Genomic DNA, 115,343 nt, shown 5'->3' on the forward strand with positions numbered 1-115,343 from the left:
TAGCGTTACATAAAAACGATTTAATGCCACGTGAATTGGCGTTAACAAAAATATGGAGAGACGATAACTATTTCACCTCTCGTAGTATGGATGTTTACATTGCAAAGCTTCGTAAATACCTAAGTAAAGATGATGGTGTAGAAATTATCAATATCCACGGAGAAGGCTTCCGTTTGGTGGTAAAAGACGAAGTGGATAACTAAATTAAGAAATTAATTAAGTGTATATAAAACGCCCTATTATAGGGCGTTTTTTTCTTTTATAAAGGAAATTATTTCTGAAGAATCGGTCGTGTAATCAAACCAATTAATTTGTTTGTTGTTCCGAAACCAAGTTCCTTGCCTTTTAGCAAATCTTCGCGTGTTCTTTTTAATTTCTTCAATAGCTTCTTGCTGGGTTAGTGTTCCTTCAAAGTAATGAAACAGTTCTCTGTACCCTACGGTTTGTAGTGCGTTTAAAGTTTTGTGTGGGAGTAATGCTTCCGCTTCGGCTACTAAGCCCTCAGCGACCATGATTTCTACGCGTTGGTTAATGCGTTGGTACACCATTTCCCGTTCTGCCGAAAGTCCAATATACAGCGTATTAAAAGGTCTGTTTACGGTCCCTTTTTTTAAGAATGATGAATATGGTTTTTCAGTACTTCTGCAGATTTCTAAGGCACGTATTACGCGATGTGGATTGTGTATGTCTACCTTCTGAAAATAGGTAGGATCTTTTTCTTTTAATTCTTTCTGAAGGGATTCGATGCCTTTTTCTTGAAGCTCTTCATTTAACTTTTCACGTACTTCTGAAGGGACATCAGGAAATACATCTAAGCCGTTTACAACAGCATCTACGTAAAGTCCAGATCCGCCAACCATCACAACTACCGAGTGTTTTTGAAACAATTGATCTAGCTTCAGTAATGCGTCACGCTCAAAGTCGCCCACACTATAGGCTTCAAAAATGCTTCTATTCTGAATAAAATGATGTGGCGCAGCAGCTAATTCTTCCGAAGAAGGAACCGCAGTTCCTAAGGTCATTTCTTTGTAAAACTGTCGAGAATCTGCAGAGAGTATTTCCGTAGCAAAAGCGTTTGCAATTTTAATGGATAAAGCAGTTTTGCCTATTGCTGTAGGTCCAACAATGCAAATAAGTAATGTTTTTTTTGTTGCAGACATTATCCTGAAGTTTCGTCATCTCCCTCATAATCTGCCAAATTAGTTCCACATCTGTGGCAATATTCGGCATCATCTCTATGTTTTGAAACACCGCAGTTATGACACGCTTGTGTGTTTACATGTACATAATTAGGATCATCTTGTTGTGGAGTGTCACTTTTTCCTGCTTTTGTGTATTCGGCACTGACAATTCCGGTAGGAACGGCGATAATTCCGTACCCCATAATCATAATGACTGCCGCTAAAAGTTGTCCGACTGGGGTTACTGGTGCAATATCTCCAAAACCAACAGTTGTAAGTGTTACAATACACCAATAAACGCTTACAGGGATGCTATTAAAACCACTTTCTTCTCCTTCAATCAGGTACATAAGTGTTCCTGAAATAATAGCAATAATTAACACCGCAAAAAGGAATACAAAAATCTTGGCGCGACTGTCTTTTAGTGCTTTGGCTAATTTATTAGATTCACCAATGTAACGTGTTACTTTTAAAATTCGGAACACACGCAATAAACGAAGTGCTCGAACGGTAAGTAGTACATTACTTCCTACTAAAATGAACGATAAGTAGAGTGGGATGGTCGATAGAAAATCGATAATTCCGTAAAAACTAAAAATATAACTCGAGGGTTTTTTAACAGTAACGATACGGGCAATATACTCTAGTGTGAAAAAGATGGTGATAATCCATTCGCCTACATTTAAAAAGGTATGGTATTTTAAGTCTATACCTTTCACACTTTCTAACATCACCAATACAATACTTACTAGAATAAGAATAAGAAGTATGATATCGAAAAGTTTCCCCATAGGGGTATCTGCTTCATAAATAATTTCATGAAGTCTAGTACGCCAAGTATGCTTTTTTGTGGTTGTCAAGCTAAAATTGATTACGTTTTATAAATGTAGGTAAGTTTCTTTAATTTACAGTGTTTGCGTCTAAATTAACAATTTTAAGTACCTTGTTTTTCCGAAGATACCCTTGAATAATATGTTGTGCATCTCGATTGTTTTGCATCGGATTGATAATCGTTTTTAAGATTTCAACGTTATTAATCTGGTGGTTCAAATTGTAAAAACCGTATCCTTTGTATTGGCCATTTTCAATTAAAATCACCGAATGCTCATCAATCTCTCTGCCTTTGTCTATAATAAGCATGTGCTTGTGTAGGTAACTGTATTTTTCAATGAGTTTTTGTACACGTTGATTGTAAATTTCGGGAGCTTCCTCCTGAATACAGGCACCCTTGCACTCTTTGATGGTGTGTAAAAAACAATTCGTTTCTGTATCGTATAGTCCTGTTAGTTTCTGGCAAAGCTGAAACTCTTCCGTAATACGAAATAGAGACGATTTTGCTTGTTGGTAATTGGTAAATGTAATAATGGCTTTTTTACGTCCGTCCGCTTTTTCAATAGAAAGATTGATATAGCCGTTTTCATCAACAAAAGAGGAAAGCTGGTAATTAAAAAGTGTTTTTCGCAAGGCACGATTGTAAATAGGCTTGCTTTGTTTTATCTCTTCGCTTTCTTTTAGCTGTGCAATTAAATCATTTCCAGTTACTTCATACGTAACCGAGGTCACATCCAATTGAATGCGTTTCGATTTCCGATTATCGTTGGTAAAATGCTGTGTTAATCGCTTTTTTATATTCTTGCTTTTTCCAATATAGATGATTTTTCCATCTTTTCGATGCATGTAATACACACCCGTACTGGTAGGAGCGTCTTTAATAATATCGATTAATTTAGGTTCTAATTGTCGTTTCGGATCTTTTCCTGTTAGCGATTGAATAATCTCTTTGGAAGTGTCTTTAGTTAGCAACAATTTGAATAACGCAACTGTTGCTTTGGCATCTCCTTGCGCTCTATGTCTGTCGCTTAACGGAATTCCAAGCGTTCGAACCAACTTTCCTAAACTATAAGAAGGAAGATCCGGAATTAATTTTTTTGAAAGTTCAACCGTACAAAGTGTATTCATACTAAAATCGTAGCCTAATCTGTCAAACTCGGTGGTTAAAATTCGGTTGTCAAACTTAGCATTGTGCGCTACAATAGTGCAACCATCGGTAATTTCTATAATGCGTTTGGCAACTTCATAAAATTTCGGAGCATTCCGAAGCATGTCATTGTTAATCCCTGTAAGATTCACTACAAACGGCTGAATGCTACGTTCAGGATTTACCAAACTACAAAACTGGTCTACAATTTTATGGCCGTCAAATCGGTAAATAGCAATCTCAGTAATACCTTCTTCATTGTATTTACCACCTGTGGTTTCAATATCTAAAATTGCGTACAAATTGTGTATTTAAGTTTATTAGTATCAATTATAAAGTTACCCATTATAATTTCGTTCCCCAAAGATTTTACTTCCCACTCTTACCATGTTGCTGCCATTTTCGATAGCAAGTTGGTAATCTCCGCTCATTCCCATTGAAAGTGTGGTTAGGTTATGAGGCGTTTTAAGAGCGTCGTATTGTTTTTTTAACTTCTGAAACTCAGTTGCAACTTGAACAGTGTCTTCGGTAAACGTTGACATTCCCATTAACCCAACAATCTGCACATTTTGAAAGTCTTTCACCTCTTCTGAAGCTAATAAAGGAGCGACTGAAGCTGCTTCCATTCCGAACTTTGTATCTTCTTCAGCAATCTTCACCTGAAGCAAACACTGAATAATACGATCGTTTTTTTTCGCTTGTTTGTTTATTTCTTTCAGTAATTTTAGGCTGTCAACCGCATGAATTAAATGTACAAAAGGCGCCATGTATTTCACCTTATTGGTTTGTACATGACCAATCATATGCCACTGAATGTCTTTGGGTAGTGCTTCCCATTTCGACTCCATTTCTTGGATCTTATTTTCACCAAAAATGCGTTGTCCAGCATCGTAGGCTTCTTGAAGGTTTTCAATAGGTTTGGTTTTAGAAACGGCAACAAGTGTTACTGTTTCTGGAAGTGTTGCCTTTAGTTGTTGTATGTTTTCTGAAATACTCATACGCTACTTGCTCTTCTTTTTAAAATTCATAAATCGTAACGCCACTTCGAAGTTTAGGCTCAATATAAGTGCTTTTAGGAGGCATTTTCAGGCCTTCATCTGCAATTTGTTTCATCTCTTGCGTGGTAACGGCTAACAAACCGAAACCGACAGTGAAGTCACCTTTATCCACCATCGTTTGTACGTACGCCAAATCATTTTTACCATGCGAATATTCAATGCGTGTATCGTTTCGTAAATCTTCAATTCCTAAAATAGGCTTCAAGATGGTTTTGTATAAAATCTGCGCATCCAATCCATCCAACGCATTTGAAATGGTGTAGCTGTTTTTCCGAAGTGATAACGAATAAAACTCACCGTCTAAGTACATGCTAAAATGATGTTTTCGCAACGGTTTGTAGTATTCTTGATTTCTGTTTTCTATACGGAATACAGTATCTAACTGAATTAAAAATTCCTCTTTGCTTAACCCGTTCAGTCCTTTTACCAATCGATTGAATTCGTAAATTTTTAAATCACTTTCTGGAATTAAATAAGACATAAAATAATTATACGCTTCCTTTCCTGTATGATTTTCATTTTCAGCTTTTAAATGCTTTGCTAACAAGCACGAAGAAGCAGATCTGTGATGTCCGTCGGCAATATAGAGCGTTTCCATGCCTTCGTAAATACTCTGAATAGTGTTAATTGTAGTTTCATCATCAACCTTCCACAAATAATGTGTGTCGCGATAGGTTGTGGTAAACTCGTACTCGGCACGATCGTGCATCACCGTTTCAATAATGGTTGCTAATTCATCATTGTCGGGGTAGGTGAGGAGCACGGGCTCGGCATTGAATCCTACTGTTTTTAAGTAATTTTCGAAAATGACTTCTTTATACTCTAGGGTGTCTTCGTGTTTTTTTATGACGTCGTTTTCATAGTCTTGAGCGCTTGCTGCAGCAACAATTCCATTAAACTCCAAGCCGTCTCTATTTACAATTTTATAGATATAAAAACTTGGTTTTTCGTCTTGAGTAAAAATTTCATCCTCTTTAAACTCCTGATACCGGTTGCGAACCAAACTGTATCTTTCTTCACCGCTAATTTCCTTTTTGTATTTATAGCCAGGATTTACAATGTGTAAAAAAGAGAACGGGTTGTCCCGAAGTCTCGATTCAACTTGTTCTGGCGTATAACTATCGTACGACCGCGCTGCAAGCAAACTCACTTTGTCTCGTGTAGGGCGTACTGCTTTAAAAGGAATTATTTTTGCCAATTTTTCGTATTTGGATTCTTTTACTGAAACATTTTTGCTACAGCTTCAGCTTTTCTGTTTTCACTGTAATCGTAGAAACCTTCGCCACTTTTTGCGCCTAACTTTCCAGCCATTACCATATTCACTAATAACGGACAAGGTGCATATTTCGGGTTTTTAAATCCGTCGTACATCACATTCAGAATAGACAAACAAACGTCCAATCCTATAAAATCAGCCAACGCTAATGGTCCCATAGGGTGGGCCATTCCTAACATCATTACTGTGTCAATTTCTTTCACACCAGCCACACCATTGTAAAGTGTTTCGATGGCTTCGTTAATCATTGGCATTAAAATACGATTGGCAACAAAACCAGGGTAATCGTTCACTTCCACAGGAACTTTGTGGAGTTTTTCTGAAAGTTCTTTAACTATCGTGTAGGTTTCTTGGCTTGTACTATATCCTTTAATAATTTCAACCAGTTTCATAATCGGCACTGGATTCATAAAATGCATTCCGATTACCAATTCTGGGCGTGAGGTAACGGAAGCAATTTTTGTAATAGAAATGGAAGAAGTATTACTTGCTAAAATGGTGTCGGCTGCACAAAAAGTGTCTAAATCTTTAAAGATTTTAAGTTTTAAATCTAAGTTTTCGGTAGCAGCTTCTACCACCAAACCTACCGATGCAACTCCTTCTTCTAAATTGGTGTAGGTGGTGATATTGTTTAAAGTATTTTGTTTGTCGGCTTCCGAAATTTTTTCTTTGGCCACCATTCGGTCTAAATTTTTTGATATTGTTGCCATCCCTCTGTCTAGAGAAGCTTGCGAGATATCAATAAGGTTCACTTTATAATTGCTTTGAGCAAATGTATGGGCAATTCCATTTCCCATGGTTCCTGCTCCAATAACAGCTACGTTTTTCATTGGTATGTATTTTATAGAGATTTTGAACGGTACGTTTTTTAAACCGTTTTAAAATTTTCAATTATTTTCATGGCAACACGCAAAGCTTCAGCTCCTTGTTTTAAGCTTACTACAGGTGTTGTGTCTGTATGTATGGCATTTGCAAAAGACTCTAATTCGTCTAAAATTGCATTGTTGCTATTTACATCTGGGTTGTCAAAATAAATCTGCTTTTTAACGCCTTCCGCATTGGTAAGTATCATAGCGAAATCGTCTGGATTTTCAGGGGCGTCTTTCATTTTAACCACTTCACATTTCTTGTCTAAGAAATCGACAGAGATGTACGCGTCTTTCTGAAAAAACCGTGCTTTACGCATGCTTTTCATAGAAATTCTACTCGCTGTTAAATTGGCAACACAACCGTTTTCAAACTCGATACGCGCATTAGCGATATCGGGCGTTTCACTAATAACGGCAACACCACCTGCATGAATGTTTTTTACTTCAGAATGCACCACACTTAAAATCGCATCAATATCATGAATCATAAGGTCAAGTACCACAGAAACATCGGTTCCTCTAGGATTGAACTCTGCCAAACGATGCGCTTCAATAAACATCGGATTCTTTATTTTATGACTAACCGCCATAAATGCAGGGTTAAAACGTTCTACTTGTCCTACTTGTCCGCGAACTCCATTTTTCTTGGCTAAATCTCGAATGATATTTGCTTCTTCTACGGTGTGCGTAATAGGTTTTTCAATAAACAAATGTTTCCCCGCTTCGAGTACTTTTTTAGCGCATTCAAAATGATAAATTGTTGGGGTAACAACATCTACCATATCACAAGCATCTATAAGCGCTTCCATTGAAGGAAAACTTTTATATCCAAATTCTTTTTCTATGGCTTCGGAAGCTGCTGCGTTAGAATCGTAAAAGCCGACTAATTCATATTGGTCGGACTGTTGCAGCAATTTTAAATGAATTTTACCTAAGTGTCCTGCACCTAAGACTCCAGCTTTTAACATCAGTGTGGGTTTTCTACAAATGTAAGGAGATTTAAAAGAAAGTTCAAGGTTTCAGGATTCAAGTTTTAAACCAAATAGAAGATGGGATAAACGCATTTTTAAGTTGTTTCGATAGTTGCAATTTCTTATTTTGCACCTTCAAACCCCCAAGCCGTGAAAGACACTTTTACCCATCAAGGAATGCGAAAAAGATTAGTGGAAGTCCTTCAGAAAAAAGGAATTACCAACACTGATGTTTTAAACGCAATTAATAAAATTCCGAGACATTTATTTATGGATTCTGGCTTTATAGACCACGCCTATGTAGATAAGGCATTTCCTATCGCAGCCGATCAAACTATTTCACAACCTTATACTGTTGCACGCCAAACGGAATTGTTGAATGTGAAAAGAGGGTCTAAAATCCTTGAAATAGGGACGGGTAGTGGCTATCAAACGGCTGTATTACTTGAAATAGGTGCGTTGGTGTATTCTATTGAGCGCCAAAATGAACTGTTCAAAAAAACAAAATTGTTTTTACCAAAATTAGGCTACCGACCCAAACGCCTCATTTTTGGTGATGGCTATATCGGACTCGAATCAGAAGCGCCATTTGACGGGATTATCGTAACAGCAGGCGCACCGTATGTTCCCAAGCCTTTGTTGGCACAGCTTAAAATTGGTGGGAAACTTGTGATTCCTGTAGGCGATTCAGTGCAAATTATGACTGTTTTTACACGGACTTCTAAAGTTGGGTTCGACAAAGAAGAATTTGGCGAGTTTCGTTTTGTTCCGTTATTGGAAGATAAAAATTAGAAACGCTTTCAACCAATTTTAGGAAAGCAGCTTTTTTTCAAAACTAAGATAGATTTGAGCTAAGATCGCTTCGATTTCATTTCGTAATTAATCTTTATTTGTCCATTAATAATTAATCGAATGTAGTACACATCGTCTGTGTAGGCATTTGTATCAAACTCATACGATAAAAAATGTTCACCAGGTTTTGTCTCAGGGTTGTTGTATAATTCTTTCACCACAATGTCCTGATCGTTAAACATTCCAATGGTAACTGCCGATGTTTTTGAAAATTTATACTTGAACTTACCGCCAACTTTCCTTTTTACAAGATATCGATTGTCATAATTAGAATCTTCCTCATTGTTATCGATAGCGTCATACTCATTAAATGGATCTTGTTCTAAGGAAACACCTAATAAATTGGCTGTAAACGATTGAAAATGCAAGGCTTCTTCTTGGTCAAAACCATCTATCGCATAGAGGTTGTCAGGATCGTCTAACGACCAAATTGCATATTGAGCATTAATTGTAAAGGCTTCTTTGGTTTGAATTTCTTGAGTAAGCTTCGCTAAATGCCCTGTGGCTAGGCCTCCTAATTTGTAGGCTTCTTTAGAACTTGGTGCTGAGTTGTGTTGCTGAATGCACATTCCTAACAAGGGTTTTGTAATCGTTTTTTCTTCGGAAAGCGCAATCAATTCTTCTTGTGTCGTAATTACATCTTGAATGTCTGGCGATACAGATTCAAATTTTTGACCGTTTGGAATTCGTATCTGAAGCGCAGCGTTGCTTTTATTTTTAAGGGTAATACGAATCGGTTCGTAATAGTGCGGACTTTCAGAATTACCAGTCACATTGTATTCAACTAGTTTCTGTTCAATAGCAGTAGCGAGATCGTAGGTTTTGACTTCTTTTTTTGGTTGATAATTTGTAAACGGAAAAAAGGCAATAAGCAGAATAAGAACACTTTTCATGCGTAGAAAAATAAAATGGTTAGTTTTTCAAAAACGCACCTTTTCAGATTTTAGTATGTATTATACACTTCCGAAGAAAAACAAAACGAAATAATCTATTCGATCATATTTGTAATTTTTTCCCACATCGTGTTATGAAAATTGACAGGGACTAAATCACCGTCGGGCGCTTCCCCCATTCTAATTACAACAAGGTTTTTACTCGGAACAACATCAATAAACTGTCCGTTTTTACCCATAGCTGCATACAAATCTGATGGAGCATTAGGCGCAAGGGAAATAGGATAATTGCTAGTATCACTAGGGAAAACAATAGAAGACTTTCCGTTCAGCCAGCACAAATATCCATACGATGGATTTAAAGTTTGTGAGCTGTTGGTCATTGCATTAAAATAGGAAGCATCAGACAGCACAGGCGTGGTATTCCAAGTTCCTTTGTTGAGAAGTAACAATCCGAAGCGAGCCGCATCTCGAGCGGTACTCCAATACACATTATTGTCGCCTAATGGAAGCCAGGTTCCATCCATTCCTGTTTGCAACTCTATGTTTTGATCTGTGAAGTCATTATAGCTAACACCCGCAGCATTGCTAACTACCGATTCTAAAAGGGTATATGGTGCATTGTGGTAGTACCATTGTGTGCCTGCATCTGCTAAATATTGAAGACATTCAGGGTCTGTACAATCTGGAGAAGAGACTGTGTAATCTAACCCCGTAGTCATAGTTAGTTGGTGCTTTAGAGTAATTAAATCTTCTTTTTCAGAAGGTAAACTTGTCCAATTCGCACCCAAGTATGTTGAGGTTTTGTTGTTAATATCTAGCAATCCCTCTTGTTGAGCAATCCCGACCAAACATGCCGTCAGTGTTTTTCCGGCGGAGGCCCAATACCAATTTGAGGTTTCATTAAATAAAGAATTTCCTTGAATAGTAGTTCCCCAGTATTTTTCGATTACAATTTTACCGTCTTCTAGTACGATAAACGCTCTCGTGCCATTGTCTGATAAATAGGTGTATAAGTCTTCTGCAGCGGTCGTGTTCCATTGCAAACTCTCGATCGTTTTGGTGTCCCAAACGTTGGAGTTAGTTGGCGGAAAGTACATTTCTTCGTCCACAATTTGTACTTCCGGAATGGTATCGTCTCCTTTGCAATTACATAAAATAAGCAGACATAAAAGAGGTAGGTAGCGCATCATTTTTATTTGACTTCTATTCATTCAAAAAGTTTAATCTCTCTTTGAATTAATAATTTACATATACAAAACCTGTAAAAGGGTTTGGATATTGTGCGTCATTTAAAAATAATACATAATAATACGTTCCTGTGGGAACAACTGTTTCTTTGTACAATAAACCTGTATTCGGAATGCCATCCCAAAAGCCTTCTTCGTTGTCTCCTTTGTAAATTAAATTGCCTTCACGGCTGTAAATATGAAGTTCAAAATCATTGTAAACATCTATCAATCCCGTAATTTCAAATACATCATTTATCCCGTCATTGTTAGGTGATATTCCCTGCGGAATCTCAGGCTTGCAATTTTGAGTGGTTAGCTGAAATGAAGCCGAGGTAAAACAAATTTCATTTTCTAAACGCACATAGATGGTTTGTGGATCGCTTGTATTCTGAAAGTTTTCCGTATTTACGATAGGATTGGTGTTCGCAATGGCATCGTCTAAAGAGTTATAGTAATGAATTTGATCATCGGTCGCTTCTGAAATTAAATCGTCTTGTACGGTTAAGTCGAAAATCGCAGTATTGTTTCCAATATCGCATAGTAACAAATCGGGAAGCATTGTAATTGGAGGAATGGAGCCAAACTCAACCGTTATCTCGAACGTATTATTGGTGTCGTTCAGTTCAAAAACAATTCCAGTTCCTGTTCCGAGGTCGTCAACACTTCCTACAATGGTAAATGTATTGGGAACGGAGTCTGGTAACATTACTGTGACAGATCCAGGTTCGCTACCTCCAATTGGTAGTACAAATTCGGTTTCCGATTGTCCAATGAGTAGTCCTGAAATATAAAATGCAATAGGAGTAGCTGCGGGTAAAGGCGCTGTTCCTTCAGTATTGAAAACTGTATAATCTATAATTAAATCTCGCTGTCTACAGGCAAAGAGGTTGTCTTCTATTTCTATGGTCGCATCTGGTAACGGACATACAATTACTTCAATAGTAAAGCTGCCGATGACGAAACAATCTGGATTGGCGACACGAACCCAAATGGTTTCGGGATTTGAGGTATTTTCGTATGCTTCCGTTGTTGTTATAGGATTATCTTCATTTTGTGCGTCGGTTTCCGTAGTATAAAAAACAATATTATTTTGTGGATTTATTAGTGCGGTCGCTTCCGTTAGGTTGAAGGTTTCCGTTCCAAAAACATCACAAACCTCTAAATTACGAAGTCTAGAAATATCAGGAAAGACAAGCAAGTGAATTTCTTCGGAAGCTTCATTGTTATCTTCATTAGACTCGCGAACGACTCCGTTTCCGAAGCCATCATCATCTACCATAGCACGCAATGTAAAATCGGCAGGAATTGCATCTGGAATCACGACACTAATGCTTCCGCTTTCTGAACCGCCAATAGGTAAAATGGTTGTGGTTTCTGCTTGCCCGATAAGCGAATTGTTTGCGTAAAAAGCGATAGGCGTGTTGGCGGGAAGCTCGTCTGTGGAGTCAATGTTGTACACGGTATATTCCAGTTCAAAATCTTTATCGCCACAAGTGGTTCCACCTACAATAGAATCTAAAACGATGGTTGCGTCGGGTAATTCGGTGTTTAATACGGTTATAATATTGTTAATAATTACAAAATCTTGTCCAGAAGTGAGGCTTATGGTTGCGGTTTCATCTCCAGGATTGATATTGTTTTCAATGTTGTAAACATCCATGTCCATATTGTACAACTCGGTCGAGTTTGTAAAACTGTTGGTTCCATTAAAAGCGTTGTTTTCAGGATTTAACGGTGGATTGCTAAGAGTTGCACCATTAATTTTAAGGGTTTCGTTTATCGCAATATTAGAATCTCCTTCCCAGGCAAGGAATCCAATCTTTGCGCCAAGGTTGTCAAGAACATTTAAATTTTCAAGGGTAATGGTAAGGTCTTCATTGGTTGCTGAAACATATTCAAAACCATCAAATAGATTTACCTGATTTAAAGTTAACGAGGCATCTTCATAAATCACATTGACAGCCCAACCCGCAAAATTGGTAGTTCCCACACAGTAATTGGGAATTACCTCGGTAAGATCTAATTCTGAAAGCGTATAGGTTGCATTTCCAGTAGCAGTAATAATAGGCGTAACGTCAGCATAGGCCGAAAAATACATTCGAACACCATTGTCTATTAAGAAAGTGCGTTCGGGAGTAATGGCAGTACCGTTAAATAATACGTCAAAATCGCCAGGACCAACACCTGCCCAATACAGATAGGCAGCTACAATTGTCTGTCCAGGTTCTAATGAAAAATCGGCGCTACTCTCTGTTAGAATCACACATCCTTGTGTTCCTCCTGTATTCTCTTCTACATTTAAAGTGTTTCCGAAGGCAAGGTAGTCGTATCGGCCATTAAATTGCTGAAATAACTCAATCTCCTGCGCTAGTAGTAGCATAGGAAACACTAGAAAAATAAAGAAGAAGATTTTTTTTATGAAATTCATCGCTAGTGATTGACTGTTAAATATAAGGAATATCTAACAGTATTATAGCTTCCTAACGAAGAATAAAGTCTTGTTTTATAAATCTCTACGCTTTAAAATTGCATACGATCCATAAATAAACAATACTGTCCAACCCATAGTGATAAGTACTGTTGACCATTGAACGTCGTAATTCTGGTTAAAATTTTCTCCCAATTGATTTGCAGCCGACTGCACAGCACCTAATCTTGAAAAAGGTTCGGTGATGAGGTCAGACATTGCGTTTAAGGGTAGAAAGTTATAAACTGAGTCGAATAAATTGACATCTGTTTTCACTTTTATAAACTGAAATAAAATAGCGATTAGCCCTTCTATGACTTGCCATAATCCTAAAAATCCTAAGGCGAAAGCTGAGCGTTTTACCCAAAAAGCCAAGAACATACAAAAGCTAAAGAAGCAAATTAGCTTTAAGAAATATGCAAACAGATATTCTAAGTCACTAAATATGATTGAAAACTCGGTGTAATCTGAAAATATCAATCCCAAAGTTAGAGAAACGATAAATAGAAAAACAGTAGAAACTATTGAAAACAATACAACGGTAAGCACTTTTGAAATGATAAATTCCTTTTTACTAAGTCCGTCAATAAGGTTTTGTTTCAGCGTTCGGTAGCTGTATTCATTGGCGACAATGGAAACAATTACAATGGCTAAAAATATTTTAAGCCATGCAGCCATCCACGAGTTAAAATGCCAAATAAATGGAAAATTAAAAATACCTTGATCGGCTACTCTAAAGTTGATTCCACCAAAATTAAACTCGATAGAAACAATAAAAGCAATGAAGCAGATAAGTGAAAAATAGACGATAGAAATAATCTTAGCCGCCTTGTTATACTTTATTTTTTGAAGTTCAATGTTAAGTAATCGTAGCATGTGGCTTAGTTTTGTTTGGTAAGTTCTAGGAATTGTTCTTCAAGACTTTCTTTGCGTTTTACAAGATGTGAAAGTGTGATGCCTTGATTAAAAAGGAATTTGTTTACTTCGGAAGCTTCCATCGGTTCGTTCAAGTAGGCGATAAGATGATCACCTTCCGTTTTAATAGTTCCGAAGGCGTTGTGTCCTTCCAAAGCGGCTTGTAATAGTACTAAGTCATTACTTTTTAAAGTGAAGAAGCCGTGACTGGCATTCATTCCATCGACAGTACCTGTGTATAAACTTTTTCCTTTCCGAAGAATTACAACATGAGAACACACTTTTTCTACTTCATCTAATAAATGCGACGCCAATAAAATTGTGGTTCCTTCTGAAGCAATCTTTTTTATTATTTCACGTATTTGATGAATACCCTGCGGATCTAATCCATTGGTAGGTTCATCAAGAATGAGAATTTCAGGATCGTTTAATAGGGCAGAAGCAATCGCTAAGCGTTGTTTCATTCCGAGTGAAAAAGAACTAAACTTACTGTTTTTACGCTCTAAAAGGCCAACAATTTCAAGCTTTTCTTCAATTTTAGTCGAAGACACTTCTTTTATTTTGCAAACCAATTCAAGATTTTGAACGGCTGTCATATACGGATAGAAATTAGGATGCTCGATAATTGCCCCAACTTTTTTTAACGCTTCGTGCGTGGTTCCGCTCCCGTCAAACCAATGAAACTCACCTTTGGTTCTGTTTACAACGTTTAGTACAATTCCGAGAGTGGTCGATTTTCCACTTCCGTTCGGACCTAGAATTCCGTAAACGTTTCCTTTTTCTATGGTAAAAGAAAGATCATCTACGGCAGTAAGTGATCCAAATTTTTTAGTAAGGTTACGAATCGTGAGGATGGCATTTCCTTGCATTGTTTTTTGGTGTTTAGTTATTGGTATGACGAGCGAGCTTCAAATTTGTTACAAGATAACCAAAAGGGATGTACAGAAAAATCCTAGATTCAGTAACTAGAACCTAGGATTTATATTGTTTTGTAGTTTCGTTTGTAACGACTTACGATTTTTCTTCTTTGTTGAAATACACCAAATAATAATACATTTGTTTTTCTTCATCCCATCCTTTTTCTACAAAACGATCGGCACTTTCAGCATTGATAAAATCTAACTTAATCTGAATGTTTGTATCTAGATTAATTACATTTTTAATTTTCTTTCTAGCTGCTGTTACTGCTGTATTTGCAATAGGAAACGATGTTAAGTCTTGAATGCTATATTTAGGAGCTTTCTCGTTTTTATAGTTGTTAAACTCAGGTATTAAATCAGGATTGTCTATCACGTCATTCATGAATGCAGACTCCTCAAAACTATCATTTTTCGCAAAATGATTCACAGCACGATTCATGAATAAAACCTCTTGTTTTTTATCTTCTGCAGGAAGCACAACTTCCTTAGCAAAGTCTTGACAAAATTTTAAGTACTTTTTTGTTTTGAAGTTATCGTCTTCACAAGGGTCAACCCCTAAAAAGCTCTCTAACCAATAACGCGCATCGTAGCGATTGCTATCTACAGAAAGTACTTTATAACCTTCTTCTTTTTTGACATTAAAAATAAGACAGCCTTTGTCTAATTTGTTGAGATTTACTCCTTGTTGTAGGTTGGCTTCTAATTGGTTTTGGGTTTCAGAAAATTGAAGAAAATCTTGTTTTAGCTCCGATTTGAATATTCCAATTCCGTTTACCTTTTCGTTGTCAATCTGTAAACCTTCAAAAAAGGCGATGTAGACTTCTCCACTTTTAATGTGTGGGTGCATCGATTGATCGTAAAGGTGTTGGGTAATTTTTTTACTGGCTTGGTGAATCGTACTTGGATCTGCAAACACTTCCGAAGCAATAGAAAATATTTCGTGAAATTCTAAGTCGGTATCGTGGGCAAATTGAAAGTAATTTTCTTCTTTTTCTCGAAAAGGTTTCAGAAAAAACTCTTTTAATAAAGGAGTAATTTCGTCGTCTGTTTGGTAAACTTCTTCGGAAAGTAATATAGGCTCATTTTTACTTTTATTCCCAACTCTATGAATAGATAAGGAAGCAATATGCGCAGAATATAAGTTGATCATTTTGAATCTTTAGAATTAAATTAGGTAAGCGTAGTAAGGAAGATTAATTCCAGTTTTCGTCAAAGTCGAGGGTGTCGTAATCTTCAGGGTCCAGATCGAATTCGTCGTCGTCGTAAAAATCATCTACATCATCGTCCTCGTCGTCTTCTCCTTTTCCAACGTATTTTTTATGCGGGGCATCATCTGGAATTTCACCGTGTGCGAACATTAGGTTTGGATACATCATACCGGCTTCAGGTTCAGCAATTTCAGCGAGCTCAACTAAAAAAGTCCACATGGTTAAAAAGTCGTATACGTAGATTAATTTGGTGCTATTTTCAGAAACTACATTTTGCAGAAGGGTTTCGCTCATGACACGTAAAGCACCAGGGACTTCGCTCATATCAAACAATGGAATTTCTTCTTCTTGTTCCCACTCGTCATTACTTGTATAAAAAGAAGCCATCTCTTGCCCTTCAAAACCATAGGCTTGTGTGATGACATTATGAAAGTCTTCTAAGGTTGCGGTTTCTTCAATTTCAATATCACGAATCACATCTTCTTTTGCGTCGAGAATTATTCTAAAACGGTAAATCATATCAAAAATTTAAGATTGCAAAGATATTGTTTTTGCTTCATAAGGAACGACTATTTTTTGATGTAAAAGGAAAAATTACGCATATTACATCTAAGATCATTTTATGAATTCCAAATGATTTTAAACTTAATATTTAAGTTTTTATTTACTATACCTATGCAGTGTAAAAGTCATTGCCGCAAGTAGAAAAAATGCGACTACTTGATGCAATACTCCTAAAACGACAGGAACTTGTAAAATTAAAGTAAACACTCCAAGTATAAATTGAACTAGCACGAGTGCAACAAGGACGTGTACTCCTTTTTTCTGCGGAATTGTAGCTGTAACTTTTCGTGTTTTGTACCAGATAAGACCAATTAAGAATACCACTACATACGCCATATAACGATGTACAAACTGAACGCCACTTTTTCCTTCTACAAAATTTTTCCAAACAGGAGTTTGTTCAATAGTAACAGTTTCATGAATTAATTTGCCATCGTTCATCAAGGGCCAGTGATTGTGAATCCAGCCAGCATCAAGTCCTGCAACAAATGCGCCCCAAATAATTTGAAGGATTAAAACTCCCATTCCAATACGAATAAGGTTTCTCAATGTTATATCAATTTCTTTTTTCTTCGGAAACCAAAGATCTAAAGCGACCCATAATGTATAAGCGAACGTAATAAATGCAGTAGTTAAATGCATTGCCAAACGGAAATGGCTCACATCTGGATTATCTACCAAGCCACTTTTTACCATATACCAACCTAGAAACCCTTGAAATCCTCCAAGAAAAAGTATTAAGAGGCATTTTTTTACTGTTTTTTTTGAAAGCTGCTTTTTCAGCAGAAAATAAAGAAAAGGAATTAGAAATACCATTCCAATAAATCGGCCAATAACACGGTGTAGCCATTCCCAAAAGAAGATATCTTTAAAATCTTCTAACGAAAAGTGATTGTTTAGTTTTTGATATTCAGGATATTGTTTGTACAACTCGAAGGCCTCATTCCATTCCACCTCATTCATGGGAGGAAGCGTACCCGAAATAAGTTTGTAATTTGAAATTGAAAGTCCGGAATGTGTTAATCGTGTGATGCCGCCCACTACTACCATTACAAATATGAGAGCACATCCTGTTAAAAGCCAGTAGATTACTTTTTTGTTTTGTTGCATATTCAATGTCTGGTCGAGCGCAGCCGAGACCTACTTGTTTTAGTACTATTGACCTCTCGACTGCGCTCGAGGGGACAGATTTACTTCTTTTTAAATCAGCTTCAATCCAAGTTCTTTTCCTTTTTTCAGCATAAATTGGCGCGCCGCTTCGTATTCATTTGGAATGTCACCTTCTAAAATAGCTTCTTTAATCGCATCTTTTATAAGTCCGATTTCGCGAGAAGGTTTCAGTCCAAATGTGGTCATGATTTCTTCTCCGCTAACGGGAGGTTGAAAGTTTCGAATATGATCGCGTTCTTCTACTTCTACAATCTTATCGCGAACCAACTTAAAATTTTGATGGTATTTTTTGAATTTCTTCGGATTTTTAGTCGTGATATCTGCTTCGCAAAGGGTCATTAAATCTTCCACATGTTCGCCAGCGTCAAAAACCAATCTACGTACAGCGCTATCGGTTACTTCTGAAGCCAATACAATGGGGCGGGAGCTCATCAATACCATTTTCTGAACAAACTTCATCTTCTCGTTCAGTGGCATTTTGAGACGTTTAAAGAGTTTGTAGACCATTTTTGAACCTACAAATTCGTGTGCGTGAAACGTCCAACCTATTTTTTTGTCAAAGCGTTTGGTTGGTGCTTTTCCGATGTCGTGTAATAAAGCCGCCCATCGCAACCAAAGGTCGTCTGTGGCTTGCGCAATATTATCTACTACTTCTAAGGTGTGCCAAAAGTTATCTTTGTGGCGTTGACCTTCTTTTTCATCAATTCCTTGTAGTGCGACTAATTCTGGTAATATAAAAGGGAGTAATCCTGTTTTATGCAACAAGCTAAATCCTTTTGAAGGCACTTCCGAAGCAATTATTTTATGTAATTCGTCAACAATACGCTCGTTAGAGATAATTTTGATCCGACTTGCATTTTTTGTGATGGCGTCTAGTGATTTTTTTTCAATGGTAAAGTCTAACTGAGAGGCAAATCGAATAGCGCGCATCATTCGTAACGGGTCGTCGCTGTAAGTAATGTCTGGATCTAAAGGTGTTTTAATCGTTCTGTACTCTAAATCTTGTAACCCATTAAAAGGATCGAGTAACGCACCGTATGAATCTTGATTAACGCTAATTGCCATGGCGTTAATGGTAAAATCGCGCCTGTTTTGATCGTCTTCTAGGGTACCATTTTCAACTTCTGGATTTCTGCTTTCTTCGGAATAGGACTCTTTTCGAGCACCTACAAATTCAAGTTCAATACCGCCTGATTTTAACATTGCAGTACCGTAATTTTTGAAGACTGAAACGTTTGGTTTTCCAGGTAATAATTTAGAAACTTCTTTGGCAAGCTCAATACCACTTCCTACAGCCACAATATCAATGTCTTTAGCAGTACCTCTTTTTAAGATGTAATCCCGAACAAATCCGCCAATTACATAACATTCTAGGTTAAGGTTAGAAGCTGCTTTCGCAATTGTATTAAATACAGGGTTTTGTAAAGCGGTTTTTAAATTTTGGGATGTTTGCATTTTTTATTTTCTGAGCACTGTAACCGTTCCGTCATTTTTAATTTTGATAATAGTGGACGGTTTTCCAGCCTTTTTATCACGCTGCAAATTTACGACATAGTCAACGCCATCCAAAATCTCCTGACTTATTTCTTGAAAGTTTAACGGTGTTTTTTCGCCACTAATATTTGCCGAAGTAGAAACAATTGGACGCTTCAGTTTTCGGATTAGTTTTTGACAAAATTCATTGTCTACAATACGATAGGCAAGCGAATCGTCTGCTGCAATTAAAGTTTCAGAAACACGTATTGGATTGTCGTAAACAATGGTTGTGGGATCTACCGAAAACTTTAAAACATCGTAAGCGCCTTTTGGAATTTGCTCTACAAATTGTTCGAGCATTCGCAAGTCACTTACCAAGCAAATTAACGATTTGTCGTTGGCGCGTTTTTTAAGTTCGTAAATACGCTCAATCGCTTTTGGATGTGTCGAATCGCAACCAATTCCCCAAACGGTATCGGTTGGATATAAAATAAGGCCCCCTTTTTTTAAGACAGCGAGTGCATTTTCAAGTTCAGTTTTCATCGAAAGTTCGAGGTGTTTGTTTGTGTTTTAAAGATGCTTTTGAAGGATTTAGCTTCAGAAGTACCGATAATAAATACCATTTTTTAGGTTTCAGTAAGATGGCCGCAACCAAATATTTTCGGATGGTTACATATTTTATGAATCCGAAGTTTTTCCGAAGCACATATAAATAAGAGATATACGCCTCTTTGTCAATTTCAGGGGAGCTTCCGATGCTCACGCCTTGGTAGTGTAAAATTTTAGCTTCAGGCACTAGCATACTGCTATACCCTAATTTTTTAAGTCGGTAGCAAATATCCATTTCTTCCCAATACAGAAAAATGTTAGGATCAAATCCGCCAGCTTCTTCAAATGCCTTTGCGTTAAAAAATAGAAAGGCACCATTTACCCAATCCACTTTTATAGGCTGGGTGTATTTTTTTTTGCGTTTCGGGTAGCGTTTCGGATTCATTTTCTCCAAAAAACCTCTTCCGAAGAGCAAGCGACGGAGTCCTTTATTATGATCGAACGAAGGAACAAGGTTGTTGTGTTCGTCGTAATTTTGTGCAGTGCAAACGCCTACGGGCGGATTGTGTTCCATGTAGCGATACAAAATGCTAAGGCAGTCATTTTGCAGCATGGCATCATTGTTCAAGAACAATACATACTTGGCGTTAGCATGTTGGTAACCATACATATTTCCTCCTCCAAATCCGGTGTTGAGGTCGCTTCTAAAAAGCTGAATGTATTCTTTCTTCGGAAAGTTTTGTTTCAGATGTTTATAATCTGCAAGTTCCGAATTGTTATCTACCACAATAATCTGATACGACACAGCTTCCGAAGTTAAACCCACGACTGCTTCAATACATTTTAAGGTGTACTTTGAGGTGTTGTAATTAATAAGAATGACTGCAATGTCTTTCATACAGCGTTATAGATTTAGCAATTTTTTATATACCTCGACATACTGTTGTGCGGTGGTTTCCCAACTGAAGCTTTTAGCACGATTTACATACCAATTTTCGTAAAACTCTTGCGCATTGTGAAACCGTGCCATTCCTAGTTGAAGGGTTTCGGCCATGTATTGCGGATCGTAATGATCCCAGTAAAAACTATGTTCACCCCCAATTTCAGGCAACGATGTATTGTTTGATATAAAAACAGGTTTTCCGAAGCGCATGGCTTCAATGGGAGGAATACCGAAACCTTCTCGCAACGATGGAAATACAAACGCATCGCAATGTTGCAAGTAGTATTGCTTTTGAAGGTCTTCTATTTTTCCAGTCTGAAACACCCGATTTTCAAAACCGTATTCTTTCACTAAAGCGGTAAGCTTGTCGGCGTAAATAGAGGTGTTATTTCCAGATAGAATTAAGTTGTACTCTGGCAAAAACTGAAGCATTTCTACCAAAGTGATAAAGTTTTTACGCTCGCTAAAGTCACCAATAGAAAACAAAAACGGTCGTTCTGAAGTGATTTCGGGCTTGTAGCCTTCAGGAATAGAAATATCGGTAATGGTATTTCCGTTGTAAATTACATATTCCGGAATGTTTGGCACGTTAAAATGGTGGTGGGTATCTTTTTTAGCAAATTCAGAAATATACACAATTCCATTAGCGCGTTTCAACTTCTCGTTAAATTTCGCTTTCAGTTTTGCTTGTAATAGAGAAGAACCTTCTTCCACAAAATGCACATCATGTACCGTTAATAAATAAGGAATATTAAAAAAGGGTTCCACTTTAATATTCTGATTTAAGCAATGCCAAAGGTTGTATTTTTTCTTTATTCTGAAAGGTTTGTGACGCGTGATGGAGCGGTATTTCTTGTATTTAAAAGTAGAACCAAACTCAGCTTTTAATTCCTTCACATTTTTAGCGTGCAAGGTAATTTTGAAGCCTTTCAGCGGTGTTTTAGCAAGTGCTTTTATAAGATGGTAATTAAACTGACCGAAGCCCGAATATTTATTCTTAAGGTTGTGAGATTCCAAAAAAACTTTTTTCATGACTTAGTCTATTTTACGATACAGCATCCATAAATTTACATATCTCTTAAAGGTAGCAAAAGCGCTTGTATATGCTAAAATAAAACCTTCTTTTCCATCCAAAATTCCTAATCTAATAAAATACTGGTGGTTAAAACGCCACCACGGACGCACAAAAAAGTGATACCAATTGGCTTGCTTTTTCTTTTTGTACAACATTTTGGCTTGCAGCGCACTGTAAGCGTGTAGCTTTTGCGTGTACGCATCAAACGATTTGTAGGTATAATGTGGAAGTCTATTTTTTAAATGGGCAGTTTCTCCTTCTACTTCCAGCGTTTCATGTACCAAATTCGCATTGTAATGACAGAACTGTTTGTTAAAGACACGGATTACAAAATCATTTTGCATGCCACTGTATTTAATGCGCCGATTCATAAAGTAAAAATCACGTTTTACAAAATACGCATTGGCTTTCGGGTGTTGTAAAGTTTCTACTATTTCTTCGGAAAGTGCTTTGGTAATTTCTTCATCTAGGTCGAAAAATACAATCCAATCGTTCGTAGCTTTCGAAAGTGCGAAGTTTTTTTGCGCTGAAAAATTGTCGAACTTTCGTTGAAAGACTGTTACCTTTTCGTGTTTTGTAGCAATGGCAACGGTTTCATCTGTGCTAAACGAATCGACAATAATAATTTCGTCGGCAAAATCAAGGCTTTTTAAGAACCCCTCCATGGCTTTCGCTTCGTTAAGCGTAATGGCAATTGCACTAATTTTTAAGGAGTTTTCCAATAGTAGCTTGTAGTTTACGCAAAAGTAATAATTTTGCAGTGATTAAACTTAAAACTTCTGTGCGCAAACTACCTATTTTAATGTACCATGATGTGTCTCCTACAACCAGTAAGGAGCTTACCATTTCGGTAGAAAAGCTTGAAAAACAATTTGCCTATTTAGCGAAGAACGGTTATAAAAGCTATCATTTTAAAGATTTGATGGATCTTGAAAAGCTATCTTCTAAAAAAAATGTAGTCATTACGTTTGACGATGGCTATGTAAGTCAGTTGGATTACGTGCTTCCATTGTTAGAAAAATATGACCTAAAAGCGACGTTTTTTGTGCCGTTGGCCTATTTAGGGAAAACAGATGAGTGGAATACAGCTACATTGCCTATTATGACTGCTGAGCAATTACGGTCATTACCAGCTACGCGTATTGAACTTGGGTATCATTCCTATTTTCACAAACGGTATAACGAATTGTCGAAAGCTGAAATTAAAGAAGACACAGAGCTTTGTTTTCGGGCAGCTTCAGAAAATGAATTGCCTTTTTCAGCTGTTGTTGCGTATCCGTATGGGAAGTATCCGAGAGAAGTTTCAGAAAAGAAAAAATTTATCAAGCAATTACAATCCAATCAATTTGTATTTGGAACGCGCATTGGAAATCGTGTAAATCGTTTTCCGTTTAAAAAACCTTTCGAAATACAACGTATCGATGTGAAAGGAGAATATACAATGGCAACCTTTGCTTGGAAATTGAGATTTGGAAAGTTATTTTAATAGTTATTTCATTCCTTTTTGCAAAAGAATCAATTTTACATAGCGAGAAAAAACACCGTACGAATCTACAGCTGCTAACACCAATCCTGGAACCCCGTTTCGGAAGCCTCCTTTTTTAATAAACGAATCGAAAAAACGATACGAAGGTTTGAAAAATAAGTGGAAATATGTGGTTTTCTTATTCTTTTCAAAGCGTTGTTGCGCCTGAAACCATGCGTATTTTTCTTTTTTAGTAATGTAATGATGCAGTCCTTTATAGGTGTAGTGAATCATTTTTTGCTTCAGTTTCCCAACACTACCATTGCAATGTAGTTTTTCGTGAACCAAACCTGTAAAATGTGCCCCTTTTCGTTGTACCAAACGCAATACGTCGTTGCTTTGGAAATATAAGAAACGCGTCATGAAAAAATGCGGAAAATTTATTTTGTAACCACTGTGTTTCGGATTTTCGAGCGTACATTTAATCTCAGCTTCTAACGATCTTGTAACACGTTCGTCGGCATCGATAAATAAAACCCAATCGCCGGTTGCGTGCTCTAATGCTGCGTTTTTTTGAGCCGAAAAGTTATCGAATTTTCGAGATATAAAATTGGATGCCAACGGTTTTGCGATTTCTACCGTAGCATCGGTGCTAAACGAATCGACTACAATAATTTGATCGGCAAACGCAACCGATTGCAACGCATCTTTTATATAGTCGGCTTCATTGTACGTAGGTATAATTACTGTTAGTGTTGGCATGGTGCAAACTTAATAAATAACTTTATCTTTGATGCTTTAATAGGAAAATCTACCCATGTCAAATAAATGTCGCGTTTGCGGAAATTCAGAAGGAAATACAACTTATACGGCGCGTGAAATGATGTACGGACTGAGAGAAGAGTTTGATTATTTTCAATGTGCTGTCTGTAAGTGTTTGCAAATGGTTCGTTTTCCTGAAGATATGTCAAAGTATTACCCTTCAGATTACTACAGTTTTGATCAATATGACGGGAAGAAATTTAAAGGGTTCAAGGGGGCAGTTAAAGTAGAGCAATACCGAGCTGCAGCTTTGGGAGGACCTGTTTATAAAAATACCTTCGGAAAGATTTTCGGAAAAAAAGAATATAAAATATTTAATGGATTAAACGTAACAAAAGAAACACGTCTGTTAGATGTTGGCTGCGGAAACGGACGAAATTTTTTATATCCATTGGCGGAAGTAGGTTTTAAAAATGTACTTGGATGTGATCCTTATTTGAAGGAAACAATTACTTATGATAATGGATTGACCATAAAAAACGAATGGGTGTATACCATGAAAGGCCCTTTCGATATAATTACGTACCACCACGCATTTGAACATCTTCCAGATCCTTTTGAAAACTTAGAAAAGGTAAAGGAATTGTTAGCAGACAATGGTGTATGTATTCTCCGAATTCCAACGGTTTCATCCTATGCTTGGGAGCACTATAAAACGGATTGGGTGCAATTGGATGCGCCGAGACATTTCTTTTTACATTCTAAAGAGAGTATGGATATCCTTGCCGAAAAAACAGGGTTTGAGGTTTATAAAGTAGCGTATGATGCAAATCACTTTCAGTTTGAAGGTAGCGAAAAATATTTGAAAGACATTCCATTATCCGATCCAAAACCTAAAGGCTTTTCAGTCTCGATGAAACGAAAGCTTAAAAATTTCAAGTACAAACAAAAAGCAAAAAAACTTAATAAAGAGGAGATGGGAGATCAAGCAGCCTTTTATTTACGTAAGAAATAAAAATACCTTTGCCGCAATGAAATTAGACACTTCTATTATAATTAGTACCTATAACTCTCCTGCTTGGTTGGAAAAGGTTTTGTATGGCTTCAACAATCAGACTTATCGTATGTTTGAAGTTGTAATTGCCGATGATGGTTCTACCCAAGAAACGGCCGATGTGTTAGTGCGCCTTCAGAAGGAAGTATTCTTTCCTATTGTACATGTTTGGCACGAAGATGATGGGTTTCAGAAGACAAAAATTTTAAATAAAGCGGTTGAAAAGTGTAGCACACCTTATATTATCATGACCGATGGTGATTGCATTCCACGGAAAGATTTTGTGGAAGTACATGTAAAATACCGTGTTGAAGGTCACTTTTTGTCAGGTGGATACTTTAAACTACCTATGAATATTTCTGAAGCAATTACGAAAGAAGATATTTATACCGAACGTTGTTTTGATATAAAGTGGTTAAAAAAGCATGGACTAAAATCTTCATTCAAAAATAGCAAACTTACAGCAGGACCTATTAAGGCGGGAATTCTGAATGCTATTACAACTACAACGGCTACTTGGAACGGTCATAATGCGTCTGGGTGGAAAGATGAAATCGTCGCGGTAAACGGTTTTGATGAACGTATGCAATACGGAGGGGAAGATAGAGAACTCGGCGAACGAATGATGAACAATGGCATAAAAGGACTTCAGATTCGATACAGTGCGATTACCGTGCATTTAGATCACCCTAGAGGCTATGTGAAAGAAGAAATGCTAGTGAAAAACAGAGCGATTCGAGATGCTGTTAAAGCAAATAATAGTATTTGGACCGACAACGGGATTGTGAAAAATAAGAAGTAAGTAGTAAGACGAAAAGAGGGTTTTACACTTTTTTATAAGCACCTATTTTCCAATACTGAAGGGCTTCGTCTGTAGTAACTGTTGTAAAATCTAATTCTTTTAATTTTGGGTTCTCTTTAAAAAACTCCCAACAACCTGTACCTTCTCTGTAAATAGAAGTGATAATAACTCCGTTAGGGTTCAATTTTGCGAGTATTCGATTCAGTACATTTTCTTTTTCTGAATCGTGGATGTAGTAAAAAGCTTCGTTAAAAACAATCACATCAAAAGAGTTTGTAGGTGTAAAAGTGTGTGCGTCTGCAGCTATAAATTCTGCCTTCGGAAAGTTTTTAGCCTTGGCTTGTTGTATAGAGACTTCAGAAAAATCAACTCCTAAAAAAGAAGAGAAAGCAACATCTTGCATGCGTTGGTTAAGCACACCATCGCCACAGCCAATGTCTAAGATTGCTGGGTTTTCTACGCCATAAGTTTTTAAATAATCTATAATTTGGTAATAGCGTTTCGCTTCTTTCTCACTTTTCAAATTATTCCATAGCCCTTTTTTATACTGCTTGTCCCAACGTTTTTTACGTCTCCAATTATGAAATTTGTCCAGGATATTCATATTACTTTTTTGCTTCTTTTAAATGATGCTCTAAAAAGGGTTTTAGCTTACTAAGAATCATTTCTGGGGTTAATTCTCGGTACAGTTGCTCAGGGTTTTCTTCAATGATCTTTCGAGATTCTCTTGTAAACTCTTCAAATAATTGAGGCTTTTCTTCTAATAAATGCACAGAATCGTGCATAATTCCATCTTCAAAACTATTCCAATCACCTTTTTCAATGTAGGGCGAATAAATGGTAAACGTTGGTTTGTCCAAAGCTTTAGTAATGTGAACAGTTCCGCCTTCATTTGCAATTAAAACATCACACTGATTCATTAACTTAATGAAACCACGAATGGAATCTTCATACACATCAAGGTTTATTTGTTCCTTGTTTTTGCAAAGGGCGTAGATTTTTAACGCGTCTTCTTTTTGGGTAGGCCCGTAATTAAATAGAATAGTAGCGTTGTACGTTGCTGTGATGTAATCGATAAGTGTTGCGACATAGTCAAAAGGCATCGATTTTGGGAGTGTGCTTCCCAGTACCGTAAACATTACCACTGGCTTCTTTATATGTGCAATGCTATTGTAATTTTTTTCAGCTTCCGTTAAATAAATCTTCGGACGATCATCCGGATCTTTCAGCGGGAAAACAGAATTAACGATGTTTAGTCTGTCCTCTATGGCTTTTCCGCAGAACTGCGTTTTATCATCCAAGAAATTAATAGGGTGGGTGTAAAATGGAATTTTTAAGGTTTTGTGCGCCCTTTTAAATCCGATTCTATATTTAGCACCCGAAAAAAGGCATAACAACCTGCTTTGAAACTTCGCATACGAGTCGAAAATGATATCGTATTCTTCTTTTTTAACCGCAGCAATGGTTTTTAATAACTTCGGAAACTTTTTTAGTTCTTTATCATTTGCCGTAATAATACGATCAATATTTGGGTTGTTTTCTAGGACACCCGTTGTGTAATCGTACACAAAATAAGTAACTTGGCTATCGGGAAAAACCTTTTTAATATTATTAGCGATGACCGAACTTATGAGTACGTCCCCAATTCTTTTGTTCTGTATTACGAGTATTTTAGTCATAAAGATTACCTTCGCAAAGTACTTAATTTTTGAAGTTAATAAAATAAAAAATGCATTCAACTTTTGTTGTCCATAAAAATTACGAATCTTTAAAACCACTTTTGAAAGATGCTATTAAACATTTTTCAGAAATGGGCGAGTATGTAACACAGGGAGAACGGAATGTCATTAAAAAAGTGACTATTGAAGGTGAGACGTTCAATATTAAAAAATTTAAGACGCCTAATGTATTTCAAGGTTTTGTGTATCAGTTTCTTCGGAAAAGTAAGGCAAAACGGTCTTTTGAGTATGCTACAAAATTGATTGATTGCAACATCAAAACTCCTTTTCCTGTAGGCTATTCTGAAACTTTTTCAGCTGGGTTGAAGGAGAGCTACTACATTAGTAAGCATGTAGCTTACGATTTCGACTTTCGCGATTTAATTCACCAGCCTAGGTTTCCAGACCGAAAAGAAATTTTAAAACAATTTGCAGCCTTCAGTTATCAGTTGCACGAGAATAACATCAATTTTTTAGATCATTCACCAGGAAATACGTTGATTAAAAAAACAGAAGACGGAACGTATGAGTTTTACTTGATCGATCTAAATAGGATGACTTTTGAACCGTTAAACTTGGATAAAAGGATGCATAATTTACGCAGACTTTGGTTGTCTAAAACGATGATACGTATTTTGGCAGAGGCGTATTCAATATTGTATGGAAGTTCGTACGATGAAACTCATACGTTATTGGTAAGACATAGTCGTCACTTTCAGCATAAAGTAAACTCCAAAAAACTAAGAAGACGGAAGCGTTAACCTCCGTCTTATCTATACTCTTTCAGTTTATAATTACATTAAACCGCTACATCGTATTCTCTAAGCGCATCGTTTAATGACGTCTTTTTGTTTGTGCTTTCTTTTCGAGTTCCAATAATTAAAGCACAAGGCACATTAAATTCGCCCGCAGCAAACTTTTTAGTATAGCTACCAGGAATCACAACAGAACGTGCAGGAACCAATCCTTTTCGTTCTACAGGAGTGTCGCCGGTAACGTCGATAATTTTTGTAGAGGCTGTAAGTACAACATTTGCACCTAAAACAGCTTCCGTTTCAACACGAACGCCTTCTACTACAATGCAACGAGAACCTATAAAGCAATTGTCTTCAATAATAACGGGAGCTGCCTGTAACGGCTCTAGCACTCCACCAATACCTACACCGCCACTAAGGTGTACGTTTTTACCGATTTGTGCACAGCTTCCAACGGTTGCCCATGTATCGACCATGGTGCCTTCATCTACATACGCGCCAATATTTACATAACTAGGCATTAAAATAACTCCTTTAGAAATATAAGCTCCATGACGTGCAACAGCGTTTGGTACTACGCGAATTCCTTTGGCTTCGTATCCTCTTTTTAATGGAATTTTATCGTGGTATTCAAAAATACCTGCTTCTAATGTTTCCATTTTCTGAATAGGGAAATACAAAACAATTCCTTTCTTTACCCATTCATTTACCTGCCAACCGTTTGCTGTTGGTTGTGCACAGCGAAGTGTACCTTCATCACAAAGACGAACAACTTCTCTAATAGCAGCGATTGTTTCAGGGTCTGTTAATAGGGAGCGATCGTCCCAAGCTTTTTCTATACGTTCTTGTAAGTGTGTCATGTTTCAGTAAAAATTTATACAAATATAAAACCTCACTTTCAATAAAGTGTCCATTTTTAGCATAGTATTTAGTAATGCTGTATTTTTGCAGCGAAAATGGGACGAATTTTAGCAATTGATTACGGTACAAAACGAACAGGAATAGCTACTACTGACGAATTACAGCTTATAGCTTCAGGTTTAACAACGGTTGAGACTAAGACATTAATTGCTTTTTTGAAGCAATATATTGCTTCGGAAAAAGTTGAATTAGTATTGGTAGGCGAGCCCAAACAGAAAGATGGGAGTCCGTCCGATGTTGAGGTTGAAATTCAGAAATTTTTAAAACAGTTTGCCAACGCATTTCCAACAATGGAAATGAAAAGGGTAGACGAACGTTACACCAGTAAGATGGCGTTTCAAACAATGATTGATAGCGGACTTAAAAAGAAGCAACGTAGAAATAAAGCGTTGATTGATGAAATAAGTGCTACGATCATTTTACAAGAATATTTATACAACAAATAGCATACACGAATGATTTTACCAATTGTCGCTTACGGCGATCCAGTTTTACGAAAAAAAGGAACAATTATAGATAAGGACTATCCAAAATTGGATGCGCTCATAGAAAATATGTTTGATACGATGTATGCCTCAAGTGGTATTGGTATTGCTGCGCCTCAGGTTGGAGTTCCTATCCGATTATTTATAGTAGATGCGTCTCCTTTTGCTGATGATGAAGATTTAACTGAAGAAGAATGTAAAGAACTTGAAACTTTCAAAAAAGTGTTTATAAACGCTACTATCCTTGAGGAAAAAGGGGAAGAGTGGGCGTTTAATGAAGGTTGTTTAAGTATTCCAGACGTTCGGGAAGATGTATTTAGACAACCTGATATTGTGATTGAATATGAAGATGAAAACTTCAAAAAGCATACAGATACTTTTTCAGGGATGGCAGCTAGAATTATTCAACATGAGTACGATCATATTGAAGGAATTTTGTTTACCGATAAACTATCGCCACTTAAAAAACGTTTGATAAAAGGAAAGCTAAGTAACATTTCAAAAGGAAAAGTAGGTGTCGATTATCGCATGCGTTTTCCAAATGCTAAAAAGAAACGTTAACACGTTTGGTAATTTCAATCAAACCAAAGATATTTGCGACCAACTAAAAAAACACAGCGTTGTTTTTGGTCAATAAAAAATTATAATAGAATTTCATTATATGAGTTTAGAAAAAATATTATCTATTTCGGGAAAACCAGGATTGTACAAGTTAACAACACAAACTAGATCTGGTTTTTTAGCAGAATCATTACTTGATGGTAAAAAGATTAGCGTAGGAGGAAGACACAATGTAAGTTTACTTTCTGAAATTGCAATCTACACACTTACTGAAGAATTGCCTTTACGTGAGGTTTTCTTGAAGATTTCTGAAAAAGAAAACGGAAAAGAAGCTATAAACCATAAAGTTTCAAAAGACGAACTAGAAGAATATTTCTTTTCAGTATTGCCAGATTACGACGAAGACAGAGTATATGCTAGTGATATCAAGAAAGTAGTGCAATGGTACAATTTACTTGTAAAAAATGGTGTGACTGATTTTTCTGAAAAAGAAGAAGTTGCTGAAGAAACTAAAAAAGAAAAGGCAGATCCTAAAAAAGGAGGCGCAGCTAAAACGGTAGCTCCAAAAAGTACATCGCCTAAAGCATCCTCTTCTAAAAAAGGAGCTGCAGCTAAAAGTACAGCGGCTAGAAAGAAATAATTTGTAACTGTAAAGCAAATACGGTTTAGCGAACAATATTCAATAATTGTAAGAGAATTTAATGTAGTGCTGCTTTTGCGCAGTAGTCAAGTTCTTTTAATTATCATAAAAAAGGTAGGAGTGTATACTCCTACCTTTTTTCTTTTTAAGGGATTTTTGTAAATCATTTTCGTTCTCCGTTCCTTTAAAATAAAGAATTCTTGTAGCTTTGTTTTTAGCACCGATACCCAATTACTATGAATTCTAGAGAAAACCAACTGAAGGCGTTTGACCGTTTGTTAACCATTATGGATGAGTTGCGTGAGCAATGTCCTTGGGATAAAAAACAAACCATGGAAACGCTCCGACACTTAACCATTGAAGAGACGTATGAGTTGGGAGATGCTATTTTAGAAAAAGATCTAGAAGAGGTCAAAAAGGAATTAGGTGATGTATTATTACATATTGTTTTTTACGCAAAAATAGGAAGTGAAACCAACGATTTTGATATTGCCGATGTGTGTAATGAAATATGCGAAAAGCTTATTTCTAGACATCCCCATATTTATGGAGACGTAGTTGTTGAAAATGAAGAGGATGTGAAAAAGAACTGGGAAAATTTAAAACTAAAAGAAGGAAAAACAAGCGTTTTAGAGGGTGTTCCAAAATCGCTTCCAGCATTGGTAAAAGCAAATAGAATTCAAGATAAAGTTGCGGGAGTAGGGTTTGATTGGGAAGAACCACAACAAGTTTTTGAAAAATTACAAGAAGAATTAGAAGAGTTGCAATATGAGGTTTCTGAAAACAACAAGGAGGCCATAGAAGCTGAGTTTGGTGATGTTTTATTCTCTATGATTAACTACGCACGTTTTCTTAAAGTAGACCCTGAAAACGCCTTAGAACGCACAAACAAGAAGTTTATCAAGCGTTTTCAATACCTAGAAGGCAAAGCAAAAGAATTGGGTAAATCGATGGACGAAATGACTCTTGCCGAAATGGATGTATATTGGGAAGAAGCGAAAAAAATCTAGCGACTTACTGTTTAAATACAACTACATTCCCTTCCACCGTTAGGGAAGAAAAATCCATGTGTTCTTTTATCCAGGTTAAGTTTCTTTCCGAATAAAAAACTACATGTGTGCTGTCATTTTTGTAATACCAGTTTCCAAAATTCTCTTTCTTCGGAAGTAATTGCGTCATACAATATAATTTTCCGTTAGGTTTTAAAAGGTTCCGAAGCAATTTAAATTCTTTATTGGGCGAACTAAAATGTTCCATTACTTCACTACATATTATAAAATCATAGGTAGCATGCAAAGACTCTTTTTCAGGGTAGAAAAAAGGGTCGTATAGCGTAATTGAATAGCCTTTGTCTTTTAATAGTTTTGCGATAACTGGTCCTGGGCCTGCACCAAAATCTAATCCGATAGCTGTTTGGGGCTGCTGCTGAAAAATACGAGTTACAATCGGTGCTACAAAGTCTTGGTAGTTGGTGTCGTTTACATCGTTTTGATGCTGTAAATACCTTTTTTTCTCGGCTTCGGTTGAAGGGAAGTGCGACGAGTGTTTAAACACCAAATCACACATGCTGCATTGTAGAAATAAAATACCCCCACTGTTACAAAACTCTTTTATAGAAGTATCGTGACAGAGAGGGCACATTGTTTTTGTTTAATATTATTGGCGTGCAGCTCTAATCTTAGAAAGTTTTGCTTTCCAAACTTCCAATTGCTCTTTGTGACGCGCAATATTTGTATGTACGTCTTTTACCAATGGATTATTAGAATCTACATTTTGAAAGAAACCTAAGTTATTTTCTAACTGACGAATTTCATTTTTACTTTCTTCAATTTTCTTAGAGATGAAAAATTGCTCGTTTTGAAGTTTTCGATCGTCTTCTTGCGAAACCATCGAATTGAGTTTATTTTCAAATTTAATAAGCTCAGATTCTTTTTTGCCTAAATCTAATTTACCAAAAAGACCGTCTAATGCTTTATTGAAATCTTGCTCGATACTTTTCTTGTTATACGGTACACGACCCAATTCTTTCCATTCTGAAATTTTCCCTTTAATATTGGTAATATCAGTTTTATGGTCACCGGTTAATTCGAAACTAGAAAGATTTTCTAAAAAGGCTTTTTTGGTGTCATAATTAGCCATTTCCTCTTTATTAGCTTCATTTTTTTGAGCATTAATTCTGTCAAAATAATGATTACAAGAGGCTTTAAATTTTTTCCAAATCTTGTCGCTATCTTTTCTAGGAACGTGACCAATTTTTCTCCAATCGTTCTGGATTTTCTTCATTAACGGAGTCACTGTTTCAAAATCGTCACTGTCTTTATTTTCTTCAGCGATTTTAATAAGCTCTCGTTTCTTTTCTAGATTGGTGTATTGTTCTTTCTTTTGGTTTTTATAGAAGCTGTTTTTCTCGTGATTAAAAAGCCTGGTTGCTTCTTTAAATTCGTTCCAAATTTCTTTATTCTTAGCACGAGGGACTTTTCCAGTTTCAAAATAAGCGTCACGTAATTCTTGTACTTTTTTAATTGCGTTTTGCCAACCTTGATGACTTGGTTTTGTAGTAGAAACCACCTCTTTTATTTTAGCGATTAGTTCCTTTTTAGCTTCGTAATTTTTATCGTAGGATGCCTCTTCTTCTTTTAATAGTTCAAATCGTTTGTCGTGAATTACTTTTGTAGCTTCACTAAACTTGTCCCAAACATCATCACGATACTCTTTAGCAACAGGTCCAATGTCTTCTTTCCACATTTTATGCAACATTTGTAATTCGCGGAAAGCTTTATTAACATCGGCTTCTTGAGCTAATTCGTTGGCACGAACAATAAGCTTTAACTTTTGCTCAAGATTGTGTTTAAAGTCTAAATCTCTAAACTCTCTGTTTAAATGTAAAAAGTCATAAAAATTCTCAACATGATGATGGTAGGTATTCCAAACAATATTGTATTTGTCTCTCGGAATTGCACCAGCAACATGCCATTTTTCTTGAATTTCTTTAAAATGCTTGTAGGTTGTATTTATATTTTCTTCTGCATTTAGCAAACCTTTCAATTCTTCAATAAGCTCATTTCTTTTGTCAAGATTCGCCTGTAAATCCATTTTAAGATTTTTATAATGGCTATTGCGCTTTTCTTTGTAATCGAAATAAAGAGAATTGAATGTTTTTTTATCGGGTGTAGAGTAGTGGAAGTCTATAATATTTCCTCCTTCGGCTAAAAACTCTTCTTTTTTATGCTCTAATTCATCCTGAAACTTAGCGTTAAACTCGGTACGAATTTCTTCAACGTCATGTTTCAGTTCCTGAATGGATTTTGTTTTTAGGAGTGTCTCTAATTCTGTAATGAGTTGCTTTGGAGTAAGTGTATGGTAATCCTTTTGTGCTTTTTCTTCAATGTCATCATCACTTTCTTCATCGTCTGAGGAGGCAACTTCTTCTTCGTCTTCTATCGTTTCTTCGGAAGTATCTGTAACTTCTGTAGTTGCTGTATCAGTTTCAGAAGGATCGACAGCCTCTTTTGGAGTTTCTTCTTTTTTTTCTGAAGCTGTTATTGGTGCTTCAGAAGGTGTTGCTTCTACTTCGGTTTCAGAAGGTGTTTCAGTAACCAAATTTTCAGCTTTTTTGTTTTCTTCTGAAGTTTTTTCTATTTCTTCAGCTTTGTTTGAGTTCTCGTCAGACATTTATTTCAATGTTAAAGTTCTTATATCTTAGATGGTCAAGATACTAACAACTCTGCAAACAACAAAGTTCACAGCGATTTTTAGAGGATATTTATACAAATTTTAAGATTTCCAGATGGACCAGGACTTTTTAGCCTGATGTTCAAGCATTTTGAACCCGTTTGTAACACGTGCCCCTTTGGCATATCCCATTTTTAAAAATTCTGTTTCTCTCGGATTGTAAATTAAATCGAAGAGTACATGATCTTTGGTGAGGTATTGATATGGAATGTTTGGTAATTCGTGAGTATTAGGGAAAGTACCTAATGGTGTGCAATTAATAATGAGATAATGACTTACCATTACATTGCGATCTAAATTTGAATAGGTTAAATTTTCATTTGTTTTTTTTCTCGATACAAAACGGTACGTAAACCCCATTGTTTCTAACACGTAAGCAATTGCTTTTGAAGCACCTCCAGTACCTAATATTAGGGCTGTTTTTTCTTTAATGGGTAAGAAATCTGCTAGAGCTTTGGCAAATCCATAATTATCGGTGTTATAGCCTATTAGTTTTCCGTCTCGATTAATTTTAATAGTGTTGACGGCCCCTATTTTTTTAGCTTCTTTGTCAATTCTATCTAATAATGGAATGACAGCTTCTTTGTATGGTATGGTAACATTTAAACCTTTGAGGTCTTCGTTTTTTGTGATAATATCACATAAGTTTGAAATGGACCCTACATCGAAGTTTACGTAGGAGTCTGTTCTTTTTTCGTGTTCAAATTTTGCAGTGAAGAAGGTTTTTGAAAAGGAGTATCCAATATCTTTTCCAATAAGTCCGTATTTAGCCATTTTGGTGAGATCTTAGTTTTTGGTACCAGTCTAAGCTGAGTACTATGATTATACCAGCGAAAATAAATAAAATCGCAAGAATTGTCTCGTAAGATAATTCCGATGGGAAATAGCGATCATACCCATAGATTATTTCTCTTCCGTTCGCGTCAAATAGTTGGTTTCCATTTGAATCGTACTTGAGTATTTTCAGTTTCCAAGGCCAAACAACACCTAGCGATCCCGCTATAAAGCCAATAATAACAGCATTGGTGGCTTTCTTGAATTTTTTTAAAACGTAGCCTAAAACATGCGATAAAAAAACCAATCCAGTTAAAGAACCAAGAGAGAAAACAACTAAAACTTTTAATAATTCAACTCGTTCAGGGTTGTTTACAAAACTAAAGTCTGCGAGTATTATATCTGAAAAGGTATCTGATAAAGCATTTACGGCGTCTACTAATAAGAGTACGTAATTTCCAAGAAGTATGAGGATAAAGGACCCTGACAATCCTGGGAGCGTCATTCCGGAGACGCCTATTATTCCGCAGAAAAACACAAAAATAAGGTTGCTATTTTCTTTAGCGGGTTCTAAAAAACTAATACTTACGCCTACAATAATTCCGCAGAGTAAATAGGCGATGTACTTTCGGCTCCATTCGCCAAAATCTTTTGCGATAAAATAAATCGAGCCTATAATCATTCCGAAGAAAGCACTCCAAACATACTGCTCGTAATGAACAATTAAGTAATCTAGTATTTTAGAAACACTGAAGTAACTAATCACCATTCCTAGTAGTAGCAAGCCTAAAAATCGCCCGTTTATGTATTTCGAAAAACTTTTAAAACGTCCATTGATAAGTAGCGCAAAGGCTTTTTTGTTTATTTTCTGAAGGGAATAAATAAATTCTTCATAAAAACCTGCTACATAAGCAACCACACCACCAGACACGCCAGGAACTTTATTTGCAGCTCCCATTGCCAATCCTTTGAGCACTAGCCATACCTTATCTGAAAATGAACGGTTTTCGTACATTAAGGTTCTTTTTTAGCTACAGCGAGTTTTTCCAGTATAAAAATACTTAGAAAGCCTAATACCATGAATATAATAGCATAAAGTATTAAGGGCTCTTCAGCATAATTGGAAGGTAAAACACTTCGTTCTAAAAATGGAACTTTCTCACCTGAATGACTTATTCTGTATTCTAATACCTCTTTCCAAGGCCATATTTTATTTAGTGCACCAATCATAAAACCTGTTAATACGGCTAATATTAAATTTTTATGATGGGCAAACATCCAGTTTAAAACGCGAGAGAAGACCTTTAAGCCAACAATAGCTCCTATTCCGAAGATTGCTATTTTTAATAATGCTGATGAGAATAACTCCCAGTTTAATTTTGAAATTCCGTCTCCTAATTGGGTAATAGTACCTATAATGGACTTGTAAGCACCGAGTAATAGAAGGATAAAAGCCCCTGAGATTCCAGGTAAAATCATGGCGATAATAGCAATGAAACCTGCAAAAAATAAAAACCAAGTGCTATTGGTGTCTCCAATGGGTTTGGCGAGTGTAATGGCATACGATAATGCTGTTGCGATGAGCAATGCTGCACTTACTTTTAAGTTCCATTTTGTGATTTGTTTTCCAACGTATAAAATACTAGCCAGTACAAGTCCGAAGAAAAAAGACCAAACTATAATTGGGTGATTGTGTAGTAACCAGGTAATTACTTTTGCTAAAGAAAGAATACTAATAGCCACACCGCTAAATAAAGCGAGTAGAAAACTTAAATTATAGCTTTTCCATGCGGTAGAAAATCCGTCCGATTTCCACATTTTCAAAAAGCCCATGTCTAATTTGTGTATGGTTTCTATGAGTTCTTCATAGATGCCAGAAATAAATGCGATGGTTCCGCCAGAGACACCAGGAACAACATCTGCTGCTCCCATTGCGAGTCCTTTTGCGGTTATGGTAAGGTATTGTAATAAGTTTCGGGATGGCATAAAATAAATGTCTATCCCTCAAAAATACGTAAATTAAAGGGAAGGATTTTCGTGTTTTTTAATAATTTCTTTAACCGATCGCATGTCGTAAACCGAAGGAAATAATTCTTCAAGAATCATTGCGAATTCTGGTTCAAATTTCAGCCCGTTTTTAAGGTGATATTCGCCTTTTGTTTCTTCTGCTAAATAATAATATACACCTGCCAATCGGTATTCAATTTCGGCAGATTCTGGGTAAAATTCGGCAGCTTGAAAAAGGTTGTTTGTAGCTGCTTCAAATTCGCCAAGTTTTATTAAAATATCACAGCGTGTAAGCCAAGTTTCAATTTCATAATTCCCTAATTCTAACGCTTTTCTAAAACCTACTTCAGCTTCTTCAAAAAGGCTTAAGTTGTTGTTTATTTTAGCATAACGCTTCCAATACATCACATTTTCACTATCAATACTAAGCGCTTTATCAATATAGTATAGGGCTTTATTGTAGTTTTTAATTTTGCAATAGTGATCTGTAATCGCAATCCAGCCTTTGTCTAATAAAGCGTCTTCTTCCACACATTTTGTGAAAAATTGCAATGCAAGATCGCCGTTTCCAAGTTTTTCATGACATTTTCCAATTCGCAATAATGCGAAAGAGGTAGGGTCGTCTAATCCTAAAGTGATGGTGTAACTTTCTATCGCATCGTTATAGCGTTTAAGTTTTTCCAAGACCTTTCCTTTTTCAAGGTAGGCTCCTATAAACTTATCATCGCTAATAATAGCGAAATCAAAAGCAGCTAATGCTTTTTTATAATCTTTTAAGATAACATACTGCTTTCCTACTTGGTGCCAAGCAACTTCACAGTACGGGCTTTTATTTAAAAAGTCATTTAAATAGTCGATGGCCTCAACATTCTGTTCTAAAAATTCGAAGCAATAAATCACATTGTAAAGCGCCGAATAGTCACTGTCGTCCGCTTCAATGCATTTCATGAAGTAACTTTTAGCATTTTCAAAATCTTCTAAAAACAAATATTCCATTCCGATAAGGGAAAGTACATCCGATTCGTCATTGGTTAATTCAAGTGCTTTTTCTAAAAGTTGAATGGCTTTTTTATGCTCGTCTTTACGTGAAAATATATTGGCTTTCTGAATGTAAATTTCTTCGTTCGATTGCTCTAAAAGGTACAAATCGTCTAATAGCTTCTCAGCTACTTCTAACTGATTCTCAAAAATGTACATTTCAATTTGAAACAATTTCAGATTTGTAGCGGAAGGATGCTGTTCTAGTCCTAGCTTTGTTGCCTTTTTTGCCAAAGACATTTTTCCATTTTCAAGGTAATGGTGAATAATTTCTTCAAATTCTTCTGAGTCGAAAAAAAGCACGCTATTTGTTTTAAGCATGGATTCAAAACGTGAAAGAGAGAAATTGTTATGCTCGTTAGGGGTCAATTGCATACGCAGCGGTTTAACTGTTTCTTCTATTATTAAAGATACTAATGATTGCTAAAGTTCAATAGTTATGCCGTTATTGTTGTTAACACGGTTATTAACAGGCTTTTACATGTCTAAATCACTGTTAGTCAGTTGGTTTAGAGGTGTGTATTTTTAGATACTTCTTCAAATACTTCCGTCAATATGGCACAACCTTCTGCAATTTCTTCTTCTGAAATGGTTAAAGGAGGCGTGATACGAATGGCACGACCTTCAAAAAGGAGCCAAAATAAGATCAATCCTCTTTCTTTGCATTGTAGTATTACTTCTGAAGCAATTTCCGCAGAATCCATAATGAGTGCCAGCATCAATCCTTTTCCGCGGATTTCTTTAATTAGTGGGTGTGTTAGTTTTTTTCTGAAGTATTGTTCTTTCTGAAGCGTTTGCAGAATCAAATCAGTTTCGGTAATTTCTTGCAAGGTTGTGAGTGCTGCGGCAGCAATCACTGGATTTCCGCCAAAAGTGGTAATGTGCCCTAATTTTGGATTGTCTTGTAACAATGTCATAAGTCCTTCTGAAGCTGTAAAAGCACCAATCGGCATGCCGCCTCCCATTCCTTTTCCCATCACCAATATGTCGGGAACTATGTCAAAATGTTGAAATCCGAAGAGTTTTCCGGTACGACCAAATCCTGGCTGAATTTCATCTAAAATAAGCAAAGCGCCTACCGACTCACATTTTTCTTTTACCTTTTTCAAATAATCATTCTCAGGAAAAATAAATCCCGCGCCTCCTTGAATGGTTTCTAAAATAACACCCGCCGTTTTAGTAGTGATCTTGTCTAAATCTTCTACCGAATTAAACTGAATAGGGTGGCACTCTGGAACCAAAGGTTTGAAAGCATTTTTACGTTCTTCAAAGCCCATCACGCTCATCGATCCCATGGTGTTTCCGTGGTATGCGTGATTTGCATACAATAACTCCGTTCTTCCTGTCGCTCTTCGCGCTAACTTTAAAGCGCCTTCAATGGCTTCAGTACCACTATTAACTAGGTAGGTAGTTTGTAAACTTTCGGGTAATTTACTTGCGAGCAATTTTGTTAAAGCAACTGCGGGTCCTTGAATGTATTCACCATAGACCATCACGTGCAAATACGAGTCTAATTGCGCTTTGGTAGCGTTTACAACTCGTGGATGACAATGTCCTAAAGTGCAAGCTGAAACGCCAGCCACAAAATCTAAGTGTTTTTTTCCGTCTGTGGTATAAATATAACTCCCTTTGGCGTGCGATACTTCGAGCGCTAAAGGATGCGGACTGGTTTGTGTTTGGTATTTGAAAAAATCATCTTTCATACAATTAGAAAGGGATTAGGTGTTTAGTTTTCTTTTTCTTCGGAATTTTCTTTCTTCGGAAGTATGCCGTCGCTGTTTTCGTCTGAATCGCGCGTTAATGGCTTGGGGTCGTCAGGGTTGTTCTGAAAGTTTTTCGGACCTAATTTTGAAGCTTCAGGAATGTTTAGTTCATCTTCAGGAATGTCTTCAAAAAATTCACCTTCATCTTCAGGTAATTGAATTCCTTGTATCTTCGGAAGTATTGGCGCAGGTTTTCCTTTAAATAAATCCTCTTTCCGAAGCAAACGTTCGTCACCTCTCCATTGAAAACCTGTTAGTTTCCGAGCATTTTCAGGAAACTTTGAAGGGGGATAGACTTTTCCGTCAGCTTGTTTTATAAATCGAATTCCAGAAATTTTCTGTTGCTCCAAATACATTTGAATGGAACTAGATGTTGTGTTATTTATGCCTACCAATTCGTTTTCCTCGTTTCGTGAATAGTAAATGACTTCTGCATTTTTATTGATATTCACGGTGTCTAACTCGTTATTGGTAAACAAACCGATAAGACGTTCTCCTTTTACTTGATTGTAGCCTAAACTGTCTTTCTGAACCAAAAAAGCATTGTTGAATACTTTTAAAGTATCTAGTTTTTCAGTTTTTGTATCTGATAAAATATGAATGGTATCACCTGTCATTTGGTTTTCACCAGCCCAAAGTACAGGTTCTCGAAGTAGTTTCGTAATCCCAGATTTTTGATACACATAAATAGAATCACATTTTCCACTTGTAGGCTCTTCACCTGGAGCTCCTTGCTTGAATAAACGCGCTCTGTGAAACCCTTTTATCACTCTATTTTCAGGTTTTCCTGTTACTTGTAGCGTATCTGCGTGTACGTAAATGGAGTCGTTGTCTCTTAATGTAATTGCCACTGCTCGTTTGGTGATAAAAAGAGAATCTTTGGCTCTAAACACTTCCGCGTAATGGCCTTTGATCAAACTTTTGTTTACCGTATCTAACACTCTAATGTTATTGGTAGCGGAGGCAAAGCTTCGATTTCGATCAAAATAAATACTGTCTCCGTATAAAATTCTGTTGTTGTAATCTACTCGTGAATTTTTTACAAAATAACCGTTGTCGTTTCTAGTGTCGTAATACCCACGCTCGCAATATACCGTGCTAGTTTCGCTTACAATGGTCGATTCTCCGTATAAATAAGCAGCACCCGTTTCAGAATAAAAATCTAATTGCTCTGAATTTACGGTATATTTTGGGTTTTTAATGACCACTTTAGATAAGAACTGGTACTTTTTACTATTTGCGTAGTAGCGTCCAATTCGGCTAGTTAAAGTACTAGCCGTATCGCGAACTGTCCCGCCGGTTCGGTAATAGGCTTGTTGTTTGATACGATCAAAATAAAGGGTGTCTGTTTTTAGCGTGGTTTGCGGATTCTTCATTACAACTTCACCACTGGCAAAAGCAAATTGTGTGTTTCCGTTGTATTCGGCGTACTTGCTATTCATTTGAACGGTATCTCCTTGTGCAATGCGAACGCTTCCGTAGGCTTTTACAAAGTTGTCTTTGAGATACACGTAGGCTTGATCGCACCACATTTCAACCCCTTCATGAACAATGTATACCTGTCCATCAGCATCTTTGGTATAGATAATCGCGTCTGGTAATTCGGGTTTAATTTCTAGGTATCCAGATTTGATGTCCACTTTTTGCTTCAGCGTATCTTGCTGTGCATGAAGAACACTTCCGAAGAGAATAAAAAAAAGAAGCACAGACTTAGTCGTTAAGACATTGCTTAACATCCTACGAAAGGTGCTTCTGTTTTTATATAGTTTCAAAAAATATGTTGTTTACCTATGTATCGTCTGTTTTCTGTCTGGTCCAACAGAAACAACTTTGATAGGAATTTCCAATTCTTTTTCTAAAAATGCGATGTATTCGTTTAGTTCCTTTGGAAACTGACTTGGATCGGTCATTTTAGTTAAATCTTCTTTCCAACATTTGAAAGACGTGTAGATAGGAGTTACATTTTCCGGTTCAATATTGTACGGTAAATGCTTGATAGTTTCTCCTTTGTATTTGTAAGCTGTACAAACCTCAAGACTGTCGAATCCAGAAAGAACATCGCCTTTCATCATCATAAGTTGTGTGACTCCATTTACTTCGCACGTATATTTTAAAGCAACAAGATCTAACCAACCGCAACGTCTCGGACGTCCGGTTACAGCTCCAAATTCACGTCCTACGTTCGCCATTTCCAAACCTACTTCATCAAAAAGTTCAGTAGGGAAGGGGCCAGAACCCACGCGTGTTGTGTATGCTTTAAAGATTCCGAATACGTCTTTTACTTTGTTCGGAGCGATTCCTAAACCTGTACAAGCACCAGCGGCAGTTGTATTTGAAGAGGTTACAAATGGATACGTTCCAAAGTCGATATCTAATAAAGATCCTTGTGCACCTTCCGCTAAAATAGTTTTACCTGCTTTAATGGCTTGGTTTAAGTATTCTTCACTGTCTATAAAAGTTAATTCTTTCAGTGTTTTTACCGCTTCAAAGAATTCAACTTCCATTTCTTCTAAATCGTACTGCACGTCAACATTGTAAAAAGCAATCATCGCTTCATGCTTGTTGGCTAAGCTTCTGTATTTTTCTTTCCAGTTTGGAAGTTCTAAATCACCAACACGAATACCATTTCGACCGGTTTTGTCCATGTATGTTGGGCCAATTCCTTTTAACGTAGAACCAATTTTGGCTTTTCCTTTGGAAGCTTCCGAAGCAGCATCAAGAAGTCTGTGCGTAGGTAAAATTAAATGAGCCTTTCTAGAAATAATAAGTTTGGCTTTGTAGTCAATTTTAAATTGCTCTAAACCTTCTAATTCTTTTACAAAAACAACAGGATCTATTACCACACCATTACCAATTACATTGATTGATTTTTCGTGAAATATTCCAGAAGGGATTGTTCTTAAAACGTGTTTTATTCCGTCAAATTCAAGTGTATGACCAGCATTTGGTCCGCCTTGAAAACGCGCGATTATATCATAGTTTTTTGTTAGAACATCGACGATTTTTCCTTTTCCTTCGTCGCCCCATTGTAATCCAAGTAGTAAGTCTACTGCCATAGTATGTTAAGAGTTTTCCTGATTAGTTTCAGGCGTTTTTTTATTTCCGTAGAAATATAAAGAATGGTTTGTAATTTCTATATCGAAAACTTCTTCGATTGTTTTTTTGATTGTTTGAATACGAGGATCACAGAATTCAATAACTTCTCCATTGGAGAGAATGACGTGATCGTGTTGTTTATCGAAATATGACTTTTCGTAATGTGCCTGACTTTGCCCAAACTGATGTTTGCGAACCAAACGGCATTCGAGTAGTAATTCGATAGTATTGTAAAGAGTAGCACGACTTACGCGGTAGTTTTTGTTCTTCATATTGGTATACAAAGACTCAATGTCGAAATGATCGTCGTGATCGTATATTTCTTGAAGTATAGCGTAGCGTTCAGGTGTTTTACGGTGTCCTTTTTCTTCTAAGAATCCCGTAAATACATTCTTTACAATTGCCTGATTATTTATGTTTGTTTTTGAACTCATAGTAAAGGGCCAAAGTTACTCAATTTATATTCTTGTAACTTTATCAATTCCGTTTATTTTTTTAATGTTTTGAACCAAGTTATCAAGAATCCCTTTATTTTTTACAACCACAATAATTTTTCCTGTAAAAACGCCGTCGTTACTGTCAAAATGAACGCTCTTCATATCAATATTTAAATTGCTCGAAATAACTTTTGTAACTCCGTTTACCAATCCTATTTTGTCAATTCCAGAAATGCGTAATTCTGCTTTAAACTCTCGTTGTGTAGAATCTATCCATTTTGCAGGCATGATTCGATAGCTGTAATTGCTTTGTAATTGGATGGCATTAGGACAGTTTTGTTTGTGTACTTTAATACCTTCATTTACGGTAATAAACCCGAAAACATCATCCCCAGGAATAGGGTTACAGCAGTTCGCCATTTTATAGTCTAGCTTTTCCTCTTCCTTTCCAAAGACTAATTGATCATACTTTTCGGTAATCTCATCTCTATTTACCTCCTCTTGATTGGCAGGTTTTCGGATTCGATTTTTAAAGAACGTCATCAAAGCATTGCTTCTCGAGGCAGCAAATTCTTTTAACTTCGGATTGTCAATAATTCCTGCACCGACACGATAAAATAAATCCAAACTGGTTTTTACTTTAAAAAAGACCACCAATTGATTCACCGTTTTTTCGTCCAGTGCAATTTTTAAGGATTTTAATTTCCGCGTTAAAATTACTTTTCCTTCTTCTGCAATTTGCTTCTTTTCATCTTTTAACGATGATTTTATTTTAGAACGGGCTCTAGCAGAATTGGCATAATCTAACCAGTTAGCAGAAGGTTTGGCTTTGTCTGAGGTAATAACCTCTACCTGGTCACCACTTTTCAGCTCATTGCTTAGTGGAACTAATTTTCCATTTACTTTGGTGCCTCGCGTATGTAGTCCAATTTCGGTATGAATATGAAACGCAAAATCTAAAGCAGTAGAACCCTTTGGAAGGGAGTACAAATCTCCTTTTGGCGTAAATATAAAAATCTCTTTGGCGTAGAGATTGAGTTTAAACTCTTCTACAAAATCGATGGCGCTAATGTCCGAGTTTTCTAGGGTGTCTTGAAGCTTGTTCAGCCACGATTCTAAGCCACCATCGTCTGTGTCTTTTTCTTTGTTTTTATATTTGTAGTGCGCTGCAAATCCTTTTTCAGCGATTTCGTTCATGCGTTCACTTCGTATTTGTACTTCAACCCAGCGACCTTTTGGTCCCATAACGGTGATGTGTAACGCTTCATACCCTGTCGATTTTGGTGACGAAATCCAGTCGCGCAATCGAATGGGGTTAGGCCGAAAGTGATCGGTTACAATCGAATAGATTTTCCAAGCAATAAATTTCTCGTTTTCGCGATCACTCTTGTAGATGATTCGAACGGCAAATTTGTCGTATACTTCGTCAAACGTAACGGTTTGAGCCAACATTTTTCGTCGAATAGAAAAAATAGATTTCGGACGTCCTTTTATTTCATAGTTTAGTTTTTCCTCGTCTAAAGTGTCTCTTATTGTTTTCGAAAAGGCTTCAATATAGGCGTCTTGCTCTTCTTTACTTTCTTTTATTTTGCTTAAAATATCATCGTAAATTTCAGGTTCTGTATATTTTAACCCTAAGTCTTCTAATTGTGTTTTAATGTTGTACAGACCAATTCGGTGTGCTAAAGGGGCATAGATGTACAATGTTTCCGAAGCAATTTTAACCTGCTTATAGGCGGGCATCGAGTCCATTGTTTGCATATTATGCAGACGGTCTGCAATTTTGATGATAATTACCCGAACATCTTCATTCAGCGTAAGTAGCATTTTTCGGAAGTTTTCTGCTTGTAACGAAACTTCGCCGTCGTACGGCATGTTTTCAATCTTGGTTAATCCGTCAACAATTCGAGCAACGGTCTCTCCAAACATACGTTCAATGTCGTTGAGGGTATAAGAGGTGTCTTCCACCACATCGTGTAGTAGGGCAGCAGCAATAGAAGTTGCGTCCAAGCCAATTTCTGAAGCGACTATTTTCGCTACAGCAATGGGATGAAATATGTATGCCTCACCAGATTTTCGGCGTTGCTCTTTGTGTGCATCTACCGCAACGTCGAAAGCACTTCGGATTAGTTTTTTGTCATCTGCAGAAAGCGTACGATAACTAATCTTTAGTAGCTCTTTGTATTGCTTGGTGATTTGCTTGTTCTCTTTTTCTAGGGCTTCCTCTGTCATAACTCTAAAGTACTACTTCAATATATAAGATGCAACAATATTTACACCTATTACAAACTAAAATAGCAGGTGAGTTATTTGACCGTATTTCGTTCTAAGTTTTGAAAGCGCTGCAACAGCGTAGGATGTGAGTAGTGCGCAAAAACGTATGCTGGGTGTGGCGTAAGATTACTCAAGCTGTTTTTTGAGAGTTTTTTTAATGCTGAAACTAACGGCGCTCCACTAAATGTGGTTTTGGCATAATTATCTGCTTGGTATTCAAACTTGCGAGAAAGGTAATTCATGATGAGGCTTGTAATCTCAGAAATAGGACTAAACAACACGCCAAATGCGATTAAACCAATGTGAAATGAAGGTTGTGATACGTTTAATGCTTCGGAAAGTGCCGAATTACCCACAAACTGGGAAAGAATCCAGAATGTGAAACCAGTAGTGACGATAGAAGCTGCCAAGTTTATTAGGATATGGTTCTTTTTGTAGTGTCCTACTTCATGTGCTAATACGGCTACAATTTCATCTTCTTCCAAGTCGTTGATAAGGGTGTCGTATAAAGTCACTCTTTTTTCACTTCCGAAGCCAGAAAAATACGCATTTGCCTTTGTGCTTCGTTTGGAACCATCAATGACAAAAATCTTATCAAGCGTAAAACCTACTTTTGAAGCATAGGTTTCAATTTTAGAACGCAAGGCGCCTTCTTCTAATGGGGATTGTTTGTTAAATAATGGAACTAGTAAACGCGCGTAAAATAAATTCATAAATAAGGTAAAGACAGTTACTAAGCCCCAAGCATAAAGCCAAAAGTTAGTTCCTGCAGTTTCGTAAAACCAAACAATAACACTTAGCAGTAATCCGCCAATTACAATAAGCATTAGCCAACCCTTCAGTTTATCTATTATGAAGGTTTTTTTTGAAGTTTTATTGAAACCGTATTTTTCTTCAATGACAAAAGTGTGGTAAAAACTAAAAGGGGTACTTAAAATGTCGCTCGCCAGCATAATAATTCCGAAGAAAAGCAGGGCAACAACAATCGAATTTTCAGAAAAAGAACGCGCCAACGTGTCTACAAAAGCAAAGCCATCTAAAAAGAAAAACGCCAGCGTAGCAACCAACGATATGGTTGATGTAAAGAAGGTAAAACGGTAATTTTCTTTTTTGTATTGTTGCGATTTTGTGTATTCCTCTTTGTTAAAAACATCTTTTAAAGCCTCCGGAATAGGGTCGTTATAGTGTTTTGCGTTTAAGAAATCGAGCAGTTTGTCAATTAAAAAACTGATGACTAGAATACCAATGATGCTATAAAAAATGGTTTGTGGACTCATATAAATAATTAGTAATTGTTAATTTTTAGGTTCTACTTCTTGGAGAATTTTAGAATTGAACTAAATCTTAATTAAAATCCCGTTGTCGTTTCGCTTCGAAGATAAGGATTCCTGCAGCTACAGAAACGTTCATGGAATCTATTTCGCCTTGCATCGGTATGTGTATGTTTTGAGTCGCCGCATCGCGCCACTCTTGCGATAAACCTGTAGACTCGGTTCCTACTATAATAGCGGTTGCTGTGGTGTAATCTAAAGTATGATAGGGTACAGATTCTTGTAAAATAGCACTGTAAATATTGATATTGCGTTCTTTTAAAAATGCAATGATTTCTGTGGTGGTTCCTGTTGCTAACTGATTGGTAAAAAGACAACCCACACTGCTTCGGATGATGTTCGGATTATAGAAATCTGTTTTCGGATTGGCAATGATAACAGCATCAACATGCGCGGCATCTGCCGTACGTAATATGGCACCAATATTTCCTGGCTTTTCAGGGGCTTCAGCAATAAGAATAAGCGCTGTTTCTGAAGGCAATTCTAACTCTTGTAATGATAATTCTTTCGTTTCAGCAATGGCTAAAAAACCTTCCGTAGTGGTTCGGTAGGCTACTTTTTGATAGACTTCCGAAGAAATTTCAATAAAATCGGCTTCAGAATTTGCTTGCTCTTTTAAACGAAACAAACTCTCTTCGGCAATAATATCCGAACAAAATAAAACTGTTTTTAGAAAGTAACCGCCTTTAAGTGCGAGTTCAATTTCACGTTGTCCTTCAATAACAAATAAACCACTTTTTTTTCGCTCTCTAGATTTCTCTTGAAGCTGAAGTAATTGTTTTACCAATGGGTTTTGAAGGCTTGAAATTTGTTTGTGCATTTGGCAAAATTAATGAATTAGTGGTTACTTATTTCGTTTACAGAGCGATTTGTTCCTCAAATAATTGAAAAAAGCAATTGAATTTAATACCTTACCAAAAATACATAATCATGAAAAAAATACTACTCTTACTGTTTGTCTTCGTGGCACTTATGGCAAAAGCGCAGGTAGCAAATCCACCTTCCGATCTTAGTGTATGTGATGATGATAATGATGGATTTGCCCAATTTGATTTAACAGTTACGGCACCGGAAATTCTAGGATCTCAAAATCCTTCCGATTTTATAATCACCTATCATGAATCTCAAGCAGATGTCACAACGGGTGAAAATGCAATTCTGAATACTACAAGCTATACCAATAGTGGGAATCCGCAAATAATCTTTGTGCGAGTAGAGGAAGTCTCTACTGGGAGTTTCGCCATCACGAATTTTTACTTGACTGTAACGAATTCGCCTTCTCTAGTAACACCCACACCGCTTGTAATTTGTGACGATGACAATGATGGTTTTTCAGTATTTGATTTAACTATTAAAGATGCGGAGATTCTCGATGGTGCGGTAGGTATCACGTTAGGGTATTACGAAACAGAACTAGACGCGCTTGCGGGTATGAATCAATTAGCAAGTCCTTATGCAAATATAACTCCCTATTCACAAATTGTATTTGCGAGAGCGACAAATGATGCGACAGGATGCTTTGCTATTGTAGAGTTAGAACTCATTGTGTTAGACGGTTGTCCAATAATTACGCAGCCCCCAGCACCTATTTATATTAATGATGGAGATGCTAATGGGATGGCTATTTTTGACCTTAGAACGAATGAGACGATGATGTTAGGTTCACAAGATCCCTCTGTGTATTTGTTTTCGTATCACATCACTTTTGACGATTCTGATAGCGGAATGAATGCGATTACCAATCCAGAGGCGTATCAAAATGTCGCGAATCCGCAGACCATTTATGCGCGATTAACCAATAGTAACAATCAAAGCTATGCGTTAACCGATTTTGAAATAGAAGCCGATGGCGTTTTGGGAGTGGATGCGAATGTGTTTTCAGACATGTCAATATTTCCAAATCCTACTTCGGAAAGAATAACAATACAATCACAGTTTTTAGCTTCGGAAAGTAACGTTTCTATTTACACACTTCAAGGGCGTCAAGTGTTTTCAGAAATATTACAACCAGAGAACGGAAAAATAACAATTCCTGTTTCTGAAATCTCCTCAGGGATATACTTATTGAAGCTTACTTCTGAAGGTTACTCGATAACGAAGAAGCTTTTAAAACAGTAATACATATAATATATAACAAAAAGAAGAGGCTCCCATTGGGAGCCTCTTTACTTTTAAAAATTGAAGCGTACTTTTATAAAACTCTTACGTTTACCGCGTTTAATCCTTTTTTTCCTTCTTTAAGCTCGAATTCAACTTCGTCGCCTTCGCGAATTTCGTCAATTAAGCCTGAGATGTGTACAAAATGTTCGTTGTTTGAACCTTCTTCTGTGATAAAACCAAAACCTTTGGTGTCGTTGAAGAATTTTACTGTTCCTTTATTCATTATTAAAAATTTAAATTAATTACTAGTTTGATTTCAAAGATAATGCCACAAATGTTAACAGGGAATTAATTATTTGTATCCTTTGTGGTTTTTATTTGATAGAACGAAGGTATAAACGTTCTACTTTATCCCGAGCCCACGGGGTTTTACGTAAAAAAGTAAGACTAGACTTAATAGAAGGGTCGCTGGTAAAGCATCTAATATTAATTTTACTACCTAAGGTTTCCCATCCATAAGTTTTAACAAGATGTTCTAAAATGTCTGCCAATTTTACACCGTGCAACGGATTGTTTACCTGCGCTTCTTTTTGAAGTGATTCTTTCTTCTTATCGTTCATACTGCCTTATTTTACAGTGTGAAGGTACATATTTACAACAAATTGTGAAACGTATAAAATCAAGTCTTTTATTTAATTTGAGAAATATTCGTTAAAAAGTGATTTTGATGTTTTTCAAGATGAAAATATGTTATAGCTTTGTCCCATCAGTATGAAACAAAATAATATGTATATCATTTGTAAAAAGTCTAGGAATTTTTCCGAAGGGTAGCGTATATAATATAATCAATATTTAAAACGCTCTACCTTCATACGTAGAGCGTTTTTTGTTTAAATAATAAAAATGAAAGAGTATAATTCGATTTGTAGTTTGAATAAGCGTATGTGTAAACATGCCAATTTAACCGTATATCATAGGGAGTGAATTCATATTTCACAATAGTCACAATCCCTTTGGTTTTATTTATAATCAAAGGGATTTTTTTTTAATACAATTATGAAAAATATAGTAACAATCAATTTAAGTAGAGAAAGAGTAATAGCCGAATTAATAAGCTATGGCTGGGTGTTTTTTGGATCATTCATCTTATCCATTGCATATGTTCTGTTTATCATTCCTCATTCTTTGGTTCCAGGAGGTATTTTAGGGTTGAGTATTGTAACAAACGAACTTACTTCCTTGTCCATTGGTATGGTGGCCTTAGCGGTTAATATTCCATTGTTATTATGGGGAACAAAGGTTTTGGGTAGAAAAGTAGGAATTAAAACGGCTTTTTCTATGATACTAGTTTCTTTGTTTATTGACTTATTTTCTATAGTCACAAATGGAAAAATCTATATTGATGATGTATTAGTTTCATCCTTGTTTGGGGGTGTTATTATTGGTGTGGCAGTTGCTATTGTCATGAATGCAGGGGCAACTACAGGAGGAAACGATATTTTGGTTCGAATCATCGCAACTAAGATCAAGTTGCCTTACAGTCAGTTAATTTTAGTTATTGACGGAGCAGTAATTCTATTGGGAATCTTTGTTTTTGAAGACTTTACCATGGCGGCTTATAGTATTATTGCCATTATTGCCATAAGTAAAACAATTGATTATTATATCAAGAAATCGGTTCAAAACCGTACTGTGTTTGTATTTTCAAGTAAAAACTTATTAATTCAAGAAGCTTTGTTGATGAATGAAAATAGTACCGATAGTATCTTAAAATTAATTCATCACGACTCTAATGACAAATTAATATTGATTACAAAAAACAATAAGAAAATAGCTCCTTTAGAGGGGTTAATCTATAGTATAGACCCGCATGCTACGATCACCGTGTTGGAGTCTAACAGTAATTAACAAAAATGTAACACGACTTTTGGAATGAGCATTCCAAAAGTCGTATATTTGTATTGTGAATAAAAAAGAAACCATATTAGTTAAAGCATTAGAACTTCTCACTGAAAAAGGTGTTCATAACACACCTATGTCAGCCATAGCAAAAGCTGCTGGAACGGGAATGGGAACTATTTATAATTACTTTCCAAACAAAGAAGCTTTAATTAATGATATTTATGTAAGTATTAAAGAACAAGAGAAGTCTGTTTTTTTAGACTTTGATTCTGATGCAGCTATAAAACCACAATTTGAAAATTATTTCACTTCTATTATTGAGTTTTTTATAGCAAACCCTACTTATTTTAAATTTATGGAGCAATTACAAGCTTCTCCTATTATCACAAATGAAAGTAGGGACCTGGGGCAACAATCTGTCGTTCCTGTATTTCAACTAATAGAGAAAGGAAAAAAAGATCAAATTATTAAAAACATCGAAATTGATGAGTTATTAATGTTTACTGGAGGCGCTATTTTATCCTACTTACGATGGTATTTCAACAATCTAGAAGCAGGAAAGGCATCACTTACAAATCAAATTAATATGGTTTGGGATGCTTTAAAGGAGTAAAAAAATTTATGTACAAATTGGAATGAACGTTCGTTCCAAAATATAATTATGATGAAAAAAAATATATTAATTACAGGAACTTCAACAGGAGTTGGCTTTGAAAGTGCTATTCTTTTCGCACAGAACAATTATAAAGTGTACGCTACAATGCGTAATCTTAAAAAAGCCGACAATCTTAGAAAGAGAATTGAAGAAGATAATTTAGACATCGAGTTGCTTCCGCTTGATGTAACAAATGTAGAATCCATTCAATCTGCAGTGTCTACTATTATTCAAAAAGATGGGAAGATAGATGTACTATTCAATAATGCAGGAGCAGGGTTTGCTAAAACAACCGAACAGTCTACTGAAGCAGAAATTAGATGGGTTACAGAAGTTAATTATCACGGAGTTGTTTTTTGTACGCAAGCGGTATTACCTTATATGCGCAAGCAAAAGTCAGGTCAAATAATTAGTATTACATCGGTTGGTGGACTGGTAGGACAGCCTTTTAATGAGTTGTATTGTGGTGCAAAATTCGCAGTTGAAGGGTACATGGAAGCACTTTCTACCTATGTTAGTGATGCTTTTAATATTAAAATTTCTTGTGTAGAGCCCGGCGGAATTTCAACAGAATTTATGACCTCTGCCATCGAAAAGACAGCTGTGGAAGGATCATTAGCAACTGGAGAATACTTGCCAATTTTTGAAAAATACTTAGCAGGAAACCAAAAAAGAGCGAATGAAAGTAAAGATCAAGTATATCAAACTGGATTAGAAGTAGCCTCTGTAGTTTTAAAAGTAGCTCAAAATGACAATCCACCGTTGCGAATTCGTACTTCTAAATGGGCGGAAGATTTTTGTATGCTAAAAACACAAGCCGATCCAGACGGTAGTAAGTTGGTAAATCAAATAAAAAGCAGTTTTCTATAGTAGTTAAGGGAAGTAAAAATAATACTGAACTGATATGTCATGTCGAGCGGAGTCGAAACCCACTTTAAAAAATAACTTTAAAGTTCTCGATTCCGCTCGACATGACATTTTTTAAATTTTGCTATCTGCTATATTTTTCCATTTTTAAATTTTGCTATCTGCTATATTTTTCCATGTAGCGTTTCCACAGTTCTGTTTGATGTGTTTCTAACGAGAGTTCTCTTCCGTCAATAAACGCATGAGTTAATACGTTAGTGCGCATATCTAAGGCATCGCCTTCAGAAATAAATAGCGTAGCACTTTTACCAATTTCTAAAGTTCCGTAGGAAGCATCGATTCCTAAAATTTTTGCTGTATTTCCCGTAATTAATTGCAAGGCTGTTTCTTTTTCCATCCCTTGAGCCACTAATTGTCCTGCGTAAAAAGGAAGGTTTCGCGTCTGAAAGTTAGAAGTACTACTGTTTTCTAAAGCAACTAACAATCCGCCATCTACTAATAACTTCGGAAGCTTATACGGCAAATCATAATCGTCGTCTGCTTTTTTAGGAAGACTATGTGTGTGCTGTACCAAAACTGAAATATTGTATTTTTTAAGAAACGGAATAATTTTATACGCTTCATAACCGCCTACTAACACCACTTCTTTAACACCGCTTTCTTTGGCAGAAGTCACCGCGTCAATGATTTCTTTTTCACCATTGGCATACACATATAATTTTTGCGAACCATCAAACAACCCTTTCATAGCGTTAAATGCTTCATTTTTGGTTTCAGTACGGCTCTTTCCGTAGGCTTTTGAATTGTTATAAAAAGCAGTTACCTCGTCTACATCTTTGGTATAATCTTTATTTGGTAAAAAGCCTCTTGGTTCACCTTGCCACCAACGTCCTCTTCTAAACGTGCTAGGCCAGTGTAAATGGATTCCGTCGTCCACTTTAACGGCTGCATCTTCCCAATTCCATGCATCGAACTGAACAATAGAAGACGTCCCTGAAATTCGTCCGCCTTGTGGTGCAATTTGTCCAAGCAGCACTCCGTTTGGGCGCATCGATTCTACCACTTTACTTTCAGCATTATAGGCGATTAAACTTCGAATGTTAGGAATAAAATCTCCAATTTCGTCATCGTCATTACTCGCTCTAACCGCATCCACTTCGACAAGTCCTAATGGTTTGGCAGGAGCAATAAAGCCAGGATAGACATGTTTCCCTTTCGCGTCGATAATACGCCCTTTGGCAGGTGTGGTTTGGTTTCCGATAGCAGTAATTTTGCCATTTTCAAAAACAAGCGTGCTGTTTTCTAAAATAGTGCCGTTCCCTATGTGTGCGGTTGCACCTGTAATCGTAATCGTTCCTGTTTGTTTTGTTGCAGGAGTTTGTTGCGCTATGGCATGAATTCCGAAAAGGAAAGCGACTCCAACTAATATTTGTTTTAAATTTTTCATCGTTCGCTTAGTTTAAGGTTTCACATTCAAAGTGTTTGTTTTCTTTTCGCTTGGGAGGTTTTGTTTTACCGCCCTTTTCCTTCTCTTGAAGCATCATTTTTTGTAACTTATTTCTTTCCAAATGAATGGCCATTCGCTTTTGTGCATCTTGCTGTAAGTCGAAATAAACGACCCCTTCTATAATTGTTTTTTCAGCTTTCGCATAGACTGATAGTGGGTGATCGGTCCACAAAACAACGTCTGCGTCTTTTCCTTCCTTAATACTTCCTACACGTTTGTCTAGATGTAATAATTTTGCAGGATTTATGGTCACCGTTTTCCACGCTTCTTCTTCGGTCATTCCACCGTATTTCACTGTTTTTGCAGCTTCTTGATTAAGTCGACGTGACATTTCAGCATCATCGCTATTAATCGCTACCGTAAGACCTTGACTTGCCATAATCGCAGCATTGTAAGGGATGGCGTCATTAACTTCAAACTTATACGCCCACCAATCGCTAAAGGTGGAAGCTCCTACGCCGTGTTCTTTCATTTTGTCGGCGACTTTATACCCTTCTAAAATATGTGTAAAGGTGTTGACGCGGAAATTAAATTTTTCTGCAACCTTCATCAACATATTAATTTCACTTTGCACGTACGAATGACAACTAATAAAACGCTCTCCATTTAAAATTTGAGCCAATACTTCCATCTCTTCATCGTAACGGAAGGGTTGTCCGCTTTTCTTTTTGGTGTCGTATTCTTTGGCACGATTAAAATAGTTGATGTACAATTGCTCAACACCCATACGCGTCTGAGGAAAACGTTTAAAACTTTGCCAATTCGATTGTTTTACGTTTTCTCCAAGGGCAAATTTTATAAATTTCGGACTCTCAGAATACAGCAATCCATCGGCGTTTTCTCCCCATTTCAGTTTGATAATAGCCGATTGTCCGCCAATTGGATTGGCCGATCCGTGTAAAATTTGAATCGATGTAACTCCTCCAGCCAAATCACGGTAAATAGCGACATCTTCAGGGTCTATCACATCAGCAATCGATACTTCGGCAGACGAATTGTGACCTCCTTCATTAATAGATAAGGCCGCGATATGTGAGTGTTCGTCAATAATTCCAGCAGTGAGGTGCTTTCCTGTAGCATCAATCATTTTGGCGCTTCCTGCGTTGAGGTTTTTGCCAATCTTAGTTATTTTTCCGTTCTTGATTAATACGTCAGTTTCAGTTAAAATTCCAGCAGTTTCACTGGTCCAAACGGTTGCATTTCTAAATAAGAGGTCTTGTTGTTTAGGTTTTTCTGAAAAACCATACCCTACATTTGGATACGTGATAGGAACAATTTCTACCGTGTCATTTTTCTCTTCGGAAGCTGTGTCTTCTTCGGAAAAATCTTTGGTGCGAGTCGCTGTAAAAGTGGTTTCAACACCATTTGGAAGAATTATCTTTCCTGAAAAGTAAGTTCCTTCCTTCTGAATAATCGCCGTTGCCGTATGTGTCTCTTTTGAAGCTTCATCCGTAAATGAAAACGTGATCCAGTTTTCTGTGTATTCAATTTTTGAAGCATATTTAACGCTATCAAGTTTCACTTCCAATTTAAGTTTGTCTGCTGTACCGCTTATGGTAGCGTCGTATTTCTTTCCGCCAGCAGCAAAAGCATATTCTCCTCGAATGTCTTTTTGATCTTTCGAATGAATTACATTTTTAACGCCTTGCACCCAATTTTCATAAAGAGTTGTTTCTTTATCAAAAACAGGTCCGGAGGTAATTAAAAAATTAGCATAACGCCCTGTTTGTAGGGAACCAATTTTATCACTTTTTCCTAATAATTCAGCAGGAACCGTAGTTAATGCTTCCAAGGCTTTTGTTTTATCAAAACCATAGGTAAATGCCTTTTGCAATTGTTCTGAAAATTCAGAAGGCTTTTTTAAATCGTGCGTTGTGAGTGAAAACGTCACGCCGTTCTCCGATAATACCTTCGGATTTAAAGGCGCTTGATTCCAAGTCCGCATGTCTTCCAGCGAAATATAATCGGCTAAATACGGATTGCTTACATCGTAGGCTTCAGGAAAGTTAATGGGAATGATATACTTGGCGTTGGTTGCTTTAATACTTTCGATGGCTTCATATTCATCACCACCTCCCACAATTACATAGTTGATGTTAAAAAGATCTCCAATTTTATCGGCTCTTAGGTCGTTTCCTTTATCACCTGCTTCAAAGAAAGAGGTAATTCCTTTATTGGTAATTAAGGCTTCCAATGAACGGTCTTTAGTTGCAACTTTTCCTTTGGCATACCAATCGGCATCGTAATACATTTGACGAAGCAATGCCATGGCGCCCATTAACGAACCAGGGTACGACTGTTTGCTCTTTACGCTTTTGGAGAACGAAAAGTACTGTCCGGAAGCATCTTCAATAATACGTTCGGCATCGCCATTTTCATCATTCAATGCCACTAAAACACCTGTTCCTCTTGCAATACCGTCCATTAAATGTGTATTTACAACCCCAAACCCAACTTTCCGAAGTGCTTCTGCATCTTTTTTAGCATAAGTGAATGAATCGATTCCATTTTGCTCTGGCATGATGTGGTCGTTCCAATAAAAGCCATCGCGAGACGCTTCATATTGAGGCGAACGTCCTTGTCCGGGTTTCCGTTTTGGGGTTTCAATTCCGAAGTTGGTATACGGATCGATAAAAGAAGGGTAGATGTGTTTTCCTTCAAGGTTGATGTGAACAGCGTTCTGCGGAATAGTAATCGAAGTCCCTACATTGACAACTTTACCATTTTGAATGAGTAAGGTTCCGTTGGTAATAACTTGAGTGGGGGTTACGTAAATGGTAGCGTTTGTAAATGCTGTGTAGTTGTTGTTGTCTTCTTTTAGGCCTTCGTTTTTAGGAAAGTATTCCTGAGCGTTTGAAACGAACATACCGAAACAAAAGAAAATGAATAATACTGCTTTTCTCATACAATGGTTGGTTTAGTTGAATATGATTTCTAAAGATAGGAACCCTAACCCATTTTTCAATAAAACAGAACGGTTTTAACAAGTGCTGAAAGAGCGCTACATTTTAGTATGTTCAAAGTGATTGACCACCAATGCAACCATATAGTTGTAACTCATAATTCCTTTAGATTGGTTGTTGGCTTTTAAAAAATGATCCCAAAAGCTTTTAGAAATTTCTTCAAAAGGGTTTTCGTATGAAGCCCAAAAATCACGCATTTCTTTATAACTCGCTAAAATTCCAGGGTTGATGGTTTCTACAATTTCATGGTATTTGTCAAGATCTCTTCGTGCAATTTCGTTCACACAATAGCGAAGAGCAAAAATATAGCCTGTATATTGAATATAGGGATCGTCGTTATAGAGTGTTGCAAGCATCGCAATAAAATTAGCTTCGTTTTCGGCTGCATAGCCTAATTGATGGGCTTGTTCATGGCAAGTTACCACAGGATATTTATGTATTTTAATCAACCTATTCACTTGGGCTTCTCCCGAAAATGGATTGTAATACCCACTATAGCCCATATACGTTAACCCCAAACTCCAACTACTACTTTTAATGCTTTTTGGCTGATAAGCGAGGTATGGATATTCACTTTCTAGGTTGTGATAGCCGTTTACAGATTTTTCGTACACTTGCTTGTGTGTGTATGGAATATCGACCATAATGCTGTCCTTATAGCCAAGTTTACGGTGCATTTCGTTCGACTTTGAAATAAGTCCGTTTGTGGTTTCTATGAGTTGTTCTAGAGTGTATTCAGTTTTTAAATCAAGCGACTTGTGTAAGGGTACTCTGTAGTAATTAAGTCCCCAAAGCACATTAAAAACAAAATAAACAATAGAGAGTGTTGCAACAATGTCGGTGAAAAAACGAATAGGCTCGTACGTGAGGCGCAAGATGTTTTTATAGATCCATCGAATGGCAAGTACACCAATGAGAAGGTAGAAAATATCCCCCATCGAAAAAGGAATCCATCCAAATAAATAACGCGAAATTTTTGAAATAATAAGGTAGAGGCCTTGACTGTAATACTGTTCAATAAAGGTTGGGTAGTTTTTTAAAATTTGTAATACGATAACTTGAAAAGGAAGTAAAAGTGCTACAATTATTTTAGTCTTATTTCGCATAACCCAAACATACAAATAAATCTTTTACGACTTTGTTTTTATAGCCACTCTAAAGCTGTAATTTTGTAGAAAAGGCTACGGAAGTATTCCCTTTTTCAATACTATTTTAATAACTATAAATATACTGTATTCACAGACAAAACATTATGAACGAAGCAATAAGAAACTTAGAGCCCAAAGCACTTTGGAATAAATTCGCAGATTTAAACGCGGTACCACGACCTTCAAAAAAAGAAGAGCGCGTTATTGCATTTATGAAAGCTTTTGGAGAAAATTTGGGTCTTGAAACATTGGTAGATGAAGTAGGAAACGTAATAGTTCGCAAGCCTGCAACGAAAGGAATGGAAGACCGTAAGGCAATTGTGATGCAGTCGCATTTGGATATGGTACACCAAAAAAATAACGATACCGAGTTTGATTTTGACACACAAGGAATTGAGATGTATGTCGATGGTGACTGGGTTCGTGCCAAAGGAACGACCCTTGGAGCCGATAACGGACTAGGAGTGGCTACGATTATGGCTATTTTAGAAAGTACTACTATTGAACATCCTGCATTGGAAGCTTTGTTTACTATTGATGAAGAAACTGGAATGACAGGGGCAATGGGACTTAAAGGAGGAATTCTTCAAGGAGATATATTACTAAATTTAGACACGGAAGAGGACGATGAAATTGGCGTAGGTTGTGCTGGGGGTGTAGATGTCACTGCAACACGAAAGTACACTGAAACCGAAGCACCTTCTGAAGGGCAAACATATACGATCGTTGTAAAAGGATTGCAAGGCGGTCATAGCGGAATGGATATTATCAAAGGATTGGGAAATGCCAATAAAATGATGAATCGCGTGTTGTATGCTGTTTCTGAAGTGGCGCATCTTTCAGAATTACAAGGAGGAAGTCTTCGGAATGCATTACCTAGAGAAAGTAAAGCGACGGTTGTAGTACCTAAAGCGAATGAAAACACGTTTCTTTCCGAAGTGAAAAACATCACTGAAGCGATTACTACCGAATACCAATCGTTAGAAAAAGATCTTGTAATTACAGTTGAAAAAGCTGCGGAACCTTCTAAAAAAGTAATGGCAGAAGCTGATCAAAAAGTATTTTTACAAGCGATGTCTGCTGCTCATAATGGGGTGTATCGAATGAGTCCTGCGATTGAAGACTTGGTAGAAACGTCTAACAATATTGCGAAAGTAACTTTGAAAGAAGGAGCTATAAAAGTAGAATGTTTATCACGATCGTCAGTAAAATCATCGATCGATAATTTGGTAAATGCGTTGACTTCAACCTTTGAGTTGGCAGGGTTTGCTGTAACTGCAACAGGCGAATATCCAGGTTGGGCACCCAATATGGACAGTGCTATCTTGAAAGTTTTAGATTTATTATATGAAAAAATGAACGGGCAAAAAGCAAATGTAGCTGCTTGTCACGCTGGATTGGAATGTGGGATTTTAGGACAGAATTATCCTGAAATGGATATGATTTCTTTCGGGCCAACAATTAAAGGAGCGCACTCTCCAGATGAAAGAGCTTGTATTTCTTCAACGCAAAAATATTGGGAGTTTGTATTAGCTATTCTAAAAGAGATTCCGAAGAAATAAAAAAGCGGAATAGTTTTTGGTTTAAATCTATTATATTGTTTAACACTAATTTTAAAAACTAAAAAAACATGGGATTATTTTCATTTATTAAAGATGCTGGAGCAAAAGTTTTTGGTATCGGCAAAACAACTGCAGAAGAAAAAGCAGAAGCAGCAATGGAGGCAGCAGAAAAAGTTGCAGCAAACAACGAAAGAGCGTCGCAACAACTTACAAAGGTTATTGGTGACCTAGGACTAGAAGTAGAAGACTTATGTGTTTCTATTGATGGTGAAACAGCGACCATTAACGGTACTGCTAAAAATCAAGAAACAAGAGAGAAAGTTATTTTAGTAGTTGGGAACAGCGCTGGGATTTCTGGTGTTGAAGACGAAATGTCAGTGGCTGTTGAAGAGCCAGTAGCCATTTTCCACACAGTTCAAAAAGGAGATACATTAAGTAAAATAGCTAAAACAGTTTACGGAAATGCAATGAAGTATCCTGTTATTTTTGAAGCTAACAAACCAATGCTTACACACCCTGACAAAATTTACCCAGGACAAGTGTTACGTATTCCTGCGTTAGACTAAGTATTTAAAAAATACAACATAAAAAAAGCCCGCTCATAATTTGAGCGGGCTTTTTTATTTATTGGTTTAAGGGCTTATTGACCATCTGCCAATCCAACTAATTCTAATTCAAAAACTAAGTCAGAGTTTGGTGGAATAACGCCTCCAGCACCTTGTTCTCCGTATCCTAATTGAGATGGGATAAAGATGGTTGCTTTGTCGCCAATGCTCATTGATAATAATCCTTCTTTAAATCCAGGGATTAATGCAGCATCTTTACTGTAGTCAGAAACCATAGGAACGTATCCGTTTTTAGCAACTTTCGTCGCATTTAGCATGTCGTATTTTTCTTCAACCTCACGAATGTTAGAATCGAATAAAGTTCCATCAGCAAGATACCCAGCGTAGTTAATTTTTACTTTAGCGCCTTCATTTGGTTGTACACCTTCACCTTTAGCAGTAAAATGAACTTTTACACCAGAAGGTAATTCGTCAGCTTTCGCTTTTAATTCATTCAAAGCAACAGCAGTTTCGCTAGCAACTTTCTTCATTTTTTCAGCTTTCGCTTTTTTCTCTAATTCAATTTTTTCCATTTCAGCACTAAACATTGGTATTTTTTGACCAGAAGTGTTGATAATGTTTACAGTTTGAATCGTAACAGGCTCTACAGGTTTGTCGCCTGGTTTTGTTGTAGGTAGCGATCCAATAGAATCTACTACTTCTTGTCCTAAAACAACTTCACCAAAAACAGTGTGTCTTCCATTTAACCAAGGTGTTTCTTTAAGCGTTACAAAAAACTGGCTTCCGTTGGTTCCAGGTCCAGAGTTAGCCATCGATAAAACTCCTTTTTTGTCGTGTCTTAATTCTGGATCTAACTCGTCAGGAAAACGGTATCCTGGGTTTCCAGAACCATCTCCTTTAGGATCACCACCTTGAATCATGAAATCTTTGATAATTCGGTGAAACGATAAACCATCGTAAAACTTTTTCCCTTTGTAAAGAGAATCAACCATATCGTTAGTTCCTTCAGATAGACCAACGAAATTAGCAACAGTAAGTGGCGTTTTGTCGTTGTATAATTTAGCTACAAAAGTTCCTTTGTTTGTTACAAATTCAGCATAAACACCTTTTTCTAAATCAGGGTATTTATTTTGACAAGAGGCAAATGTCAAGGTTAGGAGTACTAATAAAAATGTTGCTTTTTTCATAAATAAATAGTTATTGGTTTTGTTCAATTGATTTTAAGGTTATTTTACTTTGTACAGGGATGTTTGTCCCTAGTTTATTTTCGATACCGTAGTAGCCATAGGCTTTATACGAAGGGAAAAGAAACGTAACAGTTTCTCCTACTTTCATTAATTTAACACCATCTCGAATCCCTGAGATTAAATCTTGGTTGGTTTGATCTACTTTGTAATGTTGTAATCCGTTTTCTTCTTCGGAAAGAATTGTAGTGCCATTCAAATCTTTTACATTATAAGTAAAGGAAATAACATCGCCAAACTCAGGCATTACAGCCGCTATAGAATCTTGTTTGGTGTTATAATAATACCAAAACCCGCTGTCGGAAGCAAGATAGGTATGTGCTGAATCTGCATCTATAATATCTTGAATCGCTGCTTTTTCATTTTCATAAATCTTTTTATTGCGTTCGGCAGATTCTTTTATGAAAGAACCAGAAGCAGCTTGTACAGGGCGTCTAGCTTCAGGACTTTTACAAGATAAAACTCCTAAACTACATACAATAAGGACTAAAAGTGAGCGAACCATCATTGGTTGAGTGCATTTTTATAAGAGGGCAAGATACTAATAAATTCAGTAATAGTTTTGTTAAGAGAATGTGAACTTCTTCCGCCAGCAGCGTTAATGTGGCCGCCACCATTGTAGTGGGTTCTTGCAACCTCGTTAACAGAAAAGTCGCCTTTGCTTCGAAGGGACATTTTTACAATATTTTCTTGTTTATTCTCTATGAATATTACTGCAAAAATAACTCCTTCAATAGAAAGCGCATAGTTCACAAAACCTTCAGTATCTCCTTTTTTAAAGTTGTTAGAATCTAGCTCTTGTTGTGTTAACGTGATGTATGCTGTTCTATATTCTGGGAGAATGGTAAGGTTGTTTAGTGCAATTCCCAAAAGTTTCATTCGGTCTGGACTATTGGTATCGTATATGTTTTGATGAATTTCGGCATTGTTTGCTCCCGCATCCATTAACTGCGCAATGACGCGATGTGTTTCAGCAGTGGTAGATGGAAATCGGAACGATCCTGTATCGGTCATGATACCTGTGTACAAATTGGTTGCGATTTCAGGATTTAACTTTTCTAAGCCACCTAACGCTTTTATAAAATGATATACCATTTCGGCAGTCGAACTCATCGAGGTGTCACTATAAGTAGCCACCGCATACGTATCGGGTTGCTGGTGGTGATCGATCATTACAAATTGAGCATTGCTAGTCTCTAACGGTTGTTGCAAATCGCCAACTCTACTTAAATGGTTGAAATCTAAGGTGAAAATAAGTTCCGCTTCATCAATTAGTGAATTTCCTGCTTTCTGATCTTTTTCATACAACTGAATAGTTTCACAACCTGGCATCCATTTTAAGAAACTAGGAAAATCATTCGGCATTAACACGGTAGGTGCATGTCCGAGTTCTTTCAGAAAGAAATAAAGACCTAAGCAAGAGCCGACCGCATCTCCATCGGGATTTTTATGGCCAATAATTACAATTTTTTTAGGCGTATTGAGTAGGTTTTTAACCGTAGTTGTTGTTTCAGAATTCATAGGGCGAAGATACAATTAATTAGTATTTAGGTAATGTTTGATTTCTTACTTTTGAAGGATCTAAAAATATATTCAAAATGAGAATTTTAACTTTATGTATTATCGGTGCCGTGTTAGTTTCATGCAAGCAACCTAAAAAAGAAGCTACAACTGAAGGTGTCACAACTGAAAAACCTTCCGAAGAAAAAGAAAATTTCACCATTGTTTTTGCAAGTTGCAACGATCAAAATAGAGAACAACCTCTGTGGAAACCTATTCTAGAAAACAAACCAGATGTATTTATTTGGGGAGGCGATAATGTATATGCCGATACTGCCGATATGGTTAAAATGAAAGCTGATTATGATAAAGTGCTTGCAAATTCAGACTATAAAAAGTTAACTGAGGCAACGACAGTTATTGGTACGTGGGACGATCATGATTATGGTAAAAATGATGCGGGTGTAGAATGGGAGAAGAAAGCAGAAGCGCAACAAGTATTGCTAGATTTCTTGAATGTGCCTCAAAATGATTCACTTCGGAAGCAAGAAGGAGTATATTATACGCAGAAGTATGAAACGGCTAAAGGAAACGTAAAAGTGATTTTATTAGATACCCGTACGTTTCGAGATTCGTTAAAGAAAAGTACAGTTGAAGGCTGGCGTTTTGAACCTTGGAAAGAAGGAGAGGGCGGAACGGTTTTAGGCGACACTCAATGGGCATGGCTAGAAGCACAATTAAATGATACAGATGCAGATTTTACATTAATCGTAAGTAGTATTCAGTTTTTGGCGTACGAACACGGCTGGGAAAAATGGGGGAACTTCCCATTAGAAGTAAAGCGAATGGAAAAAGTGTTGGCCAATGCAAAAGCGAAAAATATTTTAATGGTTAGTGGCGATCGTCATTTGGGTGAGTTTTCGGTTAAAAATATTCCGGGACTCTCCTATCCGTTAGTCGATTTTACAACGAGCGGATTAACGCATACCTATCCTGAAAGTCCAGATACCCCTAATGAATATAGACAAGGAAAGATTATAAAAGACCTTAATTTTGGGGTACTTCAATTTGACTTTAATGCGAATAAAGTAACGATGGAGCTTAGAGGAAAAGAAAATACAATATTAGAATCTTTAGTACAGCAATATTAAACTATGGTTAATAGCTTGTGTATGATACTTAAAAGTTTATTTTTGCACAAAATTTATAAAAAGTAATGAGAACAGACAGAACGTTTACAATGTTAAAGCCCGATAGTGTTGAAAAAGGACACATTGGAGCAATTCTTGAAAAAATAAATGCTTCAGGTTTTAGAATCGTAGCATTGAAATTAACGCAAATGACTACTGCCGATGCACAAGCATTTTACGCAGTTCATAGCGAAAGACCTTTCTATGGTGAATTAGTAGAATATATGACTCGTGGTCCTATTGTTGCTGCTATTCTTGAAAAAGACAATGCTGTAGAAGATTTCCGTACGTTAATTGGAGCTACAAACCCTGCTGATGCTGCCGAAGGTACTATCAGAAAGATGTATGCTGCTTCTATCGGTGAAAACGCTGTTCACGGAAGTGATAGTGACGAAAACGCTGCTATTGAAGGTGCTTTCCATTTCTCAGGAAGAGATATGTTTTAAGCAACATCATAATACGAATACGAAGAGCGTCATCCTTGTCAAGTGGATGGCGCTTTTTTTTGCGCTATAATTAGCTTATCGCAATACGAGTTTTGTAATAAGTTGTTTTCCGAGTTCCTCGTTTAGAATGCGAATTATCTTTTCTTTGCCGTAGCTTAATTCTTCACGCAGTACAGATGAGCTTAATTGTACAAAAAGCGTGTCTCGTTCTAATACAATATTGGTGGTGTAGTTTGAAATCGCAGGTCCTAAAACATTGCTCCACGCAGCTTTTACATCCACTTTGTCCAATCCAGTTTCTAGATTGTTTTTCTGAATAAAATCTTTTAAAACGTCGCTAATACTGGTGTTTTCTGCTTTTCTTTTTGCCAATTTGATGTATGTTTTCTAGTTGTCAAAGGTAAACTTTACAAACTTTTTATAGGCGTATATTTTGCCTTCTTTGTTTTTAATTTTAAGGATGCTGTCGGTTGCTACAAGTACGGTTTCTTTCCACGTATCGAAAGGCGTTGAGTAATAGAGTCGCAAGCTGTCGTCTTCAATTTTAGTGGTGAAGTTTTCAGAAGCGCCGTTGTTTTGAAAGGTTCCATCTAATTTTGGAGCTACTTTTGTGCGCATTCCTTTTTCTTCGGAAAGTGATATGTAATCGAGTGTGGCGCTAAAGGAAAAGTCTTTTTTCGTTCCGTCAGGAAGTTCAACAGTTTCAATTTGCCAATAACCGCTCAGTTTTTCTTTTTGTGCTGAAGGATCCATCTTTCCGCAGGAAATGAATACTAGTAAACTTGCAGCAACTATACAATTTCTTAGTACTATATATAGTGTATTTAGTTTCATTGGTATGTTTTATAATTTAAACATTTTATACGACTGTCCAACCTTCTTAATTACATTTTCGGTGCGATCGGCATGTGTGTCGCTTATAAATAATTGTCCGAAGTTTTCGTCGTGCACCAAATTAATAATTTGTTCTACGCGTTGTTCGTCCAATTTGTCAAAAATATCATCTAACAATAAGATAGGGTTTACCTTGCTTTGTTGCTTTATGAAATCAAACTGTGCTAATTTTAAAGCGATTAAATACGATTTTTGTTGTCCTTGCGAGCCAAACTTTTTAATAGGATGTTCGTCAATTTCAAAACTAAGGTCGTCTTTATGAATTCCGAAGTTGGTGTATTGCGACAGTTTGTCCTTTAATGCGTTCTCTTGTAGTAGTAACAAAAGGTCTTTTTCTTTCAACTGACTGCTATAGGCTAGCGAAACGGTTTCAGAACCGCTACTAATCGCTCTGTATCTATTGAGGAAAATAGGCGTGAAGTCTTCTAGAAACTGATTTCTTTTATTGAAGATTTCTGTACCGTATTGGTGTAGCTGTTCGTTGTATATATCTACCGTATCTTGATTGTGGGTGTTGTTAGCTGCGAAATACTTTAATAAAGAGTTGCGTTGTGCAAGCACCTTGTTGTAGTTTAATAAGGTATGTAGGTATTTAGAGTCTCCTTGTGAAATAACACCATCAATAAATTTTCTACGAGTGTCGCTTCCTTCGGTAATTAAATCACGATCGGAAGGGGAGATAATAACCAAAGGTAGAAAACCAATGTGCTCACTAAATTTTTCGTAGGCTTTGGCGTTTCGTTTTATAATTTTTTTCTGTCCTCTTTTCGCACTGACGAGTATTTTTTCGGAGCCTGTTTCTTTTTCATATTCGCCTTCTACTACAAAAAAATCTTCTCCGTGTTTTATGTTTTGACTCGTTATTGGATTGAAATAACTCTTTCCGAAGGATAAATGGTAAATAGCATCCAAAACATTCGTCTTTCCTACGCCGTTATGTCCTACAAAACAATTGATTTTAGGGTCGAACGAAAAAGTTTCCGTTTCAAAATTTTTATAGTTTAGTAGTGATAATTTGTTTAAAAGCATAGTAGTTAATAAGTTACCGTTTTGTTTTAGAGATAATTTCTTTCAGAAAAGCACTAAAAACAGGACTGCAAATTATTGAAAAATAAGAAATCTTTTCCCTTTTAAATTCTAATAAATATTTTATTTTTGCGCTTCAACAAACAAAACTATGGCAACGTACAAGAAACGTGGTGGTAAACCAAGAACTAAAGTCGAAAAGGAGTTAGATATTGAAGAAGGAAGTACTACGGCTGAGGTATTTAATACATTAGATGAAGGTGCGTCTAAAACGGAGGCGTGGGTAGAGAAAAACCAAAAATACATCTTAGGATTTATTGGTGTAATCGCTATCTGTGTGTTGGGTTATTTGGCATTCGAACAGTTTGTTCAAAAACCTAAAGAAGTAGAAGCAACCAATGAAATGTTTCAAGCGCAAACTTATTTTGAGCAAGCGTTAACAGCTGAGGCTAAAGATTCATTATTCAATTTATCACTTACAGGTGGTGAAGGGAAATACGGATTTTTAGATATCATCGATAACTACGGTGGTACTAAAGCAGGAAACCTTTCTAAGTATTACGCTGGAATGGCATACTTAAATACGAACAACTACAAAGAAGCTATCAGTTACTTAGATGACTTTAGTAGTGATGATGCTGTTTTAGGTCCTTTGGCAAAAGGAGCTATTGGTGATGCATTTGTTCAATTAGGACAAGATGATAAAGCATTAAGTTATTACGAAACTGCGGCTAAGATGAATGTAAACGAATTTACTACACCTAGATTTTTATTGAAAGCTGGAACTACAGCATTAAAATTAGGTAATGCATCTAAAGCAGTTAGCTTTTTCTCTGAAATTACAGAAACATATCCAACATCTACTGAAGCTACTAAAGCAACAGCAGGTTTAGGGAGAGCTGAAGCAATGAACTAGAAATGGCTACAGAAAATAATAATTTATCCATTTACGATAAAGCAACAATCCCAAACGCGAAAAATTTTCGGTTTGGGATTGTTGTTTCTGAATGGAATCCAGAAATAACCGAAGGCATGTTTCAAGGTGCTTTTGACGCTTTGTTAGATTGTGGTGCTATTAGTGAAAACATTGTACGATGGAACGTTCCAGGAAGTTTCGAATTGGTGTATGGTAGCAAGCGTATGATTCAGAGTTATGACATGCTAGATGCAGTGATCGCTATTGGAAATGTGATACAAGGGGAGACCAAGCATTTCGATTATGTGTGTGAAGCCGTATCGCAGGGAATTAAAGACCTAAATGTACAGTATGATATTCCTGTTCTGTTCTGTGTACTTACCGATAACAACAAGCAGCAATCTATTGATAGAAGCGGCGGGAAGCATGGAAACAAAGGAACCGAGGCAGCCATTGCAGCTATAAAAATGGCGCAACTACGTAAGGACGCAAAGTTCTAAATCTTCTTTTCTGATTTTATTCTGAATAATTGAGCGGTACTTCGGTATGGTAATTGTGTAAAATTTACCGCAGTTTGAAGTAAAAAAACTGTCATATTTTAAGTAACTTTGAAACACGACAATTATGGGAGTTTTAAATAGACGCAAGAATAAAAAATTTGATTATACCCCTCGTTATTTTGACGATAAAGGGGAGGGTAATCCATTTCAGATTGAACATAAATTTGATAAATTTCGTAAAACGGTAGGTGAAAATACATCACTTAAAGGGAAGTTTATAAATGTTTGGGATGATATTCAAGATAAATCAAATCGGAATTCCAACCGAATAATTTTACTGATTGTAACGCTTTTCATTTTCATCTTCCTATTTATTATTGATTTCGATTTGTCGATATTCTCGTTAAAATAATGACAGACATTATTCAACTTTTACCGGACCATGTAGCGAATCAAATTGCTGCAGGGGAAGTCGTTCAACGCCCAGCTTCAGTAGTGAAGGAATTACTAGAAAATGCCATCGATGCTGGTGCTTCTACAATTACCTTAGTTATTAAAGATGCGGGTAAAACGCTTGTGCAAGTTATTGACGATGGTGCAGGAATGAGCACGACTGATGCTCGCTTGTGTTTTGAGCGTCATGCAACTTCAAAAATTAAATCGGCAGAAGATCTCTTCAGTTTAAATACAAAAGGCTTTCGAGGAGAAGCATTAGCCTCGATTGCTGCAATCGCACACGTCGAGTTAAAAACAAAAACAGAAGCTTCCGAAGTAGGAACAAAAATAGTTATTGAAGGAAGTCAGGTGGTTTCTCAAGACGCGGTGGTAACTGCAAAGGGAACCACGATTTCAGTAAAAAATCTTTTTTATAACATTCCAGCACGACGTAACTTTTTAAAAAGTAACACCGTAGAAATGCGTCATATTATTGATGAGTTTCATCGCGTAGCATTAGCACATCCTCAGGTTGGCTTTACTATGATGAACAATGGAAGCGATGTGTTTCAATTGCCGCAAAGTAATTCGAGACAGCGTATTGTTAGCATTTTTGGTGCGAAAACCAATGAAAAGTTAGTTCCTGTAACCGAAGAAACCGAAATTCTGAAAATTAGCGGATTCGTCATTAAACCAGATTTTGCGAGAAAGAGCCGGGGAGAGCAGTTTTTCTTTGTCAACGACCGTTTTATAAAAAGTTCATATTTGCATCATGCAGTGCTTGCTGCTTTTGAAGGCTTGATTAAGGACGGTATGAATCCAGGGTATTTCTTGTTTCTAGATGTAGATCCGAAATCGATTGATATCAATATCCATCCCACCAAAACTGAAATTAAATTTGACGATGAGCACGCAATGTATGCGATGCTTCGTTCTACCATAAAACACAGTCTAGGTCAGTTTAGTATTGCGCCTGTATTAGATTTTAATAGAGATGCAGGTTTTGATACGCCTTATGAGTACAGTAAAAAATCGCCTGTAACACCCACTATAGAAGTAGATCGCTCATTCAATCCTTTTAAAAAAGAGCCTTCTCAAGCAAATATTAAGTTTCCATACCAACGCGAAAAGACAAGTTCTTGGGAATCGTTATATGTTGGACTTAAAGATGACGATAGTGAGCTTCAATCTGGTTTTCAAAATATAGAATTTGAAAGCGAAGAGGTAACCGGAAAGCTTTTTGAAAAAGAAACAGAAGAGGTTGGACAAACCACTTTTCAATTACATAATAAGTATATTGTTAGTCCTATTAAAACAGGAATGATGATTATTCATCAGCATTTGGCGCATCAACGTGTCTTGTATGAAGAATTACTGAAAAATATAACCGTACAAGAAGCTGTAAGTCAGCAATTGTTGTTTCCTTTACAGTTTCATTTTTCAAAGCCTGATATTGAAATTCTGAAGAAAATTCAGGAGCAATTAGAGCAAACAGGATTTGTATTTTCAAGCTTGAAAGAAGAAGCTTTTGAAATTAGTGGAATTCCAGTTTCAATTGTAGAAAGCAGCGTAGGAACTGTTTTAGAGCAATTGATAAAAGATATTAAAGAAGAAGTTCCCGATGCTGGCTTTAGTCAGAACGACTTACTGGCAAAGAGCATGGCAAAGAGTATGGCGGTTAAAACGGGGGTACCTTTAAACAGAGAAGAACGGGAACATTTAGTAAATCAGTTATTTGCTTGTAAGGAACCGAGTGTGGCTCCGAATAATAAGACAGTTTTAATAACGATGAATGTGAATGACTTTGATAAAAAATTTAGTTAGATGGGGAATGTAACAGATACTGTAAAAGCGCTAATTATTGTAAATGTCCTTTTTTTTGTAGGAACAATGGTTACTGGCGACGTAGCTTATAAATTATTTTCATTATACTATTTTGATAGTCCGAATTTTAAAATTTGGCAACCCATTACGCATATGTTTATGCATGGAAGTATCATGCATATTTTGTTTAATATGTATGGGCTTTGGGCTTTCGGTTCGCCCTTAGAACAACGTTGGGGACGAAATAAATTTTTATTTTTTTATTTTTCAGCAGGAATAGGAGCAGCATTAATACATACCTTGGTTAATTACTATCAAGTAGAAAGTGTAACTACAGCTTTACTTGAAGCTGGTTGGAGTCAAAGTAATGTAACTGACTTTTTAACGACGGGAACTGGAGGAAGTAATCGTGTTTTAGAAACGGTCTCTCAAGATAAAATTAATACCATGTTCTCTGCCTTTAATACTCCTGCAGTAGGGGCCTCTGGAGCGATTTACGGAGTTTTAGTTGCATTTGGTCTTATGTTTCCTAATGTAGCTTTAATGCTCATGTTTATTCCTGTGCCTATTAAAGCGAAGTATTTTATTCCGTTGATTATATTGGGAGATTTAATTTTCGGAATCACAGGTTCTCCTTTCGGAATTGCACATTGGGCGCACATTGGAGGAGCATTATTTGGTTTTGTAATGGCATATTACTGGAAGAAAAACAGTTTTAACGACCGTCGTTGGGATTAACACATTATGGCAAATAATCTAACATATCAATTTAAAACGGCAAACATAATTGTAAAAATTATAGCGATTAACGCTGTTATATTTTTAACGGTTTATTTGGCTTCCTTCTTTTTTGGAACCACACAAGGAAACTTAGTGAAATGGTTTGTTTTGCCAGAAAATTTAAGTGAATTAATACTGCAACCTTGGTCTTTGTTTACCTATAGTTTCTTGCATTTTGGCTTATGGCATGTACTCTTTAATATGCTGTGGTTGTACTGGTTCGGAACCATTATTTTAAATCTTTTCACTCCCAAACGACTGCTAACAATTTATTTGTTAGGTGGTTTCTTTGGCGGATTGTTATATGTAATCGCGTATAATATCTTTCCAGTTTTTACTACAACTACAGGAAGTTTGATAGGTGCATCGGGAGCTGTGATGGCTATTATGGTATTTATCGCAACTTATACACCAAATACAGAAATGCGCATATTTATGTTCAACATTAAATTGTGGCATATTGCAGTGTTTTTTTTGCTGTTAGATCTTGTTCAGATTCCAACTTCTGGTAACGCTGGCGGACTTATAGCACACTTAGGGGGTGCTTTGTTTGGATATGTATACGCAGTACAATTAGGAAAAGGAAAAGACATCGGAATTTGGTTTGAAAATGCGATGGATTGGGTTACAGATTTGTTTAAACCAAGAACTAAAAAACCTTTCAAGAAAGTACACAGAACACAACAACCTAAATCATCTAGCGTTACACAAAAAGGCAACACTTCTGAAAACCAAAAGAAGATAGATGCGATATTAGATAAGATTGGAAAAAGTGGGTATGAAAGCTTAACCAAAGCCGAAAAAGATTTCCTTTTTAAAGCAGGTAAAGAATAACATTAAAAATTTTTATTGAAAAAAATAGGACTTTTTGGAAATACCATCTACTTGCTAAATAGCATCGCTGCTTTCTTGCTAGTACTTTTTTTTGTCTTACCCTACATCCCTCCCAAATCTTTTCCAACGCTTTCATTGCTTACGTTAACCATTTCACCTTTATTAGTGGTTAATGCACTTTTTGCAGTGTATTGGTTACTTCGTAGAAAACGAAAAGCACTCTTGTCTATCATTGTTTTGGTGCTTTCTTTTTTTATGTTTCATTCCTTTTTTGAGTTTTCTTCAGAAAGCCATCCAAATAATTCAGAGAAAACGCTGAATGTTTTATCGTATAATGTTCGTTTGTTTAATAACTATCAAAAGTTTCCGACGAAAAATGTACCCAATATTATTTCAGAATTAATTGAAGACGAAAAACCCGACGTACTATTTATTCAAGAGTTTTATAGAGATAGTACCATTCATTTTTCAGGATATCCTTATCAATACATTCATTTCAGAAAAAATAAAAACAAAAAAGGAGAACTAAAAGAGAATGCGCTCGGACATGCTATTTTGTCTAAATATCCCCTTGTAAATACGGGAGCTTTCGACTTTAAAAACACCTACAACAATACCATTTACGCCGACGTGGTAAAAGGAACAGACACGATTCGTTTGTACAATTTGCATTTGCGTTCGATGGGCGTTTTACCTTCTGTAGCTTATTTGCAAGAAGGAGATAAGGCAAAATTGCGAAAACGTATGGCGACTAGTTTTATGGAGCAACAAGATCAGGTAGAAAAAATTCTAGCCCACAAAGCAAAAACGAAGCATCCTGTATTGTTGTGTGGCGATTTTAATAATACCGCATTTTCATACATCTACAATCAAATTTCTGAAGACATGAAAGACGCTTTTGTTGAAAAAGGAACGGGTATTGGCACTACGTATCTCTTCGATTTTTATCCCATGCGAATTGATTTTATTTTTACTTCGGAAAATTTTGAGGTGCTGAAGTATAAGTCTATTAAAGAAACCTTTTCAGATCACTTTCCTGTGAGTGCAACCGTTGGTTGGAATAGTTCTTCGGAAGCTTCAGAAGAGTAATAGACTGTATTGTTAAGTAATTGAAGCTTTACTTGATAAACTGTATCTGTTGCGACTCCAAGTAGTTTAATGTATTCGGACCTTCATTAAAAAGTAAATCTAACACTGAAAGATTGGGTAAAAAACCGTGATGTGCTTGCAAAACTTGTGTGTAAGTATCTAGTGTATATCCCTTGTTTTTTTTAATATCAATTAAGAACCGTAAATCGGTAGCTTCGGGTGTTTTATCATAGGTTTCCGAAGTAGATCTTTCCGCAGTAATTCCAATAAGGTCACATAAAAGATCAAATATTTGAAGGTTGAGTTCTAATAATGAATTCGCAGGCGTTTCAAATAAAGGCGCTAATTCGTCTTCATAATATTCAAAAAAAGGAGAGGTTCTATAGGCTGTTTTCATAGATTTCCAATGGTGTGATTGCCAAGGAAAATCATTTTCAATTTGAACCGCTTGCATCTGTTGACGCACGCCTTTTTTAAGATGTTTTATAGGAATGTTTAATAGTAACTCACCGTTATTATGCGCGGTATAGGTGCGATTTCGATAGGTTTGCTTTTGGTAGTTATCGTGTATTTCTAACACAATATGTTCAGCCTGCGCGACTGCCACCATTTGTAAGATTGGTGGAAAATACGCAGGATGTATTATGATTTTCTTCATAAACGATACTACTTAAAACGTTTATTTATTTGCTTTTTTCTTTTTTCTGAAAAAGTCAAATACAAACCAACCTGCGAGTAAAATTAAAAAGTACTTAAAATAAGAAACAGGAGCTCCGCTACCGCCAACGGTAGTAAACAAACGTTCCCATCTTATTTTATTCATAATACCTTTTGCGTTGCTATCCCAACTCATCCAAACAAAAACAGGTTTTCCAACTACATGAGTAAAGGGTACAAATCCCCAACTACGCGCATCTTGCGAATTGTTTCTATTGTCTCCCATCATCCAGTAATGATCCATTTTAAAGGTATATTCTGTAAGCGGTTCGTTGTTTAGGAGTACTTGATTTCCAGACTGTGAAATTTTATTTTCAATCCCAATTTCACTTCCTTCATACACTTCAATAATACGTTTGTACAATGGTAATGTTTCAGGAGTAATCGCTACAGTAGCGCCTTCTTTCGGAATATACATCGGTCCGAAGTGATCGGTATTCCAAGCGTAATTCGGGCTGTGAGGAAATGTTCTATTATCACGTTCGCCTGCTTTAGCAGTTGTTTTAAAGATGGTATCTAAGTCTGGGTACTTCTTAAACTTCTCATACGCTTCGTCCGTCATATAAGCTCTAAACACTCTATAACTTGGCGGATTGTCCATAGGGTAGAGGTCGGTGATGTCAAATCGTTCCGCCGCATAACTTGGATTTAGTTGCTGTTTAGTTCTAAATGCATACCCAAATTGCAATTTAGCTCTGTCTGGTAATTCGTTTTGTTTCCCATTAATATACACATATCCATCTCTCACTTCGATAGAATCGCCAGGCATCCCAACACAACGTTTTACATAATTCGACTTCTTATCAAGCGGCTTTATGTCTACTTTCGAATACGGATTGGTAATGTTTGTTAGGGTATCCGGTGGCCAGCTAAATACTACAATATCGTTTTGTTTTATTTTCTGAAAGCCAGGAAATCTGAAATAAGGTATCTGAGGTTCTTTTAAATACGACTTGTTTTTTACAAACGGAAGCGTATCGTGAACCATAGGAAAGGAAATCGGCGTCATAGGTGTACGAGCTCCATAATGAAACTTACTTACAAAAAGAAAATCTCCCACCAATAATGTTTTTTCTAGTGATGAAGTTGGGATGGTAAACGGCTGCATTACATACGTATGCACAATTGTTGCTGCAACAACAGCAAAGAGAATAGAACTCACCCATTCTCCAGTCGAAGTGCGTGGTTTTAAACTTCTGTCCTTGATGTATGTAACGTCTTGAGTGTAGTTGATGTAGTAAATGTATAATCCGCAGGTAAGGACTCCTAATAGCGTATCTGTTGTGCTATTTCTCCCAAAACTACGCAGTGTTTCTACCCAAACCACAGGAAACATAATTAGGTTTACAATTGGAATAAACAGTAAGATGGTCCACCACCAAGGGCGATTGATAATCTTCATTAATACCACAGCATTGTAAACGGGTACAGCGGCTTCCCAAGCTTGTCTTCCTGCTTTAACGTATAATTTCCAAGTTCCTAAAAAGTGTATTACTTGAATAACTAGGATAAATAGTAACCAACCTGTCCAACTCATTTTTTTTATGTTTTAATCTGAAAGTTTTATTTCAGAGTAATTTATATTCTTTACTTAATATTTAGAACGTCTTTCATGGTAAAGATACCTTTTTTACCAACAAGCCATTCTGAAGCAACGATTGCACCAATGGCAAATCCGTCACGAGAATGTGCTTCATGTGAAATTGAAATGGTATCAACTTCTGAAGCATACGAAACAACATGAGTACCTTTTACATCGTCGATGCGCTTGGCAGTAATTTTGATTTCATCGGTGGTTGCTTCGTCTAAAGTCCAGCTTTTCTTTTCTGAATGTTTAACAATACCTTCAGCAATAGAAATAGCGGTTCCACTAGGGGCGTCCTTTTTTTCTGTATGATGAATCTCTTCTATAGAAACATTATAATCTTTCCACGGTTCCATCAATGTTGCTAATTGTTCATTTAATGAAAAGAACAAATTAACGCCAACACTAAAGTTGGACGCATAGATGAAGCTTCCGTTACGTTGTTCACATAACTTTATGATTTCATCGTATTGATTCAACCAACCTGTAGTTCCTGAAACAACGGGAATACCAGCCTCTAAACAACGTTGAATATTGTTAACAGCCGCTTCAGGAGAAGAAAACTCAATGGCAGCATCTGCCTCTGTGATATTCCCTTCCGAAGAATTACTCGTGCTTTTATATACAATAGAATGTCCCTTTTGTAAGGCTAATTTTTCAATGGTTTTACCCATTTTTCCATATCCGAGGAGTGCTATTTTCATTTTATACGATAGGTAAAAGACAAGCCGTAATTTGCTTGTGTATGTATAGGATTAAAATCTAAATTAGGTTGTATAGACAAATCGTCGCTGACGTTAAATTGCCTAAAATGGGCGTCTACATTGGCGTCTACAATATTTAAAAGGTAAAAAGCCACGGTGACAATTATACTAATGTCTTTGTTTTTTTGTGCATCAATTTGTGCATCTACCAATCGATAGGTCGATATTGTTGGGGTAGTGCCAGTTCCATAAAACTCATCATCGGTAAAACCGGCAAGTCTTCTTTTGTACGCATCTCTGAAACGATCGTAATCCTTGTCATTTCTAAGGTAGAAATAAACACCGGCACCCATTCCTGCGTACACCAACGGTATTTTCCAGTATTTTTTATTGTATGCTTGTCCTAATCCTGGTACCACAGCCGAATAAAACGCAGCTCTTGCTGGGGCTAGAGGGTCGTATGTTTCTTTAAAAATCAAGGTATCTTGAATTACCAAACCAGAAATCTCTTTTACTTTTAGAGAATCTGCTTTTTGGGCAAAAAGAGACGTTGCCAATAAAAAGAATAGGATATATAGTGCCCTATTTCTCACCTTTAATAAGCTTCAGAATACGTTGGAAATCTTCTTTATTTTTGAAAGGAACTACTAATTGTCCTTTACCAGAAGTGGTAACTTTAACATCAACTTTACTATCAAAAAGGGTAGAAAGTTCTGTTTTTCCTTCTTTTGCGAATGAAGGGATTGATTTTTTAGCAGGTGAAGCCGCTTTACCGGTGTCAGCTTTGTAGTTTCTTACAATAGCTTCAGTATCACGAACCGAAAGGTTGTTGGTAACAATTTTTTCGTAAATATCTAACTGATCGGTGGGGTCGTCTACGTTGATTAAAGCCCTTCCGTGACCCATCGATATAAAGCCATCGCGCATTCCAGTTTGGATAATCGGATCTAGTTTTAAAAGACGGAGGTAATTGGCAATTGTAGAACGGTTTTTACCTACACGATCGCTCAATTCTTCTTGAGTAACTTGAATTTCTTCAATAAGACGTTGGTAGGATAGCGCAATTTCGATAGGATCTAAGTCTTGACGTTGAATGTTTTCCACCAAAGCCATTTCTAACGATTCTTGATCGTTTGCAATTCGAATATAGGCTGGAATGGTTTCCAAACCTATTAATTTGGAGGCTCGGAAACGACGTTCACCACTTACCAGTTGGTAGGTGTTGAAATTTAATTTACGAACAGTTATAGGTTGTATTACTCCTAATTCACGAATAGAAGATGCTAATTCGCGAAGCGATTCTTCATTAAAACTTGTTCTTGGCTGAAAAGGATTTACTTCAATCGAACTGAGATCTAGCTCAACAATACTTCCTACTACCTTGTCTGCATTCTTGTCGTCTACAGATTTTATATCATTGGAAGGATCTTTCAATAATGCTGAAAGACCACGACCTAAAGCTTGTTTTTTTGTCGCTTTCGCCATCTACTCCTACTTGTTTTTCTGAATTAATTCTTGCGCCAAACTTAAGTAATTATTAGCACCTGTGCTACCTGCGTCGTAACTAATAATACTTTCTCCATAACTTGGAGCTTCACTTAAACGTACATTTCGCTGAATGATTGTTTTAAAAACCATTTCTGAAAAATGTTTCTTTACTTCTTCAACGACTTGATTCGATAAACGCAATCTAGAGTCGTACATGGTTAGTAATAATCCTTCAATATCAAGTTCGGGATTGTGTATTTTTTGAACACTTTTAATAGTGTTTAATAATTTTCCAAGTCCTTCTAATGCAAAGTACTCACACTGAATAGGAATTATAACAGAGTTTGCGGCAGTTAATGCATTAAGTGTTAACAGCCCTAATGAAGGAGCACAATCTATTAAAATATAGTCGTAATCTTTAGCTAGCCCTTCAATTGCTTTTTTTAGCATGTACTCTCTATTCTCCTTGTCTACCAATTCAATTTCGATAGCGACAAGGTCGATATGCGCAGGAATAAGGTCTACATTAGGAGATGTTGTAGCTACGATAGTGTCTTTAGGATCGATCGTGTGCTCAAGCACTTGATAGGATCCTGCCTCAACTTCTTCAACATTAATACCCAGTCCAGATGTAGCATTGGCTTGGGGATCTGCATCAATTAATAATACCTTCTTTTCTAAAACCCCTAGGGAAGCGGCTAAATTAACTGAGGTCGTTGTTTTTCCAACGCCTCCTTTTTGATTTGCAATAGCAATGATTTTGCCCATTAATTTCTTCTAAAATTAAGAGTTAAAAATACGATTATTTATGCGGTTTGAAAATGAATTTTGTTAACAGAAAATCAACAAAATTATAAGCAATTTTTAATTTCATAAAAAGAATCAACACTTTGAAACTTATGTTGTTATTGTTGCTGTGAGCGCATGGTGTACAAAAAAACAGGCAAATGAAACCTATGCTTGGGTATTCAATGTTGCCTGTTTATGAACAAAAAATGATTCAAAAAAGAATCAAATTAATTGCTATTTATTCTTTTTTGAGCGAATCATAGCTTCAAGCATGTCCCACATTTGTTCTGGTACTTCTTCTAATAAATTCATTTGTCCGGCACCTTTTAACCATTCGCCACCATCAATTACAATAACTTCACCATTTATATAAGCCGAAAAGTCTGATACCAAATATGCAGCCAAATTTGCCAATTCTTGATGTTCTCCAACACGTTTTAAAGGTACTTTTTTTGCGGCATCAAACTTTTCTTTTAAATCGCCAGGCAATAATCGATCCCATGCACCTTTGGTAGGAAAAGGACCTGGAGCAATGGCATTAAAACGCATTCCGTATTTTGCCCATTCTACAGCGAGTGATCTTGTAAGTGCTAATACTCCCGCTTTTGCGGTAGCACTTGGAACCACATATGCAGAACCTGTAAAGGCATAGGTTGTCACTATATTAAGTACAGTTTTATTGGTTTCTTTTTTATCAATCCAATGCTTCCCGAAGGCAAGCGTACAGTTTTTTGTTCCCTTTAATACTATGTCTATAACGGTATCGAAGGCATTTGCTGAAAGACGCTCGGTAGGTGAAATAAAATTACCCGCTGCATTATTTAGTAATACATCAACACTGCCAAAAGCTTCAACGGAAGCAGCAACCAAAGCTTCAACTTCATCGTAATTTCGAACATCACATTGAACAGGAAGTACCTTTCCGCCAGTTTGTGCTTCTAGTTCTGTTTTAACGGCTTGTAGTTTTTCTATATTTCTTGAGGTTATCACCACATTAGCACCCAATTCAAGGAAGTACGTCGTCATCGATTTTCCCAAACCACTTCCACCACCAGTTACTACAATCGTTTTCCCTTTTAACGCATCATCGCGTAACATTTTTGCTTTAAAATTCATTTTAAATAATTTTTAGTAAAAGTACAGAATACTCTTCAAAGTGCTATGCTTGCATAGTAAATATTTGGCGTTGGTAAACCTATTTAATCTATTTTTATGACGTTACATTTGATATTCAGCGCTTTGCGAAGGATTTAAACGTTGGTTTACGTTTTCTGAAACATCATTTTTTTAAAACTTTGATTGATGAAAATTTGTGTCGCACCTAATTATGTTTATATTTGAGATTATTAAATTGGTTTACCAGTTTGGTTTACCAATCATTTGCGAGATTCATTTAACGGCCTTTTTGGTTTAAAGTTACTACCTCATATGAAAAAAATACTGTCAATTATATGTTTGTTTTTTTTGTTTTCAGCTTGTAATGAGACAAAATCTATTAGTACTATAAAAGTTTCAACAATAGAAGAATTAAACAAAGCTATTAATGAATCTACCCCTGGAGACAACATTGTTTTAGCCAATGGTATTTGGAAAGATGTTGAAATAAAATTTACAGGTAAAGGGACCAAAGACAATCCTATAACTATTAAGGCAGAAACCGAAGGAAAAGTTTTTATTGAAGGTGTTTCAAATCTAGCTTTTGGGGGTGAATATTTAGAGGTTAGTGGTTTACATTTTAGAAATGGATATTCTCCTTCTGAAAATGTAATCGCTTTCAGAATCGATGAAAATACAATAGCAAATAACTGTAAAGTGACAAACTGTGTTATTGTAGATTTTAATAAACTACAACGGGACGACGATGATCTTTGGGTGCAGTTCTACGGAAGATACAACGAGTTGAGTAATTGTTATCTCGCTGGAAAAACAAACGGAGGACCAACAGTTAGAGTGGATTTAAAAGGGGTTCAAAGTATTAAAAATTACCATAAAATTATAAATAACCATTTCGGCCCTCGACCTAGAAAGGGTGGAGCAAGAGGAGAAACTATTCAGTTGGGAAGTAGCTTTACATCTATGAGTCCAAGTAATACAACAATTGCGAACAATTTATTTGAGGAGTGTAATGGGGAAGTAGAAATAATTTCTAGTAAAACAAATTTTAATGAGATTAGAAATAATGTGTTTTATAAGAGTGAAGGTTCTGTAGTTACCCGTCATGGAAATTACGTGACTATTGATGGTAATTATTTTATTGGTGATGGCGTAAATGAGCAATATGGCGGAATCAGAATTATAAATACTGGACATTGGGTTACCAATAATTATTTTTTCAATTTAAAAGGAAAAAGCTTTAGAAGTCCGTTGGCAGTTATGAATGGAATTCCAAAATCACCCTTAAATCGTTACAATCAAGTAACAGATGTAGTGGTTGCGTATAATACCTATGTAAACTGTAGTGCGCCTTGGCAATTTGGTGTAGGACAAAATATTGCACAAGCAGATGTGTTGCCTAAATCAGAAATCCGTTCGGCAAGAGCCATTAGAACTACTGTTGCGAATAACGTTGTATATAATGAAAAAGGTTTAGAACATATTGTTATTGAAAATGACAAAGCAGACGGCGTAACGTTCAAAAATAATATAGTAGATAATCAAGGGGTGAATTTTAAGGACTTTGACGGCGGAATTATCCCAGCCTCTTTAGAGTTGAAAAAGATAGCAGATAACATTTTAATACCGACAGGTGTTCCTAATGATGTGGAAGCTTATCATGGTTTTGATTTCAATACGATTGAAAGAGATTTATTCGGAAACTCCAGAAAAGACAGTAAGACTATTGGTGCTGTTGTAGGTGTCGATGTTGTTGATCCGGCTATTTTAGATACATCCAAATATGGAGCTTCTTGGTTCTCTAGCGAAATTGAAACTACAGCTCCAGTAACGCATACAGTAACGAAGGCGGAAGAATTACAAACTAAAATAGCTGCTGCCAATAATGGCGATATTATTGCTGTGGCGGACGGTGTTTATGAAATTTCAAAATCTTTAGTAATTAATAAAACACTTACAATTCAGTCGGAAGGTACAGCACAACTTGTCTTTTCTGGAGCATCTGACACTCCATTATTTTCTTTACAACCTAAAGGAAAATTGACAGTACATAAGATGATCTTAAAAGGAAATGCTTCAAATTATGCCTTTGCAAGTTTAAAAGAGAATATGTCGAATCATTTTGGTTTAGAAGTTATAGATTCTGAAATCAGCAATTTTAATTATGTGTTACGAGTGTATAAACAATCCTATTCAGAAGAAATTACATTTAAAAATACATCTATTGCAGACTGCGAAAATGGCATCGAATTATCTGAAGAAACAAACGATAGAGGAGATTATAATACAGAATATTTAACCATAGATAATTGTGATTTCAACAACGTAAAACAAAATGTTGTAGACTATTACAGAGGGGGGTATGATGAATCTACAATTGGAGGAAATCTTTTAGTCTCTAACAACACATTCACAAATTGCGGTGCAAAAGAGAAAAACAAAAGACTCTTAAATCACAATGGTATTGTGAATGTGAATATCACTAAAAATACCTTCAAAAATAATCCTGTTGAGTTTGTTTCTATTTTATGGGGCGCAAAAAATAATGTAGAGTCTGATAATACTCTAGTTAATTCAGGGCAGATTAAAACGGAAGAAAATTTAGTGATGACATTGATGTATTAATTATTTCCTGCGCAGGTTGGAATCTTATAAAATGTAATAAAATCCCTTAAAATGAAAAAAACGCTAATCATTATAATCATAATTTTTACAGCTTTTGCATGTAAAAATACTTCTAAAGATGCTTCAGGTACGGCTGTTCAAGTTGAAAATGAAAGTGTTTCTGAAACAAAATTTCCTAGTGATGTTATTCCGTTTATGGACAAATGGAAAATTCTTTTGGGAGATGGTACACATTTAGAAGATTTAATGAATTATGAGAAAAAAGATTTTTTCTATGTTGAAAATGAAGGAGATACGGATTGGGTAGTGTATAAAACACCAAATTCAGGTATTACATCAAAAACATCAAGTAATACAAGGACTGAGTTAGGCGAAAAAAAACATTGGATTCCTGAAGAAGGAGGTAAACTAACAGGAACTCTTAAGGTACAACATGTGTCAACTACAGGACATGCAAATGTTGCGTCTTCTTATTCTGTTGTTGTGGGGCAAATTCATAGCGACGAAGGACACGAAAACGAACCTCTTAAAATATTTTATAAAAAATTTCCAGGGCATACAAAAGGTTCTGTTTTTTGGAATTACGAAATTAATACAGAAGGCGATAACTCTGGAAGATGGGATTATTCTACTCCCGTTTGGGGGTACGATTTTTCGGTTGTTGGTGATGATGAAACTACTAGTCCTGCGGAACCAAAAGACGGTATTGCATTGGGCGAAGCGTTTAGTTACGAAGTAAATGTATACAATGGTATTATGTATTTAACTTTTAAAAGTGAAGGACACGAAACGATAAAATTCACTAAAAACTTATTGAAATCAGATTTTTCAACAAAGAAGGGTATTCCGCAACAGATTATTGACGTGTATGCATCAAGACGAACTGTAGGTGTAGAAAGAGAAATTGCGTATGCAGGTGAAATTAATTATTTCAAACAGGGCGCTTATAACCAAGCGAACGGAAAATCAACGAAGTCGGAAATCTATGGAGGGGATATAGCAAAGCAATATGCAAATGGAAGTTATGCAGAAGTTTGGTTTAAAGAAGCAACAGTAGGTCCAGGAACCGATCCTAATTTATAAAGCAAGATAATATTGAAGAAAGTAATTTTCATCATAGGTGTTTCAGGATGTGGAAAAAGTACTATTGGGAAATTACTCTCTGAAGAATTAAGCATTCCTTTTTTTGATGGCGATGATTTTCATCCGGAAGCTAATATTAAAAAAATGTCTGAAGGAGTCCCTTTAAATGACACAGACAGGCAAGGTTGGTTAGAGACTTTAAATAGTTTGGCTAAAGAACAATTGGTAGGTAACAGTTGTGTTATTGCTTGTTCTGCATTAAAACAGAAGTATCGCGATACCTTAAGTGAAGGAATTATAGCTGAAACAAAATGGGTGCATTTAACGGGGTCTTTCCATCAGATTTTTGAAAGAATACACAGTAGGCCAAATCATTTTATGCCTTCGGAATTATTACAATCACAGTTTGATATTTTGGAAGAACCCAAAGATGCAATTCAAATAGCTAGTAGCTTATCACCAGAAAATAGTATACGAAAGATAAAGAAAGAATTAATGACTACATCAGAATTTGGATTATTTGGTTTAGGAGTTATGGGAAAAAGCCTGTGCCGAAATTTAGCCAATAACGGATTTAAAATTTCAATGTTTAATAGACATGTGGCTGGAGTTGAAGAAGATGTAGCAGTAAGTTTTAAAGCTGCGCATTCTGAATTATCTCAAGCTGAAGCTTTTGACGATATAGCTTCATTTGTAAATTCTTTGCAACAACCTAGAAAAATAATGCTCATGGTGAATGCTGGGAAAACAATAGATTATGTTATTGAAGATTTGTTGCCCTATTTATCAGAGAATGATGTTTTAATTGATGGAGGAAACTCTAACTATGTAAATACTAAAGAACGGTTCGATTATTTAAAAACCAATGGAATTCATTTTATAGGAACTGGTGTTTCTGGAGGAGAAGAAGGAGCTTTAAAAGGTCCGTCGATCATGCCAAGTGGAGATGTTGAAGCCTATGAAAATGTAAAACCATTTCTAGAAAAAATTTCAGCAAAAGATCAAAACAATTTGCCTTGTTGCACGTATGTTGGTCCAGAAGGAAGTGGACATTTTATTAAAATGGTGCATAATGGAGTGGAGTATGTAGAAATGCAATTGCTGGCGGAAGTATGTACGCTATTAGAAGCTTCAGGTAACAATCCAGATGAAATTGCTACAATATTGGAATCTTGGAAAGATACAGCAAATAGTTATTTATTAGAAATAACCATCGCAATTTTCAGAAAGAAAGAAGGCAACGATTGGTTGGTAAAAAAAATATTGGACAAAGCAGGGAATAAGGGGACAGGAAACTGGACGACAATCGCTTCAACCCAACTTGGTGTTCCAAGTACGTTAATCGCATCGGCTTTATTTTCTCGGTATACTTCTTTTTATAAAGAAGAACGAACACTTCTAAATAAGCATTTTAATCAAGCCGATCATTTAGAATTAAAGGTGTCAACCAACGATATTCTAGAAGCGTATCAGTTTGCTAGAATTATAAATCATTATCAAGGTTTCAAACTTATTACTGAAGCGTCAATTGCATATTCTTGGAATTTAAATCTAAGTGAAATTGCTAGAATATGGACAAGTGGCTGTATTATTAAATCTAATTTAATGCAAGATTTAGTTGATGTTTTTAAAAACACAACAAACATATTGACAGATACGCAATTTTCAGAAGGTATTAATAAATACAAACCATCCGTTAAAAAGGTGGTCTCACAAAGTGTACTTAATGATATTTCTGTGCCTTGTTTAGGAGAGTCTATTCAGTTTTTCAACGGAATTACAACGGCATATTCTTCAGCAAATATAATACAAGCGCAACGCGATTATTTTGGAGCACATACGTATCAAAGATTGGATGACGATTCTGGAAAGAATTACCATACTAACTGGAACTAAAAAATAACGAACAACAACTTATAAATGGAAGCAGCGACGCCTACTAAATCATTTCTAAAAAAGATTATAGCTATTATATTAGGATTTGGCCCAGGTATTTTTGCTATTGGTTATACCATTGGTACGGGTAGCGTAACGGCTATGATTGTAGCTGGAAGTAAGTTTAATATGCAATTGTTATGGGTGCTTTTTATCAGTTGTATTTTTTCTGGAGTTTTAATGTTTGCATACGGTAATTATTCTCTAATCACTAGTGAAACAGCACTCTACGGATTTAAAAAACATTTAAAATTTGGTAAAACCTTAGCCATTTTAATTATTGTAGGAATTACGTTTGGACAATGGAATTCATTAATGGGAATCTTAGGGATTTCATCTAATATTATTTTTGAAATATTAGCGATTAATTTTGAAGGGTTAGGGGCTTATAAATATGAAACCGTCTTAACAATAGCTGTTGTAATTATTGTTACTTTTTACTTATTGATGCTAGTAGGAAAATATACCTTCTTTGAAAAGATCCTAGTTATATTCGTAAGTCTAATGGGACTCTCGTTTGTATTGTCTTTATGTTTTGTACAACCACTTTCTATAGATGTTGTAAAAGGATTAATACCAACAATACCAGATGTTCCTGGTGGTAAGATGTTAGTTGCAGCTTTCGTAGGAACAACGATGGCTTCAGCTACGTTTTTGTCTCGCCCACTCTTCGTAAAGGGAAAAGGATGGACTATTGAAAATTTAGATCAACAGAAAAAAGATTCTATTACAGCGGCTATTTTAATCTTCGTGATTAGTGGCGTAATTATGGCGGTAGCTGCGGGCGCATTGTTTTATCAAGGAAAAGAAGTTACTCAAGTGTTGGATATGGCAAATACCTTAGAGCCAGTTGCCGGGAAGTGGGCGGTTACTATCTTCTTTTTTGGAGCATTAAGTGCTGGATTGTCTTCTATTTTTCCTTGCTTATTAATTGCACCATTATTAATTGCAGATTATCAATCGGGAGTATTAGATACCAATTCGCGTCAGTTTAGAATAATAACGGCTATAGCTTGCTTGGTGGCTTTAATTGGGCCTGCGTTTGGAGCAAACCCTATTGAAGTCCAAATTCTATCTCAAGTCTTTAATGTATTTGTATTGCCAATTGTAGTTCTCGGAATCATTCTAATGTTACACAGTAAAAAAGTAATGAAAGATTATAAAACGAGCTTAGGTGTTTATATCGGCTTGTATGCAGCGTTGTTTTTTTCTTTAGTGATTTCATACAATGGTATAGTAGCACTTTTAGAATATTTCTAATAATCAAGGAAGATTAAAAATAATATAATTAAACCATAAAAAAATGAATAAAAAAATCATTCCATCGCTAACTATGACTGTAGCTCTTAGTTTTTTTCTAGTGCTAACTAGCTGTAAAAATGAGGTTAAAGATCCAGTTAAAAAAGAAGTAGCAAAAACTGTTTATGCCAATGATGTTATTCCATTTTTTGATCATTGGAAATTGATTTTAGGAGATGGGTCAAATGCAGGTATTGTAAACGATTTTGAAAATAAAGATTTCTTTTTTACTGAAAATGATGGTACTAGCGACTGGGTGGTTTTTAAGACACCCAATGGAGGAGACACACACGGAACTTCAAATAATACAAGAACCGAATTAGCGCAAGTAAAAAAATGGTACCCAAAAACGGCTAATGAAAAATTGACAGCTACACTTAAAGTAATGAATGTATCTGCGACGGGTGATGCTCGTGTAGCAGCTACACATTCTGTCGTTGTAGGTCAGATTCATAGTGCTGATAAACATGAAAATGAACCTCTTAAAATATTTTATAAAAAATTTCCAGGTCATACTAAAGGTTCGGTTTTCTGGCATTATGAAATCAATACAGAAGGGGAAGACAACTCTGGAAGATGGGATTATTCTTCAGCTGTTTGGGGTAATGACTTTTCTGTGGTTGGAACTGAAGCAAACACGTATCCAGAAGAACCTAAAGATGGGATTGCTTTAGGAGAAGAGTTTAGTTATGAAGTTAAAGTGAAGGACGGAATGATGACCTTAAAGTTTACAAGTGAAGGTCATGAAACCAAAACATTCGTCAAAAACTTAATCGAATCAGAATACACAACGAAAGCAGATATTCCAGAGCAAACACAAAAATTATTTGTACCCATTGGTCAAGATGGAGTAGAACGTAAAGAGGCCTATGCTGGTGAGGGTTGTTTTTTCAAGCTCGGGGCATACAACCAAACAAATGGAAAGTCTCCAGAAATAAATAAAAATTGGTGTTCTGGCGCTGAAACACATGGAGGTAATATCGAAAAACAATATCAAGACGGAAACTACGCCGAGGTATGGTTTAAAACGGGAAGTATCTCTGTAAGTGATAACGCTGTTTCTAATGAAGGCTATTTCGCGAAAAATGATTAAATAAATATATAGGAGGGTGTGTTTCAATGGTAACAGAAGACATTTTAAAACAAAAAAAGTATAGTCTCATGGAAAACAAAACGAAATTAACAGGTAAAAACGTTTTGATAACTGCCGGTGCTCAAGGCATTGGAGAATCAATCACGAAGCATTTTATTGATAGTGGTGCTCATGTTGCCATTCACTATTATTCTAGTGCAGATACAGCAAATCAATTGATTGAATATGCAATTGGTAAAGGACAAAAAGCGGTTGCTATATCTGGTGATTTAACAAAAGAAACTGATGCGAATGCAATGGTTGAAAAAACAGTTGAAACGCTTGGGGGGGTAGATATACTGATTAACAATGCAGGCTCACTTGTGGCACGTAAAATGTTGAATGAAATTGATACTGAATTTTGGACCAAAGTAATGGATATCAACCTAACCTCTATGATGTTTGTAACGCGAGCAGTAGCTCCTTATTTAGCAGAAAACGAGAATAGTAGTATTGTTAATTTAGCATCTCTAGCAGGACGTAAAGGCGGTCACCCTGGATCATTAGCATATTCTACGAGTAAAGGCGCTATTTTAACACTAACAAGAGCACTTGCTTCAGAATTAGGGCCTCAAGGTACTCGAGTAAATGCTGTAGCTCCAGGTTTAATACTTGGTACTTCGTTTCATAATACGCATACAACAAAAGAATCTGCAGATAAAACTACGGCAGGTATCCCAATTCAAAGAGCTGGGAATGCAGCAGATGTAGCACGTGCTGTTTTATATTTAGCGTCCGAATTTGACGGCTTTATTACCGGTGCTACTTTAGATATTAATGGCGGTGTCTACAATATGTAGTTCGCCGTTATATTTCAATGGTTCTCAAACCTGTGGTTAAAGGCAATTTTTTATATTTAAAAACCTAGAGTTAATTTTTAAATTGTTGTTTCTTAGTGTTTTATGGTATATGGTTTTAGTGCGATTAACTGTGAATTATTTAAAATATCACTTTTAAATAATTACTTTTTTTGGGAAACAATAAAATATTCCTATATTGGTAAACCAATTTGGTAAACCAATTGTTTTATGAGAATCTCACAAACTTGCTTTTTTGTCTCAATCCTTTTTCTAGCACTTACTTTTTCATGTAAAGAAGAAACAAATTTGGTTTCAGAAAATGAAGATACAGCTTCAACACTAGGGGCACACCCTAAATTAATTCTTACTGCTCAGGGAGTTAAAGATATTAGAGCACAATTAGGGAAGCTTCCCATTTTTGATAAAGCATTACAAGAAGTTAAAGAGGAAGTAGATGCTGAAATAGCGTTTGGAATTGACACACCAATACCTGTAGATTATTCAGGAGGTTACACTCATGCGCGTCACAAACGAAATTTTTTAGTCCTACAAAAAGCAGGGGTATTATACCAAATTCTAGATGACGAAAAATACGCGAAGTATGTAAAAGACATGCTAATGCAATATGAGGCAATGTATAAAACATTACCATTACACCCAAAAACAAGATCGTACGCTAGAGGAAAATTATTTTGGCAATGTTTAAACGATTCAAATTGGTTAGTGTATGTGAGTCAGGCGTATGATTGTGTTTATAATTATTTGTCTGAAGAAGAACGCAACAAGCTTGAAACAAATTTATTCAAACCTTTTGCAGATCATATCTCAATAGATAGTCCACAATTTTATCAAAGAGTTCATAATCATAGTACTTGGGGAAATGCAGCTGTTGGTATGATTGGATTGGTTATGAATGACCAAGAATTAATTGATCGTGCTCTATATGGTATTCAAGGAGTAAATTTAGATACAAAGGCTAAAGATGACGATGGTGGATTTTTAAATAAAGATGGAAAAGCAGGTTTTTTAGCAAATATTGAAGAACCTTTTTCACCAGATGGGTATTATACAGAAGGCCCATATTATCAACGATATGCAATGTATCCTTTTTTGATTTTTGCTGAAGGATTGCACAACGTACGACCCGACCTAAAGATTTTTGAATATAAAGACGGTGTTTTATTAAAATCTATTAATGCACTCTTAAACTTATCGGATGCAGATGGTGATTTTTTTCCGTTAAATGACGGTCAAAAAGGAATGTCATACTATACCAATGCTTTGGTGACTGCAGTAGATATTTCATATCATTTCGGAACACAAGATCCAGGCTTGTTGAGTATAGCGGAAAAACAAAATAAAGTGTTGTTAGATGATTCCGGTTTGGCGGTTGCATTGGGTATAAAAAATGGAAAGGCAAAACCCTTCAATAAAAAGTCTATTAATTTATCTGATGGACCCGATGGAACACAAGGAGGTGTTGGTATTTTAAGAAGTGAAGATATAGAACTTGTTTTTAAATATGCAGCACAAGGGTCAAGTCATGGGCATTACGATAAGTTGTCTTATTCTTTATATGAAAAAGGAACTGAAATACTTCAAGATTACGGGTTGGCACGATTTGTAAATATTGAACAAAAAGGAGGTGGTAATTACCTGAAGGAAAATAAAACCTGGGCAAAACAAACCATAGCGCACAATACAATTACACAAAATGAAACCTCTCATTTTAACGGGGAGTATGAAATAGGAAGTAAAAATCATTCAGAATTGCATTATTTTTCTTCGGAAAGTGAAGAATTTCAGGTTGTAAGTGCTATTGAAAAGAATGCCTATCCAGCAACTGAAATGCTTCGTACCATGGCGATTATTAAAGATGAAGATTTTGAAAAACCATATGTACTAGATATTATGAAAGTCACCTCAAAAAAGGCGCATCAATACGATCTTCCGTTTTATTTTATGGGGCAACTTTTAAAAACCAATTTTGATTATAAAACACCAGAAACGTTAAAAGCGCTTGGAACTAAAAATGGCTATCAACACCTATATGTTGAAGGAACTGCTAAACTTTCCGAAGCAAACAGTAAAATAGCATGGCTACATGAGAATAAGTTTTACACGGCAACTTCTGTCACTAGTAATAACGATGAACTATTATTTACACGAATAGGGGCAAACGATCCCGAATTTAACTTAAGAAGAGAAGCTGCATTTATGCTAAGAAGAAAAAACGCCGCTAATACACTTTTTGTGTCAACAATAGAATCGCATGGTAGTTATAGTCCTGTTTCAGAATTTGCATTAAATTCTAATAGTAGTATTAAAGAATTAAAAGTGGTTTTAGATACTGAAGCCTATACGGCGATTGAAATTGTCAATGTAAATGGAAACTCAAAACTGTTTATAACTGCAAATACAACTACTACAAAAGAAGCAACACATACCATAAAAATTAACAATAAGAATTATACTTGGGTGGGTTCTTATTATTTCAAATAAAATAAAACAATAAATATTATGAAAAGATTTAGTGAAAAGTATGTCATCGCAAAAGACATGGAATGGGAAGTACTTGGTGGAGGAGTATCAAGAAAATTTTTAGGATATGATAATCAAATTATGATGGTAAGAGTGAAGTTTGATAAAGGCGCTTTAGGGGCTCCACATCAACATTTTCACACACAGGCTACCTATTGTGTTTCAGGTAAATTTGAATTTGAAATTGATGGTGAGAAGAAAATTGTAGAAGCTGGAGATGGCGTGTACATTGAACCTAATTTATTGCACAGTGCAGTATGTTTAGAAGAAGGAGAGCTCATAGATACTTTTAGCCCAGTAAGAGAAGATTTTTTAAGCGGAGCTGAGGTGTCTTACTTTGGAGATAAGGCTTAAAAAAATCTTCATGTCATAAAAGAGATAAAAAAACAGTTTCATTTAATTGCGTAGGTTCAATAAATATTCCTCTTTGACTGCTGCAAAGGGCTATCTGCAAAGAGCAGCATTACATATAAATGTATTTAGTTCAATTTAAGAGCGTTTTTCCAACGTAAAACATAAAAAGACTGTAGGTTTTTTCTCGATTTCTAAATTTTAACAGAGAAATTTTATTAAATCCTTGGTTTTAACAAAATATTATACATATATTTGGTTAACCAGATTGGTTTACCAATTTGATTGACAAAAAAAGAACAGATGCACATCTGTTCTTTTAAAAAAAATACTTCTTTGGAGGGAAGTAATTATGTTATAAAAACATAACACTACAAAAGTAAAGAAATAATTACAACTTATGTAAGATTATGTTTTTAAGTGTTTAAAGGATATTAACTAACTAAAACTTAAAAAACTAATTATGAATTTAAAAGCTAAGTCGGCATTAATAGCGATACTATTTATTTGTATCACTTCTTTTGCCCAAGAAAACTTAACAGTGACAGGGCAGGTGGTCTCTACTACCGATTCAATGCCTCTGCCTGGAGTTAATGTCATTGTTGCAGGAACAAGTAACGGAGCAACTACTGATTTTGATGGTAATTATGAAATCACTGTAAGCAAGGGTGATGTTATTCAATATTCTTACATCGGGTTTGTAACGCAACTTATTCCTGTTGAAGACAAAACAATAATTAATGTGTCCTTGGTGGAAGATGCCAATGCATTAGACGAGGTTGTTGTTGTTGGTTATGGTACACGGAAAAAGAGTCATGTAACGGGTTCAATTGCAAAAGTTGGAGGAGAAGATGTAGCGGCGATTCAGGCAACACGTGTGGATGAAGCATTAGCTGGTAAATTAGCAGGTGTTTTAATTCAAAATCAAAATGGATCACCAGGAGCAGATCCTAAGATTCAAATAAGAGCTGCTTCTTCCATTAATGGAAATTCTAATCCGCTGATTGTGGTAGATGGGTATCCAATTTCGGGAAGTTTAGCTACTGTTAATCCTAACGATATTCAGAGTGTAGAAGTTTTGAAAGATGCTGCTTCAGCTGCTATTTATGGTTCTAGAGGAGCAAATGGAGTAATTTTAGTTACTACCAAAAAAGGAAAAAGTGGTAAGCCAAGTTTTAGTTATAATACGTATGCGAGTGTTTCAAACAAGTACAAAAGTGGTACTATAAATATGACAGCTGGCGAATGGGCAAACACATTAGAAGCCGGTATTGCTAGTGGGAGATATGATGTTTCAGAATTAGACCCAGCCTTTGTAAATTATAAAATAAACGCGTATAGAGATGCGCCTGATGTTTGGGCTGTAGAAGATTGGCTTTACGGGAGTGGTTATAGTACAAATCATGACTTTAGCTATAGTGGTGGTTCGGATGATTCAAACTATTTTGCTTCAGTTGGTTATCAAAATACAGATGGTATTGTGAGAACTGAAGGATACGAAAGACTAAATGCGCGCTTAAATGTAGATACTGAACTAGGAGACAAATTTAAAACAGGAATAAGTTTTAATGGATTCGTAGCAGATAGACAAATTTTAGGACACGATCAGAGAGATCTTTTAAGAGCATATAATGTAAGTCCTATTTATCATACAGAAGCGTCTATTGCGTTTGTACAACAATTAGATCAACAAGCACAGGCTTTAGGGCTTGATCCATTTGATGATGGGTACAGAGGAGGTGATGCACCTTTTAATAATAGTATCTATACATTACAACCTGGCGATACAGCGCAAGATTGGCATTATGGTAGAAGTGGTAATGGTATTGGAGGAACTGGAGATGCAGGTCCTGCAACCAAACTTGACAATACAGAAAGATATCAGAAAACTTTTTTCGGTAATGTATCTACCTATTTACAATACACTATTATGGATGGCTTAAATATTAAAGCTGTTTTAGGAGCTGATGTAAGAGATACTAAAGATTACTTCTGGAGAGGACTTGAGTTTGATTCTAGAGCACGTGGTAATCAAACGGCCTTAGATGAGACGAACGTAAAACAAACCTCTACTCTGAGCGAAACTACATTGAATTATGCAAAAGAAATTGGCAAGCATAGTGTGTCTGCCGTGGCTGGAGCTGAATTTCAAAAAATCTATTTTAAAGGCACCTCAACTAATGGTACAAACGTTCCATATAGCGACATTGTAAATTATAACCTCTTAGAGCCTGAAGATATTATTGTTACTGAAAGAGACGAAACTATTACAAGATGGAGTATGTTTGGAAGAGTAAATTATGCTTTTGATGATCGTTATTTAGTGTCGGCATCGATACGAAGAGATGGAGATTCTCGTTTTGGATCTAATGAAAGATATGCGGTATTCCCAGCAATTTCTTTGGGATGGAATGTGCATAACGAATCTTTTTATAATATAGAATTCATAAGTTTATTAAAACCAAGATTTAGTACGGGTTCTTTAGGATCTACTTCCGATTTAGGAGCATACAACTCATTAAGTCTTTTAAATCCTCAGCCAACGATATTAGGAACTGGTTTCCTTATTCCTGATGATATCGCAAACTCAGATTTAACATGGCAAACCAATACAGAAACGAATTACGGAATTGATTTAGGTTTTGTAAACAACAGATTTAGATTTAGCGCAGATTATTATACGTCTGACATTGAAGATATCTTAATTAATCTAAGTGTTTCTGAAGTTTTCGGTGTTCCTTCTATTAGAGTGAATGCGGGAGATGTAAGAAGTTCTGGTTTGGAACTTGAATTAAGTGCAGCTATTATTCGAAATGAGAATTTTAAATGGGATTTCGGAGGTAACTTATCTACAGTAAAAACAGAAATAACAGATTTAGGTGGATTAGATGAATTACCTCAATCAATTTACGGACAAAGTGGTAGAGGTCCTGTGTTTAGAAATTATGTAGGAGGAGAGATTGGTGAAATGTGGGGATTAGAAACGATTGGACAAGTTGAAGATAATTTCATTGAAGACCCAACGAGAGCAATAGGGCTTAACAGCTCAGCTTTTTATGTAAAAGATCAAAATGGTGATGGAGTAATTGATAAAACAAGAACTGTTGAAGAGGGTGGAGATTTAGTGAAAATAGGACAAAACACACCTGACTTTTATTATGGTTTCAATAGTTCTATAAGCTATAAATCTTTTGATGTGGCATTCCAAGTTCAAGGAGCTCAAGGAGGCGACGTTTGGAATGTGGATCCTATTTACTATAATTCAGAATTTGGTGGAAGATTACGTGATAGCTTTGACGCCGATAACGATGGTATAGCTGATCATAATGGACAGTACTATTTAGATTCAAACAATCAATTAGATGCGCAGCTTCAAGATGCGTCATTCTTAGCCTTGAGAAACTTGACGATAGGGTATACGCTTCAATCAGATTTAGTTAGTAGAGTAGGAATAAGTTCAGCAAGGGTTTATTTAGCATCCACTAATTTATTTTACATATGGGGAGATGATTATACATCATTTAATCCAGAGGGTGTAGATACTTCTCAATCTAATTACTTAGGGCCTACTACTTATGGGGTTCAAATAGGAGCAAGTCCTATTGTTAGAAGCTTTACGTTCGGTTTTAATGTTAATTTTTAATTAAAGGAAAGATGAAAAAAGTATATATATTATTATTAGGAGCAATATTAGTAACCGCATCTTGTAGTACAGATTTAGATGAAGTTCCGCCAAATATTGCAAGTTCAGATTCTTTAACAGATTTTGAAGGAGTTTTAAATGCTGCTTATTACTATCAACTTGGCGCTGTTACACCTATGGCAGTAATGGGAGATTTTAGAGCAGATAATGCTTTAATGTTAGAGTCTCCATACACTGAATATGATCTTTATGGTCCTGGTTTAACAGCAATGGAAGATCAGTTTTTTGGACCTTTTTATACAGCTTTATACAGATCAATATTAAGTACAAATAACGTAATTGAGAATTCAGAAGACCCTGTTCAAATTGGGGAGGCTAAATTTTTAAGAGCATTGTCTTATTTTAAATTAGTACAAGCTTTTGGAGATGTTACAGTAATTTTGACATCACCAGATATAGGTGATATTCCTACCTTCGATTTGAAGAGAAAACCAGTTAATGAAGTTTACAATAATGTAATCATTCCAGATTTACAAGACGCAATGAGTCTTTTAGATAATACAAGTGTAAACGGTAGAGCGTCAAGACTTGCTGCACAGGCTTTATTAGGTAAAGTATATGTGCACATGGGGAATTTTGCAAATGCTGCGACACAATTTCAAACTTTTTTAAATAGTGCTGGAACAGCTGGAATTAGTTTAGAAACAGAGTATGCTGATGTTTTTGACTTAGCAAATATTGAGAATTCAGAAATAATTTACGCAACTCAAATTTCTAGTTCAGTAATAGATGAGTATGGTTTTTCAGAATTTTGGGAATGGTACTTAGGACAAGATTCAAAGTCACCTGCACCATTAGATCCGGATTTAATTAGTGCTTACGATGCTAGCCCTGGAGATTTAAGAAGAGCAGTAAATATTGATGAAACTGCTTTAAGATCTCCAAAATATCCACAATCTGGAGGACCAGATCATGATTGGATAGAATTGCGATTAGCAGATGTAATTTTATTATATGCAGAAGCATTAAATGAGAATGGTTCTCCTGCAACAACAGTACTTCCTTTGTTAGATGATATTAGAGAGAGAGCAGGATTAGATGTATTAGATCCTACTATTATTAATACACAAACTTTAGTGAGAAAGGCAATACAAGATGAAAGAAGATTGGAGTTGGCTTTTGAAGGACATAGATGGTTTGATTTGGTAAGAACAGGAACTGTTGATTCTGAAATGGGGCAAACGATAAACCCTAATTATTATGTATTCCCAATTCCAATTTCAGAGGTTCTTGTGAGTAATGGAGTTATTACTCAGAATCCTGGTTACTAATTTATTGTGTCTCATAACACTTTAGTAATGATTCTTGTGAACATACAAATGAAACAACGAAACTGTTTCAACTCTAAATAAAAGATTAAGGAGAAGAGACAAGAGGTGATTTGTTTAACTTATATAAAATTAAAATAGCATTTTTCAAAAAGACTGAAACTTATACGTAAAAAACTAAAACTCATACATTGTTTGTGTTTGTTTCAGTCTTAAGTTGAAAGTGTTTAATATAAGTAGAGTTTAAAGGTTAAAAAGGTACATATTGATAGTTTATTGAAAAAGTGAGAATATGTAAAGCTCCTTTTTTTCTGAAAGAGTTTGATAAAACTCTCTTTAAAGTTTCCTTTTTAAAAGATATGAGTTAATTTAGCACGATGTAAACTGGTTAACCAATTATTAGCTTATGAAATTAGACATGCGGACAAAGACTGAAAATTTTAGCGTTCAACAACATATTATAGCTAGCATACGGGATTTAATTAATTTAAAAAACCTTGAACCTGGCGATAAACTTCCGTCTGAACGTATGCTTTCTGAAAAATTTGAAGTCTCAAGAGGAAATGTTAGAGAAGCCATTCAAAAGCTAGAATTTTATGGTTTATTAGAGTCAATTCCGCAAAGTGGAACATTTGTAGCAAATATAGGAGTGATTGCTATGAATGGTATGATTGAAGATATTCTAGGGTTAGAAGATCCCGATTTTAAATCATTAGTTGAAACTAGAATATTATTAGAGCTTAAAACAGTTCGTTTGGCAGCTTTAAGAAGATCTCCTGATGACCTTGAAAAGATGAGAACAACCTTAGACGCCTATAATAAAAAAGTGTTGAATGGTGAAGATGCAGTACAGGAAGACTTGTTGTTTCACTTAGCGATAGCAAAAGCAAGTGGAAATAGTAGTATGAATACATTTATGCTAACCATCACGCCAGAAATTATCACAAATTTTGAAAAATATCATGTCTGTGATAAAACTTTAGATCAGAAGGTCATTAAAGAACACGAAGAAATATTTAATGCAATTAAAGATCAAAACCCACAGTTGGCAAAACAAAAAATGAAAGAACATTTTAGTGAATTGTATAAATATTGTTACAACGTTTAATAAAAATAAATACTAAATAAAGTGCACAATTTATTTAGTAAATCAATCAAAATTTAAAATTTGGAGGGAGAGTAATTATGTTTAAAACATACTACTCACCATAAATAAATCAGTATTTCCAACACTGATAGTAAAGGGAACTATCAAATTGTTTTCTTTTAAATAGTAAAAAAACATATGAAAGTAAAAGGACTTAGATGGTGGGTAATTGCGTTAATTTGTCTAGCGACTGTAATCAATTATATTGATCGAACTGCATTTGGAGTAATGTGGCCAGAAATGGGAAAAGACTTAGGAATGGACGAGTCTGACTATGCAATTATGCTGAATGTCTTCATGATTACCTATGCAGCCGGAAAGTTCCTTTCAGGCAAATTATACGATATTATAGGAACTCGTTTTGGGTTTGTAGTTTCAATTGTTGTCTGGTCTGTGGCTTCTATATTCCATGCATTCTCAAGAGGCTTATTATCATTAACCTTTTTTAGAGCACTTCTTGGTTTAGGAGAAGCAGGTAATTGGCCTGGAGCAGTGAAGAGTAATGGTGAATGGTTTCCAGTTAAACAACGGGCAATCGCCCAAGGTATTTTTAACGCTGGGGCTTCTTTAGGAAGTGTTATTGCTCCTGTATTAATTGCCTATTTATATGGTCACTTTGGATGGAGAACAACTTATATTATCATTGGAGCAGTTGGTATTCTTTGGGTAATTCCTTGGTTATTTATCAACAAAGCAAAACCAGAAAAGCATCCTTGGATTACTGAAAAAGAACGAAATGTAATTCTATCTAGTCGTATTAGCAAAGAAGATGATACTAAAAAAGTCAAAGGACTTAGTGTATTTAAAATTTTAAGTTTTAAAGAAGCATGGGGAGTTTTAGCATCACGATTTTTTATTGAACCAATTTGGTGGTTGTTTGTAGGTTGGATGCCTTTATACCTTCATTCTAAATTTAACTTTAGTATCGCTGAAATTGGATCTACCATTTGGATCTCTTACTTAGGAGGTATGGCAGGAAGTCTTTTAGGAGGATGGTATTGCGGTAAATTAATGGAAACAAAATCGGTTGATATCGCACGTAAAATAACGATTGCAATTGGAGGGTCATTAATCTTTTTAGGATTATTAGGAATTATATTCCTAGTCAATGAAAACAATCCAATGACCTTTATTTATATAGTTGGAGTTGTACTTTTTGGATTTCAGTTCGCAATCGGAAACATTCAAACAATTTCAAGCGATTTATTTAGAGGACCGTCAGTAGGAACTTTAGCAGGATTAGCTGGAAGTGTAGGAGCAGTTTCAGTAATTATAATGAACTGGTTAATACCAAAAATAACAATAAGTTCTTACACACCAGCATTCATAATAATAGCAGTATTAGCACCATTAGCTGTATTGTCAATTTTCGGATTGATTAGAAAAATAGAACCAGTTGAAAATAAAAAATAAAAGATAAAAATTGAATAAGATGAGTAAACAAACAGGAAGAGTAGCGGTAATTACAGGAGCAACAGGAGGTATAGGTTTCGAAGTAGCTAAAAGATTAGGTACTGATGGATATACTGTAGTTTTAAACGGTATTGAAGACTCTAAAGGAGCTGAAAGAATAAAAGAACTTACCGATCTTGGTATTTCTGCTGAATACTATGGTTTTGATGTTACTAAAGAAGAGGAAGTAACAGCAAACATTCAAAAAATTGGAGAAAAACACGGTAAAATCGATGTACTGGTTAACAACGCTGGTGGTTTAGGTGGAAGATCTAGATTTGAAGAAATGACAACCGATTTTTACAGATCTGTAATGGCATTAAATCTTGATTCAGTCTTTTTTGCTTCTAGAGCAGCTATCCCTTTTCTAAAAAAAGGAGAAAGCACTTCTATTATTAATTTTACATCGAATGCAGCATGGACTGCAGGAGGACCTGGAGCTGGAATCTACGGAACATCTAAAGCAGGAGTTCATTCAATAACTCGCGCCTTAGCTAAAGATTTAGCGGAATACGGAATTAGAGTAAATGCAGTGTCTCCTGGTACTATCGATACTCCTTTTCACGCACAAATTAAAGCAACAAAACCAGAAGTATTCGCTTCTTGGGCAAATAATATTATGTTAGGAAGATTAGGACAACCAGAAGATGTAGCAGGTGTTATTTCTTTCTTGGCTAGTAAAGATGCAGCTTTTATTACTGCTGAAACAATCCAAATTGGTGGTGGACAAGCGTTAGGAATTTAAAAATGAAAGTTTAGAAAGCCAAATAGCTTTATATTAACACATTCTCTTTATCAATTAACTTAATCAGAATGAATGTTAAGCTCTAAAACTATTTGGCTTTTGATTTAATAAAGAATAGTAATTAAATTCAAGAAATGAATAAGATTGTAACATTTGGTGAAATTATGTTGAGGCTCTCTACAGAGCGTCATTTAAGATTTTCCCAAGCAAAAACATTTGCTGCTTCTTATGGTGGTGGAGAATTTAATGTAGCAGTTTCATTGGCTAATTATGGAATTCCAGTTGAATTCGTTACAAGATTACCAGAAAATGAAATTGGAGCCTGCGCATTAAAAGAGATGCGTAAATTTAATGTTGACTCTAAAAACGTAATTTATGGAGGAGACAGATTGGGGATCTATTATCTTGAAACGGGTGCTGGTACACGTGGAAGTAATGTAGTGTACGATAGAGCTAATAGTTCTATGGCAACAATTGAAAAAGGTTCTATAGATTGGGAATCTGTTCTAAAAGATGCTACTTGGTTTCATTGGAGTGGTATCACACCTGCAATTTCAGAATCTGCCGCTCAAGAGTGCTTAGAAGCATTAAAAGTGGCTCATAAATTGGGAATCACAATTTCTTCCGATTTAAATTATAGATCTAAATTATGGCAATATGGTAAAGAACCAAAACAGGTAATGCCAGAGCTATTGAAATATAGTAATATTATTTTAGGAGATATTGATACTGCGCTTTTCATGTTGGGAAAAGATAAAGTTTCTCCTAATTATCAAGACGAAAAATCATTGCCAGTTTTATACGATCAGATTTTTAAATCATGTCCTAATCTAAAAATAGTAGCGACAACACTAAGATATTCTGTAAGTGCTTCGCATCAACGCATTGGAGGAATATTATATGATGGAAAGGTGGTGTATAATGCAGATGTTAAAGAAGTAACTCCTGTTGTAGATAGAGTAGGAAGTGGAGACGCCTTCATGGGAGGATTAATCTACGGATTGGTAAACGATGTAAACAACAAACAAAGAGCTCTAAATATTGCAGTCGCAGCTTGCTGCTTAAAACACACAATTTCAGGTGATTATAATTTAATTACACTGAATGAAATTGAAAAATTACTCAGTGGTGATTCTTCAGGAAAAGTTTCAAGATAAATAAAATAGAATGGCACAATACTCAAGGATAGAAGTTGTAACAGTAATGCAGAAAACAGGACTAGTTCCATTATTTTACGATAGTGATATAGATACCTGCAAACACGTTTTAAAAGCATGTTACAATGGTGGCGCAAGGCTTATGGAGTTTACAGCTCGCGGAGATTTTGCACACGAAATATTTGGAGCACTTAATAAGTATGCTTTAAAAGAATTACCAGGAATGATTCTTGGAGTTGGTTCTGTTACAGATGCTGCTTCTGCTTCATTATTTATGGCATTAGGAGCAAACTTTATTGTAACTCCAGTGTTTAGAGAAGATATTGCAGTAGTATGTAATAGACGAAAAGTACTTTGGTCACCGGGTTGTGGTTCTCTTTCTGAAATTGCGAAAGCTGAAGAACTAGGTTGCGAACTCGTTAAATTATTCCCAGGAGGGATCTATGGACCAAATTTCATTAAAGCTATAAAAGGGCCTCAACCTTGGACAAGTATCATGCCTACGGGTGGAGTTTCTCCAACTAAAGAAAACCTTAAAGGTTGGTTTGAAGCAGGTGCAACGTGCGTTGGAATCGGTTCAAAACTAATTAGCAAAGATGAAAATGGAGCATATGACTTTAAAGCGATTGAATTGCTTTCAAAAGAGGCAATAGCGATCATCAAAGAACTTAAATCATGAATAGTCTAGAATCTATAATAACTTTAAAAGAGTTGTCATTTTTATCGGGCTACTCTGTGTCTACGGTATCTAAAGCGTTAAATAATAAGCTTGATATTAGTACAAACACAAGAAGAATTATTAAAGATATCGCCGAAAAACACAACTATATTCCTAATAAACATGCTGTTGGGTTAAGAAAGAAAAGAGCGCAAGCTTTAGCAGTAATAATTCCGCAAGCAAATACAAATCATTACAGTTGGTTTCTGTTTAATATAGAAAAACTAGCAACTAGTAATGGCTATAAAATTGTGTTGTACCAGTCTTTTGAATCTCCATCAAAAGAAATGGAATGTATAAAAAATAGTAATGACGGTAGTGTCGATGGTGTAATTCTGCTCTCTAGAAATAAACCTCAAATTAATAACTATAGTCACCCCATTGAATACCTTCAAATCACTGAAGATCAATCGGAAGAGCAAATACAGAGATATTGTGTGACTAGTTTTAATGCATTGTTGAAAAATATCGCTTAATTTACATGCCAATTTAACCTACGTTAGCATGCTGAAAAAGGCAATACAATACATGATTATTAGTGCGTTTGCATTTGCACTATTAAACGCTTTCGTAAAAAATCTCAATCAATTTAGTGTCTATCAAATAGTTTTTTTTAGATCCATAGGATCGTTACTATTTACCATCCCTTATTTACTTCGGAATAAAATCTCAATGCTTGGTAATAAAAAAGGACTCCTTGTTTTAAGAAGTGTTTTTGGCGTTATTTCCATGATTTTATTTTTTCTTTCTATTAAGTTTCTTCCTATGGGATCGGCAGTATCTATAAGATATACGGCGCCGATATTCGCAACAGTATTGGCTTTCTTTTTACTGAAAGAGAACATAAAAATTCTTCAATGGGTATGCTTTTTAATAGCTTTTCTCGGAGTGGCTTTTTTAAAAGGTTTTGATGCTGAGGTGAGTACTATAGGATTGATGTACGCCATTATTTCAGCTATTTTTAGTGGACTAGTATTCATTACGATACGAAAAATAAATACCAACGACCACCCCATGGTTGTGGTAAACTATTTCATGATTATCGCTGCAATAGTAGGTGGTGTTCTATCAATTAACACTTGGGTTCAGCCAAAAGGAACAGAATGGTTATTCTTATTAGGTCTAGGTGTTTTTGGATATTTTGGACAATATTATATGACAAAGGCACTACAAACTTCAGAAACAAACTTGGTAGCGCCGTTAAAATATATTGAAGTTATTTTTACAATGTTAATAGGATTGGCCTACTTTAAAGAAGCATATACTTTTTGGAGTCTAATCGGAATAGGTTTAATTATTACAGGACTGGTTTTTAACATCATTGTGAAACAGTCTAAAAGAGCAATTTAATTTCCGTTCTCTAATTTGTAAACCACACAATGCTTAAAACGAGGATCATTCAAAATAAAAGGGTGTTGCACGGTTCCAATTAATTTCATCCCAATCTTTTTCATAACGTGTTCTGACGGAATGTTGGTGTCTGTTGTAAATGAAAGGACCTCTTTCAAATTAAACATTGAAAAAGCAGCTTTCATGCACGCCTTAGCAGCTTCAGTTGCATATCCTTTTCCCCAAGCGGCCCTTTTTAAACGCCATCCAATATCTACACAAGGCGTAAAATCACTTTCCCAATCTTGGTTTTTTAACCCTGCAAAGCCAATAAATTCAGACGACTCTAATACATCGACAGCAAAATAGGTGTAGCCGAATGTATCGAAGTGTGTTTTAAGTCGGTGAATTAAATCTATTGTTTCTTCTGCTGAAAGTGTCTTCGGAAAGTGCTCCATGACCGCTTCATCTTGGCACATTTCAATAAATGGAAGCTCGTCTGAAGGCAACCAGTTTCGAAGTCCAAGGCGTTCGGTTTTTAGAAGGTATGCTCTCATTCAGCTACCGAATCAATCAATATCTGAAGCATTTCAATAGCAGCTTCACTAATTTTAGTTCCAGGGCCATACACCGCAACCGCACCTGCGTCAAATAAATATTGGTAGTCTTGCGCCGGAATTACACCCCCTACAATCACCATAATGTCTTCACGACCGTACTTTTTTAATTCTTCAATTACTTGTGGCACTAGCGTTTTATGTCCTGCTGCTAACGAAGAAACACCCAATACGTGCACATCATTCTCCATGGCTTGTTTCGCAGCTTCTGCTGGCGTTTGGAACAATGGGCCTATATCTACGTCAAAACCTACGTCAGCATAGCCTGTAGCGACTACTTTGGCACCGCGATCGTGACCATCTTGTCCCATTTTGGCAATCATGATACGAGGACGACGCCCTTCTAACACTGCAAATTCGTCAGCCATTTCACGAGCTTTCGCGAATGATGGGTCTTTCTTTATTTCTTTACTATACACGCCGCTAAAGGATTTAATTTGTGCTTTGTAACGTCCAAATTCTACTTCTAGAGCATCACTTATTTCACCTAGAGTTGCTCGTTCGCGAGCTGCTTCAACAGCTAAAGCTAATAAATTTCCATCACCTGTTTTAGCACAAGCTGTTAATTTTGAAAGTGCTAGCGTTACTTTTTCCGTATTTCGTTCCGCTTTAATTCGATTGAGACGTTCAATTTGAGAAAGGCGAACCTTCTGATTATCGACATCTAAAATTTGTAACGGATCTTCTTTATCAAGTCGGTATTTATTAACTCCTACAATAATATCTTGGCTGCTATCAATACGCGCTTGTTTTCTAGCAGCAGCTTCTTCAATACGTAGCTTCGGAATTCCAGCTTCAATAGCCTTCGTCATACCGCCCAACTCTTCAACTTCTTGAATTAATTCCCACGCTTTGTTTGCAATATCGTTGGTGAGGTTCTCAACGTAATAACTACCAGCCCACGGATCTACCGTTTTGGTAATATTTGTTTCCTCTTGAAGATAAATCTGTGTATTTCTAGCAATACGTGCCGAGAAGTCTGTAGGCAATGCAATCGCTTCATCCAACGCATTGGTGTGCAATGATTGTGTGCCTCCAAAAGCCGCAGCGCTAGCTTCAATGCAGGTTCTAGCGACGTTATTAAATGGGTCTTGTTCGGTAAGACTCCAACCACTGGTCTGACAGTGCGTTCGTAAGGCTAACGATTTTTGATTCTTTGGATTGAACTCACTCACTATTTTTGCCCATAACATCCGTGCCGCTCGCATTTTGGCAATTTCCATAAAATGGTTCATCCCAATGGCCCAGAAAAAGGAAAGTCGAGGCGCAAAAGTATCAATGTCCATTCCTGCTTTTATTCCAGTTCTGATGTAATCCAATCCATCGGCTAGGGTGTACGCTAATTCAATATCGCAAGTTGCTCCCGCCTCTTGCATATGGTATCCTGAAATAGAAATAGAGTTGAATTTCGGCATTTTTTCCGAAGTAAATTCAAAAATATCACTGATAATTTTCATGGATGGAGTAGGTGGGTAGATGTACGTATTACGCACCATAAACTCCTTTAAAATATCGTTTTGAATGGTTCCTGCTAAATCTTTAATGGCAACACCTTGTTCTTGAGCAGCAACAATATAAAAAGCCATAATAGGCAATACAGCGCCGTTCATGGTCATAGAAACACTCATTTTGTCCAATGGAATCTGATCGAACAAGATCTTCATGTCTTCCACACTATCTATCGCCACTCCTGCTTTTCCAACATCACCAACCACACGTTCGTGATCACTGTCATACCCTCTGTGCGTCGCCAAATCGAAGGCTACCGAAAGTCCTTTTTGACCAGCCGCTAAGTTTCGTCTGTAAAACGCATTACTATCTTCCGCAGTAGAAAATCCAGCGTATTGACGAATGGTCCAAGGTCTGCGGACATACATCGTAGAATACGGACCTCGAAGGTTTGGTGCCAATCCAGCAACAAAATTTAAATGTTTCAAAGATTCAATATCGGTTGCCGTGTATTGTTTCTTTACATCAATTGTTTCCGCAGTAGAAAATGTCTCCGTTGTGACTTTTTCAGCTTCCACGTTTAGATTTTTAAGCGTTATATGTTGTATGTTCTTTCTACTCATAGCGTCCTATTCTTAAAACATTCGGTATTGTCACGTATATAGTGTTTGTAAAATTTACTCCTTTTCGATTCGCTCTTTTTCTATCTTTTCTGAAAGTCGCCTTTCTATGATAGGAGAAATTAGAGTTTTACGAACATTGGTTTTTACAAAAGGGTACAATTCTAGGTCGTCTTTCATCCTGTCGTTTGTATTAGGATGTTTATTTGTTCCTAAAAGTACTAATGTACCAGTATCGAAAAGTTGTTGCTCTTTGTCGGCACTTTCTTTTATTTTTCGCTGAATGGTTCCTTCTTTCAATTGATGTAAAAAACCACCATTGGCTTCTATGCTTTTAAAAAGTGCTAATGCTTTTTCGGCCAATTCGTTGGTCAGATTTTCAATATAATACGTTCCATCTGCTGGATTGCTTACCGTATCGAAATAACTTTCCGCTTTTAAAATAAGCAATTGATTTCTAGAAATTCGTTCTCCAAATTCATTGCTTTTATGATACAAAGCATCGTAAGGCATATTAGAAACAGTATTTGCTCCCCCTAAAATGGCGCTCATACACTCAGTTGTGGTACGAAGCATATTTACATTATAATCGTAGAGCGTTTTATTCCGTTTGGAAGGTGTTGCAACAATATGGCAAGTTTTCAAACAGTTATATTCTGAAGCCAAGGCTGCATATAATTTTCGAAAGGCTCTAATTTTAGCGATTTCAAAAAAGTAATTGGGACCTACCGCAAAATGGAAGGTGAGTGTTCCTTGTTTTTCTGAAACTTCTTTGTCGTTATTATAAAAATGATTTAAATATTCATTGGCGTGGGCCAGAGCATACGCAAGTTGTTGAATGCTATTAGCACCCGCATTTTGATATAAAGAAGCATCAATGCTTAGTAAGTTTTCGGAACTGTTTTTCTGAAAAATACGATCTAAAATTTGATGATCTTCGTTTAAATTATAAAACCAATTTCCGGTACGGGCAAGGTTTCCTATAAGGTCGATGTTGTAATAAACAGTTGCATTCTTGTTTGTGAAAAAGTCCTTCAGCTGAAGGATAAATTTTTCAGAAAGAAAGGTAAAGTGACAATAGATAGCTGCTTTTTCAAAAGGAAATGCTTCAAAAACCTGCGTCGGATCAAATTCCTTTTCCGAAGAAATAGAAATTGCTTCAGCGCCTCTTTCAATAGCATCTATAATTAAATTGTGTGCAATTTTTGTGTCATCGATAAAAACCGCTTGTGCAATATTCCACTTTTTAGGGTGTCCAGGAATGGGCGTAAAGTCGGCCTCAAAGTCGTCTGCGTGGTAGATTGGTTTTACGTGAATCCCTTCTAAACTTTGCCACACTAAGGTTTCATTATAATCGGCGCCTTTTAAATCGGCTTGGATTTTTTGTTTCCATTGTTTGGACGTAACAGGCTCGAATTTGTTAAATAAAAACTCACTCATTGGTTCTCTTTGTTTTTAGACTGTCTTCGTGTTCGATGATAAAAATATCTTCGTTTTCTTTTTTGAGGAAGTATTTTTCGCGGGCAAATTTTTCTACTTCGTCGCTATCTTTCATTTTTTCAATAAAGACCTTGTCGTGTTCGATTTCCTTTTTGTAAAATTCTTTATTATCTTCTAACGCATTAATATCGTGGTCTAATTCTTTGTGCATTAGGTACGAATTTGTGTCGAAAAAAAGCATCCAAATAACAAATAGGATGAGTATGAGCATGTATTTATTGCTCATCCATTTCACCCATTTTTGTTTTTTTAGTTCTGAAAGCTTCACCTTGATTTATGCTAATTTTTGATGAATAATTGTTCTAATTAAGTTCACTGCAACCGTGTTGTATCTATTGGTTGGAATAATAATATCGGCAAACTCCTTAGTGGGTTCTATAAATTGCTGATGCATGGGTTTTAACGTGCTTTGATACCTGTTTAGTACTTCGGTAAGATCTCTTCCTCGATCTGCTATATCACGTTTTAAACGTCTAATAAGGCGTTCGTCACTATCGGCATGCACATACACTTTAATATCGAACATTTCCCGAATGTCTGGATGTGTGAGTATTAAAATTCCTTCTACAATTACCACCTTTTTTGGGTAAGTTGTAATGGTTTCTCCGGTTCGGTTATGATCTACAAACGAATAGACAGGTTGCTCAAAAGAGTTTCCTTTTCGAAGTTCGTGTAAATGACTTACTAATAAATCAAAATCGATCGAATTAGGATGGTCAAAATTGATTTTAACCCGGTCTTCCATTTTGAGATGACTGGTGTCTTTGTAGTACGAATCTTGCGATATAACACAAACCTCATCCTTAGGAAGTTCGGATACAATTTGATCTACAACAGTTGTTTTTCCACTTCCGGTTCCTCCGGCGATGCCTATTATGAGCATAAAATTAAAGTTTTGCCAAAGGTAATGAGAATTATGTTTTTACCTTTAGTGGAGTTAATTACTTTTCAACAGTAGAAACTTCTTCTTTTGTTACCATTTTTTCTTGGGTATTTCCCCAGCTATTCATTACATAATTAAGCACATCGGCAACTTCTTCATTGCTCAAACCCATAGGTGTCATAATTCCATTATAGGTAACACCGTTCACTTCAATTTCGCCACGTTGTCCATATTTTACAGCATGAATGCTTTCGGTGCGCTTTTCTGTGAGCCAATTAGATCCTGCCAAGGGAGGAAAGTTATTAGGAACTCCTTTTCCAGTAGGGAGATGGCATTGCATACAAAAATTGGCATATATATCTTTTCCTTTTTCAATACTTTGAGCTAACGTCGTTTGAGGCGCACTATAGTTTTGTCCTATTTGAACGGTCTCTTTTTTCTTTTCTTTTTTTTCTTCTGAATTGTTGCACGAAAGAAAGCTGAAAGCAATTAAAAATGAAATACTTAATTTAAACATTGTTTGTACGGTTTGTTTTGTTGAATGTTATATTTTACGGCTGAAGGTTTTTTTAATTGGGTATAATTTTTACAATTCCTTGTCCTTCAATGGCAATGTAAATATAACCATCTGGTCCCATTTTTACATTGCGAACGCGACCAATATCTTCTGCTATTTTTTTTCGGCCTATTACTTTGTCTCCGTCAAGTTTCAGTAGTTCTACATAATTAAATTTTAAAGATCCTATTAGCAAACCGCCTTTCCATTTTGGGTACTTGTCGCTGGTAACAAAAGCCATTCCGCAGGGCGCAATAGACGGGTCCCAATAATGAATAGGGTCTTCCATACCCGGACGGGAGGTTTCATCTGTGAATTTTGTACCGCTATAATTAATACCATACGATATAACAGGCCAGCCATAATTTGCTCCTTTTTTGATAATATTTACTTCATCTCCACCCTTTGGACCGTGCTCGTGAATCCAAATTTCTCCAGTGATTGGATGTTTCGCCATTCCTTGCGGATTCCTATTTCCGAAGGTGAAAATCGCTTTTTTAGCGTTTGGTTCATTTACAAACGGATTGTCGGTGGGAATACTACCATCATCGTTGAGTCGATATATCTTTCCGCAGTCACGGGTAATATCTTGCGGATTCACATCTCGATCTCCGCGTTCTCCAATTGAAAAGTAGAGGTAACCATCGTTGTCAAATTCAATTCGAGAACCAAAATGTTGTCCTCTAGTTGTATTGGGTGTTGCTTTGTATAAAGTTTCAATCTGTGTTAGCGAATCTCCTTCAAGTTTGCACCTAATTAATGCCGTGTTTCCGCCATCTTCGTCTCCTTCCGAAGAGGCGTAGGTAATATAGATCCATCCGTTTTCAGAATAATTAGGATGCAATTCAATATCTAAAAGGCCTCCTTGACCACGGTTGTATACGTCAGGCACATTTTTCAGTTCTGTTTTAATTTCATCTTTAAAATGAATTAGTGCACCGCTTTTTTCAGTAATAAGCATACTTCCGTCTGGCAACCATGTCATTCCCCACGGATTGGATAAATTAGAAACAACGGTTTCAATTTGATATGATCTTTGTTCTGTTTCGAGTGCGTGCTTTTGTGCAACGGCTTCTTTTGTTTTAGGACAGCCCGTAAAAACAAATAACAGTGACAGTAATAAGAAGTTAATTTTCATAGCTTTTTTCTGAACCAAAAAGATACTAAAAATGTACTTAAAAAAGAATAGCCTTAACTAAAAGAAGTTAAGGCTACTACAGGGGAACTTTGTTTTTTAAATCTATCCATTTATGGTCGCAATAACACTATGGGTCTCTGATTTATTATACATACGATTAAATTGAAAGTTCGGTTCTTTAAAATTATTAATTTTTTAAGTTTTTTAAAAATTTTTTTGAAATATAATAGTGTTTATAGTCTGTTGCCCCTAAATTAATTTTTAAAACTTGTTTATAAGAAATTCTTATTTAAACCTTTATGATTGAATAAGAAACAATAAAAAATAAATTGCTAGCTTTGAGAAAACCTTTAAAAGATGCGTAAACTAATTGTCGTTTTATCACTTTGCTTATCTACTTCAATAATGGCTCAAGACTATAAACCATTATTAGATATCTATAATGAATGGCATTTTACGGGCTGTAATTTTGGGTGCTTAACCGATACCTATTATACCAATGGAGATACAATAGTGAATGGTGTTGGGTATAAGGTGTTGGATGGCTATCATTTTATTTCAAGAAGTTTTTTGCTTCGAGAAGAGGTGAACACCAAAACAGTCTTTTTAAATTTTGTCCAGCCTTCTGGTAATAACGAGTATTTATTGTATAATTTTTCATTAAATGTGGGCGACTCTATCGATATGAAAAATCCAATCAGTCCGTTCCCGACACATGCAGGGTATTATCGGTTAGACTCTATTATAAATAGGCCTTTGGTAGATGGCAATGAGTACCGTCATTTTTACTTGTCACCATCAGAGTCGAATACTGTTAGTACAACAAATGCGGTTTGGGTTGAAGGAGTAGGTTCGTTATCATTAATAAATGCACCAAGTGGTGAACCAGATATTAATCAAGGGGGGCATTTAAGTTGCTTTTTTAAGAACGGTGAACTGTTTTATTCCAATTTAGATTCAATTTCGGCTTGTGAACCTGTCATTGTGTTAGGCACTGAAGCATTTACAAAACCACTAAGTGAAGTAACACTTGTAGCAAATTCCTCTACAAAACAATACCAACTTTATAATGCTGAAAAGGTTCGATTTATAGATGTTTTTGATGTTAATGGCAGAAGACTCGATGCTTTAGAAAATACGGGGCAAAAAGAAATACAGCTTCAATTTTCTCAATACAAGGCTGGAATTTATATTGTTGTAGCATATACCAAAGCCTTTGAGAAACGAACTTTTAAGATGGTTCTTAAGTAGGTTGTTTCAGAATTTACTCGATAGCTTCTAATAAAAATTTGCTATTTGAATAAGGCGTTCAATGTTTAGCAATTGAATTTTACGTCCATCGGTCGCAATAAGCTTATCATGTTTAAAATCGTGAAGCACGCGAGCCAATGTTTCAATTACAGTACCAGCCATATTTGCTAAATCGGAACGAGAGAGCATGATGTAGGTATTCGGAACATCTTTCACTTTGTATTTATCGTGTAAAATTAGCAAATTGAGAGCTACTCGTTCTCTTACGGTACGTTGCGACAGTACAGCCATAAGATTTGCTAAAACACTAAACTCATGGCTCAAATTTTTCAAAAGCAATCGTGAAAAAGAGGAAGAGCTTTTTAGAATCTCATTAAAATCTCTGATGGTAATAAAGGAAATGATAGAATTTTCGATGGCGACAGCTGTATCTCCATAAGTGCTTTCGCTTAAAACAGATGAATACCCAAAAAACTCGCCTGCGTTATAGATGTAAATGATTTGTTCCCGTCCATCATTGTCCATTTTGTATTTTTTTACTTTCCCACTTTGTAAATAAAAAATACCCGATGGCAATGTTCCTTCTGTGAATATAGGTTGGTTTTTACGATACTTTTTGTCAGTCATTATCTTTTCAAGCAACACCTTATCTTCTGAAGGCAATTCGCTTAAAATATTTTGACTGTTGAATGTGAATTTAGTAATCATACGCGCGTTTCAAAGTTACGTCTTATTTATTTTTTAATCTAAAATTTGACTTAAATCAAATTTAAGTAAGGTTCTAATCAAGGCATACAAAAAGGAAGCGTGGTAGCTTTGTAGCAACAATTAAATGATCATTTCTATGAAAAAAATTGAACAATTAAACGCACTTGGAATTCAACCAACAAAAGAATATTTCTGGAATTTACCAGTTTCTAAATTAGTTACACATACGCTTCAAAAAGAACAAGGGGTATTAACTAGTACGGGAGCTCTAGCTTGTGATACAGGTGAGTTTACTGGGCGATCTCCAAAAGACAAGTACATCGTAAAAGATGCTATTACTGAAGGTTCTATCTGGTGGGGAGATGTAAATCATCCGTTTTCTACTGAAGATTTTGATCGTTTGTACGATCGTGTTACTTCATTTCTTTCAACTAGTGAACTTTATATTAAAGATGTTCAAGCAGGAAGTAAAAAAGACTACCAATTAAACGTTCGAGTTATTACACAAACCCCTTGGCAAAGTTTATTTGCGAACAATCTTTTTTTAAGACCTTCGGAAAATGAATTGGAAACGTTTGAACATGAGTGGCTTATTTTGGCTGCGCCAGAATTTATGGCAGACCCAAAGATTGATAATACAAGACAACACAATTTTACAATTATTAATTTCACGAAAAAAGTAATCCTAATAGGAGGGAGTGCTTATACAGGGGAAATTAAAAAAGGAATTTTCACAATATTAAATTATATATTACCACATAACAAAAATGTACTATCTATGCATTGCTCTGCTAATATAGGGGAAGATGGAAATACAGCAGTCTTTTTCGGATTATCGGGAACAGGAAAAACAACCTTGTCTGCAGATCCTTCCAGAGCGCTTATTGGGGACGATGAACACGGTTGGGATTCTGAAAGCGTGTTTAATTTTGAAGGTGGATGTTATGCAAAATGCGTTAACTTAAGTGAAGAAAAAGAACCACAAATATTTTCTGCAGTACGATTTGGAACACTGCTTGAAAATGTGCGTTTTTATAAAGATTCGGATGTTGTAGATTACGATAATGTAACCGTTACTGAAAACACAAGAGCTGCGTATCCTATTAATTTTATTGACAATGCGACAAATCCATCTATTGGAGGAGCTCCTAAAAATATTTTCTTTCTAACCTGTGATGCTTTTGGTGTATTGCCTCCAATTTCGAAATTAACTGTAGGACAGGCGATGTATCATTTTATTTCTGGATATACCGCAAAAGTAGCAGGAACTGAAGCGGGTATTACAGAACCACAAACTACTTTCTCCGCTTGTTTTGGGGAACCTTTTTTACCGCTTCATCCTACAAAATATGCTGAGTTATTAGGGCAAAAACTAAAAGGAGATAATGTTAATGTATGGCTTGTAAATACAGGATGGTCTGGTGGTGCTTATGGAATTGGAGAACGTATCAAATTAAAATACACCAGAGCCATGATTACTGCTGTTCTTAACGGAAAATTAGACCAAGTAGATTATGTAAAGCATAGTGTTTTTGGGTTGCAAATGCCAACAACATGTGAAGGTGTGCCTTCAGGGATTTTAAGTCCAAAAAATACTTGGGAAAATAAAGAGGAGTATGATGAAACTGCCGATAAACTTGCAGCACAATTCAATGAAAACTTTAAAATGTACGAGTCGTTCGCAAATGAAGAAATTCGCTCCGGAGCACCTAAGGTAAACGCAACTCTTGAAAAAGCGTAATGCATGGTGAAAATTAGTACCGAAGCTATAATGAGCTGTCCTGTCTGTGGTTTTACCTATAAAAAACAAATGCCACAGATAGGGAAGCATATAAATAGTAAATGTGTTTCCTGTCACACTGTTTATGGAATTAACAACGCGAGCGATTGTTGCGTTTATTGCAAATACAGTGATGTAACATGTCCTAAAACACAAAAACAAAACAATAAAAAATGAAAATACCGTCAAATTTATTATATACAAACGACCACGAATGGTTGCGAATTGAAGATGATATCGCCTACATCGGAATTACAGATTTTGCGCAAAGCGAATTAGGAGATATTGTTTATGTTGAAATTGAAACTGTGGATGAACAATTACAAAAAAATGATGTTTTTGGTACGGTGGAAGCCGTAAAAACAGTCTCAGATCTTTTTCTTCCGGTACGTGGTATCGTTTTAGAACTAAACCCAAAATTAGAGTCTAATCCTGAATTAGTAAATGAAGATCCTTATGGGGAAGGCTGGATGATTAAATTGAAAATGGAAGCAGATACAGATCTTGAAGGGTTATTGAAAGCAGATGCGTATGCATTGCTAATAGGTTCTTAAAGCATATTTAAACAATACCAAAATGCTGCAAGTTCCTAAAAATAGATATTACACAAAAGACCATTTATGGTTGCAAAAAATCGGGATCTATGATTTTTATGTCGGAATTACTGATTTTGGTCAAAAAGAACTTGGAACTATTGATTTAATTGAACTCACCCCAAAGAAGAAACTACTTAAAGAGGGGACTTCTTGGGGTGTTGTATATGGTATTAATAACATACTTAATTTAATGACACCCTTTGATTGTGTAATTCTAGAACGCAATGAAGAATTGCAGAAACATATCACGTATATAAATACAGCTCCCTACAAATATTGGTTTGCAATTTTATCATCAAAAATTGAAACTGCTTCTTTATTAACTTATCAAGAGTATAAAGAACTCACTCAATGATGTTTTATTTTTTTACCCATTTTAAACTATTCAAAAAAAATAATTTAGATTAATATGAATGAGCTATGCGATTCTGTTAGTAAACAAAAGGAAGTTTTAGTAGCGCAAGGAGTAGAAAAACTTAAAATATTAGGTTTTTCAAAGGTTACAATTCATACTATTTTGAAAGATGAAATGTATCAACTTTATTTTTTAAGTTTTTTGAATAGCAAATCGAATTGTAATAATAATGAAATTATTGCCATAAACGAATTGAAAGCTCTTATTCTAAAGGTTCTTAAGGTGTAACCCTTATAAACTTTCTTTTGCTTTCTCAATGGCTAAATGAATCTTTTCAACAACCATTTCTTTTTCAATAAAATTGAAGACTTCATTCTTCTTGAAATCTTTCCGAAGCGGTTTTCCAACTCCTGAAATAATCACCTTTATTTTTTTCTTCTTATACGTTTTTATAATCTCTTTTATGCTCTGGTATCCCGTTGCGTCAATTAAGGGCACATAGCGCATTCGTATAATAATAACCTTTGGCTGTTCATGGGTATTGGTAATGGTTTCCTGAAATTGCTTTGCTGCTCCAAAAAATAAAGGACCATTAATCTCATATAGAAGAACCCCTTTTGGGATGTCTAAAAGTTCTTCATCAAAAAGGTGTTCTTTGTTACCGTTTTCAGATGAAAACCCCTGAATATGGATCGATTCACTCATTCGTTTCATAAAAATAAAACTAGAAAGTACGATTCCAATTTCAATCGCAATCACCAAATCAAAAATAACTGTAAGAAAGAAAGTAGTGAGTAAAATGATAATATCCATTCGATTCCCTTTCAAGATAGATCTAAATTGTTTCCACTCACTCATATGGTACGCAACAACCACTAAAATTCCAGCTAAGCATGACATAGGAATTAACTTTGCGTAAGGAGCCACAAGGAGCATTATGGCTAATAATACTAGGGAGTGAACAATACCTGCGATGGGTGTTCTTCCTCCATTTTTGACATTAGTAGCAGTTCTGGCAATTGCTCCCGTAGCAGGAATACCCCCAAAGA

The 115,343-nt window shown here is 36.0% G+C and carries 112 protein-coding genes (2 of these 112 cut by a window edge); 48 read left to right on the forward strand and 64 right to left on the reverse strand.

Annotation, left to right across the window (positions count from 1 at the left end; translation table 11 throughout):
* Window positions 1-203: the 3' end of a response regulator transcription factor gene (locus BLQ00_RS06260; RefSeq protein WP_093142051.1), read on the forward strand. 514 nt of this gene lie to the left of the window's left edge; only the last 203 of its 717 coding nucleotides appear in the window; its start codon lies beyond the left edge, outside the window; its stop codon occupies window positions 201-203.
* A gap of 36 nt (window positions 204-239) precedes the next feature.
* Here the strand turns inward: BLQ00_RS06260 and miaA are convergent, their stop codons facing one another.
* Genes miaA through BLQ00_RS06295 form a run of 7 tightly spaced genes read right to left on the reverse strand, consistent with a single transcriptional unit; the run spans window position 240 to window position 7,330 of the window.
* The gene (gene miaA / locus BLQ00_RS06265) at window positions 240-1,160 is read right to left on the reverse strand and encodes a tRNA (adenosine(37)-N6)-dimethylallyltransferase MiaA (protein WP_093142054.1); all 921 of its coding nucleotides are present in this window, start codon (window positions 1,158-1,160) and stop codon (window positions 240-242) included.
* A complete protein-coding gene (locus BLQ00_RS06270; protein WP_229792617.1) occupies window positions 1,160-2,041 on the reverse strand; it encodes an ion transporter in 882 nt (293 codons plus the stop codon). The genes miaA and BLQ00_RS06270 overlap by 1 nt, the downstream gene beginning before the upstream one ends.
* Before the next feature lie 40 nt (window positions 2,042-2,081).
* Window positions 2,082-3,461, reverse strand: coding sequence for an exonuclease domain-containing protein (locus BLQ00_RS06275; protein WP_093142056.1), 1,380 nt, complete (start codon window positions 3,459-3,461; stop codon window positions 2,082-2,084).
* A gap of 36 nt (window positions 3,462-3,497) precedes the next feature.
* Window positions 3,498-4,157: a YggS family pyridoxal phosphate-dependent enzyme gene (locus BLQ00_RS06280; RefSeq protein WP_093142059.1), complete on the reverse strand. Its 660-nt coding sequence runs from the start codon at window positions 4,155-4,157 to the stop codon at window positions 3,498-3,500.
* 19 nt (window positions 4,158-4,176) lie between these two features.
* Window positions 4,177-5,415, reverse strand: coding sequence for a DUF1015 domain-containing protein (locus BLQ00_RS06285; RefSeq protein WP_093142061.1), 1,239 nt, complete (start codon window positions 5,413-5,415; stop codon window positions 4,177-4,179).
* Window positions 5,416-5,435: 20 nt separating this feature from the next.
* On the reverse strand, window positions 5,436-6,323 hold the full coding sequence (locus BLQ00_RS06290) for a 3-hydroxybutyryl-CoA dehydrogenase (protein ID WP_093142064.1): 888 nt from the start codon (window positions 6,321-6,323) through the stop codon (window positions 5,436-5,438).
* A gap of 38 nt (window positions 6,324-6,361) precedes the next feature.
* Window positions 6,362-7,330 carry a Gfo/Idh/MocA family oxidoreductase gene (locus BLQ00_RS06295; protein ID WP_093142067.1) on the reverse strand — a complete coding sequence of 323 codons (969 nt, stop codon included), beginning with the start codon at window positions 7,328-7,330 and terminating at the stop codon, window positions 6,362-6,364.
* Between the two features lie 153 nt (window positions 7,331-7,483).
* On the opposite strand from BLQ00_RS06295, the gene BLQ00_RS06300 reads away from it, so the two are divergent.
* Window positions 7,484-8,125, forward strand: a complete 642-nt coding sequence (locus tag BLQ00_RS06300) for a protein-L-isoaspartate(D-aspartate) O-methyltransferase (protein WP_093142069.1) — start codon at window positions 7,484-7,486, stop codon at window positions 8,123-8,125.
* Window positions 8,126-8,184: 59 nt separating this feature from the next.
* On the opposite strand, the gene BLQ00_RS06305 is transcribed toward BLQ00_RS06300, so the two are convergent.
* The 13 genes from BLQ00_RS06305 to BLQ00_RS06365 all read right to left on the reverse strand — a co-directional run bounded on the left by BLQ00_RS06305 (window position 8,185) and on the right by BLQ00_RS06365 (window position 22,319).
* Window positions 8,185-9,078 carry a hypothetical protein gene (locus BLQ00_RS06305; protein WP_093142072.1) on the reverse strand — a complete coding sequence of 298 codons (894 nt, stop codon included), beginning with the start codon at window positions 9,076-9,078 and terminating at the stop codon, window positions 8,185-8,187.
* A 95-nt stretch (window positions 9,079-9,173) separates the two neighbouring features.
* Entirely contained in the window at window positions 9,174-10,292 is a 1,119-nt protein-coding gene (locus BLQ00_RS06310) for a serine hydrolase domain-containing protein (protein ID WP_217629423.1), read from the reverse strand.
* A gap of 25 nt (window positions 10,293-10,317) precedes the next feature.
* The gene (locus BLQ00_RS06315) at window positions 10,318-12,738 is read right to left on the reverse strand and encodes a T9SS type B sorting domain-containing protein (protein ID WP_093142077.1); all 2,421 of its coding nucleotides are present in this window, start codon (window positions 12,736-12,738) and stop codon (window positions 10,318-10,320) included.
* A 75-nt stretch (window positions 12,739-12,813) separates the two neighbouring features.
* Window positions 12,814-13,653 (reverse strand): ABC transporter permease, encoded by an 840-nt coding sequence (locus BLQ00_RS06320; protein WP_093142079.1) that lies wholly within the window; start codon window positions 13,651-13,653, stop codon window positions 12,814-12,816.
* Window positions 13,654-13,658: 5 nt separating this feature from the next.
* Complete coding sequence (locus BLQ00_RS06325) at window positions 13,659-14,561, reverse strand: ABC transporter ATP-binding protein (RefSeq protein WP_093142082.1); 903 nt, start codon at window positions 14,559-14,561, stop codon at window positions 13,659-13,661.
* A gap of 142 nt (window positions 14,562-14,703) precedes the next feature.
* Window positions 14,704-15,762: a nucleoid-associated protein gene (locus BLQ00_RS06330; protein WP_093142083.1), complete on the reverse strand. Its 1,059-nt coding sequence runs from the start codon at window positions 15,760-15,762 to the stop codon at window positions 14,704-14,706.
* Between the two features lie 43 nt (window positions 15,763-15,805).
* Entirely contained in the window at window positions 15,806-16,339 is a 534-nt protein-coding gene (locus BLQ00_RS06335; RefSeq protein WP_093142086.1) for an IS1096 element passenger TnpR family protein, read from the reverse strand.
* Between the two features lie 141 nt (window positions 16,340-16,480).
* Window positions 16,481-17,494: a COX15/CtaA family protein gene (locus tag BLQ00_RS06340; protein ID WP_093142088.1), complete on the reverse strand. Its 1,014-nt coding sequence runs from the start codon at window positions 17,492-17,494 to the stop codon at window positions 16,481-16,483.
* 90 nt (window positions 17,495-17,584) lie between these two features.
* Window positions 17,585-19,009, reverse strand: coding sequence for a CCA tRNA nucleotidyltransferase (locus tag BLQ00_RS06345; protein WP_093142091.1), 1,425 nt, complete (start codon window positions 19,007-19,009; stop codon window positions 17,585-17,587).
* Window positions 19,010-19,012: 3 nt separating this feature from the next.
* A complete protein-coding gene (locus BLQ00_RS06350; protein WP_093142093.1) occupies window positions 19,013-19,573 on the reverse strand; it encodes an L-threonylcarbamoyladenylate synthase in 561 nt (186 codons plus the stop codon).
* Entirely contained in the window at window positions 19,563-20,477 is a 915-nt protein-coding gene (locus BLQ00_RS06355) for a glycosyltransferase family 2 protein (RefSeq protein WP_093142096.1), read from the reverse strand. Before BLQ00_RS06355 ends, BLQ00_RS06350 begins: the two co-directional genes overlap by 11 nt.
* 6 nt (window positions 20,478-20,483) lie before the next feature.
* A complete protein-coding gene (locus BLQ00_RS06360; protein ID WP_093142098.1) occupies window positions 20,484-21,554 on the reverse strand; it encodes a glycosyltransferase family 4 protein in 1,071 nt (356 codons plus the stop codon).
* Between the two features lie 3 nt (window positions 21,555-21,557).
* A complete protein-coding gene (locus BLQ00_RS06365; RefSeq protein WP_093142101.1) occupies window positions 21,558-22,319 on the reverse strand; it encodes a glycosyltransferase family 2 protein in 762 nt (253 codons plus the stop codon).
* Window positions 22,320-22,357: 38 nt separating this feature from the next.
* Between BLQ00_RS06365 and BLQ00_RS06370 the strand changes: the two genes are divergently transcribed.
* Window positions 22,358-23,083: a polysaccharide deacetylase family protein gene (locus BLQ00_RS06370; protein ID WP_229792616.1), complete on the forward strand. Its 726-nt coding sequence runs from the start codon at window positions 22,358-22,360 to the stop codon at window positions 23,081-23,083.
* Between the two features lie 3 nt (window positions 23,084-23,086).
* Here BLQ00_RS06370 and BLQ00_RS06375 read toward each other — a convergent pair whose 3' ends face one another.
* Window positions 23,087-23,824, reverse strand: a complete 738-nt coding sequence (locus BLQ00_RS06375) for a glycosyltransferase family 2 protein (RefSeq protein WP_093142102.1) — start codon at window positions 23,822-23,824, stop codon at window positions 23,087-23,089.
* A gap of 55 nt (window positions 23,825-23,879) precedes the next feature.
* Here BLQ00_RS06375 and BLQ00_RS06380 point away from each other — a divergent pair, with 55 nt between their 5' ends.
* Both BLQ00_RS06380 and BLQ00_RS06385 read left to right on the forward strand, forming a co-directional pair.
* A complete protein-coding gene (locus tag BLQ00_RS06380; RefSeq protein WP_093142105.1) occupies window positions 23,880-24,839 on the forward strand; it encodes a class I SAM-dependent methyltransferase in 960 nt (319 codons plus the stop codon).
* Window positions 24,840-24,855: 16 nt separating this feature from the next.
* Complete coding sequence (locus tag BLQ00_RS06385; protein WP_093142108.1) at window positions 24,856-25,680, forward strand: glycosyltransferase family 2 protein; 825 nt, start codon at window positions 24,856-24,858, stop codon at window positions 25,678-25,680.
* Between the two features lie 22 nt (window positions 25,681-25,702).
* Here the strand turns inward: BLQ00_RS06385 and BLQ00_RS06390 are convergent, their stop codons facing one another.
* Together BLQ00_RS06390 and BLQ00_RS06395 are read right to left on the reverse strand one after the other, a co-directional pair.
* Complete coding sequence (locus BLQ00_RS06390) at window positions 25,703-26,284, reverse strand: class I SAM-dependent methyltransferase (RefSeq protein ID WP_093142111.1); 582 nt, start codon at window positions 26,282-26,284, stop codon at window positions 25,703-25,705.
* Window position 26,285: 1 nt separating this feature from the next.
* Window positions 26,286-27,359, reverse strand: a complete 1,074-nt coding sequence (locus BLQ00_RS06395; protein WP_093142114.1) for a glycosyltransferase family 9 protein — start codon at window positions 27,357-27,359, stop codon at window positions 26,286-26,288.
* A 50-nt stretch (window positions 27,360-27,409) separates the two neighbouring features.
* Between BLQ00_RS06395 and BLQ00_RS06400 the strand changes: the two genes are divergently transcribed.
* Window positions 27,410-28,159 (forward strand): lipopolysaccharide kinase InaA family protein, encoded by a 750-nt coding sequence (locus BLQ00_RS06400; RefSeq protein ID WP_093142115.1) that lies wholly within the window; start codon window positions 27,410-27,412, stop codon window positions 28,157-28,159.
* Window positions 28,160-28,197: 38 nt separating this feature from the next.
* Here the strand turns inward: BLQ00_RS06400 and BLQ00_RS06405 are convergent, their stop codons facing one another.
* Entirely contained in the window at window positions 28,198-29,013 is an 816-nt protein-coding gene (locus tag BLQ00_RS06405; RefSeq protein WP_093142118.1) for a 2,3,4,5-tetrahydropyridine-2,6-dicarboxylate N-succinyltransferase, read from the reverse strand.
* Between the two features lie 96 nt (window positions 29,014-29,109).
* On the opposite strand from BLQ00_RS06405, the gene ruvX reads away from it, so the two are divergent.
* The 4 genes from ruvX to mazG all read left to right on the forward strand — a co-directional run bounded on the left by ruvX (window position 29,110) and on the right by mazG (window position 31,770).
* Window positions 29,110-29,520 carry a Holliday junction resolvase RuvX gene (ruvX, locus tag BLQ00_RS06410; protein ID WP_093142121.1) on the forward strand — a complete coding sequence of 137 codons (411 nt, stop codon included), beginning with the start codon at window positions 29,110-29,112 and terminating at the stop codon, window positions 29,518-29,520.
* Window positions 29,521-29,529: 9 nt separating this feature from the next.
* Window positions 29,530-30,120, forward strand: coding sequence for a peptide deformylase (def, locus tag BLQ00_RS06415; protein WP_093142123.1), 591 nt, complete (start codon window positions 29,530-29,532; stop codon window positions 30,118-30,120).
* A 100-nt stretch (window positions 30,121-30,220) separates the two neighbouring features.
* Window positions 30,221-30,760 carry a DUF5606 family protein gene (locus BLQ00_RS06420; protein ID WP_093142126.1) on the forward strand — a complete coding sequence of 180 codons (540 nt, stop codon included), beginning with the start codon at window positions 30,221-30,223 and terminating at the stop codon, window positions 30,758-30,760.
* A gap of 236 nt (window positions 30,761-30,996) precedes the next feature.
* The gene (gene mazG, locus BLQ00_RS06425; RefSeq protein ID WP_093142129.1) at window positions 30,997-31,770 is read left to right on the forward strand and encodes a nucleoside triphosphate pyrophosphohydrolase; all 774 of its coding nucleotides are present in this window, start codon (window positions 30,997-30,999) and stop codon (window positions 31,768-31,770) included.
* Between the two features lie 4 nt (window positions 31,771-31,774).
* On the opposite strand, the gene BLQ00_RS06430 is transcribed toward mazG, so the two are convergent.
* The 13 genes from BLQ00_RS06430 to BLQ00_RS06490 form a co-directional block, all read right to left on the reverse strand.
* Window positions 31,775-32,401, reverse strand: coding sequence for a class I SAM-dependent methyltransferase (locus BLQ00_RS06430; RefSeq protein ID WP_093142131.1), 627 nt, complete (start codon window positions 32,399-32,401; stop codon window positions 31,775-31,777).
* Between the two features lie 15 nt (window positions 32,402-32,416).
* Window positions 32,417-34,432, reverse strand: coding sequence for a DUF349 domain-containing protein (locus BLQ00_RS06435; protein WP_093142133.1), 2,016 nt, complete (start codon window positions 34,430-34,432; stop codon window positions 32,417-32,419).
* Between the two features lie 102 nt (window positions 34,433-34,534).
* Entirely contained in the window at window positions 34,535-35,266 is a 732-nt protein-coding gene (locus BLQ00_RS06440) for a shikimate dehydrogenase family protein (RefSeq protein ID WP_093142136.1), read from the reverse strand.
* Window positions 35,259-36,281 (reverse strand): DUF368 domain-containing protein, encoded by a 1,023-nt coding sequence (locus BLQ00_RS06445; protein WP_093142138.1) that lies wholly within the window; start codon window positions 36,279-36,281, stop codon window positions 35,259-35,261. The genes BLQ00_RS06440 and BLQ00_RS06445 overlap by 8 nt, the downstream gene beginning before the upstream one ends.
* Complete coding sequence (locus BLQ00_RS06450) at window positions 36,281-37,252, reverse strand: DUF368 domain-containing protein (protein WP_093142141.1); 972 nt, start codon at window positions 37,250-37,252, stop codon at window positions 36,281-36,283. The genes BLQ00_RS06445 and BLQ00_RS06450 overlap by 1 nt, the downstream gene beginning before the upstream one ends.
* 33 nt (window positions 37,253-37,285) lie before the next feature.
* Window positions 37,286-38,686, reverse strand: a complete 1,401-nt coding sequence (locus BLQ00_RS06455; protein WP_093142143.1) for a tetratricopeptide repeat protein — start codon at window positions 38,684-38,686, stop codon at window positions 37,286-37,288.
* Window positions 38,687-38,820: 134 nt separating this feature from the next.
* Entirely contained in the window at window positions 38,821-40,014 is a 1,194-nt protein-coding gene (locus tag BLQ00_RS06460) for an aspartate aminotransferase family protein (protein WP_093142146.1), read from the reverse strand.
* A gap of 23 nt (window positions 40,015-40,037) precedes the next feature.
* On the reverse strand, window positions 40,038-41,810 hold the full coding sequence (locus BLQ00_RS06465; RefSeq protein ID WP_093142149.1) for an OstA-like protein: 1,773 nt from the start codon (window positions 41,808-41,810) through the stop codon (window positions 40,038-40,040).
* A gap of 48 nt (window positions 41,811-41,858) precedes the next feature.
* A complete protein-coding gene (locus tag BLQ00_RS06470; protein WP_093142152.1) occupies window positions 41,859-43,130 on the reverse strand; it encodes an adenylosuccinate synthase in 1,272 nt (423 codons plus the stop codon).
* 6 nt (window positions 43,131-43,136) lie between these two features.
* Window positions 43,137-43,604 (reverse strand): Fur family transcriptional regulator, encoded by a 468-nt coding sequence (locus tag BLQ00_RS06475; RefSeq protein WP_093142155.1) that lies wholly within the window; start codon window positions 43,602-43,604, stop codon window positions 43,137-43,139.
* A gap of 24 nt (window positions 43,605-43,628) precedes the next feature.
* Window positions 43,629-45,839 carry a RelA/SpoT family protein gene (locus BLQ00_RS06480; protein ID WP_093142158.1) on the reverse strand — a complete coding sequence of 737 codons (2,211 nt, stop codon included), beginning with the start codon at window positions 45,837-45,839 and terminating at the stop codon, window positions 43,629-43,631.
* A gap of 74 nt (window positions 45,840-45,913) precedes the next feature.
* The gene (locus tag BLQ00_RS06485) at window positions 45,914-47,158 is read right to left on the reverse strand and encodes a M48 family metallopeptidase (RefSeq protein ID WP_093142161.1); all 1,245 of its coding nucleotides are present in this window, start codon (window positions 47,156-47,158) and stop codon (window positions 45,914-45,916) included.
* A 67-nt stretch (window positions 47,159-47,225) separates the two neighbouring features.
* Entirely contained in the window at window positions 47,226-48,032 is an 807-nt protein-coding gene (locus BLQ00_RS06490; protein WP_093142164.1) for a TrmH family RNA methyltransferase, read from the reverse strand.
* 110 nt (window positions 48,033-48,142) lie between these two features.
* Here BLQ00_RS06490 and BLQ00_RS06495 point away from each other — a divergent pair, with 110 nt between their 5' ends.
* Window positions 48,143-49,330 carry a T9SS type A sorting domain-containing protein gene (locus BLQ00_RS06495; protein ID WP_093142167.1) on the forward strand — a complete coding sequence of 396 codons (1,188 nt, stop codon included), beginning with the start codon at window positions 48,143-48,145 and terminating at the stop codon, window positions 49,328-49,330.
* Window positions 49,331-49,403: 73 nt separating this feature from the next.
* Here the strand turns inward: BLQ00_RS06495 and BLQ00_RS06500 are convergent, their stop codons facing one another.
* Window positions 49,404-49,595 (reverse strand): cold-shock protein, encoded by a 192-nt coding sequence (locus BLQ00_RS06500; RefSeq protein WP_093142169.1) that lies wholly within the window; start codon window positions 49,593-49,595, stop codon window positions 49,404-49,406.
* Between the two features lie 91 nt (window positions 49,596-49,686).
* Window positions 49,687-49,932 carry a VF530 family protein gene (locus BLQ00_RS06505; RefSeq protein ID WP_093142172.1) on the reverse strand — a complete coding sequence of 82 codons (246 nt, stop codon included), beginning with the start codon at window positions 49,930-49,932 and terminating at the stop codon, window positions 49,687-49,689.
* Between the two features lie 436 nt (window positions 49,933-50,368).
* On the opposite strand from BLQ00_RS06505, the gene BLQ00_RS06510 reads away from it, so the two are divergent.
* The 3 genes from BLQ00_RS06510 to BLQ00_RS06520 are packed head-to-tail and all read left to right on the forward strand — an operon-like array spanning window position 50,369 to window position 52,739.
* Window positions 50,369-51,220 (forward strand): YitT family protein, encoded by an 852-nt coding sequence (locus tag BLQ00_RS06510; RefSeq protein WP_093142174.1) that lies wholly within the window; start codon window positions 50,369-50,371, stop codon window positions 51,218-51,220.
* Window positions 51,221-51,275: 55 nt separating this feature from the next.
* A complete protein-coding gene (locus BLQ00_RS06515) occupies window positions 51,276-51,827 on the forward strand; it encodes a TetR/AcrR family transcriptional regulator (protein ID WP_093142177.1) in 552 nt (183 codons plus the stop codon).
* Window positions 51,828-51,875: 48 nt separating this feature from the next.
* The gene (locus BLQ00_RS06520; RefSeq protein WP_229792614.1) at window positions 51,876-52,739 is read left to right on the forward strand and encodes an SDR family oxidoreductase; all 864 of its coding nucleotides are present in this window, start codon (window positions 51,876-51,878) and stop codon (window positions 52,737-52,739) included.
* A gap of 154 nt (window positions 52,740-52,893) precedes the next feature.
* Here the strand turns inward: BLQ00_RS06520 and BLQ00_RS06525 are convergent, their stop codons facing one another.
* The 3 genes from BLQ00_RS06525 to BLQ00_RS06535 form a co-directional block, all read right to left on the reverse strand.
* Entirely contained in the window at window positions 52,894-54,183 is a 1,290-nt protein-coding gene (locus BLQ00_RS06525) for an amidohydrolase family protein (protein ID WP_093142182.1), read from the reverse strand.
* Between the two features lie 7 nt (window positions 54,184-54,190).
* Complete coding sequence (locus BLQ00_RS06530) at window positions 54,191-57,148, reverse strand: amidohydrolase family protein (protein WP_093142185.1); 2,958 nt, start codon at window positions 57,146-57,148, stop codon at window positions 54,191-54,193.
* Window positions 57,149-57,244: 96 nt separating this feature from the next.
* On the reverse strand, window positions 57,245-58,312 hold the full coding sequence (locus tag BLQ00_RS06535) for a DUF3810 domain-containing protein (protein ID WP_093142187.1): 1,068 nt from the start codon (window positions 58,310-58,312) through the stop codon (window positions 57,245-57,247).
* A gap of 146 nt (window positions 58,313-58,458) precedes the next feature.
* Here BLQ00_RS06535 and BLQ00_RS06540 point away from each other — a divergent pair, with 146 nt between their 5' ends.
* On the forward strand, window positions 58,459-59,916 hold the full coding sequence (locus BLQ00_RS06540; protein WP_093142190.1) for an aminoacyl-histidine dipeptidase: 1,458 nt from the start codon (window positions 58,459-58,461) through the stop codon (window positions 59,914-59,916).
* Window positions 59,917-59,984: 68 nt separating this feature from the next.
* The gene (lysM, locus tag BLQ00_RS06545) at window positions 59,985-60,482 is read left to right on the forward strand and encodes a peptidoglycan-binding protein LysM (RefSeq protein WP_093142192.1); all 498 of its coding nucleotides are present in this window, start codon (window positions 59,985-59,987) and stop codon (window positions 60,480-60,482) included.
* Between the two features lie 74 nt (window positions 60,483-60,556).
* Here lysM and BLQ00_RS06550 read toward each other — a convergent pair whose 3' ends face one another.
* From BLQ00_RS06550 to BLQ00_RS06560, 3 genes are read right to left on the reverse strand one after another with little or no spacing between them, the layout of a single operon-like run.
* The gene (locus BLQ00_RS06550; RefSeq protein ID WP_093142195.1) at window positions 60,557-61,669 is read right to left on the reverse strand and encodes a peptidylprolyl isomerase; all 1,113 of its coding nucleotides are present in this window, start codon (window positions 61,667-61,669) and stop codon (window positions 60,557-60,559) included.
* 10 nt (window positions 61,670-61,679) lie between these two features.
* The gene (gldI, locus tag BLQ00_RS06555; protein ID WP_093142197.1) at window positions 61,680-62,234 is read right to left on the reverse strand and encodes a gliding motility-associated peptidyl-prolyl isomerase GldI; all 555 of its coding nucleotides are present in this window, start codon (window positions 62,232-62,234) and stop codon (window positions 61,680-61,682) included.
* A complete protein-coding gene (locus BLQ00_RS06560; RefSeq protein WP_093142200.1) occupies window positions 62,231-63,247 on the reverse strand; it encodes a DHH family phosphoesterase in 1,017 nt (338 codons plus the stop codon). Before BLQ00_RS06560 ends, gldI begins: the two co-directional genes overlap by 4 nt.
* Window positions 63,248-63,324: 77 nt before the next feature.
* Between BLQ00_RS06560 and BLQ00_RS06565 the strand changes: the two genes are divergently transcribed.
* Entirely contained in the window at window positions 63,325-64,377 is a 1,053-nt protein-coding gene (locus BLQ00_RS06565; protein ID WP_093142203.1) for an alkaline phosphatase D family protein, read from the forward strand.
* 65 nt (window positions 64,378-64,442) lie between these two features.
* A complete protein-coding gene (locus tag BLQ00_RS06570; RefSeq protein ID WP_093142205.1) occupies window positions 64,443-64,862 on the forward strand; it encodes a nucleoside-diphosphate kinase in 420 nt (139 codons plus the stop codon).
* Window positions 64,863-64,937: 75 nt separating this feature from the next.
* Here the strand turns inward: BLQ00_RS06570 and BLQ00_RS06575 are convergent, their stop codons facing one another.
* From BLQ00_RS06575 to recF, 3 genes are read right to left on the reverse strand one after another with little or no spacing between them, the layout of a single operon-like run.
* Entirely contained in the window at window positions 64,938-65,234 is a 297-nt protein-coding gene (locus BLQ00_RS06575) for a DciA family protein (RefSeq protein ID WP_093142208.1), read from the reverse strand.
* Between the two features lie 15 nt (window positions 65,235-65,249).
* A complete protein-coding gene (locus tag BLQ00_RS06580) occupies window positions 65,250-65,696 on the reverse strand; it encodes a lipocalin family protein (RefSeq protein WP_093142210.1) in 447 nt (148 codons plus the stop codon).
* Between the two features lie 9 nt (window positions 65,697-65,705).
* Window positions 65,706-66,785, reverse strand: a complete 1,080-nt coding sequence (gene recF / locus BLQ00_RS06585; RefSeq protein ID WP_093142213.1) for a DNA replication/repair protein RecF — start codon at window positions 66,783-66,785, stop codon at window positions 65,706-65,708.
* Between the two features lie 148 nt (window positions 66,786-66,933).
* Between recF and BLQ00_RS06590 the strand changes: the two genes are divergently transcribed.
* The 7 genes from BLQ00_RS06590 (at window position 66,934) to BLQ00_RS06620 (ending at window position 73,160) form a co-directional block, all read left to right on the forward strand.
* A complete protein-coding gene (locus BLQ00_RS06590) occupies window positions 66,934-67,698 on the forward strand; it encodes a tetratricopeptide repeat protein (RefSeq protein WP_093142215.1) in 765 nt (254 codons plus the stop codon).
* Between the two features lie 2 nt (window positions 67,699-67,700).
* The gene (gene ribH / locus BLQ00_RS06595; RefSeq protein WP_093142218.1) at window positions 67,701-68,198 is read left to right on the forward strand and encodes a 6,7-dimethyl-8-ribityllumazine synthase; all 498 of its coding nucleotides are present in this window, start codon (window positions 67,701-67,703) and stop codon (window positions 68,196-68,198) included.
* Between the two features lie 124 nt (window positions 68,199-68,322).
* Window positions 68,323-68,610: a riboflavin synthase subunit beta gene (locus BLQ00_RS06600; protein WP_093142221.1), complete on the forward strand. Its 288-nt coding sequence runs from the start codon at window positions 68,323-68,325 to the stop codon at window positions 68,608-68,610.
* On the forward strand, window positions 68,610-70,457 hold the full coding sequence (mutL, locus tag BLQ00_RS06605) for a DNA mismatch repair endonuclease MutL (protein ID WP_093142223.1): 1,848 nt from the start codon (window positions 68,610-68,612) through the stop codon (window positions 70,455-70,457). The genes BLQ00_RS06600 and mutL overlap by 1 nt, the downstream gene beginning before the upstream one ends.
* Window positions 70,458-71,195 carry a rhomboid family intramembrane serine protease gene (locus tag BLQ00_RS06610; protein WP_093142226.1) on the forward strand — a complete coding sequence of 246 codons (738 nt, stop codon included), beginning with the start codon at window positions 70,458-70,460 and terminating at the stop codon, window positions 71,193-71,195.
* 6 nt (window positions 71,196-71,201) lie between these two features.
* Window positions 71,202-72,071, forward strand: coding sequence for a rhomboid family protein (locus BLQ00_RS06615; RefSeq protein WP_175445420.1), 870 nt, complete (start codon window positions 71,202-71,204; stop codon window positions 72,069-72,071).
* Window positions 72,072-72,086: 15 nt separating this feature from the next.
* Window positions 72,087-73,160 carry an endonuclease/exonuclease/phosphatase family protein gene (locus BLQ00_RS06620; protein ID WP_229792613.1) on the forward strand — a complete coding sequence of 358 codons (1,074 nt, stop codon included), beginning with the start codon at window positions 72,087-72,089 and terminating at the stop codon, window positions 73,158-73,160.
* Window positions 73,161-73,188: 28 nt separating this feature from the next.
* Here BLQ00_RS06620 and BLQ00_RS06625 read toward each other — a convergent pair whose 3' ends face one another.
* From BLQ00_RS06625 to BLQ00_RS06655, 7 genes are all read right to left on the reverse strand, one after another.
* Window positions 73,189-73,818 (reverse strand): WbqC family protein, encoded by a 630-nt coding sequence (locus BLQ00_RS06625; protein ID WP_093142231.1) that lies wholly within the window; start codon window positions 73,816-73,818, stop codon window positions 73,189-73,191.
* Window positions 73,819-73,839: 21 nt separating this feature from the next.
* Complete coding sequence (gene lepB / locus BLQ00_RS06630) at window positions 73,840-75,414, reverse strand: signal peptidase I (protein WP_093142234.1); 1,575 nt, start codon at window positions 75,412-75,414, stop codon at window positions 73,840-73,842.
* A gap of 50 nt (window positions 75,415-75,464) precedes the next feature.
* Window positions 75,465-76,166 (reverse strand): 4-hydroxy-tetrahydrodipicolinate reductase, encoded by a 702-nt coding sequence (dapB, locus tag BLQ00_RS06635; protein ID WP_093142236.1) that lies wholly within the window; start codon window positions 76,164-76,166, stop codon window positions 75,465-75,467.
* Window positions 76,163-76,759: a DUF5683 domain-containing protein gene (locus BLQ00_RS06640; protein WP_093142239.1), complete on the reverse strand. Its 597-nt coding sequence runs from the start codon at window positions 76,757-76,759 to the stop codon at window positions 76,163-76,165. Before BLQ00_RS06640 ends, dapB begins: the two co-directional genes overlap by 4 nt.
* Complete coding sequence (locus tag BLQ00_RS06645; RefSeq protein WP_093142242.1) at window positions 76,749-77,651, reverse strand: ParB/RepB/Spo0J family partition protein; 903 nt, start codon at window positions 77,649-77,651, stop codon at window positions 76,749-76,751. Before BLQ00_RS06645 ends, BLQ00_RS06640 begins: the two co-directional genes overlap by 11 nt.
* A 6-nt stretch (window positions 77,652-77,657) precedes the next feature.
* Window positions 77,658-78,422, reverse strand: a complete 765-nt coding sequence (locus tag BLQ00_RS06650) for a ParA family protein (RefSeq protein WP_093142244.1) — start codon at window positions 78,420-78,422, stop codon at window positions 77,658-77,660.
* A gap of 255 nt (window positions 78,423-78,677) precedes the next feature.
* The gene (locus BLQ00_RS06655) at window positions 78,678-79,559 is read right to left on the reverse strand and encodes an SDR family oxidoreductase (RefSeq protein WP_093142246.1); all 882 of its coding nucleotides are present in this window, start codon (window positions 79,557-79,559) and stop codon (window positions 78,678-78,680) included.
* Between the two features lie 312 nt (window positions 79,560-79,871).
* On the opposite strand from BLQ00_RS06655, the gene BLQ00_RS06660 reads away from it, so the two are divergent.
* The 17 genes from BLQ00_RS06660 (at window position 79,872) to BLQ00_RS06740 (ending at window position 102,862) form a co-directional block, all read left to right on the forward strand.
* The gene (locus BLQ00_RS06660) at window positions 79,872-82,181 is read left to right on the forward strand and encodes a chondroitinase-B domain-containing protein (RefSeq protein WP_093142249.1); all 2,310 of its coding nucleotides are present in this window, start codon (window positions 79,872-79,874) and stop codon (window positions 82,179-82,181) included.
* 51 nt (window positions 82,182-82,232) lie between these two features.
* The gene (locus tag BLQ00_RS06665; RefSeq protein ID WP_093142252.1) at window positions 82,233-83,264 is read left to right on the forward strand and encodes a polysaccharide lyase family 7 protein; all 1,032 of its coding nucleotides are present in this window, start codon (window positions 82,233-82,235) and stop codon (window positions 83,262-83,264) included.
* Window positions 83,265-83,276: 12 nt separating this feature from the next.
* Window positions 83,277-85,160, forward strand: a complete 1,884-nt coding sequence (gene gndA / locus BLQ00_RS06670; RefSeq protein WP_093142254.1) for an NADP-dependent phosphogluconate dehydrogenase — start codon at window positions 83,277-83,279, stop codon at window positions 85,158-85,160.
* 24 nt (window positions 85,161-85,184) lie between these two features.
* A complete protein-coding gene (locus BLQ00_RS06675) occupies window positions 85,185-86,459 on the forward strand; it encodes an Nramp family divalent metal transporter (protein ID WP_093142257.1) in 1,275 nt (424 codons plus the stop codon).
* Between the two features lie 43 nt (window positions 86,460-86,502).
* Window positions 86,503-87,591: a polysaccharide lyase family 7 protein gene (locus BLQ00_RS06680; RefSeq protein WP_093142259.1), complete on the forward strand. Its 1,089-nt coding sequence runs from the start codon at window positions 86,503-86,505 to the stop codon at window positions 87,589-87,591.
* 68 nt (window positions 87,592-87,659) lie between these two features.
* The gene (locus BLQ00_RS06685; RefSeq protein WP_093143897.1) at window positions 87,660-88,430 is read left to right on the forward strand and encodes an SDR family NAD(P)-dependent oxidoreductase; all 771 of its coding nucleotides are present in this window, start codon (window positions 87,660-87,662) and stop codon (window positions 88,428-88,430) included.
* Window positions 88,431-88,658: 228 nt separating this feature from the next.
* Window positions 88,659-90,932 carry an alginate lyase family protein gene (locus tag BLQ00_RS06690; protein ID WP_093142262.1) on the forward strand — a complete coding sequence of 758 codons (2,274 nt, stop codon included), beginning with the start codon at window positions 88,659-88,661 and terminating at the stop codon, window positions 90,930-90,932.
* Window positions 90,933-90,950: 18 nt separating this feature from the next.
* Window positions 90,951-91,325: a cupin domain-containing protein gene (locus tag BLQ00_RS06695; RefSeq protein WP_093142264.1), complete on the forward strand. Its 375-nt coding sequence runs from the start codon at window positions 90,951-90,953 to the stop codon at window positions 91,323-91,325.
* Between the two features lie 460 nt (window positions 91,326-91,785).
* Entirely contained in the window at window positions 91,786-94,965 is a 3,180-nt protein-coding gene (locus BLQ00_RS06700; RefSeq protein ID WP_093142267.1) for a SusC/RagA family TonB-linked outer membrane protein, read from the forward strand.
* Between the two features lie 11 nt (window positions 94,966-94,976).
* Entirely contained in the window at window positions 94,977-96,296 is a 1,320-nt protein-coding gene (locus BLQ00_RS06705) for a RagB/SusD family nutrient uptake outer membrane protein (protein WP_093142269.1), read from the forward strand.
* Between the two features lie 403 nt (window positions 96,297-96,699).
* Window positions 96,700-97,401, forward strand: a complete 702-nt coding sequence (locus BLQ00_RS06710; protein WP_093142272.1) for a FadR/GntR family transcriptional regulator — start codon at window positions 96,700-96,702, stop codon at window positions 97,399-97,401.
* A 177-nt stretch (window positions 97,402-97,578) separates the two neighbouring features.
* On the forward strand, window positions 97,579-98,853 hold the full coding sequence (locus BLQ00_RS06715; RefSeq protein ID WP_093142274.1) for an MFS transporter: 1,275 nt from the start codon (window positions 97,579-97,581) through the stop codon (window positions 98,851-98,853).
* 19 nt (window positions 98,854-98,872) lie between these two features.
* Window positions 98,873-99,637 carry an SDR family NAD(P)-dependent oxidoreductase gene (locus BLQ00_RS06720; RefSeq protein WP_093142277.1) on the forward strand — a complete coding sequence of 255 codons (765 nt, stop codon included), beginning with the start codon at window positions 98,873-98,875 and terminating at the stop codon, window positions 99,635-99,637.
* Window positions 99,638-99,771: 134 nt separating this feature from the next.
* On the forward strand, window positions 99,772-100,794 hold the full coding sequence (locus BLQ00_RS06725) for a sugar kinase (RefSeq protein WP_093142279.1): 1,023 nt from the start codon (window positions 99,772-99,774) through the stop codon (window positions 100,792-100,794).
* 10 nt (window positions 100,795-100,804) lie between these two features.
* Window positions 100,805-101,473 (forward strand): bifunctional 4-hydroxy-2-oxoglutarate aldolase/2-dehydro-3-deoxy-phosphogluconate aldolase, encoded by a 669-nt coding sequence (locus BLQ00_RS06730; RefSeq protein WP_093142282.1) that lies wholly within the window; start codon window positions 100,805-100,807, stop codon window positions 101,471-101,473.
* Window positions 101,470-101,988 carry a LacI family DNA-binding transcriptional regulator gene (locus tag BLQ00_RS06735; RefSeq protein ID WP_093142285.1) on the forward strand — a complete coding sequence of 173 codons (519 nt, stop codon included), beginning with the start codon at window positions 101,470-101,472 and terminating at the stop codon, window positions 101,986-101,988. The genes BLQ00_RS06730 and BLQ00_RS06735 overlap by 4 nt, the downstream gene beginning before the upstream one ends.
* A 28-nt stretch (window positions 101,989-102,016) precedes the next feature.
* On the forward strand, window positions 102,017-102,862 hold the full coding sequence (locus tag BLQ00_RS06740; protein WP_229792612.1) for a DMT family transporter: 846 nt from the start codon (window positions 102,017-102,019) through the stop codon (window positions 102,860-102,862).
* Here BLQ00_RS06740 and BLQ00_RS06745 read toward each other — a convergent pair.
* The 7 genes from BLQ00_RS06745 to BLQ00_RS06775 are packed head-to-tail and all read right to left on the reverse strand — an operon-like array spanning window position 102,859 to window position 109,604.
* Complete coding sequence (locus BLQ00_RS06745) at window positions 102,859-103,398, reverse strand: GNAT family N-acetyltransferase (protein WP_093142288.1); 540 nt, start codon at window positions 103,396-103,398, stop codon at window positions 102,859-102,861. The genes BLQ00_RS06740 and BLQ00_RS06745 overlap by 4 nt on opposite strands.
* On the reverse strand, window positions 103,395-105,530 hold the full coding sequence (gene scpA, locus BLQ00_RS06750) for a methylmalonyl-CoA mutase (protein ID WP_093142291.1): 2,136 nt from the start codon (window positions 105,528-105,530) through the stop codon (window positions 103,395-103,397). The genes BLQ00_RS06745 and scpA overlap by 4 nt, the downstream gene beginning before the upstream one ends.
* A 54-nt stretch (window positions 105,531-105,584) precedes the next feature.
* Window positions 105,585-106,967: a methylmalonyl-CoA mutase subunit beta gene (locus tag BLQ00_RS06755; RefSeq protein WP_093142293.1), complete on the reverse strand. Its 1,383-nt coding sequence runs from the start codon at window positions 106,965-106,967 to the stop codon at window positions 105,585-105,587.
* Window positions 106,960-107,295 (reverse strand): FtsB family cell division protein, encoded by a 336-nt coding sequence (locus BLQ00_RS06760; RefSeq protein ID WP_093142296.1) that lies wholly within the window; start codon window positions 107,293-107,295, stop codon window positions 106,960-106,962. The genes BLQ00_RS06755 and BLQ00_RS06760 overlap by 8 nt, the downstream gene beginning before the upstream one ends.
* A gap of 6 nt (window positions 107,296-107,301) precedes the next feature.
* Window positions 107,302-107,910 (reverse strand): uridine kinase, encoded by a 609-nt coding sequence (gene udk / locus BLQ00_RS06765; RefSeq protein ID WP_093142298.1) that lies wholly within the window; start codon window positions 107,908-107,910, stop codon window positions 107,302-107,304.
* A 58-nt stretch (window positions 107,911-107,968) separates the two neighbouring features.
* On the reverse strand, window positions 107,969-108,427 hold the full coding sequence (locus tag BLQ00_RS06770; RefSeq protein ID WP_093142301.1) for a c-type cytochrome: 459 nt from the start codon (window positions 108,425-108,427) through the stop codon (window positions 107,969-107,971).
* Between the two features lie 52 nt (window positions 108,428-108,479).
* The gene (locus BLQ00_RS06775) at window positions 108,480-109,604 is read right to left on the reverse strand and encodes a PQQ-dependent sugar dehydrogenase (RefSeq protein WP_093142304.1); all 1,125 of its coding nucleotides are present in this window, start codon (window positions 109,602-109,604) and stop codon (window positions 108,480-108,482) included.
* Between the two features lie 357 nt (window positions 109,605-109,961).
* On the opposite strand from BLQ00_RS06775, the gene BLQ00_RS06780 reads away from it, so the two are divergent.
* Window positions 109,962-110,855: a T9SS type A sorting domain-containing protein gene (locus tag BLQ00_RS06780; RefSeq protein WP_139149366.1), complete on the forward strand. Its 894-nt coding sequence runs from the start codon at window positions 109,962-109,964 to the stop codon at window positions 110,853-110,855.
* Between the two features lie 27 nt (window positions 110,856-110,882).
* Here the strand turns inward: BLQ00_RS06780 and BLQ00_RS06785 are convergent, their stop codons facing one another.
* Complete coding sequence (locus tag BLQ00_RS06785) at window positions 110,883-111,563, reverse strand: Crp/Fnr family transcriptional regulator (RefSeq protein ID WP_093142309.1); 681 nt, start codon at window positions 111,561-111,563, stop codon at window positions 110,883-110,885.
* A gap of 136 nt (window positions 111,564-111,699) precedes the next feature.
* Here BLQ00_RS06785 and pckA point away from each other — a divergent pair, with 136 nt between their 5' ends.
* Genes pckA through BLQ00_RS06805 form a run of 5 tightly spaced genes read left to right on the forward strand, consistent with a single transcriptional unit; the run spans window position 111,700 to window position 114,582 of the window.
* Window positions 111,700-113,304: a phosphoenolpyruvate carboxykinase (ATP) gene (pckA, locus tag BLQ00_RS06790; RefSeq protein ID WP_093142311.1), complete on the forward strand. Its 1,605-nt coding sequence runs from the start codon at window positions 111,700-111,702 to the stop codon at window positions 113,302-113,304.
* A 30-nt stretch (window positions 113,305-113,334) separates the two neighbouring features.
* The gene (locus tag BLQ00_RS17910) at window positions 113,335-113,520 is read left to right on the forward strand and encodes a GDCCVxC domain-containing (seleno)protein (RefSeq protein ID WP_425315147.1); all 186 of its coding nucleotides are present in this window, start codon (window positions 113,335-113,337) and stop codon (window positions 113,518-113,520) included.
* Complete coding sequence (gene gcvH / locus BLQ00_RS06795; protein WP_093142312.1) at window positions 113,517-113,897, forward strand: glycine cleavage system protein GcvH; 381 nt, start codon at window positions 113,517-113,519, stop codon at window positions 113,895-113,897. Before BLQ00_RS17910 ends, gcvH begins: the two co-directional genes overlap by 4 nt.
* Before the next feature lie 22 nt (window positions 113,898-113,919).
* Window positions 113,920-114,294 carry a glycine cleavage system protein H gene (locus BLQ00_RS06800; protein ID WP_093142315.1) on the forward strand — a complete coding sequence of 125 codons (375 nt, stop codon included), beginning with the start codon at window positions 113,920-113,922 and terminating at the stop codon, window positions 114,292-114,294.
* A 54-nt stretch (window positions 114,295-114,348) separates the two neighbouring features.
* Window positions 114,349-114,582, forward strand: coding sequence for a hypothetical protein (locus BLQ00_RS06805; protein ID WP_093142317.1), 234 nt, complete (start codon window positions 114,349-114,351; stop codon window positions 114,580-114,582).
* A 3-nt stretch (window positions 114,583-114,585) separates the two neighbouring features.
* Here the strand turns inward: BLQ00_RS06805 and BLQ00_RS06810 are convergent, their stop codons facing one another.
* Window positions 114,586-115,343 carry the 3' end of a SulP family inorganic anion transporter gene (locus BLQ00_RS06810; RefSeq protein ID WP_093142320.1) on the reverse strand. Its footprint extends 892 nt past the window's final position, so 758 of the gene's 1,650 nt are visible here — the last part of the coding sequence; its start codon lies beyond the right edge, outside the window — the gene reads right to left on this strand; its stop codon occupies window positions 114,586-114,588.

Source organism: Ulvibacter litoralis (assembly GCF_900102055.1).
In the GTDB taxonomy this organism is placed as follows: Bacteria; Bacteroidota; Bacteroidia; order Flavobacteriales; family Flavobacteriaceae; genus Ulvibacter; species Ulvibacter litoralis.

What these genes read in the sequence shown, in the direction of transcription:
- miaA (WP_093142054.1), bottom strand. Translation starts at nt 1,160, where the DNA reads ATGTCTGCAACAAAAAAAACATTACTTATTTGCATTGTTGGACCTACA.
- BLQ00_RS06280 (WP_093142059.1), bottom strand. Translation starts at nt 4,157, where the DNA reads ATGAGTATTTCAGAAAACATACAACAACTAAAGGCAACACTTCCAGAA.
- BLQ00_RS06290 (WP_093142064.1), bottom strand. Translation starts at nt 6,323, where the DNA reads ATGAAAAACGTAGCTGTTATTGGAGCAGGAACCATGGGAAATGGAATT.
- BLQ00_RS06295 (WP_093142067.1), bottom strand. Translation starts at nt 7,330, where the DNA reads ATGTTAAAAGCTGGAGTCTTAGGTGCAGGACACTTAGGTAAAATTCAT.
- BLQ00_RS06305 (WP_093142072.1), bottom strand. Translation starts at nt 9,078, where the DNA reads ATGAAAAGTGTTCTTATTCTGCTTATTGCCTTTTTTCCGTTTACAAAT.
- BLQ00_RS06310 (WP_217629423.1), bottom strand. Translation starts at nt 10,292, where the DNA reads ATGAATAGAAGTCAAATAAAAATGATGCGCTACCTACCTCTTTTATGT.
- BLQ00_RS06315 (WP_093142077.1), bottom strand. Translation starts at nt 12,738, where the DNA reads ATGAATTTCATAAAAAAAATCTTCTTCTTTATTTTTCTAGTGTTTCCT.
- BLQ00_RS06320 (WP_093142079.1), bottom strand. Translation starts at nt 13,653, where the DNA reads ATGCTACGATTACTTAACATTGAACTTCAAAAAATAAAGTATAACAAG.
- BLQ00_RS06325 (WP_093142082.1), bottom strand. Translation starts at nt 14,561, where the DNA reads ATGCAAGGAAATGCCATCCTCACGATTCGTAACCTTACTAAAAAATTT.
- BLQ00_RS06330 (WP_093142083.1), bottom strand. Translation starts at nt 15,762, where the DNA reads ATGATCAACTTATATTCTGCGCATATTGCTTCCTTATCTATTCATAGA.
- BLQ00_RS06335 (WP_093142086.1), bottom strand. Translation starts at nt 16,339, where the DNA reads ATGATTTACCGTTTTAGAATAATTCTCGACGCAAAAGAAGATGTGATT.
- BLQ00_RS06340 (WP_093142088.1), bottom strand. Translation starts at nt 17,494, where the DNA reads ATGCAACAAAACAAAAAAGTAATCTACTGGCTTTTAACAGGATGTGCT.
- BLQ00_RS06345 (WP_093142091.1), bottom strand. Translation starts at nt 19,009, where the DNA reads ATGCAAACATCCCAAAATTTAAAAACCGCTTTACAAAACCCTGTATTT.
- BLQ00_RS06350 (WP_093142093.1), bottom strand. Translation starts at nt 19,573, where the DNA reads ATGAAAACTGAACTTGAAAATGCACTCGCTGTCTTAAAAAAAGGGGGC.
- BLQ00_RS06355 (WP_093142096.1), bottom strand. Translation starts at nt 20,477, where the DNA reads ATGAAAGACATTGCAGTCATTCTTATTAATTACAACACCTCAAAGTAC.
- BLQ00_RS06360 (WP_093142098.1), bottom strand. Translation starts at nt 21,554, where the DNA reads ATGAAAAAAGTTTTTTTGGAATCTCACAACCTTAAGAATAAATATTCG.
- BLQ00_RS06375 (WP_093142102.1), bottom strand. Translation starts at nt 23,824, where the DNA reads ATGCCAACACTAACAGTAATTATACCTACGTACAATGAAGCCGACTAT.
- BLQ00_RS06380 (WP_093142105.1), top strand. Translation starts at nt 23,880, where the DNA reads ATGTCAAATAAATGTCGCGTTTGCGGAAATTCAGAAGGAAATACAACT.
- BLQ00_RS06385 (WP_093142108.1), top strand. Translation starts at nt 24,856, where the DNA reads ATGAAATTAGACACTTCTATTATAATTAGTACCTATAACTCTCCTGCT.
- BLQ00_RS06390 (WP_093142111.1), bottom strand. Translation starts at nt 26,284, where the DNA reads ATGAATATCCTGGACAAATTTCATAATTGGAGACGTAAAAAACGTTGG.
- BLQ00_RS06395 (WP_093142114.1), bottom strand. Translation starts at nt 27,359, where the DNA reads ATGACTAAAATACTCGTAATACAGAACAAAAGAATTGGGGACGTACTC.
- BLQ00_RS06400 (WP_093142115.1), top strand. Translation starts at nt 27,410, where the DNA reads ATGCATTCAACTTTTGTTGTCCATAAAAATTACGAATCTTTAAAACCA.
- BLQ00_RS06405 (WP_093142118.1), bottom strand. Translation starts at nt 29,013, where the DNA reads ATGACACACTTACAAGAACGTATAGAAAAAGCTTGGGACGATCGCTCC.
- ruvX (WP_093142121.1), top strand. Translation starts at nt 29,110, where the DNA reads ATGGGACGAATTTTAGCAATTGATTACGGTACAAAACGAACAGGAATA.
- def (WP_093142123.1), top strand. Translation starts at nt 29,530, where the DNA reads ATGATTTTACCAATTGTCGCTTACGGCGATCCAGTTTTACGAAAAAAA.
- BLQ00_RS06420 (WP_093142126.1), top strand. Translation starts at nt 30,221, where the DNA reads ATGAGTTTAGAAAAAATATTATCTATTTCGGGAAAACCAGGATTGTAC.
- mazG (WP_093142129.1), top strand. Translation starts at nt 30,997, where the DNA reads ATGAATTCTAGAGAAAACCAACTGAAGGCGTTTGACCGTTTGTTAACC.
- BLQ00_RS06430 (WP_093142131.1), bottom strand. Translation starts at nt 32,401, where the DNA reads ATGTGCCCTCTCTGTCACGATACTTCTATAAAAGAGTTTTGTAACAGT.
- BLQ00_RS06435 (WP_093142133.1), bottom strand. Translation starts at nt 34,432, where the DNA reads ATGTCTGACGAGAACTCAAACAAAGCTGAAGAAATAGAAAAAACTTCA.
- BLQ00_RS06440 (WP_093142136.1), bottom strand. Translation starts at nt 35,266, where the DNA reads ATGGCTAAATACGGACTTATTGGAAAAGATATTGGATACTCCTTTTCA.
- BLQ00_RS06445 (WP_093142138.1), bottom strand. Translation starts at nt 36,281, where the DNA reads ATGTACGAAAACCGTTCATTTTCAGATAAGGTATGGCTAGTGCTCAAA.
- BLQ00_RS06450 (WP_093142141.1), bottom strand. Translation starts at nt 37,252, where the DNA reads ATGCCATCCCGAAACTTATTACAATACCTTACCATAACCGCAAAAGGA.
- BLQ00_RS06455 (WP_093142143.1), bottom strand. Translation starts at nt 38,686, where the DNA reads ATGCAATTGACCCCTAACGAGCATAACAATTTCTCTCTTTCACGTTTT.
- BLQ00_RS06460 (WP_093142146.1), bottom strand. Translation starts at nt 40,014, where the DNA reads ATGAAAGATGATTTTTTCAAATACCAAACACAAACCAGTCCGCATCCT.
- BLQ00_RS06465 (WP_093142149.1), bottom strand. Translation starts at nt 41,810, where the DNA reads ATGTTAAGCAATGTCTTAACGACTAAGTCTGTGCTTCTTTTTTTTATT.
- BLQ00_RS06470 (WP_093142152.1), bottom strand. Translation starts at nt 43,130, where the DNA reads ATGGCAGTAGACTTACTACTTGGATTACAATGGGGCGACGAAGGAAAA.
- BLQ00_RS06475 (WP_093142155.1), bottom strand. Translation starts at nt 43,604, where the DNA reads ATGAGTTCAAAAACAAACATAAATAATCAGGCAATTGTAAAGAATGTA.
- BLQ00_RS06480 (WP_093142158.1), bottom strand. Translation starts at nt 45,839, where the DNA reads ATGACAGAGGAAGCCCTAGAAAAAGAGAACAAGCAAATCACCAAGCAA.
- BLQ00_RS06485 (WP_093142161.1), bottom strand. Translation starts at nt 47,158, where the DNA reads ATGAGTCCACAAACCATTTTTTATAGCATCATTGGTATTCTAGTCATC.
- BLQ00_RS06490 (WP_093142164.1), bottom strand. Translation starts at nt 48,032, where the DNA reads ATGCACAAACAAATTTCAAGCCTTCAAAACCCATTGGTAAAACAATTA.
- BLQ00_RS06495 (WP_093142167.1), top strand. Translation starts at nt 48,143, where the DNA reads ATGAAAAAAATACTACTCTTACTGTTTGTCTTCGTGGCACTTATGGCA.
- BLQ00_RS06500 (WP_093142169.1), bottom strand. Translation starts at nt 49,595, where the DNA reads ATGAATAAAGGAACAGTAAAATTCTTCAACGACACCAAAGGTTTTGGT.
- BLQ00_RS06505 (WP_093142172.1), bottom strand. Translation starts at nt 49,932, where the DNA reads ATGAACGATAAGAAGAAAGAATCACTTCAAAAAGAAGCGCAGGTAAAC.
- BLQ00_RS06510 (WP_093142174.1), top strand. Translation starts at nt 50,369, where the DNA reads ATGAAAAATATAGTAACAATCAATTTAAGTAGAGAAAGAGTAATAGCC.
- BLQ00_RS06520 (WP_229792614.1), top strand. Translation starts at nt 51,876, where the DNA reads ATGATGAAAAAAAATATATTAATTACAGGAACTTCAACAGGAGTTGGC.
- BLQ00_RS06525 (WP_093142182.1), bottom strand. Translation starts at nt 54,183, where the DNA reads ATGAAAAATTTAAAACAAATATTAGTTGGAGTCGCTTTCCTTTTCGGA.
- BLQ00_RS06530 (WP_093142185.1), bottom strand. Translation starts at nt 57,148, where the DNA reads ATGAGAAAAGCAGTATTATTCATTTTCTTTTGTTTCGGTATGTTCGTT.
- BLQ00_RS06535 (WP_093142187.1), bottom strand. Translation starts at nt 58,312, where the DNA reads ATGCGAAATAAGACTAAAATAATTGTAGCACTTTTACTTCCTTTTCAA.
- BLQ00_RS06540 (WP_093142190.1), top strand. Translation starts at nt 58,459, where the DNA reads ATGAACGAAGCAATAAGAAACTTAGAGCCCAAAGCACTTTGGAATAAA.
- lysM (WP_093142192.1), top strand. Translation starts at nt 59,985, where the DNA reads ATGGGATTATTTTCATTTATTAAAGATGCTGGAGCAAAAGTTTTTGGT.
- BLQ00_RS06550 (WP_093142195.1), bottom strand. Translation starts at nt 61,669, where the DNA reads ATGAAAAAAGCAACATTTTTATTAGTACTCCTAACCTTGACATTTGCC.
- gldI (WP_093142197.1), bottom strand. Translation starts at nt 62,234, where the DNA reads ATGATGGTTCGCTCACTTTTAGTCCTTATTGTATGTAGTTTAGGAGTT.
- BLQ00_RS06560 (WP_093142200.1), bottom strand. Translation starts at nt 63,247, where the DNA reads ATGAATTCTGAAACAACAACTACGGTTAAAAACCTACTCAATACGCCT.
- BLQ00_RS06565 (WP_093142203.1), top strand. Translation starts at nt 63,325, where the DNA reads ATGAGAATTTTAACTTTATGTATTATCGGTGCCGTGTTAGTTTCATGC.
- BLQ00_RS06570 (WP_093142205.1), top strand. Translation starts at nt 64,443, where the DNA reads ATGAGAACAGACAGAACGTTTACAATGTTAAAGCCCGATAGTGTTGAA.
- BLQ00_RS06580 (WP_093142210.1), bottom strand. Translation starts at nt 65,696, where the DNA reads ATGAAACTAAATACACTATATATAGTACTAAGAAATTGTATAGTTGCT.
- recF (WP_093142213.1), bottom strand. Translation starts at nt 66,785, where the DNA reads ATGCTTTTAAACAAATTATCACTACTAAACTATAAAAATTTTGAAACG.
- BLQ00_RS06590 (WP_093142215.1), top strand. Translation starts at nt 66,934, where the DNA reads ATGGCAACGTACAAGAAACGTGGTGGTAAACCAAGAACTAAAGTCGAA.
- ribH (WP_093142218.1), top strand. Translation starts at nt 67,701, where the DNA reads ATGGCTACAGAAAATAATAATTTATCCATTTACGATAAAGCAACAATC.
- BLQ00_RS06600 (WP_093142221.1), top strand. Translation starts at nt 68,323, where the DNA reads ATGGGAGTTTTAAATAGACGCAAGAATAAAAAATTTGATTATACCCCT.
- mutL (WP_093142223.1), top strand. Translation starts at nt 68,610, where the DNA reads ATGACAGACATTATTCAACTTTTACCGGACCATGTAGCGAATCAAATT.
- BLQ00_RS06610 (WP_093142226.1), top strand. Translation starts at nt 70,458, where the DNA reads ATGGGGAATGTAACAGATACTGTAAAAGCGCTAATTATTGTAAATGTC.
- BLQ00_RS06615 (WP_175445420.1), top strand. Translation starts at nt 71,202, where the DNA reads ATGGCAAATAATCTAACATATCAATTTAAAACGGCAAACATAATTGTA.
- BLQ00_RS06625 (WP_093142231.1), bottom strand. Translation starts at nt 73,818, where the DNA reads ATGAAGAAAATCATAATACATCCTGCGTATTTTCCACCAATCTTACAA.
- lepB (WP_093142234.1), bottom strand. Translation starts at nt 75,414, where the DNA reads ATGAGTTGGACAGGTTGGTTACTATTTATCCTAGTTATTCAAGTAATA.
- dapB (WP_093142236.1), bottom strand. Translation starts at nt 76,166, where the DNA reads ATGAAAATAGCACTCCTCGGATATGGAAAAATGGGTAAAACCATTGAA.
- BLQ00_RS06645 (WP_093142242.1), bottom strand. Translation starts at nt 77,651, where the DNA reads ATGGCGAAAGCGACAAAAAAACAAGCTTTAGGTCGTGGTCTTTCAGCA.
- BLQ00_RS06650 (WP_093142244.1), bottom strand. Translation starts at nt 78,422, where the DNA reads ATGGGCAAAATCATTGCTATTGCAAATCAAAAAGGAGGCGTTGGAAAA.
- BLQ00_RS06655 (WP_093142246.1), bottom strand. Translation starts at nt 79,559, where the DNA reads ATGAATTTTAAAGCAAAAATGTTACGCGATGATGCGTTAAAAGGGAAA.
- BLQ00_RS06660 (WP_093142249.1), top strand. Translation starts at nt 79,872, where the DNA reads ATGAAAAAAATACTGTCAATTATATGTTTGTTTTTTTTGTTTTCAGCT.
- BLQ00_RS06665 (WP_093142252.1), top strand. Translation starts at nt 82,233, where the DNA reads ATGAAAAAAACGCTAATCATTATAATCATAATTTTTACAGCTTTTGCA.
- BLQ00_RS06675 (WP_093142257.1), top strand. Translation starts at nt 85,185, where the DNA reads ATGGAAGCAGCGACGCCTACTAAATCATTTCTAAAAAAGATTATAGCT.
- BLQ00_RS06680 (WP_093142259.1), top strand. Translation starts at nt 86,503, where the DNA reads ATGAATAAAAAAATCATTCCATCGCTAACTATGACTGTAGCTCTTAGT.
- BLQ00_RS06685 (WP_093143897.1), top strand. Translation starts at nt 87,660, where the DNA reads ATGGAAAACAAAACGAAATTAACAGGTAAAAACGTTTTGATAACTGCC.
- BLQ00_RS06690 (WP_093142262.1), top strand. Translation starts at nt 88,659, where the DNA reads ATGAGAATCTCACAAACTTGCTTTTTTGTCTCAATCCTTTTTCTAGCA.
- BLQ00_RS06695 (WP_093142264.1), top strand. Translation starts at nt 90,951, where the DNA reads ATGAAAAGATTTAGTGAAAAGTATGTCATCGCAAAAGACATGGAATGG.
- BLQ00_RS06700 (WP_093142267.1), top strand. Translation starts at nt 91,786, where the DNA reads ATGAATTTAAAAGCTAAGTCGGCATTAATAGCGATACTATTTATTTGT.
- BLQ00_RS06705 (WP_093142269.1), top strand. Translation starts at nt 94,977, where the DNA reads ATGAAAAAAGTATATATATTATTATTAGGAGCAATATTAGTAACCGCA.
- BLQ00_RS06710 (WP_093142272.1), top strand. Translation starts at nt 96,700, where the DNA reads ATGAAATTAGACATGCGGACAAAGACTGAAAATTTTAGCGTTCAACAA.
- BLQ00_RS06715 (WP_093142274.1), top strand. Translation starts at nt 97,579, where the DNA reads ATGAAAGTAAAAGGACTTAGATGGTGGGTAATTGCGTTAATTTGTCTA.
- BLQ00_RS06720 (WP_093142277.1), top strand. Translation starts at nt 98,873, where the DNA reads ATGAGTAAACAAACAGGAAGAGTAGCGGTAATTACAGGAGCAACAGGA.
- BLQ00_RS06725 (WP_093142279.1), top strand. Translation starts at nt 99,772, where the DNA reads ATGAATAAGATTGTAACATTTGGTGAAATTATGTTGAGGCTCTCTACA.
- BLQ00_RS06730 (WP_093142282.1), top strand. Translation starts at nt 100,805, where the DNA reads ATGGCACAATACTCAAGGATAGAAGTTGTAACAGTAATGCAGAAAACA.
- BLQ00_RS06735 (WP_093142285.1), top strand. Translation starts at nt 101,470, where the DNA reads ATGAATAGTCTAGAATCTATAATAACTTTAAAAGAGTTGTCATTTTTA.
- BLQ00_RS06740 (WP_229792612.1), top strand. Translation starts at nt 102,017, where the DNA reads ATGCTGAAAAAGGCAATACAATACATGATTATTAGTGCGTTTGCATTT.
- BLQ00_RS06745 (WP_093142288.1), bottom strand. Translation starts at nt 103,398, where the DNA reads ATGAGAGCATACCTTCTAAAAACCGAACGCCTTGGACTTCGAAACTGG.
- scpA (WP_093142291.1), bottom strand. Translation starts at nt 105,530, where the DNA reads ATGAGTAGAAAGAACATACAACATATAACGCTTAAAAATCTAAACGTG.
- BLQ00_RS06755 (WP_093142293.1), bottom strand. Translation starts at nt 106,967, where the DNA reads ATGAGTGAGTTTTTATTTAACAAATTCGAGCCTGTTACGTCCAAACAA.
- udk (WP_093142298.1), bottom strand. Translation starts at nt 107,910, where the DNA reads ATGCTCATAATAGGCATCGCCGGAGGAACCGGAAGTGGAAAAACAACT.
- BLQ00_RS06770 (WP_093142301.1), bottom strand. Translation starts at nt 108,427, where the DNA reads ATGTTTAAATTAAGTATTTCATTTTTAATTGCTTTCAGCTTTCTTTCG.
- BLQ00_RS06775 (WP_093142304.1), bottom strand. Translation starts at nt 109,604, where the DNA reads ATGAAAATTAACTTCTTATTACTGTCACTGTTATTTGTTTTTACGGGC.
- BLQ00_RS06780 (WP_139149366.1), top strand. Translation starts at nt 109,962, where the DNA reads ATGCGTAAACTAATTGTCGTTTTATCACTTTGCTTATCTACTTCAATA.
- BLQ00_RS06785 (WP_093142309.1), bottom strand. Translation starts at nt 111,563, where the DNA reads ATGATTACTAAATTCACATTCAACAGTCAAAATATTTTAAGCGAATTG.
- pckA (WP_093142311.1), top strand. Translation starts at nt 111,700, where the DNA reads ATGAAAAAAATTGAACAATTAAACGCACTTGGAATTCAACCAACAAAA.
- BLQ00_RS17910 (WP_425315147.1), top strand. Translation starts at nt 113,335, where the DNA reads ATGAGCTGTCCTGTCTGTGGTTTTACCTATAAAAAACAAATGCCACAG.
- gcvH (WP_093142312.1), top strand. Translation starts at nt 113,517, where the DNA reads ATGAAAATACCGTCAAATTTATTATATACAAACGACCACGAATGGTTG.
- BLQ00_RS06800 (WP_093142315.1), top strand. Translation starts at nt 113,920, where the DNA reads ATGCTGCAAGTTCCTAAAAATAGATATTACACAAAAGACCATTTATGG.
- BLQ00_RS06805 (WP_093142317.1), top strand. Translation starts at nt 114,349, where the DNA reads ATGAATGAGCTATGCGATTCTGTTAGTAAACAAAAGGAAGTTTTAGTA.